A 115343-nucleotide genomic window follows, 5' to 3' on the forward strand; every position below is an offset into this window, starting at 1 on the left:
TCCTGCTTGATGCAAATAGCGTGAATTTCATTAACTAAATGATTAAGAGCCACTGAATAAGATGTACTTCTCTCATTTAAAATTCGTAGTCTAGTCTGTTCTAAGACATCAGGCATTTCTGACAACTTCTTCATTTGCATACAAGCGAGATTGTAATATCCAGGCTTATCACAATTAAGCTGTCCGCTAAAAAATACATCGATAATATTACTCATATGAGAATTTTGTTTAAGTTTTTGGATAAGCTCTTTGTCATTGAAATTAGTTTGACACAATAACTTAATAATCAAGTCAGCATCTCCAGTGGTAATAATGTTTTTATCCAAGCAAAATTTTCTAAATTCATTAATAGAGCTTTCATCTTTGAGCAGAATAATCAATATTTCAAGTGGTTGAATTTTCACTAAATTAAAATTAAAATTGGTAAAAATTAGTTTAATATTTCTTTTATTTTCTGGTTTGTTCAGAAGTTGTTCAACACTTTTATCAAAAAGCTCTTGAAAGATTTGTTCGTGTGTTGAATTACCTCGTATAAAATAATCCTCAACTCTAGATTTCTTGATTTTTCTTAGTTCTTTAAATATTTTGTCCAACTTGTCTTGTGGTGTTTCAACAATCACTTCGACTTCCTCTTCTTCTTCATTACTTTCTTGAATATCACTCAAGGATTCATCACTTGTGGATGTTTTGCGGATATTCTTGAGAAGTTCTTCTCTTTCTGCTTTTTTCGACAAACGATAGAGCCTGGTTTTTAAGTTAAGCTTAAGACCAAGTTCACCATACAATACTTCGGCAATTTGAGAAGCAATTGAATGAACAAATAACCCTTGATCTTTTTTATTTATATTATGTTTGAACATTATAGATATATAGATATCGTCTGTATATCTGATAATCTTGTGTGATTCGATAATATTTCTGTGTTTTATTATTATGTCATCTATAAATAAATCTCCAAAAACCAAATAAAGATATCCAATAAAACTAGAGATGATATTATTATCTGACTGAGGTATACCAGAGTTTCCATTTGAAATAAACTGGAACAGGAAAATTATTTGTTCTTTTGTAAAAACATCATAAGCTAATTTAGCCTGAATACTAGGTTTGACAAAACGGCTTAGAAGATGCATTAGCCTCGAAATTGATAATTCATTAAAGTAATTTTCAATATCAAGCTTGAGAACCACCTTATTTTCGGTTTCTAATTTAGTTTCTTCTTTTATTCTTAATTTGAATTCTTCGTGAAAGCTACGATAATAGATGTTCTTAGAGGTGAACTGAAGTTTTCCAGACTTGTAATTAAGTTTGCCACCGTAGAAGGATTCAATGCTTTCAACTTTTTTATAAGTTTCAATCAAAAATTCTTCTGAGAGTTTAAGTAAATAAAGTCCAACAGCATAGTATACTACTCTCATTGGGTAGGTAAAAAATTTGTAATCTCTTAGTCCAAGTCCTGGTTTAGGTATAACATACGAGAGTACAGAAAACTCTTTTTTTAAGCCATAAAAAAGACTGCTAGATATTTTTATGTTGAAGTAGTCTTGTGCAGCATGATTTAGACAATTTACATCAAGATTTTCATAGTAAAACATACTGAGAGTATTAAAATGCCGATTGCTTTTCTTCTGCTTAACCTGAAAGTTAAGAAGATCCAAAGCGTCTTGCCAAAGATCAAAATCTATGAAGTAGCCAAGTTGTGTTTTGCTGCTATTGGTCATCACTATCAGTTGGGCAAAAATAGTACCTTATCTAAAATACCCACTTTGCAATGCATTCTGTACTAACTGTACTGCTCGGCACAAATCAGCGATACTATTTTGGATCTACTACGCTCCTCTCTATCCCATCTAAAAAAATCAGAGCCAGACCATAATACTTGGTATTGACTCTGATTACTGTTTATGCAGTCAACTGTAGGCTAGCCCACAGTCAAATTAACGCGGACAATCATATCGTTGTAATCTTTGTCACTACCACGTTGCATATCCTCAAAGCCAAAGACGTTATTCCCTAACAAGGTTGCAAACTCAAAGAGTAGTAAATCAGGGTTATCAGGAGAGATGACAACGCCCTGGTGAGTTGGTCGCGGACTTGGCTACCTGTGCCAGGGAAATCTGTAAAATAGCCATCAATACCTAAATTGATGAATTGTATGTACTCCAGCGCTGGATCGCCGTTGTAGTCAGCAGCTAGAAAACGTTCCTCATTGCGGAAGGTATAAGGATGTACCAACAAGCCTGCGGTGTGGGCATCTTGTACCAGGGTTGTGGGTGCTGTGAGGGTTTTATCAGCATCGTTAACAACACCATCACCATTCACATCATCGGCTTGACCGTCGCCGTTAAGATCCACACCCTGCACCGAAATAATCATCCGTTTCCAAGGGCCAATACCAGAGGCGTAGGTGGCAATTTCTTGTAAACCTGCTGGTGTCCGTAAATCGGCGTAGGTGCGGGGGTCGCCACTAACTACAAAATCATAGGGCTGGGTTTCAATTAATGAACCATCCAGATTAATCCCACCAGCATTTAATAACTGAACTAGGGGAATAACAGTAAGTTTACTGAGTCTCTGGAGGTTAGCAACTTCAAAGGATTGGATGTAAATCCGGGATGGATCGGTGAAACCTGTTGCTTCTACAGTTGCTAACAAGGGTGCTTCCAGTGATAAACCCAGGTCATCATGGAAAGTTGGGTGCTTAGTTTCGGGGTAAATGCCGATTTTTTTGCCTGTATCAGCTTCTACTTGCTGAACTAACTCAATGATTTCCGCTAAAGTCGGAATTTCATAGAAACCGTTAAACACTTGGGGGCGGAAGTCTTGCTGCATCACAGCGCGTAGGGTTTTGATTTCCGCTAGGGTGAAGTCAGAGGCAAAGAAACCATCTTCAGCTACGCCATCGACGATTTTTGTGGTGAAGCGATCGCTAAATTCTGGACGTGAGGCAACATCAGTGGTAGCAATTAAATTAGGTTCGTGGCGGGCAATCAGTACCCCATCCTGCGTAGAAACTAGGTCAGGCTCGATAAAATCAGCACCTCTTTCAATGGCTAATTTATAAGCCTCCAAAGTATGCTCTGGCAGTTCACCACTCGCTCCCCGGTGTCCAATCACAATGGGGGGTTGACCATGGAGAGTATTTAAAGTAATTGTCGTTTGGTCGCCTTCTGTGGGGTCATTATATATTTGGTTTTCTAGGTTTGTATCTGTCAGCATTTTGGTTTTCAGTTAACGGCAAGATTAAGGTGTGGTAAAATTTTGGTTTCGACTTTTGCTAATTCGTACTTCTTAATGTAGTTTGGTTTTTCGCCGCTTAATTAAGTCTTCAAAACCCAAAGTATTGTTACCGAGTTATTTATTAATTTGGTATGTATAATGAATTACTTTTTAAGTTTGACGACACAGATTGAATTTACACCGCTAAGATTAAGGCATGGCTAGCATTAGCTTAAATTACGAAATATTTGCAGTTAAATAACTATCAACTTCCAGAAAATCAGATTTTGGTCTTTTCAAACATAAAAATCTATTTTTTTAAATGCCTCCATCCGTTAGAAGACACAAATAAAACTAACTTAGGTTGTAATTAATGATGCTGAGTTATCTTTCCTCTGGGCGATGTTTATTATGCTGCGATTTTGGACAGTTTATACATAGGTTCGCTTAAGGATGGAAAATAATGCGTACAATTAATATTGGTTTGACACAAGAGCAGCGCCAAGGTGTGATGAATCTGTTGAATCAAGATTTGGCAGATGCCTACGTTTTACTCGTCAAAACTAAAAAGTATCATTGGGATGTTGTCGGTCCTCAGTTCCGCAGTTTGCATGAACTTTGGGAAGAACATTATGAAAAGCTGACTGAAAATATTGATGCTTTAGCGGAACGGATTCGGGCTTTGGGCGGTTTTCCAGTGGGTACGATGGAGGGATTTCTCAAGATTGCTACTCTCAAAGAACATAGTGGAGATGTCCCCTTAGCAACAGGGATGGTAGCTAATCTGGGGGAAGATCACGAGCAGGTGATTCGGAATTTGCGGGATCATGTGGATCAATGCAGTGAAAAGTTCCATGACGAGGGAACTGCTGACTTTTTAACTGGACTGATGGAAGCCCATGAAGAGATGGCTTGGATGCTGCGCTCATTTATTGAAGGACAAGCCTTAGAACCTAGTGGTGTACAACCTGGATCAGAAACTAAAACCCCAGTGGGTGTATAGAACTAGGTAAATCAGGTGTGAAGTGAAGGAAGATTGATTTTTTGAACTTGGCAGATCAGAATCAATCTTCTTATACATCTGCAATTTTTTTATGACAAACATAAGTTTAAAGGAGTATTAAAGTGCCAGAACTTTATCAAGCTGAACGTACCATATCAGCGGTATTTAAAGAACAAAAGCAAATTGATCAGGTGATTCGACGTTTACTGGATAGGGGTGTGCCGAGGGATCATATTTCGATCATGGGCAAAGATTTTCAGTCAGAAACCCGAATTTCTGGTTTTATTACCAAGAAAGATGTGATTTTGGGCGGCTTGAGAACAGGAGCAATTTTTGGTTCCTTGTTTGGTTCGTTTCTCAGCTTGCTGACTGGTGTGGGTGTACTTTTCGTTCCCTTTGTTGGTCCTATCGTGGCAGCAGGCCCCATTGGTGCGTTGTTGTTAGGTGCGGCTAGTGGTGCGATCGCTGGTAGTGCTGGCGCTGGATTAGTCTCGGCCTTAACTGCTTGGGGAATGCCTGAAGATAAAGCTGCTGTTTATCAAACACGCTTACAAGCTGGTGAGTTTATCTTAATGGCAGAAGTACCAAGCGATCGCCTGGGAGAATTTCAATTACTGATCGAAGGTAGTGGTGGTGAAGAAATTCACACGACTGATAAAACTTTGACTCACCCTTGCTCTGGTCCTTGTAACAGTCTAGACGATTTGTCTCCTGAAGTTCGTTCTCATCTTTCTGAAGAAGCTCAACGTACATTCATGGATCGCTATAATGCCGTTTTAGATCAAACAAGTGATGAGTTCACAGCTGAACAAGCAGCTTGGGATGCCGTTCATCAGCAGTTCGATGAAGACGAAAACGGTGTTTGGTCAAAGGCTAAGGTCAATGTTTAAGCAGGTGTGGGTAGTCACTAGCCATTGATCAGGCTTTCAAGACCTGTCGAGTCAGCTCTCTAACCTTCCCAGAACAGGCATCTTGCCTGTTCCAAAATTTCTCTCCTAGTACGGCTAATAGTCAAGCTAATATTAGTTATTGCCTACACCAGGATGTATCCAATGATAGAGAGAGAAACTAAATCTTTAGTGATAATCTATCCCATAGATGATCTTCAAAAGATAAATATGAGTATCGAAAAAAGAGTAGAAGCTACGGCTAAAAATATTGAAGGCAAGGTACAAGAAGCTGTGGGTGAAGTCACTGGCAACCCAGAGGATAAGAACGAAGGACAAGCCAAGCAAGCTGAATCCCAAGTTCTTCACACTATAGAAAATATCAAAGATGAAGTCAAAAAAATCATAGACTAGTTCGATGTTTCTAGTCCATAGATTTGATTTAATCTATAGAATTATCTAAATATTGGTCAAAAACTCCACTTTTGGTAAAACAGTGGAGTTTTTAACGTTTGCTCCTAATAACTTGGCTCTCACCATAAATGTCCTTGCTCTCTTACTAATGACTGGTACGATCAGTTAGCAAACCCCATAAAAATATGGCAATAATTGCACCAATGATTGCGACAATTAGACCAGGAATGCTGAGAGTTGCCGCAGTTATTTGTAATGTTCCTGTTTCTAGGAGAGTAACAATAGTTCCCCCAATTAAAGCCCCGACAATACCTAATAGCATGGTTGCAATGATTCCGCCGCCATGACGACCAGGATAAATAGCTTTAGCAATAGCTCCGGCAATTAAACCCAGAATTATCCAAGCAATAAGGTTCATAGTTTCAATGATTAAAAGGTTTATCAATAATTTATTAATTCCTATCTAGTTTTCCTTCTACCAGAAGAGATAGCTATTATTTTCAGGTTTTAAATTTCCAATGGTATAGAAAATTGCCGAGTAGAAACCATGTAGGGGCGGGTTTACAGATATGCTGAATTACTAAGAATAAGTTTTATCAACCCGCCCTTACATCAAGGTTTTCAGATATGCTGAATTACTAAGAATAATTTTAATAAACCCGCCCTGACACCAAGGTTTTCAGGAATCAACAATGTCCTAACTTCCTTGGCAGTTGCTATATAATATCCTTCTTTGATTGGAGGTGAATATGGCAGAAGATTCAGGCAAAACTTTGAAAATTGCTCAACAGGCATTTGACCATTTTACCCACGGTTTAGCAACTGGAGAGTGGGAGGCATTTCTAGCTATGCTTACAGAAGATTTTACCTTTTGGTTTCCAATGGGCAAATTTCACGGGTTACATCAGGGTAAGGACAGCGCTAGAGAGTTTTTTCAATATGTCTCTGAATCATTTAATTCAGGAATTCAGTTAACTTCTCTAGACCGTGTTACCAGTAATGAGACAACTGTTGTTTTTGAGTTTCGTGATGAGGGACTGTTATTAAATCAGCCTTACAAAAATCGGGTAGCAGTTTCTTTTGATGTGCGTGGAGAGCAAATTTCTGGCTATCGTGAATATTTTGGTAGTGATGGTAAATCTTATTAGCTGCTCAAGACGCGATAAATCGCGTCTCTACAATTGACATCTGGGTTGATGTCTTAAATTGGCACTGATGCTTCCTGCTTTCTGCTAAAGACGCAATTTATCGCGTCTCTACTCACTTCCTTCTTGCAAACGTCTTTGCCATTCGGCATCAATTTGTGCAGAACGCTCAATTTCTTGGTCGATTAAGTCGGTTTCGCTGGAATATACTAAATCTTCACTGCCGATGACTTTTTCTGTGGCAAACTGCTGTGCATAGTCAATTTTTTGCAGTAAAGCGTTATCTGGGTTGGTTAATAGTCTAGATCGGGACAGGCGATCGCGGTTACGTGCAGCAATCTTTTTATTCCGCCATTGAATCCAAAAGTAACGCACTAACGGTACACCTAAGAAACCTGCGCCGTAACCCAACAACAGCCAATAAATCCCTTCAACAAAAGCGACTAATCCGCCTAATTGGGCAGCTGCTGTACCATCGGCTATCAAGCCTCCCAATATTAAAGCTGCTACAAAGTTGAGTACACCCAAACCAGCCGACAGCATAATCTGTCCTGAACTCGCCGCACTAAAACGCCAAGGATATTCTTCTAGGTGTGTTGGGACTGACTGGTGACGCGTCTTAGTGGCTTTGACTTGCAACTCTGGGAAATAATAGACAATCTGCCCTTCGGGACTTACCTCTGGTTGCCCATTAAATCGAATCAGCACCGGCAGCATATAATCTTCGTAGTCTTGTGTATAACTTTCTCCAAGATTATCCAGATAGGGCGCAATTTGTTCTGCTACTACCGCACCCTGATGATTCCGAATTACAGCCGCAATTTCTTGCCATCGGCGTTCTTCTAAATTGGCATTAGGATTACCATCACCAAACAAAAACGAAAATACAGCCTCAAAGAAATTCATATTGCTTTCTTGGCTGGTTTGTTGGTGTCTTTGGTATTGCCTTTGTTGTTGGCGATCGCGATAGTTAGGGCTAAAATACCAAAATAAATCTGGGAATGGGAAAAAGAATAACCCCCCACCTCTAGAACTGCTACCCCTACTGTCGCCGTCCCGATCTGAGTTGGAGGCAGTAACAATGATAAAGATAGTAACAGTGATGAGGACAATAGAAAGAATTAAGAAAATAGCAAAAGAAATCCGAATCAGGTAAAAAAGGACTTCCCAGACCTTTTTCCACCATTCCCGCAACCGGATCTGAAAGTATTTATTCCGTAAAACATCGCGGAAATTTCGCGGAAATTGGTAAACAATATCACCTGTTTCCGCTACTTGTAAATGTCCGCCAGCATCAGAAGCTAAAGCTAATAACCCTTGTCCAGCCTCGGCGAGATTCAAGCCAGCCTGACTTGACACATCACCAACAGTTACTCGGTAGCCCAGTTTCTCTACAGCTTGCATGATGGTGGGATTGGGAGTCACTACTCTTCCCTCCTGTTAAAATTTAGTTTAATCTTTCTTAAGTATAAAGTTTTATTTTAGCTGGCGACTGGGGGGAAGAGGCAGGGGAGCAGGGAGCAGGGGGGAGAAGACAGTAACTTCCCAATGACTAATGACTAATGACCAATGACTAATCGCTGTAGCTTTTGCCTCCCACGTCCTTAATGTTATAATTATCCCGCTTGGCTTGGTTAATCAGCAATTTTTCAGTTTTAAATATGGTTCATTATACTCTCGCTCAAAGCCCAGAAATTCTGCTCACTGTTTCTGGAAAAGATTCAGCCAAAGCCCGTGAGAAAGCTATGGATCAGCTGATGGAATTGATGGATGCTGGGAAGCTTCCCACAGAACTGGAAGAGGGATTTGGCCCTCAACAATTAATTGAAGTGAAGGAAGCGGCTAATGATTCTGCTAGTGGTGAGGACAGCATTACACAAGCTGTTCAGATTTTGAATAATCTCGCCACACTCAAGCTGAAGGTGCAGGAATCACGCGCTGATGCCCTAGAAATTCGTAAAGCTGTGGATGTTCTGTTTTCAGATAATTCAGTGAGTGAAGAGGAAATTGCTCGTCTTAAGGAAGGTTTTAAAGTCTTAAAAAACTTCGCTCAGGCTAATTTGCGTTATCAGGAAGCACGATCTAAAGCCGAACACGCACGGGAAGTTTTGGATCAAGCTTTGAAATCTCCTGAAAATTGACAATCTCTTTGCCTAAAGGCGATCGCATCAGCGTCTCGCTAGATAGGCTTTTATCTTCACGCATCCCCTGTTACACAGCCGAATGAGGATAAACACAAAAAAGAAGGAGCAGATTGCTCTACTCCTTAATATGCTGGGGCGCTAGGATTCGAACCTAGGGATGGCGGGACCAAAACCCGCTGCCTTACCACTTGGCTACGCCCCATCGATTGACTTGAATCACTATAGCATCTTATCCCGGTATAATGTCAAGTACCTTGAGCAGATATTTGGTAAAAATAATTTAAATGCTGATTTGCATCTGTTGTTTGTGGCTGGAAACTCGCTTTCGGCGAACTTCTCTGTATATCGGCGACAAAAAAGAGGGAAGAATTTTTTCTTCCCTCTGTCCATAGTTTTTTTTGTTATTTGGTTTGTCAGCTTGTTTTAGCTTTTGGCGTAACATCTGTCTTTGTTTTTTGAGTTGCCGCTTTCTGGCGGAACCGCCTCTGCCTTTATCGTTTCTCCCTTCTCTACGAGGAGATTCCCATCTTTTAAGTTGCATGGTTTTAGTTTTTTAGGTAGATAAGTAATATATATGTCAAATGTAACATATATTTTTAAGACTGTTTTAAGTGGGCAGGAGGAGAATCGAACTCCTATGACCGCAAGGCCGCCACATTTTGAGTGTGGTGCGTCTACCAATTTCGCCACCCGCCCTTGGGTGTGACTTTAACATTATAGCCTATTTAATGAAATTGCAACCAGTAAATAAAAAAATTTTGTTGATCTCTTGGAATCTTGCAAGGCGAAGGAATGCGGATTTAATAAAATATAGAACCTCACCCCCAGCCCCTCTCCTTACTAAGGAGAGGGGAGAGTTCAATTAATTATTGCGGTGGGTTTGGTGTTCCGCCGTAATGCAAGCTACTGGAGGAGCAAGGGCAAAGCTACCAATTGCGCCACCTACCTTGAGAGGTAGTTTCATTCTTAGACTTCAGCAGCTCACCTTGCAGTAAAGATTGATATTCTGTGCTGCTAGACCAACGGTCAATTTCTCTAGCGCGTAGGACTGGGACTGGATGACTTAATTGGGATGTGCGAGCTTCCTTGACCATTTCACCCAGTTCGGTTTTACTAATATCATCGTAAGCACGAGCTTGGTCAACAAAGGCATCTAAGTTTAGTTGGGGCGCAAGGATAGGTGAACCACCGGCTAACTTCATTAATACCGACATCACAACTTTGGGGTCTTGGGTGGCTAGCAATGCGGCGCGATCGCAGGTAAACTCAGCACAACGTACCCATTCTAATAATTGTGACTGTATGGCTTGAGCCAGAAATGTCCCAACGTTGGGTACAATTGAGGCTGCTAACACCAATATATTTACAGGTGTTAAATAAACGCTGTGGTCACATTTCAGATGCCCTAACTCATGGGCAATTACAGCTTGTATTTCCTGTGGTGTGAGCATATCCACCAAGGAAGTGTGCATGACAATAAAAGGTTGCTTACCCCGCATAGCAAAGGTATAGGCATTAGGAGCCGGATGTTGGCGGATATATAACTGGGGAGGCTCTATATCCAGGATTTTGCAAGCTTCTAACAATAAGTTGTATAAGTCAGGCAGTTGTTTTTCACCAACAAGCACACTGGCGGCAATATTTTCTACATAAAAAACCTGTTCTGCCATTGGACCGAGCCAATTTCGCACCATCATATCCAGACCTGGGATCTGCTTTAGAGATGTGGTGGCTTGTAGGTCTAATGGATGACGAAAGGAGTCAGCTTTTAAACCGATGAGCGGAGTTTTAAACAAGGACATGATATAGCAAGCTGGAAAAACAAAATATCAACAGCCTCCCTTGTTTAGTATAACGAGTGTTTCCTTAGTGCTGAGTAGGGGCGGGTTTACAGATATCACTCCACATTAACGAGAATATTACTGAACCCGCCCCTACATCCAGTCCTCTAGTTAAGTCGAAATCGATGCTGGAGGAATACTGCTATTAGAAGCTAATTCTGTATCTGCCGGCACATCGCCAACGCGTAGAATTTTCGCTCCTAGTTGCTGTAGTTTCAGATCAATTCGATCATAGCCACGATCAAGATGGTGTAATCCCTGAAATGTAGTTTGTCCTTCAGCTGCTAGTCCTGCTAAAACTAAGGATGCTGATGCCCTTAAATCTGTACCTATGACTGGTGCGCCAGATAACATTGGCACTCCCCGGACAAAGGCAGCATTGCCTTTAACCCGAATGTCTGCTCCCAAGCGATTCAACTCAGAGGCATGACGCAGGCGATTTTCAAAGACGGATTCGTTGATTAAGCTGTCACCATCTGCCACACTCAATAAAGCCATAAATGGGGCTTGCATATCTGTGGGAAAACCCGGATGAGGTAAGGTTTCAATATCCCTAGCTCTGAGAGTTTCTGCTGGCAGGATACGTAAGCAGTCTGGCGCATCTTCAATGATGGTTAAACCAATTTCTCGCAGTTTAGCAATGACTGGAATTAAATGGTTTGGTAACACTGGCGACAGACTAATTTCAGAACGAGTGATGGCTCCAGCAACTAAGAAGGTTCCCGCCTCAATGCGGTCAGGAATAATGCTGTAGTCAAGAGAGTGTAACTTGGGTACACCCAAGATTCTAATTTGACTGCTGCCTGCTCCTTGAATCTTGGCTCCCATCGCGTTACAGAAATTCGCCAGATCGACTACTTCTGGCTCCCGTGCAGCGTTTTCAAGAATGGTTTCGCCATCTGCGAGAGTGGCGGCCATCATTAAAGTTTCCGTTGCTCCTACGCTGGGGCTATCTAGGTAGATTTTGGCTCCTTGTAGTCTGCCACTACTACCTGGAACATAAGCATTACAAATGCCATGTTCAATCTGCACCTCAGCGCCCATTGCTTGCAGTCCACGGACGTGCAAATCAACTGGTCTGGCTCCAATGGCACAACCACCTGGTAATGGCATTTGTGCGGTTCCTAGACGGGCGAGAATTGCCCCAATGGCAAAAAAACTGGCTCTTAGTTGGGTAACTAGTTCGTAGGGAGCTTTTGATGTGGTAATTTCGCTGGCGTTGATATCTAAAATGTCGCCTTGTCTGGTGAGGCGAACACCTAACGCTAACAAAACCTGACTCATTCGCTCTACGTCTGCCAATAAGGGGACGTTGCGGATGCGACAATCACCTGAACACAGCAAGGAGCCAGCCATGATTACCAGTGCTGAATTTTTAGCACCGCTAATTTTTACATGACCTCGCAAAGGATGCCCACCCCATATTTGCAAGACTGAGGAGTCTGCTTCCGGAGAAAGCTTGGCATCTGGTAAGCTGCTAGAAGGATTAATAAGCCTACCTCCAAAAAAAATAGGTAATTTTATAGGTTAGAAGTTGGTTTTGATTCTACAGTAAAGAGTTGGTTAGTCTACATTTTGTCTGACATCTTGTATAAATAATTTGGGTTTTAGATAGTAATTAAAGTCTGTAACCAAGCTTCCGCAAGGCTTATGGAGATTCTAAATTTTTATCTGGATAGGAAGATAAGAAAGATAACAGAATTATTTCACGAACGCACTTGACAAAAATCAATATTTAGGTAATAGTAAGAAATTGTCGATCAATATCGATACGAGCGGAACTGGCGGAATGGCAGACGCGCTAGATTCAGGTTCTAGTGCCGCAAGGCTTCCGGGTTCAAGTCCCGGGTTCCGCATATTAATTTGGGTTTCATCCCGAATCTTTAACCCCTAATTGTGTTAACAAGTCTACAAAACTCTTTAGTTAAACAAATCCGCAAGCTGCACTCTACCAAGGAGCGTCACAAGCAGCAATTATGTTTACTGGAAGGCACACACCTTCTGCAAGAAGCCTGTGTGATGAATTATCCTCTGGTGACAGTGTGTTGCACCCCAGAATGGCAAACAGCTCACCCAGAACTCTGGGAAGAGGCTTGTAGCCACAGTGAAAGGGTGGAAATCGTTAGTCAAGAAATTTTAGCAGCGATCGCCACCACAGTTCAACCAGATGGTGTAGTTGCTACAGCCCAAAGGTTGATTCATCAAACTCAAGTCCCTTTTACTGGTTTAGTCTTAGCTTTGGAAACTATCCAAGATCCTGGTAATTTAGGGACGATAATTCGCACGGCTGCGGCTACGGGTGCAACAGGGTTGTGGCTGAGTGACGATAGTGTAGATGTAGACAGTCCCAAAGTTTTACGAGCTTCTGCGGGTCAATGGTTTCGCGTCGCTACAGCCGTGAGTGCTGATTTGCAAGGGACAGTAAAACAAAGTCAGCAAGCGGGAATGCAAGTAGTAGCAACTTTACCCACGGCAAATTTAACTTACTGGGATGTAGACTGGCGAAAACCGAGTTTAATTTTACTGGGTAATGAAGGGGCGGGTTTGTCGCCAGATTTAGCTAGCATGGCAGATAAGCAGGTGAAAATACCTCTGAGTCCAGGAGTAGAATCTTTGAATGTGGCGATCGCAGCTGCTTTAATGATGTATGAAGCTCAAAGGCAAAAAATTCGTAGTTCGTAATTAGTAATTCGTAATGCTCCCTTTGGGAGAGCTACGCTAACGTAATTCGTAGTTCGTAGTTAATTCTATTTATTGTGTTTTTTGTCAAGATATGCTTCAATATCAGCAACAGCATCCTCCAACTCTGCTAAATCAATATCGATTAAATCTTCAATGAGTTCCCCTTCATCTCTACTGCTACGAGCAAGTTTTGGTTTCGCTTCATCTTCAGCCAAATTTTCTGGCAAGATATCCTCTAAATGCTCTAGGGATTTCTGAAACTCTTGGTCTGCGGAGTGGCGCTGTTTGTGCTGATTTTGCTCCATAATGATAATTATTGTGTAAAAATCCTGAATTAGTAGCGTAATTTTGATGGCTATTTCTATAAATGCAAATTTTGTATCATATATAACTTTAAATTTGTGTTTAGGTGCAAAAAGCCAATAACACTGTATCAACTCTATACAATGAACCGAGGAACCGCAACGTGAGGCAATTTTTGGAGTCAGGTAATCTGTTGAAAAGAGGGCTTTAGATTCTCGGTGCGTTATGGACTTTAGTCCTAACGCACCCTACCCAAATCAAGGGTTTTAGACTTGTGTGTACACTGTAGGCTACAACGAGGGGAACCCGCGCAACGCAGTGGCTCCTCCTCGCAGGAGAAAGATTTAGTATTTAGACTCGTCAATCTTTAGATGCGTTTGCTTTGACAGTACTTGCAAGCCAAAATGGAACGCCAATCCCCACAAATTGAGCCACAATCATGCTGATATTTGCTTGTACAACAAAAATATCAATAGGCTCAATCAATTGCCCTGTGCGATAGACAGCAGCGCCTTGTGGAACTGATAATGTTTTGAGAAGCAATGCTCCAGTAATTGTTTCGATACCGACTAAAGTCAATAACATTGCTGCCAAGTTGACTGAAACTCCTAGTTGCAAAACTTGAATTATTTCCTTGCGGCTAGGATATAAAGCTGGTTCTTGGGCTGACAATTGTTGCCCAAGATGAACGTAGCGAAAAAACCAGTAAATGCTGAAACCTAAAGCGGCAATTCCCCCAATCACGGACAGCAAACCGATCCCTGATTTGAGATTGAGGTTGAGATTCGGATCAAGAATCGCGAACCCTAAAATGAGTCCAGAAACAATGGTTAAAACCAATTGTATCCAAAACCCACTCCACCCCAATGATCGTAGTAAACTAGCAGCTTGCTGCCTCTCTGAAGGATGAGATTTTGATTCTAGGTGGCTAGACATAATGGATTGCTCTCTAAATCTTTGCTGTCAAACTATGAGGTACACTCGACAAATGCATACCAACTGCTTGTCCTGCTGTGTGTGGTATTGATTGATGGTTATTGTCTTCTACCTTAATTTGGAGTGCTGCCATATCTACGAGGGCTTGCTGATAGAATCCCATAATTTCAGCCTTATGGTACGATACTCAATTTCCCAATTAAGGAAGTAACCAAAAAAGACTCGTATAAAAAGCAAGTCCTACAAGTTTTATTAATACTTGCGATGCCTCAACATAAATTATAAGCACACTTAACAGTAAGCACTCTCTATCAGAAATTCATAACTCAAAGGTTAGAACTTAAAATTTCTGTCTAATATGTCTTAATACGATTTTATTCAGAATTTTTCGGGATATCTACCCAAAAGACGGTAAATATATGGAAAGATTTCGTATATACCTAAATATAGATATGATCTAGAAAATTTCTAGGCAAGCGGCCATAACCCCGGTTTATTCTCATGTTTTCTGAGAATTAGAATACTTACTTTGTGCTTACTTGAAGCTTTAGGTAATCAATAAATTCCAGAATTTCTGTATCAGTAAGTTGTAGGCGCGATCGCTTGCCATCTGTTGGCTGCAAATATAGCGGTTATCGGTCTTCGGAAGTACAGTCGCAGCAGTGATTCAGAAGGCAGAAGTACGAGGGCAGAGGGCAGAAGGAACCCACTCTTAAAAGAGTGGGATTGAAGCAAGGACGCTGTTTTTCCTCGCGCTGTGCGTCTCGTAAAACATCTTCTTTTAAACTGGGCTTTAAACCCAAATTTTCGGTAAATTCTCTGTCGTCACTTCTGCGAATGCCGCATCTAATGACGTAAATCAGAAAATTTCTTGCTCCAGGCGCTCTTTGAGAGAAGTGGTAAACTCGCCCCTACACGCTTATTAATTAGTTGTGGAAATATTATGAGCATTTTGAAGCCGTTTTCTAATTACCATTAGTTGCTCTTGGTTACTAATTGGGCTTCGTGGCGCTGGTAATTCAGTATTAGGCCAATCGGGTAAATCATTGCAAGGACATAATAAGGCAGGCATACCAAGGCTTCGCATGGGGACTGGCATTTCACAACGGCCACAAGCCGAGACTTCCCAAGCTGGTGTTAGTAGTTCGCGAATGGTTTCATCAGTACCCTCCAGGTAACAGTCGCCTGTGGTCTGGGAGAGAATTGTTTGCCAACATTCTTCAAATTCTTGACTGTAGCGATCGCCTTTCAGAACTGGTGTGGGCAAAAAGGTTGCCTTACCATTGCCAACTACGACTTTCTTACCCAACTGAAACCAGTAGGCAAGATACTCTTTAACTTCTTGTTTGGTTGCCATATCGAAATTGTAAAGTTTTTACCGGATATTTTTCAGTTGGAATACTTAATTTTAAATTAAATTTTGATAACTTGCTATAGCGGTTTTCATCAGAGTGAGAACAATGTTGCTCGCTCAAAGCATTGATGTATGTAGGGGCGGGTTTATTAAAACTATTATTAGTAATTGAGCATATCTGTAAACCCGCCCCTACAGGCTTTATACTCAGCACTCTCTTGTACAGACGCGATAAATCGCGTCTCTCCTCAGCACTCAGCACTTTGCTGTAATGGTGTCCCCAAAACGCTGAGATTGAGGACATGACCGCCAGTGACTAAATAAACAGGTTCACAAATTGCCCCTAACTGGCGGATGAGAGAACCCAAGCGATCGCGGAACTGGCGACCTAGAGGATAAGCTGGTATTACGCCCCAACCAGTTTCTTCGGCCACAAATACCAGATCAGCCGCTACCAGTTCTACAGTTTCTAATAACTCTGCCAGAGTATTTTTCCAGGTATCCTCATCCTGTTCTAAAAGATTAGCCACCCAAGTCCCCAAAGAGTCAACCAAAAGGCAGGTATTGGGCTTGGCATCAGCCAAAGTAGCAGATAATTCCACAGGGACTAAAAGTGTAGACCAATCAGAGGGACGACGTTGTTGATGTTTTTGAATGCGCTTTTGCCATTCGGCATCCTCTGGGTTTTCAGTCGCTGTTGCCACATAAACCACAATTTTTTCTGACTGCATTGCCAGAGTTTCTGCCCATTCACTTTTACCAGACCTGGAGGGGCCTGTAACTAAGATGACTTTGCCCAAAGCTGCACCCTTCTATAACAACGATTATTTGTTGGTAATAACTTTACAAAACTAAAATTACCATCATTATTATGATTTATGCCAAAATTGGCGAAAGCGATCAACTCAATGACCCCATTCAAAATTATTTAAAAAAGTCAAAAAGCCTATACGCATAGGCTTGGCGTTGGTTTCAAGTGGTTGGTTGATCAAGCCGTGTTGTACTAAATTTGAGGTTATTTTTATGAAAACTGGTTTAAAACGTATTGAAGCAACTTTACATGATTTAGGGAATCGTAGTACTCTCCCCACCGAAGCTGGTGATTCCTTAAAGTCGTCTTTTTCCTTTCGGATTAGCGTGGGTGCAACGGAATCTCCAGCAAGTACAGATAAACCATCTGAAAAACAGATAGAAGAACTAACCACAGAATCCCCAAGTCATGATTCTGTCGAACAGGATTTATTTCCTCACCATCCCTCTGTGCAAACCTTCCCAGCCCAAGAAATTGACGGCAAAGCACCCAGCCTACCTAAGTTCAAAAATCCGACCTTCAGTAGCCATCGTCACGGTGCTAATCCGGCATTAGCAATGAATATATTGCAAGAAATTCAGCAACATATCGCCGGCTGGCAGACTGAACTCCAGACAATTTTACAGCAAATTCAGGATATTTACTTAGAAGGACCAATTGTGAATGGTTGGTTAGAATCCAATCTCAAAGAACCCGAACAGGGCGGAACTGCAACACTCCGCCACGGGGAAGTTAATCAATTAATGGATTATGTGGAAGAAATTTGTACAACTACGGGTAAAGTATCTGAAAAAGCTGCCCGTGCTGGTTATAGCCTCTGTGGTTTGGATGACGCTGGAAAAGTCTGGTCACGTCCCTGTCCATCAGAGCAATTACCTATAGTTAGTATGGCGATCGCACGTCATCAAAAATTACGTCAACTCTTGGGGCGTAAGCAGTATTTAGAAACCCGCCTCAGTCAATTGGCAGAAACTTTGGTAGTTCTCCACAGTAACATTCAACAGGCTTGAGTAGAAACTGAAAATTATATTTTGCTTAAATTGACACCAAAGACGACTGTATTTCTACTAAACTGGCAACTAACAAATAATTAAATTTAAAATCACTTCTATGCCAGACCACCAAATTTCTGCCATTATCTGTACTCACAATCGAGATAACTACTTAGGTGCTGCGATTGATAGTTTGTTAGCACAGGATTTTACTGCTGACTTTGAGGTTGTGGTTGTGGATAATGGGTCAAGCGATCGCACCCGTGAAGTGGTAGAACAAAGACTGGGCGATTCCCGTGTTAAATATGTCTTTGAACCTACCATTGGTTTATCTGTAGCTCGGAATACGGGAGCTAAAGTTGCCAGTGCAGACATTATCGCTTATTTAGATGACGATGCCGTAGCTAGTGTTTCCTGGCTGCAAGTCTTGTATGCTGCCTATCAGAATAACTCGAAATTAGCGATCGCTGGCGGTAAAGTTACCCTGTTATGGCCACCCAACACCGAACCACCAAGCTGGTTATCTCAGGGATTAGCTGGCAATTTGGGAGCATACGATTTAGGCGACAAAATGATTTATATTCAGCAGCCAGGCTTAACCCCTAGAGGCTTGAATTATTCTCTCCGCCGCAGCTTTTTAGCAGAAATCGGTGGTTTTGATCCTCAGTTAGGGCGAGTCGGAAAAAATTTATTATCCAACGAAGAACTGCAAATGACAGAATTTGCCCTGGAGCGAGGTTGGCAAGTTGCATATATTCCTGAAGCTTTAGTCGCTCATAATGTCGCTCCTGAACGTCTTAAACGCTCCTGGTTCTTAAATCGTGGCTGGTGGCAAGGTATTAGTGAATGCTATCGTGAACAACTTGCAGGTAAAGCCGATATTGGTCAGTTACAAAGGGGTAGTGAGCGATTTTTGCGGGGTTTATACAAGGCATTGAAATATTTTGCTAATCCCGCAGAACGTTTTGATAAACTTGTCTATGCTTATGGGCAAATAGGTTACTTAAATGCTGCTATTCAAGGCTTTTTATCAACTAATAAGAAATCGTAATTTATATGTCATCTAAAATACTAGTTTCTCTAGGAATATTTTTTTTAATGATTCATAAATGTGGATTTAATACAATCTAGAACCTCACCCCCAACCCCTCTCCTAAGTAAGGCTACGGTGTACACACAAGTGATCTGATCCCCCTAAATCCCCCTAAACCCCTTCGGGGATGCGCCTTCGGCGTAGAAAAAGGGGGACTTTGATTCTAGTTCCCCCCTTATCAAGGGGGGTTAGGGGGGATCGAAACGCTCTTAGGCAACTTGATAAGACTTGTGTGTACACCGTAGCCTAAGTAAGGAGAGGGGAGATTTCACTAATAACTAATGACAAATGACTAATAACGAATCTTTTGTAGATTTACGTAAGTATGATCAATCCTGGTTTGATCGGGGGCGACCTGGTTGGTATATTTTAGTATGGTGGTTTGTGCAGGCGATCGCCTTTCCTCTAACTCCTCATTTTGCCAGTGGTTGGCGCTGTTTTATTCTGCGACTTTTTGGCGCTAAAATTGGTAAAAATGTCTTAATTCGACCAACAGCCCGTTTTACTTACCCTTGGAAAGTTACCATTGGTGACTATAGTTGGATTGGTGACGATGTAGTTTTATACAGTCTAGATGAGATTTCTATCGGTGAACACTGCGTAATTTCACAGAAAACTTATTTATGTACTGGTAGCCACGATATTCAAGATCCTGCCTTTGGTTTGAAAACAGGAAACATTACCATTGGCAATGGAGTCTGGGTAGCAGCAGATTGTTTTGTGGGGACAGGAGTCGAAGTTGGTTCTAATGCCGTCATTGGCGCTCGTAGTAGTGTATTTACTGATATGCCACCTGCTCAGGTTTGTTGGGGAAGTCCTTGTCGTCCTCAATATCCCAGACAGGTGAAAATTGAAAATGTATAGACTTTATAGCTCAAATCCTTGAATACAAAGGGTTATATACGCTGCTCACGTCTGACAACGGACTTTTTTGCCATAACTTTGAAATTTATCACAAAAATTCCTCAATAACTAAAGCATTATTCAAGATGTGAGGATTTATGTGTTAATTTTGACATACCAGACAAATCCAAAATGCAGATTATAGACAAGCCCAAGTCTACCGATAAATGCATAAGTATGTTTTGTTTGAATTTATCTAACTTTCTATTACATCTATTTCAAAGCAAGTTAATTTCTCAGGAAAACCAATCATGTCTATTGTTAAAAATTTCATAGCTCCATTTTTAACGACAAAATTATTTACAGGAAAAAACAAGAAACTATCTCTTATTGGACTAGTAGTGTGTTCGTCTTTAACTGCTTCTTTTTTATTACCCGAATTGAGTGATACTGTTTCGCAGCAAAGTGCTTCTGTCGCACAAGCACAACAAACTCAAAATTCTGTCTCAAATCAAGTAATTCAATTAGTGAATCAAGCTAGGTCTCAGGGACGTGTGTGTGGAAACAAGAGATTTAATGCCGCAAGTCAAGTGTCTACAAATAGTAGCCTCAATAATGCAGCACAAGTACATAGTTCAGACATGGCCGCCAGAAAGAAAATGAGTCACACGGGTTCTAATGGTAGTTCTTTGGGACAACGTGCAACGCAAGCGGGGTATCAATGGAGAGCTATTGCTGAGAATGTGGCTGCTGGTCAAAAATCTCCAAGTGAAGTAGTTCAAGCATGGCTCAAAAGTCCAGGTCATTGCGCTAATATTATGAACTCAAATTATAACGAGGGTGGTGTGAGCGCTGTTCGGGGTGGTGATGGTTTGCTTTACTGGACAATGATGTATGGCAAACGTTAAATCAACTCTAGGGAGAGAGGCTTTCAAATCACCCTCCTTCTAAGAAAGGGGGGTTAGGTTTCTGAGGCTTAGAGGATGTTTTAAAAGTCTTATTGTCGGTAGCAAAACATTCTAGATCCCCCTAAATCCCCCTTTTTAAGGGGGACTTTGATTCTAATTCCCCCCTTGAAAAGGGGGGAAAGGGGGGATCATTAAGTGCCTAAAATCACAGCCGGACACTTTTCAAACACCCTCTTAGATGTTAGCAATAATACTTGTCAAAGCCTCTAAATAAATAGCTTGATAGTGTTACCAAAATATCAATTGGAAAAATGTGGTTTTAACTACGCTATGACATGGAATTAGTAAGATAAAATTGCCATTATGCATGGCATCGAAATACTGATATTAATTGAGTAACAAAACAGGAGCAGCAATGAGCCAAGAAATAGCCAAAGTAATATTATGGGAAGAAAAGCAAAAAGATTATCTGAAAAAATTCTATGACCTACAATTTACTCCCAGAATAGGAGAGGAAGTTTACTTAAATAAGGAAAATTGGCGAGTCACCAGAATTGAGCATGATTTAGAAGTTAGTGAGGTTAATATCTATATGGAATTAATCAAAAAACAGAAGTCTGAGAAATCATCTAATTCATAAATAAAGTGCTGAGTGCTGAGGGCTGAGTATAAACCCAGTTGATTTAAGTGCCTGGTTTAATCTGGAAGTACTATGTGTTTTTGGTTTGATTTCTAGCCAGTTGCAGTGAAGCGGCGATCTCGTGCTGTAACTACCTTTATCAACCATGTATCGGCGTTGTACAGCGCGAGGATCAGCAACTGGCAATTGTCTGGGATTTCTGAGACTAGAGGTAATCTATCCCTCGGATAACGAAGCTGTTTGTCTCAGTGACCCAACTGATATCTTAATTAAAGCTGCAACAGATTAATTTTGTCTGCCAAATTGCCATAAAGAGAGAGTATTCACGAAAAAAATAACAATCCAATGCCGATGAGGGCAATGATTACCCCAGCGATCGCGCGCCAACTCACTTTTTCACCTATGCAGATGGCAATCGGAATCACAAATATGGGGCTAGTCTGTAACAAGGTGGAGGCAATTCCCGCAGCAGTAAATTTAATCGCTGTTTGTTGTAGCCAAATGCCCAAGTAAGTCCCACAAAAAGCCGCAAAGCAAGCAGCAAAAATGATTCGCTTCGTTTGTCTGTAGGGAAAGGATATGGCTTGCGCCTGACGGTTGGGTAAACACATCCACCCTAAAAGAATCAATTCGGCTGCACCTAAGCGCAATAAAGCAGCCCAGACAGGTGTAATATTACCAGTGGTGAAGGCGACGCGAGAGATAACTGTTCCAATGGCGTTGGCGATCGCCGCTAATAAGCCCCAGCCGATACCTCGCCATAGGTGCGCGGGAGAATCATCGCTGCTACCGGGAACTCTTTCTGTGACTACCCAAGCCACTCCCAAAATAGTGATGAAAATTCCACCCCAAGCCGTGAGATTTAAACTTTCTTGCAGCCAAATCATGGCCGCGATCGCAGTCATGGGAGGTGCAAGGGTACTCAGCAGTAAAACACGGCGTGCGCCCAAGTAATTAATTGCCGCTAAAAAAGCCGTATCACCCCAGCTAATACCTATAACTCCACTCAAGCACAACAGAAGAATGGGAGTGGGGGCAGAGGTGGGCAAGGATTCCCCAGTGAGTAAGATGGTCAAAATTAGCAAGGCGATCGCCACTATTCCTTTGAGTAAATTCAGTCGTAGCGGCGGAATATGCTGCCCCACAATGCCATATACCACCGAAGCGATCGCCCACAAACCAGCAGCAGCTAAAGCGGCTAATTCACCTCTGCCATTTATTAAGAAATTATTAAAAATATAATTTCCCCCTTAAATAATGCTCGAAAATATTTAATAATACAGTAAATAGCTAAATTAATTATAGCACTCGCTGGATGAGAGTGCTAATTTTCCCAAAAAGAATATTGCCACGTTATCGGCAAAAAAATAGTTTTTCTAGATAGCTTTAGAGGTTTTTTCACAACAATTTAACAGCAGAATAAAAATTTTCCACACAACGAATCAATCATTGGGAGGAATGGGATGAAATATACTTTTGACATTGTAGGTGTATCTCCTGCTTGGCAATTTTTTAGTCAGCAGCAACAGACCACAAACCAACCAAACAGAGGAGGCGTAGAATATCTAAGTACCCATAGATGTACCTTGGATGCCTTGTTAGAAACTGTGGAACCCTTACCAGTTAAATTGGGTTGGAATACTGAACAAGTAATAGATACTGTCGTGCAGTTTTGGTTAAATAATGCCGAGAGTATTCGTTATTGGAAAATCCGCTTGATTGATGCTGGTAATGAGAATATACTTGTGGCTAGACTGGCAAACATCACATCATTACAAGCTGAATTTGAATCTTTATTAGGTAAATAGATGGGAGTGGGGGGACGTAAACAATTCACAATCGAAAATTATGTGCTACTGTTGCCCCAACTCTCTAATATTGTTCATGACTTGTTGATATAAGTCATTGTTATTTTGTGCTTGAAAAACACCTGCGGCTTTTTGCAAGTCCTGGAGCGCACCCTGTCGATCGCCCTCAGCAGCACGGGCATTTCCCCGATTATTGTAGGCGGGGCCAAAAGTGGAATTGAGGCGAATGGCTTGATTGTAATCGGCGATCGCACCCTGTCGATCTCCTTGAGCAGCACGGGCATTTCCGCGATTATTGTAAGCAATGGCAGAGCGAGAATCGAGGCTAATGGCTTGGTTAAAGTCATTTATCGCCTCGTTATTGTCTCCCAGGGCGGCGCGAGCATTTCCCCGATTATTGTAGGCTTCAGCATAGCGGGGCGAGAGGCGAATAGCTTCGTCATAGTCAGCGATCGCCCGTTGATTATCTCCGAGAGAAGCCAGAGCATTTCCGCGACTATTGTAGGCTTCGGCATCATCAGGAGAAAGATTAAGAGCTTGATTGTAATCAGCGATCGCTCTTTGCTTATCCCCCGCATCAAAGTAAGCTAGTCCCCGGCTTTTATAGGCTGGGGCAAAATTTGAATCCATCTCAATGACTTTAGTATAAGTAGCGATCGCCCCTTGCAAATCGCCTCTGAGGTGTTGATTCTTCCCTTGAACATAGAGATTACCTGCTGCGGATGTTTGAGCGATCCGACTATTAGGAGGACTAATGCCAATTTCCGTTACCAATACATCTTTATTCTGACTACAAGAAATACTGGTAATTGCACTCAACGCAGTAACCACAGCTATAGTCAATATTTTCTTAACCTTCACCTGTTCTTGCTCAAATAGCCGCTTCATAAGTTACCTTAAATCGTCATTACACCTGGATTACAATTAGCACTAAACTTAGTTAATCCATTAATACAAAATTAATTCTCGTTCTATTTTCTCAATCAAACCGCGCCCAACAGTCTGCCCTTATTTCCTTTCTTCCCTTCTTTTCTTGTTTCTTTGTGTACTTTGCGCCCTAAAGCCCTGGGGGCATACGCTGCGCGGTAAGCGTTCGCGTTAGCGTGCCGGAGGCTCTAGCTATGCCGAAGGCTTTATGTGGTTCGTCTTCTTCTTAAATAAAAATTAAAACACTGAACTAGGGATGAAACATAAGTATAATTATCCGGAATAAATAATCTATTTGCTAAGTGAATTATATTTTAGACAACTAGCTAATATTTTTATGTTTTTCCTTATACTTTATGCAGAATTGGATTTGTACATCAAAGTTTTAATTAATATTAAATTTGATGAACAATATTTACTTAGCAGCCTTATTCTTGGGATTCATTATTCTTGGGATTCATTTTGTTCTTGATTTTTGGTAGACAGTCGCCAAGATGTAGTTGTGTCAATATCCACAGATAATTGCTGCAAATTTTCACCTAAATCTTTTTGAATCTTCTGAGTCAGTGTAATGGGAAAATCTAAACTCACATCTTGATTTTGTACCAGTCTGACTAATTCCGTAAATGGCACTTTTACAGATTTACGTTCATAACTACTTAATTTACAGACAGAAGTTTCCATAATATTTTGAGCTTGCATCGCTTTTTTTAAGCGTTCTTGCAGATGCTCAAATTCAGACTTTAACAACTGCCAATGTTCTGACAATTCTGTGTATCTAGAATCGAGTGCTGTTAAATCTTCTGTTTTGGGATCTGGGTTACTTGCTACTTGTAATTCTAATAGTTGTAAATGTACCTGAGCCAGATAAATACAGTCTAAATAAGCATATTCAATCTGCCCTTCAGTTAAAGGTCGCCTGCCCCAATCACTTGTTTGTTCTTGTTTGTCGATATAATTAAATCTACACAGGGCTGTAGCTAAAGTTTTAAGTTGGTAGTTAGGCAATGGTAAAATATAGTAGGGTATTTTTTGAGCTATTTCTAAAGTGCAGGTGATATTTTTGGCTTTCTTACTGCCCAGAAACTTGACATCATAACTAGCATTGTGAAATACCTTCTCAATATCAGGATTGATCATAATTTGCTCAATAAAGTCAGCAACCAGATCAGGCTGATTCAGCACATCTAAAAGATAAACGCGATCGCCACTCATATCTGTAGGATCATCCAATACCTGAATCAGTGACAGTCTAGGATTACGAGATTTATAGTCAGCCACTTCTGTATCAATCCACAAAGTTTTAGCATTGGTATATTCAGCAACTTTGGCACGAATATTACTAGCAGAATTTAGGTATGGCATGAGTAAATATTTCCTGATCGTTGAGTAAGATAAAGTTAATTACAGTTTTCTCAAATTCACATTTTGCATATCCACGCTGATACATTTAGCGGTTGATATACGCATGAAAACAGATTATCTCATCTTAGGTAGTGGCTTGTCAGCATTGGTATTTGGCTCACTGATGGCAAAATCTGGTCGAAAAGTTCAAGTCTTAGAGGCTCATGAACATCCGGGGGGATTTGGCCACACCTTCACGATGGCAAAAAAGTATAAATTCAATGCTCAATTACATTATGTTTGGGATTGTGGCGAAGGACATACAGTCAATCGTGTTCTGAAAAAACTGAACTTGGATCAAGATGTCACCTTTACTCGATATGATCCTAACGGTTTTGATCACATGAGAATGCCGGGTTACGCATTAAATATTCCTTCCGAACCCGCAGAGTTAATTCGGCGACTATCTGAACTATTTCCCCAAGATGCCAAACAGATAGGTAAATTTGTTTGGGAAGTCCAAAAAACCAGTCAAGGAATTAAGAAATTATCACCACCAATTATTCCTGGAGAAATATTTGCACATCTGGGTGAAGTATCCAGTGCTGTCATGTATTTAAACAGTACGCTGCAAGATGTGTTCGACAAATTCAAATTACCTCAAGCAGCACAAACCCTTTTAGCATTGCAATGGCCTGATTTTTTATTACCTCCAAATCAAGTTTCTTTTTACGCTTGGGTGATTTTATTTACAGGATATCAACAAGGTGCATTCTATCCCGAACAGCATTTTGATCATGTCATCAATTCATTAGTCAAGGTAATTGAAGATAATGGCGGTGAAATTCTGCTGAATCAGGAAGTAACTGATTTTGAAGTCATTAATAAAACTATCACTAAAGTTCAGGCAGTTGATAGAATCACCCATCAAAGCCGTGAATTCACTGGCGAAAATATTATCTGCAATATAGATCCTCAAAAAGCTGCTCAGATGATTGGAGTAGAAAACTTTTCGAGAAAAGTCCGCCAGAAGCTTAATTATGAATATTCTCCTTCAAATTTCATGGCTTACTGCGTGGTTAAAGATATTGATTTGCGAGACTATGGATTTGGGAAATGGAATGTTTTTCATACTAGTCATGAAGATTTAAATGCAGCATTCTATCAAATGTATGAAAATAATGATTTTTCTCATCCTAGTTTTGCAATTACAACACCCTCTTTAATGACAGCGCAGCCAGACTGTCCAGAAGGATGCCAAATTATCGAGTTCTTGACAGTTGCTAATTATGATTATTTTAAACAACTTCAAGATACCGATGCTAAGGCTTATAGACAGAAAAAATCCGAAATTTTAGATGCTATTTTAGATGTCGTGGAAAAAGACTATATTCCCAATATCAGAAACCATATTGTCTTTAAAATTACAGGGAGTCCCACAACCAATGAAAGATATTGTTGGTGTCCCAAAGGAAATTCCTATGGTTCCAATCTCACACCTCGCAATATGGGTATTGGTAGACTCAATTACAAGACATCTTTAAAAAACTGCTACTTTTGTAATGCTTCATCTGGTTATCCAGGGTTTGCACCGACATTTTGGACTGGAGCAAGTTTATATCAAAAATTATCAGGAGATGCAATTTTACCAAAAGGCTAATAGTCAGATTATAGCGCACACAAAATAGATTTGTGACTGCTGGTAGTCTACGTAGGTTGGGTTGAGGAACGAAACCCAACATTTACATGAATGACTTTGTTGGGTTTCACTTCGTTCTACCCAACCTACAATTTTTTTAACTGAACCGTATTACTTTATAGCGCACATAAAATAGATCCACGACTGCTGTTAGAAGTCGAGGATCTGAGCCTCTCTTGATTATCCATTAGTTTGGTAATGAGATATGAAAATAGCCATTATTGGGGGCGGAGCTAGTGGTATGGTGGCAGCATACCTGCTAAATAAAGATGGTCATGAAGTCACAGTTTTAGAGAAAGAACCGATTTTAGGCGGACATATTCGGACATTAAATCAAAACGTTAAACCCAATCAATCAAATTGTGATCAGATTTTAGAATGTGGTGTATTAGAATTTCCTCGTGCATTTCATAATTTTATCAAATTAATGCACGAGCTAGAAGTAGAGTTAGAAGCAGTTGATATTAGTTCCGCCTTGTTTTGCCAAGATGGTCGTCATTTGCTGTCAGCTTTGATGATCCACAAGAATTTTACAGGAATACCGCGTTTAATTGAACTTTTTAAACTCAATACTCTTTATGCAGGTGCTGCTAACTTATCGATAAAAACGCAGTTTATCCACAAAGAAAATTTGGTAAATCAGCCAATTGGTCAATATTTTACCCGCCAATGTATCCGAAATGATTGGCTAAAACTCTTGTTGATGTATAGCTATACTATACCGTTTGAGTTAATTGATAATTTCCCCTTAGAATTGGCAGTTCCGACGCTAAGAGACTATATATTTGTCAAATGGGTGAGGATAAAAGGCGGAGTATATTCCTATATAGAAAAGATTTTAGCCCGCTTTCAGGGTAATATTTGGCTTAATGTAAAAATTGCCGGAATTATCAGACAAAATGATGCTGTTCAAATCAAATTATCGGATGGTGTGACGCATTGTTTCGACAAAGTGGTTTTAGCGACACCACCTGACCAAGTAATGAAATTATTATCTGACCCCACGAATGAAGAAGTTAAAAGGTTTTCAGTATGGCAAAAAAACCAAGCTAAAACAGTTATACATACAGACACTTCTATGTATACTAAATATGGCATCAAACAAGGTGCAGAATTTGGTTTTTTCCAAACAGAACAAGGATGGGGATATAATGCTTACCTCAACCAGCTTTGCGGAATATCATCACCTCCTGAATACAGCTTGGCTTTTAACCTGGATAGTATTATCGCTCCAGATAAAATTCTGCATATACAGGAACACCACACACCCCTGTACACAGTAGATTCTTTCAAATACAGAAACGAAATTATCATCACTAACGGCGAAAACAATACCTACCATGCGGGAGCTTATCTGGGTGATGGATTGCATGAAGGAGCTATCACATCTGCAATGCGAGTTGCAGAATTAATTCATAATTTGTAGTCATGTGATTTATTTTTTCTACGCTAATGGACTTCCAACAAAAAACCCCTAGCGCTCTATGATGGCACTAAGGGTTTAAAAAAGGCTAGATGTGCAGTAGGAGGAAACTGCTTATACCTAGTTAGTCAACCTGCGGCTGTTCATTTTCTGTGCTATCGTTGGTGTGATCAAGAGCTAATGGTTTTCCTGGAGTATCTGCAATAGTTGGGGCTTTGCAGTTTCTCTTATCGAATAAAAACTCATTCACAGAATCAGACAGCTTTATGTGCAACACACCACCATAAACTTGTGACAAATCTATTAAGGGTTTTGCAAAGAATGATTATTTATATTTATGTTTATGCAGTAAATTAATTAGAGCATCTTATGGTAAACAGGAGAGAAGGGTTATGTTGGATAAACTCATAAAATATTTTGTCTACGCGACAAAAGGGTATATTACAAAAACACAGCTTATTAAGTTTTTGTATCTAGCTGATCTTTACTCCATTAAGTGGACAGGAAAGCAATTAACTGATCTAGATTGGTGTTATTATCAATTTGGCCCTTGGAATGAGGGTATAGATGCTGCTTTAAATCAAATGAATGGTAAAGAGATTATTCAAGAATCTCAGTATAATGCAACATATATTAAACCTGTGAATCAAGCTGCTCAGGCACATGATTTAGACATACCTCTCAGTATTAAGTTTGTGCTGGATAATATTCGCAGAGAGTGGGCTGGTTCAGATAAACTGAATCAGTTACTAGAGTATGTATATAACACTGCTCCAATGCTAGAAGCAAAAAATAACCATCGCCCAGAAGAAAAAGTCAAACTTAATTTACAGGCAGAAAGAGAAAAATTAGTTAGTGAATTAGGGTTGTAAAGTGGCTGGACAAAGACCTAGACAGGGTTGGATATATTCCATAAATCCCTACAGGGTATCTCTTCGTTGCAAACTGGGTCATGTTCATATTTATAATTTAGATGAGCCAGGTGAAGTAGGATGTCAAACTTGTAATGAAAATATTAATTCAAGTAGAGTTTTTCGAGGGACACATCCTTACATAATCTGGACAAGTGATCAATTTCAAGATGAATCTGGATATATAGCCACTTTTTCCGTTATTCCTCTGACTTCACAAACAACATTTAATGGTTTACCAACCACATATCCAATTAACTCTACAAGTAGAAATGGTCTTGATAAAAATTCCTATGCCCTAGTTCATCAAATATGTACTGTTGATGCTAATTGCTTCAAAGACTCATCAGAACATTGGTTAAATCGAATTGGACAATTAGATAAACCAGATAGAGAAGCTATAGAAGAACGGTTAAAGTATTTTTTAAATATTCAAGAGAATCCTAGTGAAGACTGGTTTATTCAAAATGCTTCTCCAGAACTTTTAAAAAAAGTCTTTGATTATCTACTTGAAGATACAAAAAATTTAGCAATAGAAGAATTAATTAATAATTTAGGATCATAATAAATAGGACATAGCATGGGTAATATGTCTATTTCTCAAGATTGTCAAATTTTCTGGTGAAAAAAGGATAAAAATATGGAAATTACTATCGAAATTCCCGAAGATATTGGCAATCAACTACAAAAAAACTGGCAAGACTTACCGCAAAAAATCTTAGAAGCTTTAGCAATAGAGGCTTATAGAAATAGAATCATGACTGCTGGACAAATACAACAGTTATTAAAAATGTCCTCACTGGGGGAAACTGAAACATTTTTAAGACAATCTCAGCTTGCTTTCAATGAAGTTCAAAGAGTTGTAGGGGAAGAGGAACCAATAAAGACTTTATCTGCTGCTGTTGAAGAGTTGCCAGAAATTTGTGTTGCAGAAGATTATTATTTAGAAATTCCCTATGAGCTAATTTCCCTTTCCTAGCTTACGTGCTGAGTTAGTGCATAATCAACAAGGAAAAAGCTATTATGTAATAATCAGCTATTTGTCAAACTCAGGAGCTATGAGGATGAATGAAAGGGAAACAATTGCAACCCAAACTGTGAATATAAAATTGATAAATACTCTTATCCAAGTTATTCGCGCTCTTTCTCCAGAGGAACGCCAAATTTTAGCACGAGAGCTATTGTTTGAAGGTTCTGAACCCTCAAATCAAGAATTAATCAAACTTGCTGAAACTGGAGGCTGTTTTGATTTTTTGGCAAATGAACCAGATATTTATACCTGGAAAGACGGAGAACCTGTTTAATGTCTATGAAAAAAGGAGATGTGATACTAGCACCTTTCCCATTTACTGATTTTAGTGAAACGAAGTTACGCCCTGCTGTTGTTCTCTGGGTTAGTTCTAGGGGTAGTAATATATTATAATTTGTTTTATTTGTTCTCAAAATTTAATCAACTTACAGCCGGAAGAATTTTTAATTAGTGATTCAGATCCGGAATTTGCTAACACAGGTTTACAGCAGTTTTCATGTATTTAGACCACACGCTGATATCTGTATTTCTTTCTTCCTTTGCGCCTAACGCACTTCGTGCTTCGCTTCGCTGATGCGCCTTTGCGTGAGATATAAAAATGTAGTTCATTTAGCTGAAAATCGCTGTAAAACTTAGTTCTAAGGTGATTGTATCCCGCATTGTCACCATAGATGGCAGTTTGATGACCCGCCGGATTGGTAATTTAGGAATTAAGCAATTAGAAGAGTTAAACACGCGGTTAATTCATGTTTTCCAGCTATGAAAATAAATGGAGAATAGGAGACTCGAACCCCTGACCTCTGCGGTGCGATCGCAGCACTCTACCAACTGAGCTAATTCCCCGGATGAATGCAGAGTTACGAACTCTGACAGACATATCATATATTAACACTCTGGGGCTGTAAGTTTCACATCTTTTTCTGAAAAAACTTCCTGGACTCGTTCTAACTCTAAATCAATCAGATAATCTATAGTCCAGTTACAGCAGCGCTGAAGCATATGAAAGGGGTAGGTATTAGCCACACCAACCACCTGCATTTGGGCTTGTTTGGCTGCTGCAATCCCGGCGGGAGTATCTTCAATGGCTAGACATTCCTGGGGTTTGAGATTTAAATCAGGATATGTTTGGTTGAGACGTTCTACAGCCAGCAAATAACCATCTGGTTCCGGTTTACTGGTGGTAATGTCATCCCCGGCGACAATGACGGGAAAATATTCAGTCAGTTTGGCGCGTTGTAGTACTATTTCAATTTCTGAACGAATTGCACCACTAACTAAGCCGAGTTTCACACTTTGGGGATTATCTGGGGTAATTTTGCGCGATCTCACCTGATATATTAAATCTTCTACACCTGGATACAATGGCAGTTTTTCAATTTTATCGAGTTCCTGCACATAAGCTTGAGCTTTCCGGTGCAGCAGTTTAGTTAGATATTCTTCATTATCCACCCTACCACGACTTTTGAGCAACTCTTGTAAACAAGTGCGATCGCTTGTTCCCAGAGAAGCTTGACGCTCACTCACCTTTTGGGGTTGCAGATTTTCCGAAATCAAAATCTCGTCTATCAGTTGTAAATGGATGCGCTCATCGTTAATAATCACACCGTTAAAATCAAATAAAACTGCCTTTAAACTCATGTTGTCAAGCCAAACACTGGAGATCCAAAATCCTCTAAATCATTATTATCTATTGTGGTATCTCTTGGTGTGGGTATGTACTCACGGGCTTGATTTTGCATCTTTGCATCTGTGACAGGAATCGGTTTAATCCCGCTTGTTACCTGATTTATCCACCAGACATCCTGAGTTCGCACCGCTTCAAACCCAGCAGCGCCTATGCGTGCGTCTAAGCTATCTTCCGCATATTCCCGGATATATGGCTCTTCAAAAATATCATTCAGCCAATGTAACTGACGTAGAGTATTCTGATTACCATCGAGAATTAAAACTTGCCCACCAGTCACCAATAACCGGAAGCTTTCCCGCAGTATGGCTTGACATACTACACTGGGTGTTTCATGAAATAATAAAGACGCTGTTACTAAGTCAAAATGCGCCTCTGGAAAATTGGTGGTTTCAGCATTCCCATGTTGCCAGTGTATATCTAAACCCGCATTTCTGGCTTTATCTTCTGCCCTCACCAGCATATAAGGAGATAAATCTAAACCGATAACTTGGGCTTGGGGAAAAGCCTGTTTTAACTTCAAAGTTGTGGAACCTGTACCACAGCCTAAATCAAGTATGCGTCGTGGTTTGACTTTGATGGCATCAATTAAAGCTTGACGTACTACAGTTTCGTTGGGTGGTAAAACGTATTGGGTAATGGGGTCGTAGGTAACTGCTGCACTAGAATTAAGATATCCGCCGTCAATGCCATGAAAGTTGTGCTGGCTGTAGTATAAGGGCATTATGACATTGGTTTGTCGTAGGCGATCGCTTTCTTGCTGCCAATCAATACTATCAGAGTAACGCTGCAAAGCCTCTTCATCAATGAACGCCCGCACTACAGGGGAGAGAAACTTTTCCCATAAGGTATTTTGACGGGTAGCCATAGGATTTTACCAGATTTAATCAGTTAGTTTACTGCTTCACAAATTTTAACGAATTCTAGCCAGGACGAGCTGCTTTTGTTTTTTAGGCGATCGCGTTGACATTTGAATTACACGGTATTACACTAATAATACACGAGTTCAAAGTATAGATACCCGACTTCTTTAAGAAGTCGGGTATCTGAACCCAGCGATATATCAAATTAAATAAAATTATGCCCTACGAACAATTAGAAATTACTACACCATCCCCTGTTTTATCTTGGGCAAATCATCCTTTAGGATCTGATGAAACCAAGATGGCGAAAAATGTGGCATCCCTACCATTTGTATTTAAACACGTAGCTTTGATGCCAGATGTTCACTTAGGAAAAGGTGCTTTAGTTGGTTCTGTAATCGCCACCAAAGAAGCAATAATTCCGGCGGCTGTGGGCGTGGATATTGGTTGCTTTGTGGGAGATACTCTAATTCCTCTAGTCGATGGTCATTCCTATAGCCTCAAAGAGCTAACAAATTGGGAAAAAGCTTTTCTGGTGTATGCTTGTACGCCAACAGGCAAAATCGTTGTAGCTTCAGCAACTGCTAAATTGACGAGACGAAATGCTTCTCTCGTGAAAGTGGTTTTGGATAATGGCGAAGAAATTATTTGTACCCCCGACCACCAATTTATGCTTCGGGATGGCTCTTATCAAGAAGCTCAGTTGCTTTCAACCGGGACTTCTTTAATGCCCTTCTATTCTAAGACTGATAAAGATGGCTATACCTTAATTTCTCAACCATACTCTAGCAGATGGCAAAAAGCACATTGGATTCTTGCTAGGTCTGGTTTACTCGGAGAGATTCCCAAATTTGAAGGGCAAAGAACTGTCATTCACCATCGTAACTTCAATCAATCTGATAATCGACCAGATAATCTTGAATTCATGGGCAATTGCGATCATTCTGCTTATCATCGCTCTTTAGTAGAATTTAATCAACACTGGCAGTCTCCCGAATTTGAAGAAAAAAGAATTGCGGCTCTGGTTCAAAAAGCACAAACTCCAGAAGGACACAAATATTATGCAGCACGAGGAACTAAAAATATTCTTCAGTATATGCAGCAGCAACCAGAACATTTTAGAAATGCAGTTGCAGGTAATGGTGTTCGAGGTAAGCAATATTTACTTGAATATAACCAAAGCGAAAAAGGAAGAGCCAAATCTCAGGAGATTGCTAACAGATACTATACCTGTGATATTTGTGGTGCAGAAGTTAAAACTCCCATTGGACTGCATAACCATCGGCGAAAAGAACATCAATGCAATCACAAAGTTGTCGCTGTAATTTCCTTAAATTACACGGAAAATGTTTACTGTCTTACAGTTCCTGAGTACCAAAACTTTGCTTTAAAAGCTGGTGTATTTGTTCATAACTGCGGGATGAGTGCGATAAAAATGCCATTTACAGGTGAACAACTCGAAGGCAAACTCAAGAAAATTCGCTTAGATATTGAAGCAGCAATTCCTACGGGATTTAATGCTAATAAAGATGTGGAAAAATCTGCTGCTAATTGGCAACGGTGGCAGGATTTTTCTGACTTACATCCAGGTGTTCAAGACCTGGAAAGTAAAGCGATGAAACAAATGGGTTCTCTGGGTGGAGGTAATCACTTTATTGAAGTTTGTCTCGATACAGAAAACCAAGTTTGGCTAATGTTGCATTCTGGTTCACGTAACATTGGAAATCAGCTCGCACAATGCCATATTAGTACAGCCAAAGAGTTAGCGAAAATGGCGGGGAATAAATTACCTGATCCTGATTTATCTTACTTCATCGCTGGTACGCCAGAATTTCAAGCCTACTGGCATGATTTACAGTGGGCGCAAGACTACGCACGTTTTAACCGTGATGTCATGATGGCGCGTTTTAAGCACATTGTTGAGAAGTATGTGGCGGGAGGAAAGGCTACTAAACCTTTATTACAGGTCAATTGTCATCACAATTACGCTGAAAAAGAGGTGCATTTTAATGAGGATGTTTATGTAACTCGTAAGGGTGCAGTTCGCGCCCAAACTGAAGACTATGGCATTATCCCCGGTTCAATGGGAGCAAAATCATTTATTGTTAAGGGTAAAGGTAATGCTCATAGCTTTTGTTCCTGCTCTCATGGTGCGGGGCGGTTAATGTCTAGAAGTAAGGCAAAAAAAGCCTATACACTTGATGATTTGATTGCCCAAACACAGGGTGTAGAATGTCGTAAGGATACGGGAGTTTTGGATGAAATTCCTGGCGCTTATAAATCCATTGATACAGTTATGGCAAATCAAGCGGATTTAGTAGAGGTTGTCGCCACACTCAAGCAAGTTGTTTGTGTGAAAGGTTGATGAAATAAACAATCAACTCTTCTTCTCCTGATTAAGGAAATGCGAAAAACCTCACCCTGCTTTTGCTTGTGCAAAACCTGTCCCTCTCCTTGCTAAGGAGAGGGTTAATTAATTATTTTCTACCAGATGTGGGATCAATAAATTTACCGACGCAATTACAACTTTAGTGGTTTCCTTATCTCTCCTCTCCTTACTAAGGAGAGGGGTTGGGGGTGAGGTTCTTTGTTAACTCGTTTGTTTCCACTTATCTAAGACATCTTTAAATACGAGTTCTTCTATCCAAGTTTTCGCGACTACTGCTAAGGGTAGCGCCATGACTAATCCCAAAGCACCGAAAAAGCCTGCAAAGAAGAGTTGTGCTGTGAGGGTAAAGGCTGGTAACAGCGATACCTGTTTGGCCATGACTGTGGGAGTTAGCCAGTAGCTTTCTATGTTCTGAATGATCAGGTATAAAATTAAAACAGCGATCGCTTTCCAAGGTGCATCCAGAAAGCCGATGGTCATTGGTAAAATGACACTTAAAGTCGGGCCTATATTGGGGATAAAATTCAATAATCCTGCTAGTACAGCATGAGCGAGTGCTAAGGGTACTCGTAAAATTAGCAATCCTAACAGACTCAAAAAGCCAATAAATAGCATTTCAATCAAAGCCCCAACGGTCCAGTGTCCTAAACCCGCGCCGCACAACGTGAGAATTTCTTCTACCCGATGGCGATAAAATGATGGGAAACAGCGTACAAAAACTTTACGATAGGGTTGGGGATTGACTAACAACATTAAAGTTAAAACTATTACCAGTAAAAATTCTAATACCGCAGTAAATCCAGTGGAGAAAAAAGCGATCGCTTGTCTGAAGAGATTTTCAGTTAATGGCTGAACTTGTTGAATTAAATTGTTAATATCTGGTACATTCGTGATGTATGGTCCAATGAATGTACCTTCTAACCAAATAATCATTTGCTGAATTTGAGCTACTCCAGTGGGAAACAACTGCACTAATTCCTCAAACTGGGCGATAAAAGGTGGCACAATTAGCACGAAACAACCAATTAACATAGTGATGACAATCAGCACACTCAGCCACACAGCCCAAATTCTCTGCATACCTGACCGTTGAAACCTCTGCACTAGTTGGTTGATGGCTGTTGCTAGTACGATGGCTGTAAATAGGAGTAACAATAACTGGCGAATTTCCCAGAGAATGTACAGTGAGATAACCAGCGCAAAAACTCCCAGCAATTGCCCAACTTTCATTTTTTAGCTTCCTCTGATATCTATTGAATAAATATAAATTCTTAACACCAACAATTATGATGTGTATCATCTCAGGATACCAGGCGATCGCTACAATTTAAAATAACTTGAAAGCAATATTAAAAAACACAATTATTCCTAAAATACATCAAAAGATAGATGCGTAATTAAGTTTATTAAGTGCTAATCTCCTTGGCGGTTACTATAAATTAAGTATGAAAAATCAATTATCCCAAACTTTATGGGTTTTAGGGGCAGCGATGACGGTTGTTTTAACTGGGTGTGAACGAGTGGTTGAATATTTACCGCCCTTACCTAAAGTCGAGATTCCATCACGTCAGCCGCCACAACCGCCACAACCCACCCAATCGGCGACCACTAAGCAAATGGAAATTGCAGTTCGACAACGCATTAACGAGGTGCGTCAAGAAAAAGAACTCCAAACCTTAGAGCATAATGAAAAACTAGCAGAAGTTGCTCGTAATTACAGCCGACAAATGGCAGAAAATAACTTTTTTAGTCACACCGGCAATGATGGCAGCACACTCCAAGACAGAGTGGGAGCAGGTGGGATTATTTACTGGGTAGTAGGTGAAAATCTCTTCAAAAGTACGAATGTTCCTCAACCTGTAAAAGTAGCAGTTGACGGTTGGATGGAAAGCCCCGGACATCGTGAAAATATTCTCCGTCCGGTTTTTACAGAAACGGGTGTAGGAGTTTGGCGAGTTAACAATACCTTTTACATAACTCAGTTGTTCTTACGGCGTTAAGACAAGGGAGTTACTTCGACTTACTTCGACTTCGCTCAGTAACCGGGGGAGTGGGGAATGGGGAATGGGGAATTTATCAGAAAGGCTGGAAATCTTAGCACCGACTTACTTATACCCTTCTTAGGTATTAAGTTTTTGTGTAGGTATGAACTGATAGACTGATTTTTTCGGTAATTAAACTCTACAAAACTTCTGTCTGAGGATAGTAATAAATCTATATCTATAAGTGTAAAAAAGTAAAGTAGAAATTAAATTTAAACTATTAATTTTTATCACATCTATATCTATTAAGTCTGGACATTTATAGCAAACTGCTGTTAGCGAAGCGGGGCGTTAGCCCGTAGAAACCAAGTAGGGTCGGGTTTACAGATAGGCTCAATTACTAATAACAATTTTAATAACCCAGCCCCTAAATCAATGCTTTAGGCAATCAACAATGTCCTAACCTCCTTGGCGGTTGCTATATATACAAAAGAAAGTCTTAATAGCTATTGTTTCGTCTTTTTTATTGGGAATAAACAACTGATTAGATAGATAAAATTAAATTGGTATTAGCAATTTTTTATTGATTGAATTTACTGTCTATTGAACTGTCAGAATTTCTGGAATTAAATCTATGGCATTTTTTGGCTATCACGCCTCTCACGAGCAATTTAAGCCCAGCGCTCTTTTAAAATACGTCCAAGCAGCGCATCAAGCTGGATTTAGTCGCATATCCTGTTCTGATCACTTTCATCCGTGGAGCGATGTCTACGACGGGCTACGCCAACGCCAGGGCGAAAGCGGTTATGCTTGGTCTTGGCTAGGTGCGGCTATGCAGGCGACACCCTTGAATTTTGGTGTAGTTTGCGCCCCCGGACAGCGCTATCACCCGGCGATTATTGCCCAAGCTGCGGCTACTTTGAGTGAAATGTTTCCCGAACGGTTTTGGCTAGGCTTGGGCAGTGGACAGGCTTTAAATGAGCAAATTACAGGGGATTTTTGGCCGGCGAAAGCTGTGCGGAATATGCGGCTCAAAGAATGCGCTGAGATAATACGCTCCCTGTGGACTGGTGAAACGATTACTCACTATGGTTTGGTAAATGTGGAAAAAGCCAAACTTTATACCAGACCAGCAATAGCACCCTTAATTATTGGCGCAGCAATTACTCCAGCCACTGCGGAATGGTTAGGAAGTTGGGCGGATGGATTGATTACTATTTCTCACCCTCATGAAAGCTTGCAGGAAGTGGTAACAGCATTCCGCCGGGGTGGTGGCGAAGGAAAACCAATGTATTTAAAAGTCCAGATGTCTTATGCAGGCGATGAAACTACAGCCTTAGAGGGAGCTTATGATCAATGGCGGACAAACATTTTCCCAAGTTCTATATTAACAGACCTCCGCAGTCCCAAGCAATTTGAGGCGATCGCTCAATTTGTCAAACCAGACGATATGTATAAATATGTCCGAATTTCAGCCACTCCGCAACAACATATTGACTGGCTAAAACAAGATATTGAACTTGGTTTTAACGAAATTTATCTCCACAACGTTAACCGCCAACAGGAAAATTTTATTGAAGTTTTTGGTAAAGAAGTAATTCCAGCTATTCAAGGTATTAATTAAGGAGTAAATATTCAATTATGCGAGTAACTGTTGGCCCACCAATTCTGATGATTAATCATGGTAGTACCTTTATGGCTACTGACTTGGGGGGAGAAATCAATCCTCATAGCCATCTGGGAATTTTTTCAGACGATACCAGATTTTTAAGTCATTATGCTTGCTACGTTGATGGTAGCCATTGGATTCGCCTGACTTCCGCCACCACAACATATTATGCAGCCAGGGTTTATCTGATCAATCCCCAGTTCACTTCTAAAGCAGGTAAAGTTGCTCAAGGTGATTTATCTTTAATTATTAGCCGGACAGTAGAACAGGGAATACATGAGGATTTAGACATTACAAATAATGCACCCCACCCTGTCAACTTTAATCTAGAAATTGCCCTCGGTTCCGACTTTGCGGACATTTTTGAAGTGGAATCACAGAAATGTGTGCGTCGGGGACATATTGAAACCAGATGGCGAGAAGCAGAAAATCAGTTAGAAACCAGTTATAAAAATGATAGTTTTTACCGTTGTTTGATTTACCAACCTTGTAACTTTTCATCTCAACCGCACTATGCAAACGGTCGGATTATTTTTGAGATATCACTACAACCGAGTCAAACTTGGCACTCCTGCTGTAAATATAATCTGATTGATAATAAGCACGTGCGCGAGGCTGTGGATTTGTGTTGTGGAGCAATGCTAGATCCCACCCACATTAATACAGAAATTGAAAGGTTACATTGTCAATGGCGGAACTCAGTAACTGGTATTGTTTGCGGTAATGAGGATGTAGTGCGGCTTTATCGCCAGTCAATTGAGGATTTAGGTTCACTACGATTATATGACTACGATTTTGAACCTGATATTTGGCTACCAGCCGCAGGTGTCCCCAAGTTTGTGACGCTGTTTGGCCGTGACAGCTTGACTATTAGTCTGCAAAATATGATTGTTCATCCCGGTTTTGCTCGTGGGGCGCTGCAAAAATTGGGACAATTACAAGCGACTGAATTAGATGATTGGCGCGACGCTCAACCGGGTAAGATTCTGCATGAAGTCCGTCAAGGTGAATTAGCGCATTTTGGCAAAGTTCCCCATACTCCTTACTACGGTACAGCCGATGCGACACCTTTATTTCTAATTACTTTGCATGAAACTTGGAAGTGGATGGGAGATAATTCACTGTTGCAGAATAACCGAGATAGAGCATTGCGTTGTCTGGAATGGATTGATAATTATGGAGATTTAGACGGTGATGGATTTCAAGAATATCAAACGCAATCATCAGGGGGAATTGAAAATCAAGGTTGGAAAGATTCAGGTAATGCAGTTGTCTATCCCGATGGAACTCAGGTAAAAGCACCAAAGGCATTATGTGAATTACAAGGCTATGTGTTTGATGCTTGGATGCGAATGGCTGAGGTGTTTGATGTTCTGGGGGAAGGAAATTTTGCCAAAGAACTACGCACGAAAGCTGCTAAACTGCAAGTAAGATTTGAAGAGCATTTCTGGAGTGAAGATTTAGACTGTTATGTTTTTTGTCTAGATCCACAGAAGAAACCAGTGCGATCGCTGACTTCAAATGCAGGTCATTGTCTCTGGAGTGGTATCGCCAGCCCTGAACGTGCAGCCCGTGTAGTTAAACGGCTCATGCAACCAGATATGTGGAGTGGTTGGGGTATTCGCACCTTAAGCACCGAAAACCACGCTTATAATCCTTATTCCTATCACTTAGGTTCCGTATGGCCTCATGACAATGGCATCATTGCAATGGGATTTAAGCGTTATGGTTTCGTTACGGAAGTAGCCGAAGTTGCTCATGGTATTTTTGATGCTGGAAAGTATTTTGCTAGTTATCGTTTACCAGAACTTTTTGCGGGAATTAAACAGGAGCCAGGAGCTTTCCCAGTTCCTTACATTGAAGCCAACGTGCCTCAAGGCTGGGCTGCTGCGTCAGTTTTTCATCTAATTCAAGCAATGCTGGGTTTACAAGCCGATGCGCCGAAGGGGTTGCTTTACGTTGATCCACATCTCCCAAAATGGCTACCGGAGATTGAACTTCAGCACGTAGAAATTGGTAATTCTCGTGTGGATTTGCAATTTTGGCGTGAAGGTGAAATTACCCATTGGGATGCGGTGGTTAAATCTGGTGAAGTGGAGGTAAAACAGCAGACTTGGCAACCTTGGAGAACTGATACAACTAGGGATTTGTAGCCTTTTGCTATGGAATCTTCGCTTTCAGCCAGACTAAAAACGTAGGAAATTCTGATGATTTCGTTGAGTTACAAAAGTTTTCGATTTACTAACCTTAGTTTTCAAAAGTTTGGGGTTTACTGATAATGAATAGTTAGATCCTATGGCAAGTTTGAGTAATATCAACTATGTTTCAACACTACAAATGGCTGCAATGGGTAATTCCATATCATGAATCTCAGCGAAACATCGCTTTGCCATATCATTTAACCCTAGAATTGTTTGCCTCTTTGGAGTCTACAGGGATGAGTATCAATAGCTCCTCTCGCTTTAATCAAGGCAACTATAGAGTTAAAACAAATGGCAATTTAGTGAATATCAGAGGTCCCTTTCGCAAACAGGGGAAATTTCCACTCGCAGCTCAAATTTTTATTCAGCCACCGCAGATTAAGAACGAGACATCTATTTATATAAAAATTATACCTACGTTCAGGGCATTATTTCCTATATCTTTTCTGTATCTAATGGGTACATTTTTCGTATTTTCGGGTGCTTTTGGGGATTTATTATCATTAAATGTATTGGTGACATTCTTATTATATCCCTATGCGCTCATAATCATATTTTTTAATATTGAAATGGGAATCTTGATGAATGTATTACAAGAGCAGATAACAACTATAAATTACTAGAGCTGATTGATGAATTCATCGAGAGCATGGGAATTGAGGGTTATACATTCTTTAAATCAAGCCAATGAAAAAATTTTTTCTGCTAACAGTTTCGGCAATTAAACTTAAGACGGGGTATTGGCTGTGGCTATTGGCGATCGCTTTGCTGAATGTTCATGTCTGGGTGAGTACGTCTCACAAGCCCATCAAGCCGACACCAGAAATATAAGAGCGTTATTGCATATTTTATATTTCCGTCGTATTTAACAATATCGGCAAGGTCAGGTCATGCTTTTATGGAAACTTTGTTTAATTACTTGAGGTAATTAAATCTTCTCTAGAGCCTGGTTGACTGGTACAGTTAGATCCTATGGCAAGTTTGAGTAATATCAACTATGTTACAACGCTATAAGTGGCTGCAAAGGGTAATTCCATATCATAAATCTCAGCTAAATATAGCTTTGCCATACGATTTAATCGTGGAATTGTTTGCCTCTTTGAATTCTACAGGGATGAGAATCAATAGTCCTTCTCGTTTTAATCAAGGCAAGTATAAAGTTATAGCAAATGGCAATTTAGTGAAAATCAGAGGACCTTTTAGTAAAAATGTTTACGGATCTAGATCCAGTAGATTTCCACTGGAAACTCAGATTATTATTCAGCCAACATCAAGTCAGAATGAGACATCTATTTATATAGAAAGTAAACCTACGATCAAGGCATTAGTGCCTATATGTTTTCTCGGCTTATCAATCCCAACATTTCTACTAATTTCGGGTATTTTTTGGGATATATTATCATTTGATTTATTGATAATCTTATTATTGTATCCCTATGCCATAATAATATTATTTTTTAATATTGAAGTCAAAACATTAATTAATGTATTACAGGAGCAGATAAGCACTAGAAAAAACTAGACTTGATTTCTAACTTCATCGGGAGCGTGGGACTTGAGCGTTCTATATTCTTATAAATTGAGCCAATGAAAAGATTTTTTCTGCTGACCGTTTCGGTGCTTCTGTTCGGACTGTGTTTGACTCAGCCTGCGGTGGAGTTTGAGAAAGTTTGTACAACCTTTGCTTCTCCTGAACTTAAAATTGCAGGCTTGTGGAATGAGCCTCTGGGTCCGTTAGAGATTATGCGTGGGCTAAATATCCTGATCCTGGGCGCAATCGGTGTGCTTTTTATCCAGTATGGTGCTTTTGGCTGGTTGGCGAACCCGCTCTATTTTGCGGCGTTGTTCACATCCTTTAAAAGCAGGGGATATCTGCCGAAGTTATTCGCAATGGGATCGTTAGGTATAGCACTGGTTAGTCTATGGTTAACAAACTGGTTTCCGCTTCTTGCAAATTCTGGGGGGTTTTGCCATTTTTCGGCAATTCAACCCAAGAGGGGGTATTGGCTGTGGCTATTGGCGATCGCATTGTTGAATGTTCATCTCTGGGTGAGTACGTCTCACAAGCCCATCAAGCCGACAGCAGAAAGATAAGGGCGTTATTGCATATTTCATATTTCCGTCGTATTTAACAATATCTGCAAACTCAGGTCATACCTCTATGGAAGAAACTATTTTTAATTACTTTTGGTTAGTGGCGATCGCTGTCAATGCACTAAATGCGGTAATCTTCTGGGTACGGTCGCAACCTGACATCCAGAAAAACCCAGACCTGCGACCAGGCTATGTGAGACTGATTCGGAGTTTCTTTGTGGGCATGAGTATACCTTGGATTGTCATGGGCATTGGAATGACAATTGGTGGCGTTTCTAAAATTACAGATTATTTTTATCCCCGCACCGGAAATCAATTTGTCATTGCTTTCTGGGTATCTATTTGGGCATTAATCATACTTTCTAGCTATTGGATTTGGTTCCGAGGTGGTGCAGAACAATTTATCAAATATCCTGGTGTGTTCAAAGGCAGTCCGAACAATCCTCAAACCATTAAATTGATGTGGCTTTTGTCATTGATTGGTGACATAGTTGTCCAGGTAATTATATTTTCTCTGGAGCCTCGTTAACTAAGATTGTTATCTATTATTCAAAGGTAATTTTACCGTAAAATTGCTACCTTTTTGAAGGATACTGTGTACATCTATACTGCCTTTGTGTGCATGAGCAATGGCTTGTGCGATCGCTAATCCTAATCCAGAACCACCAGTGCTACGAGAGCGATCGCTATGAACTCGATAAAAACGATCAAAAATTCTCGGAATCTCCGAATGGGGAATACCAATACCTGTATCCTGCACCTGAATTACAGCATAATGGTCATTGCGACTTAAATCAATAGTGACTTTTCCCCCTGCTGGTGTGTATTGAATAGCATTAACAATTAAATTAGAAAATAGGCGATAAAGCTGATCTTCATTACCCATAACATTTAGAAATGTAGACATTCCGACCTGAGAACATAATTTTATATTAGAGGCGATCGCTAATGCCGCAAATTCCTCAATTAAATCATTAATAATATCATTCAAACAACACACATCGCATTGTATAGATACAGCTTGACGGTCTAAACGAGTCAGCAATAATAAATCTGTCACCAGAGTTGTGAGTCGTTGATTCTGACGTTTTATAGTTGTCAGGATGTCCCGCGTCTCCGCCTCATCGAGTTGGGACATAAACAGCGTAGATTCCACCGTTGCTTGTGTTGCGGCTAAAGGTGTGCGTAACTCGTGCGCTGCGTCGGCTGTAAATTGCTGAACTTGTTGGTATGAAAGATAAATTGGCTGCATAGCTAAACCTGCTAACCACCAACTAGCAAAACCCACCAAACCCAAAGCTATTGGTAAACCCAAAGCTAAAGTTAATTTTATCGTTTCCAAATATGTATTAAAATCTTCAAGACTTCGCCCAACTTGAATATAACCCCAATCGCGATTATCTTGAGTGTGCAGAACAAAAGAAATTTGTTGATAAATAATACCTTGATTGTCCTTCAAAGTTTGCCAACTTTCCTGATTAAACTCTGAAGATAAACCCTTTGGATAAGCACCAGCAATAGCAATCAAACGTTTAGAATTATCAAAAAAACGCACATAATAATTACTTTGATTAATAGCACTCAAAACATGATGCTGAGAACGTGACTCTACTTGAATACAACCTTCACCAACTGCACAAATATTAGGTAAAAGCTGCTCCATTACAGGTGACAACTTCCCTGGTTCCTGCAACTTCAGTTCAATACTATCATGTAGAGTTCCCGCCACAGATTCCAACTCACGATTTAAAGTTACCCATTGAGTATGAGAAACCACCCGATAAACCCCATACTCACACAGACTAAAAATCACAGCCATCACCAGCGCATACCACAAACTCAAACGCAACCGCGTCTGCCGAAACAACTTATTCTCATACATAAAACCATGCAATAAGCCCTTCTCTAACTCTTATCTTTGCACCTTTGCGCCTAACGCACTTCGTGCTTCGCTTCGCTGATGCGCCTTTGCGTGAAATAAATCCATATTCATCAATTAAAATTAAACCGATATCCCAAACCATGTAAAGTTTCAATCATATTCTCACACCCACCATTAACCAACTTCCGCCGTAACAAACGCATTTGAGCCGCCACCACATTACTAACAGGTTCAGCACTCACTTCCCAAAGCTGATGACGAATTTGTTCAGTAGTGAGAATTTGGTTGGGGTGCTTCATAAAATACTCTAATAACTGAAACTCTTTATAAGTCAAAGTAATTTCCTGGAAATTCCCCGCAACATCTTGACTAACAACCAGATTATTACCGTAATCTAAAGTCAGATTACCCACAGTTAATTTTTGTGGCTGAAATTGGGGCGACCTTCTTTGCAAAGCCCGTAACCGTGCTAACAATTCCGCCATCCCAAAAGGCTTAACTAAATAATCATCAGCCCCTGCATCTAACCCAGTAACTTTATCCTCCATGCTATCCTTAGCAGTCAGCATCAAAATAGGAAGACAATTCTGATTTTTCCGCAACCTTTTACACAATTCCAAACCAGAAATTTTGGGTAACATCCAATCAAAAATAGCCAATGTATACTCAGTCCAGCTATTTTCTAAATATCCCCATGCTTCATCTCCGTCAATTACCCAATCAACTAAATACTTATGTTGAGTAAGAGTCCGTTTAATAGCAGCACCTAAATCTGGTTCATCTTCAACCAGTAAAACCCTCATTAGCCTGTTATGTAAAAATCGGTTGTAAATTTAAAATAAAATCAGGAAGTACATCTTCACCTGATAAACTTTTAGGAGCTTGTAAAACTTCTGGTGGTTGATGAGGACGATAAACTTCTACTTGTTGGTCATGGGGATTAATTAACCAACCCAGTTGTAAACCATTGGCTAAATATTCCCACATTTTGGCTTGAGTGTCTGCTAAATCATCAGTTTCAGAAACCAATTCCACAGCAAAATCAGGACACAAAGGCAGAAATTTCTTTCTTTGTTGAGGTGTGAGACTATCCCATTTTTCCATCCTTATCCAAGCAGCATCAGGAGAACGAGTTGCACCATTAGGAAGTTTAAAGCCAGTGGAAGAATCAAAAGCTTTTCCCAAATTATATTGACGGTTCCAAATACCTAAATCAATATAAATTTCAAAATTCCGGTTTCCCGTTTCTCCCCCAGTTGGTGACATGATAACTAATTCCCCTTCCGCAGATAATTCCAAACGTAAATCCTTGTTAGCAGCAACAACCTGAGCAAATTCGTCATCAGTAAATTGCAAATGATGAGGTAATTGTAAAGTTAAAGCGCTCATAATTACTTCCTCCAGCCTCTAAAATATAGGAACTGCATCTTCTCACCATTATCGGTTAAAACTAAAACGCCCGTTCACCTTTTCGCCTTTAACATCTGCGGTAATTCTGACTTGATACTGACCTGATGCTGCTTCATTCAGCATAGCCGTATAGTGTTTATCTCCAGAATTATATGTAAAAGGAAGAGTTTTTTCCGTACCATCAGGCGTTTGAACTTCAGCCGTGACATTAGCATCAGGTACAGTTTCGTGAGTATCACCAGTCAGCAAATATAAATCCAAGTGACTTCCCCCAGCTTCCTTATCAGCCAAGAACTCTAAATGATAGGTTCCTGTCTCTACAACTTGACCGCCCTTACTTGCGCCATGCTCGTTATTTGATTGTGCTACAGGCGCAACAGAAGCAGCCGGAGTTTCAGCGATGGGGGTAGCTGGAGTTTCTGTATTAGCTACTTGATTAGTATTACTACAAGCGCCTAAAAACAGCAATCCAAGGCTTCCTAAAATAACCAAGTTTGATGTTATTGATTTACTATTTTTCATTATTTATACAGATTTTGTTCTAAAATGTATTGAATTATATGAGAACGTTCGCGTAGCGTGCGCGAAGCGCATACCGCAAAGGACGCAAAGTACACGAAGGAAGAAGGAAAGTGGTAAAGTACATACTTATTTACTATTCCCAAATTGCTCCTACAGCTTTACCGTTTTCCACATTTACAGAAGGCTGTATTTGCTTAGGCATTAGAAACTTACCAAATTGAGCATACAAAGCAGGTAAAACCAGCAAAGTCAAAGCCGTAGAAGTAAACAAACCACCCAACACAACCACAGCCAAAGGCTGCAAAATTTCCTTACCAGCACCAGTCCCAACTACCAAAGGAACCATTCCTAAAGCTGAAGTTAAAGCCGTCATCAAAATAGCAACTAAACGCTCCATAGAACCTTGAAAAATCACCTCCTTTAAAGGCATTCCCTCCGCCAACTTGTGATTATAATTATCGACTAATAACAAACCGTTACGTGTCGCCACACCAAACAAAGTAATAAACCCCACCAACGAAGCCACAGAAATAATTCTCCCTCCCAGCGCAATAGAAAAGATACCCCCCACCAGTGCTAGAGGTAAATTAACCATAATCATCAACATAGCCGCAACAGACTTAACAGCAAAATACATTAAAACTGCGATCGCTACAAATGCTATTCCTCCAAATAACAGTAGATTTGCGGTGGCGCGTTGTTCTGATTCAAACTGTCCGCCGTATTGGATAAAATAGCCCGTGGGTAACTGTATTGACTCACTGATTTTGGTTTGAATTTCATTCACTACAGAACCTAAATCTCGACCGGAAACGTTTGCAGATATGACTATCAAACGTGAAACATTCTCGCGATTAATGGTATTCGGCCCAGTTCCATATTCAATACTGGCGACTTGAGTTAGAGGGATTTTTTGACCTGTGGGAGTATCTACTAATAAATTACGAATAACATCTAAATTATTGCGTGATTCTGGTTGCAACCACACCACCAAATCAAATAATTGTTGTCCTTCCAGCACTTGAGAAACAACTCGCCCGTTCAGCGCTGTTTCTAACGTATGACTCAAATTACCGACAGTTAAACCATAACGGGCGGCGGCTTCTCTGCTAAATTTAATTTGCACCTGTCGAATGGGAACTTGGGGTTCAAGTTGTAAATCTACCAGTCCCGGAACATCCCCCATGACAGCCTCAATTTCTGACCCCAAACGGCGCAATTCTGGTAAATCAGGGCCAAATATTTTCACTGCGATAGCACTTCTTACTCCTGATAATACCTCATCCATGCGGTGGGAAATAAAACCGCCAATACTCGGCGCAACTCCGGGTATTTTAGCAAACTCAGCGCGTAGCTTCTCAATACTGGCTTCCCGCTCCTGCAAACCCTCATCACTCAATTCCACATCCAAGTGACCCAAATTCACCCCCCCAGCATCTGCATCACCAGGGGCGCGTCCCGACCTTAACTGCACAGTTTTAAATCTGGGGTCGTCCTTGAGTGCATCCTGCAAAGCAAATCCCACTTGATTTGTCGCATCTAGAGAACTTCCAGGATAAAGCACCATCGCATTCACTAAAGATGATTCCTGAAATTCTGGTAAAAACACCCGTCCCAAAGTCGGCAAAATTACTAAAGAGGCAACTAAGGAAGCTGTAGCTACAACTAAAATAACTTTGGGAAAACCCGTAGCAAAATTGAGGAGAGGACGATAAAAGCGCTGTGCTAAAGCACTCACCCAAGTATCATCTGTGGGTAGTTGTCGATTTGCTAGTAAAATCGCGCAAAGTGCCGGAGATAAGGTCATAGCCACGAAAGTTGAAGCAAAAATTGACACCAAATAAGCGACACCCATCGGTGCAAATATCCGACCTTCCACACCTGTGAAGGTGAAAATAGGGGCAAAGACAACGGCGATAATTACTGTAGAAAAAATTACGCTGACTCTCACTGCTACAGAGGTATCATAAACCACCTTAAAAGGATGCACCGGATTTTTGGCTGCTTGGTTCTCCCTTAATCCCCGGTAACAATTTTCCATGTCCACAATCGAGTCATCTACCACCGAACCAATGGCCACGGCTAAACCTCCCAGTGTCATAGTATTGATACCTTGACCAAACCAGCCGAGAATCATCATCCCAATTAACACGGATAGAGGAATGGCGCTTAAGGTAATGATGGCGGTGCGCCAGTTCATCAAAAACATTAACAGGATAATGCAAACGATAATTATCCCATCTCTGAGGGAACTGGTAACATTTTGAATAGCAGCTGTAATAAAGTTTTCTTGGCGGAAGGTTTCTGTAACTGTGACATCTGCGGGTAAGCCAGCTTTCACTTCTGACATCGCCTGTTCGATGGCTTTCGTGACTGTGGGTGTATCGTTTTGCGGTTGTTTGTTAATCAGAACTACAACGGCTGGCTGACCATCCAAGCTCCCATCTCCACGCTTTAAACCTGCACCAATGCGGACATCTGCCACATCTTGCAGTAACACAGGTGTATTATTACGAGAAGTTATAGCTGATTTCCCTAGTTCTTCAATAGACTCAATCCGCCCTAAGCCCCGAATAATTAGCTCTTGGTCTGGATTTATCAAAAAACCACCCGCAGCGTTAACGTTAGCTTCCCTAGTAGCTGCTGTGACTTCATCTAAGGTGACATTAAAGGCTTGCAGTTTGTCAGGATTTACTAAAACCTGATATTGACGCACATCTCCACCATAAGCAATCACTTGGGAAACTCCAGGAACAGCTAGCAGCCGGTTGGTAATATCTCTGTCTACTAAGCGCCGCACTTCCATGAGGGGAGCAACGCGAAAATGTGAGATCGGATTTTATATCTCAATTACCAGGGCTGATTCCTAATAAACCCTGGTTGAAATTCCCTATTTTTACCTTTTCTAGGTAGCGATCGCTCAAAGCTTAGGTAACTTATATTACCAAATTTCCGAACCTCACAAAATCGCGTTGCTCCCTTCCATGAGTGGCAGAGTTTTGGAGGTGAAGGCGTATTGTAAGACTGTGGCGATGGGGGAAGTTATGGGGGAAATTTGCGGGTTTTCTATACCTTCTGGTAGTTTTTGTTGTGCTTGTTGTAACCGTTCTGTTACTAGTTGTCTGGCTTGATAAACGTCTGTGTTCCAGTTGAAGATGACTTTGACGACGGAAATTCCTACGGCTGAGGCGGAACGGACTGTTTCTACTCCTGGTGTACCGTTGACTGCGCTTTCTATGGGTAGGGTGATTAGGGTTTCTATTTCTTCTGGTGCTAGTCCTGGGGCTTCTGTTTGAATTTCTACTTGGGGTGGGGCGAAGTCGGGGAGGACATCTAGGGGCATTTGGGTGAGGTTATATACTCCTAAGCAGGTGATTATGACTGCTCCGAGGACTACTATCCAGCGTTGGATTATTGACCATTTGAGGATTGTGTTGAGCATGGTGGAGGAGGAGGATTTTTAACGCAGAGGGGCGCGGAGGTTAGCGCAAAGGTTCGCGGAGGTTTTTTTGGTGTTTTATTTGGAGGAGTAACGTTCGCGTAGCGTGCGCGAAGCGCATACCGCAGAGGCACAGAGGACTCAGAGGAAGGAGGGTTTTAGAGAGTTTTTGTGTTATTTCTTTATTTCTTGGTTTATGTGGGGGTTGGCTGCTGGTAGTAAATGTGTCTGGCGGCGGTGTGTCCAGTAGGCTCCTGTGATGAAGGCTATGCAGGCGATGGCGCAAGCGCCCGCCGCAGGCATCGCACTTCCTCCCATTCCTATCAGCCACAGTGGTAAACTTGATGTTGTGGTTTCTGTGTTGACTGAGGTGTGTTCTTGTTCTGCTGTTGTGCTTGGACTTCCACCCCGCAAGGTTTGAGCATACAGTTGGGGCGCACGTTGAGTAACTATTAAGTCTCCTTCAAATAAGCCTGTTTTGACTTCTATCATGTCGCCGGAGGTTTGACCCAAGGTGACTTCTACTGGTTGATAGGCGTTACCATTTTGTATATATACTTGTTTGATATTATTGGCTTCTACTACAGCTGAACTGGGTATGGCTAAGATGTCTGAGGATGTTTGGTCTGTGAGAACTTCTAATTCTGCAAACATCCCTGGTTTCAGGATTCCGCCTGGGTTAATAATTTCAGCTTTCACAGGGATAACTCGCGTTTCGCCTCCTACCACAGACCCAATCACGGTAATGCGTCCAGTAAATGTCCGGTTAGGTAAGGATGCAATTTTCACTAATATCTGTTGTCCGCTTCTGACTCGCTCTAAATCTTTTTCATAACAACTTTTGTGGGATGGGCATCTTGCCCGTCCAAATTGTGCAAGTTGAATGCTCAACAGCTTATAATCCGGCGCACATTGATACACAACAGGTCTTACTGGTTATACCAAGCTTGTCGCCACTGCTTCATTTGGTTAATTTCCGTTTCTTGCGCCTGAATAATCTCCTCAGCCAATTTCTTCATTTCCGGACGCTGAGACTTCTCCAAAGCATCTTGAGCCATATCTAAAGCCCCTTCATGGTGAGGAATCATCCCATTGATAAAGCGCAAATCAAATTCAGCATCAGCTGCACCCAAATCCATGCTCATCATCATGGCTTGCTTTTGCTCAGGTGTCATCTCCATCGCATGACCCATTTCGGCATGATAAGCCATTGCTTTATCCCCAGCGTCAGGATACCAAGCTGAACGCCACTGCTGCATCTGAGCAATTTCCTGATTTTGAGCGGTAATAATTTCGTCCGCTAGCTTTTTCATTTCAGGACGTTGTGATTTTTCCTGTGCTTCCTTAGCCATATCTAAAGCTCCTTGATGGTGCAGAATCATGCCATCAATGAACCGTAAATCATAGCTAGCATCGGCTGGACCTAAATCCATTGCGTGATCCATACCACCGTGTTTCATCTGCTGCTGGTCGCTTGTTTCGCTTGCAGTCGTGGGGGTTGGGTTTTCAGAAGTCGTTGTAGAACAAGCTGTCAAAACTCCGCCAGTTAAGGAGGTCAACATTACAAAGCTCAACGCCAAAAAATTATTTTTCAAAGATAAAATTTGCATAACTCTCATCCACAAGACATAATTCCGATTATATAATAAACTCTCTAGTTAACTAGAGAGTCAAGCTGTGCAGGAATTTTTACCCCACTATTGAGCATTGCAGACAAAGATGAAACCAGGATGAAATGCTGCTATTCCCTGACTACAATAGAAAGTGAAACATCGCCTCAAGGTGATTGGGCATTTATTCCCCAGTCCCAGAGCATTGACTATGAAACGACTTCTCAAGCAATCGGCTCTTTGCTTATTTTTACTCGTAAGTGGATGTAGTATCCCTACCAGAGATGTCAGGAATGCTCAACAGCCAGCAGACCAAAACCTATTCCCGATATCAACCACCAATTCTGATCTAAATTCCAATATAAATCTCAATGTAAATTATGTAATACGGGTTGTTCAACAGGTAGGCCCCGCAGTAGTGCGAATTGACTCCACACGCACTGTACAAAGATCACCTGACCCTGTAATAGAAAGATTTTTTCCGGGACAGTTACCCACGAGAGAAGAAGTACAAGAAGGACTTGGCTCAGGATTTATAACTACTACTGATGGTTTAATTTTTACTAATGCTCATGTGGTAGCAAATGCAGATAAGGTAACAGTTTTATTAAAAGATGGTCGCAGTTTTCAGGGCGAAGTGGTGGGTGCTGACTCTGTTACTGATGTTGCTGTTGTCAAAATTGCTGCTACGGAATTACCAATAGTCAAGTTGGGTAACTCAGATAATTTAATGCCGGGAGAACCTGCGATCGCGATCGGAAATCCTTTAGGATTAGATAATACAGTCACCCAAGGAATCATCAGCGCTACACAGCGTTCTGTAGCGGGTCTGGGTATACCAACCGAGCGAGTTGACTTTATCCAAACCGATGCAGCCATTAATCCCGGTAACTCTGGCGGCCCTTTGCTGAATGCTCAAGGAGAGGTAATTGGGATGAACACCGCTATCATCCAGGGAGCGCAAGGATTAGGTTTTGCCATTCCCATTAATACTGCTCAACGCATTGCAGCACAACTCATAGAAAAAGGGCGAGTAGACCACCCCTACATCGGCATTCAAATGGCTCAATTAAGTCCTGAATTGCGTGAGAAAATTAATCAAAGTAATGTTGGTATTACCATTACTCAGGATAGGGGTATCATTATTTTAGGAGTCGTCCGCAACTCGCCTGCTTTCCGGGCTGGAATGCGTCCCGGTGATATTATTGAAAGTATTAATAATGTGGCGATTCAAGATACCAAACAAGTGCAGCAACAAGTAGAAGCCACCAATATTGGTGAAACTATGCAAATTACTATCAATCGTGATGGTAGCAGACAACAAATCACACTTCAACCAGAAGCTTTACCCACAAAATAGCAACACAGTCGTATAAAATATACAGCGAATTGCGGACAATTTATTAAACCTGTAACCTCACCAAATCAAAGTTTTATCTCCCTTCTCCGCTTACGGGTTGGGGTGCTAATTTGTAATAATTGTCACTAATGAACCTGACTTAATATCAAATCTCAAATTAAATTTAACTTTTGCGTAAAGTTTTGGTGATTTCAGAGAAAAATAAACAGATGCAGTCGTTTTGCATCTAAATACCGAGGTCGTTGAGATGATCAATGAGCTTTAGTCATTCTGGGTATAAAATACTCAAAGATATACAGCACTTTTTCAGTAAATCAAGTACACAGATTAATGTGATAAATCTTGTGGGGTTCCTTGTGTACACAACTTCAATCAAATGTGCTGTATAAAGCTAAAAAGGTAAAAAGATGAACATACAAGAGTTAGCTAAATTATTCAATGAGTATCAAGAACATTCACCAACAAGTGATGAAGCAAAACAGATTAAAACTCAACTTATCTTATTTTTATCTTCATGCTATTGGTGGAATTCAAAATATATGCTCAATCTTTTTCCTGAAAATATTCAGCAAATTCAAGGTAAATTACAACAAGAAATTGCCGATAATTTTAAAATTTGTATCAACAAAACATCTAATTCTCAAGAATTGGCAGAACTTTTGCTCACAGAAGCTCTAATTCTTCACAAAAAATATCAGAAAGAGTTAATCACAGATAAATTTATCAACATCTTAGCTATACAAGTTAAAACAACTCACCCCAATAGCTTTCAAAGAAAACAAGCTGTGCAATGGCTGATTAAAGCTATAGACACAAAAAATACATACAAGAAACAAGGACTTGGAGGAAATTTACAATTATCTCCACAAGATTATCAAGACGCTTTTAATGAAGCTAAAGGAGAGTCTATTCGCTATGCTTTAGACAATATTGATAAATATGACGACACAAAAGGAGATTTTATGGCTTTGATAAATTATTGGATTCCTCGAAAATTTATAGATGCAGGTGTCAGAATTTTAGGAATCAAGAAAAATCAAACGCATCTAAAAGCAGAATCTAAAATCAGTATTTCGACTGAAGACCCAAATTTCATGAGAGAATATCTTTATGATAATATTGAACAAAAATTTGGTTGTTCACAAAAATCCCAAGAAATTAAAACCCTGATTGCAGAAGACCCAAATAATAAACTTGGTAAACCCATTAGAAAAGATAAAACTCATATTACCTTTAAAGATGTATTAATTGCTATTAATTGGGAAGGAGAAACTTTTAAAAATCTGTCCAGGAAATGGGAAATACCATACACTACCATCAAAAGTTTTTATGAGCGAGAATTTCAACAAGTTAAAGCTGATTTAGCAGATTATTTACAATAACTAATTAGGAAGTATAGGCAATGAATACTTGGGAACTCACTGAAAATTTGATTTTTACAGTTAATCTAAAATCGTCTCACCGAAAAATGGCCAAAGAGTTGAGCAAAAAAAAATTAACTTTAGTTAAAGCCAAAGAATTTTATCATCATGTTTTAGCTATATGTGCTGTAAAAGATTATTTAGAAGCGCTAGGATATGAAACTGATTGGAATGACAGCGATTTTCACCATCCTGTGATGTCTACTTTTGCCGATGTAGCAGATTTAGAAATTAAACATCACGGTAAGTTAGAATGTCGTGCAGTTTTTTCAGATGGCGATATTCAGGTTTCAGAGGATGCTTGGTCAAATCGTATCGGTTATGTATTCGTACATATAGACGAAACGTTTTCAGAAGCTAATATTCTCGGTTTTGTATCTTCAGTAGCAGAAACAGCAGGAATTGTATCTAGGGATAAATTGCATTCTTTAGAAGATTTTCCTGAATATTTAAGTCAAAAAGAAAAATCACAAATTATTGGAGAAGCTTTTAGTGAATCAATTCAAGCAGGAGTCGTAATTCTGAGTCAGTGGCTAAAACAAACTACAGAAAACATTGAGCGAGAATGGCAAAATGCTGAGGATTTGTTGATGAGACAACCACACAATTTAAGTTATATGACCAGAAATACTTCTGAAACTATCAACAAAGCCAAGTTGATTAACTTAAAAATAAATTTGGCTAGTCAATCAATCATATTGCTCTTGACTGTCATACCACAATCAGCAGAAAAGCTCAAGATTCGCGCTCGCCTATGTCCAGTTTTAGAAGAAAAATATTTACCATTAGGTCTGAAATTAGAAATACTTTCTCAATTGGAAGAACCTCTTAAAGAAGTTCAATCTGAATTGAGAGATTATTTTATTCAATTACCAGAATTTACTGGTGAGTTAGGCGATAAATTTAAGCTGAGAATAACTTTTGGTGATGCTAGTTTAACTGAGGATTTTATGGTTTAGTTTTTAGAGTTGTATAAATAATCATGAGAAATCTTGTTTCTTTGCGGTTAGGAGAGGGGAGTCTAGAAAGCGGATTCTCTCACATTTTAGTAAAGATATACACAGGAGAAAAATTAATTGAAGAAATAGATATTGGTAGCCTACCACCTAATCAAGAGATTGCCAAAACTTACCAAAAATGGCAGTGGCTATATGAGGAATTTATTACTAATAGAGGTAGTATTTTAGAAGAAAATGTTGATATTCAAAGCCTAAATTGGCAACCAAGAGCATTAGAATTTGCTGAAAATAGTGTAGAGCGAGGAAATCAAGAGAGTGCAACAGAATTAACTGCTTATTTAATTGAGAACATTAATAAATGGCTAAGTTCCTTAGAATTTCAACCAATTGACCAAGCTTTACGCACTCACCTAAATACAAAAGATGAAGTAATTTTAGTAATTCAAACGAATAACGAAATATTAAGAAAATTACCTTGGCACGAATGGAGTTTTTTCAAAAAATATACAAAAGCAGAAGTCGCCTTAAGTGCGCCTAAATTTTCTTTTAAACCACAACAAAATTCATTAAATGCGGGAAAAGTCCGAATTTTAGCAATTATTGGGGATTGTACAAATATCGATCCAGAAGCAGATTTGAATACTCTGAGAAATAATCGGGAAGTAGAGTTAGAAATTATCTCTCAGCCTTCTCGTCAGCAAATTTGCCATCGCCTCAGAGAAAAACCAGGATGGAATATCTTATTTTATGCTGGACATAGTAAGTCTAATGCTGAGAAAGGATGGATAAGTATAAATGCGAAAACTAAGCTAGAAATATCTGAGTTAAATTCGGCGTTAGAAGTAGCGATAGATAATGGTTTACAATTAGCCATTTTTAATTCCTGTCAAGGTTTGGGATTAGTACCTCAACTAGAAGAGTTAGGTATACCTCAGATTATTGTGATGCGGGAACAAGTACAAAATCAAGTCGCCCAAGAATTTTTAGCAGAGTTTATTGCTAGTTTTTCTAGTGGGAAATCTTTCTATGTTGCTATCAGAGAAGCCAGAAGCAGACTGAAAGATATAGAAGATCAATATTACTGTGCAAGTTGGCTACCTGTAGTTTGTCAACATTGGTCTGTTATCCCACCTACTTGGTCAGAACTACGTGATCCTCCTTTAGTATGTCCTCCTAATCGATATTTGCGTCAAGGAAGTGTAATTTTATCTGGGTTGTTGGTGGCGATGTTGGTGATAGGAATGCGGTCTTTTGGTTTTCTACAAACTTGGGAATTTACAGCTTTCGACTGGTTGTTGAAAATGCGTCCCCATGAAGGGGTAGATTCTCGGTTGTTAATAGTGGAAGCTACAGAAGCAGATATCAATCGTTGGGGTTATCCTTTATCTGATGGTAAACTAGCTGCAACTATTGAGAGTATACAACAATATCAACCCAGCGTTATCGGTCTATTAATATTTCGCGATCGCTCGATAGAACCAGGTCATCAAAAGTTACTAAAACTTTTACAAAATGATCTTAATTTAATTGTTTTATGTAGTGTGAAATTAGCAGATAATGACCCTAATAAACCGGGGATTGCTTCACCACCTGGAATTACTGAAAACCGTTTAGGCTTTAGCAATATAGAGTTAGATGAGTTCGATGGTATTCTGCGTCGTCAGCTACTATTCATGAATCCTGATTTAAATAATCCTTGTCCTACTCGCTTTTCTTTTAGCTTTCAACTAGCATCAAAATACTTAAATGCCAAAGGAATCAAGCCAGAAGTTATAGATAGCGATCGCATCAAAATTGGACAGACTACAATTAACCGTTTACAATCAAATAGTGGCGCATACAAAAACTTAGATAATCGCGGTTTTCAAATCTTAATTAATTATCGTAAACCCGAAAATATTGCTCCTACTGTTTCTTTGAATGATGTCCTAGAAAATAACTTAAATCCCGAATTAGTCAAGGGACGCATGATTATTATTGGCGTAGTTGCTGCTATATCTAATCCCACAGATTACTTTTCTACTCCTTACAGTCAAGGTGTTTTACCTCAAATATCAGGAGTTAAAATTCAGGCGCAAATGACCAGTCAAATTATCAGTGCAGTTTTAGATAAACGACCTTTACTATGGACTTGGCCGGAAACAGGAGAAAATTTTTGGATTATAATTTGGTCTTTAGCAGGAAGTGGAATTACAATCGCCTGGTTAAAGCATCATAATTATTTTTTACTATATATATATATTGGGATTTCTATTTTTATTCTTTGTCTAATTTGCTTTATATTTTTATTGTCAGGCGGATGGATACCGTTAGCACCATCTGTAATTGCTTTACTGGTTAGCAGCCTGACTGGATACCTATTGCTAAAATATTGGAGTCTAATACCTATTAAAATTCGCAAAAGTTAAAAAATATCTGTATACAGTACGTTCAAAGGTGAAAAATACAAAAGATGTAACTTAAAACACTTAACAAATTAATGATAATTATGTTTTTTTATGATAAAATACTAAATTTAGTTTTTCTATTTAGAAATAAAATCAATCACATAATAACATTAGATCATGAAAAAAACCAGCACTTATATCTTCCTTTTAATTTTAACTTTGGTCTTAGGCGATCGCTATTTAATTCACCCAGTAGCTGGTCAAAACCTTCCCAAAGAACCGCTTCAGTTTAATCCACCTAATAATGGCGCACCGGGAGGAAATCGTTCTCGCTCTTCTACTAACACAGGAAGTCGTGATGATTGTCCTGCTGTAGAAAAAGCTATCACTGCTTTAATACCGCAAACAAATTGGGGAAATACCCTCGCTGAACGTCCTACTTTTTGGTTTTATATCCCTCATAAACAAGGTAATTTAACTCTAATTATTAGAGATGAAGAAACTACTGCACCTGTGGCTGTCCTGAACTATAAAGTTAGTAACGGTGGGGGTATTGTGAGTTTTCCAATACCTGAAAATGTACCTGCTTTAGAAGTAAATCGTGCTTATCGTTGGCGAGTGTATTTTACTTGTAACCCCAATATTCAACCGTCACTCACAGGAGTAGAGGGAGTAGTGCAACGAGTCGCTACAAATGAAGCTTTCACAACATCAACTATTTCTATTAAAGAACAAATTGATTTATATGCTAGTCAAGGTTTATGGTATGAAACTATAACTAAATTAATTGAATCCCTTCGTTCTCAACCAACAGGCCAAGAATTAAAACAAATTTGGTTAGATTTATTATCCCATCCCGATGTAGAATTATCAGAATTTATATCTGAGCCTTTAGTTAATTGTTGTAATGTTGTTTCCGAATAATTAGAAAGCCATGAAAAAATATAAAAACATTAAATTATTCCTGATATTTCTGACATTATTTACCGTAGCTTTTAGCTCCAGTTTGAGTTTTTTACCCTTTCAATTTAGTATAGCGATCGCGCAAAACAATAGCAAAGCCGAAGCCGATAGACTCAGACAGCAAGGAGAACAGCAATTAGCAGCCGGACAATATGCACTTGGATCAAATTCTCTAGAACAAGCCATGAGAATGTATCAGCAAATCGGTAATATAGACATGGTAAATCAGCTTAGAGATAGATTGATTCTTTTGTATCGTTTACGAGGAATATTTGATAAACTCCAGGAGCTAGTTTCTGAAAATAATCAAGAAAATGTGAAAGAAGAAAGCCAAAAACCTCTAGACGAACATCAACTAACTCCTTCAATCCAACAATTAATTGATCAAGGTTTTATCCGCCAAAACAAACAAAACTTTCTAGGAGCAGAAGGATATTTTCAGCAAGCATTATCTCAAGCTAAAATTATTGGCAGAGAACAAGACCGAATTAGAACTTTAGAAGTATTTGGAGGATTTTATCTATACAAGGGAGATTTTGTTAAAGCTCTGGCTCATTTAAAACTAGCCGAGAAATTATCAACAGCTAGATATCACGCCTTCAAGAAATCAGGTAATTCTTCTGCTTATGACTATGACGATGAAATACAACGCAATCTCATTCCTATTTTATTACTAATATCTGAAACTTATTTACAGAAACAACAGCCTAGTCAAGCATTACCTTATCTTCAAAAAGCCGATGCTATTACACCCGGAATAATTTTCTATATTGACGGTGACATTGGTGGAGGTTATAAAAATTTTAAAGATTCTGCGCTTTACTTCAGTCGAGTCCACTATAGTTTAGGGAATTATAAACAAGCTCTTAATTATGCTCGCCGATCTATAGATATAGGTGAAGCAATGCAAATTCGTTATGATAAATTAGTCTGGGAAATGGCTAACATTAATAATGAAGGTGACTTTGGTAATGGACAAGGGCGAGTTTTAGCTGGACTGGCTTTAGAAAAATTAGGACAACTAAAAGAAGCCGAACAAGAATTACGCCAAGCTACGCAAATATTTGAAAATATTAGGAAAAGGTCGAGATTTCAAGGATATACGCAACACATTTTTAAACTCTTTAACAATCAAGTTCGTGCTAATGCGTTATTACAGCGAGTTCTTTTAGCTCAAAATAAACCAGCAGAAGCTTTAGCTGCTTCCGAATGGGGACGTACCAGATTATTAGTAGAAGCTGCAAGCGCACCTAGCGATATTAGTTTAAAAGAAAGAGTCGAAGCTTTAGTAAAAATTGTTTACCCTCGTGAAATTATGATTCAGCAAATTGCTGGAGAAATACGAAGATATTTCGATTCATTTCCCCCAGGACTTGACCATCAATATAATAGACAAGACATCTCATTGGCTGATAGAATCAACTTTGATGCTGAAGACGTGCGAAGATATGTCAATTCATTTCCCCCAGGAGTTGACCGTGTATATAATAGGCAAGGAGAAGCCATCTTATTGTCTGATATAGTCAACTTTGATTACGAAAAAGAAGCAGAAGCACGAATTCAGTCAAAAACAAAAATGTGGTTAGACGCTGTAACAGAAAACCCAGCCGCTCTAGATCAACTCGCAACCCTCGCCAGTAGAACCACATCAGATATTAAACCTCCAGATATCAAACAACTACAACAAACTGCACGCTCTCATCAAACAACCCTTGTACAATACTCAATTATTTCTGAAACTACATTTTTCCATCCATCCTCTCTCCCCGGATATTATGATAATCTTCATTGGAACACATTTCCGGGAGAACCGGAAAAATTAGTCATTTGGGTAATTAAACCCACAGGAGAAATCATATCTCGTCAAATCGATTTAAAAGAGAAAAATATTAACCTGAAAAACTTAGTAACTAACACCCGTCAAACAATGGGATTAAATCGCAGCATTGGCGTATCCCTCAAACCAGGTGCAGAAGTCCCAGAAAATTTAAATCGCAGTTCTTCAGGAGTTCCCGCCCAAGAACAACTCAAACAACTACATAAATTACTCATAGAACCCATTGCAGATTTATTACCAACCAACCCAGAAGCCAAAGTAGTTTTTGTCCCCCATCAAGAATTATTTCTCGTCCCCTTTGCAGCTTTAATCGACTCCCAAAATAACTATCTCATCGAAAAACATACAATTCTCACAGCACCTTCAATTCAAGCTTTAGAAATCACCCGCCAAAAACAGCAAAAACAAACTCAACCAGGTAAAATTGCATTAGTAGTAGGTAATCCCACAATGCCTACAATTACCCTACCTAATCAACCATCCCCTATCCAACTCCGTAATTTACCCGGTGCAGAAAGAGAAGGAAAAGAAGTTGCTCAATTCCTAAACACCAAATTTTTAACAGGAGACAAAGCCACAAAAAATGAAGTATTAAAACAATTACCCCAAGCCCGATATATTCATTTAGCAACTCATGGACTATTAGAAGATTATGCCAGTTTTGGTATCCCCGGTGCAATTGCTTTAGCTCCCTCCAAAATAGATAATGGCTTATTAAATGCCAGTGAAATTCAAGAATTAAATTTAACAGCCGAATTAGCAGTTCTCAGCGCTTGCGACACTGGCGGAGGTAATATTACTGGAGATGGTGTAGTCGGTTTATCTAGATCATTAATTGTTGCCGGAGTTCCCAGTATAGTAGTTTCATTATGGGCTATTCCCGACCTAGAAACAGCAGACCTGATGGTGGAATTTTACCGTAACTTTCAAGAACACAAATTAGACAAAGCCCAAGCATTAAGACAAGCCATGTTAACCATCAAAAAAGATTATCCTAACCCTCTTTACTGGGCTGGTTTCACCTTAATCGGACAATCAAAATAACGTATTTTTAACCCGCGGAGGCGGCCTTCCCTCTGGGAAGACGCTACGCGTCTCGTTTGTGTAGCCGCGACTTCTAGTCGCCAGGGTTAAAATTATAATTATCCAACCATGACTCATTTCCCACGCCGTCAATTTCTGCAATTTGCTGGTTCAGCCTTAACCACATTAGGCTTAAACTATTTCAATATTAAAAATCAAAGTTTACGCTATGCTCAAGCTGTTTCCGCTTCCACTCCTCGGAAACTAGCCTTATTAATTGGAATCAACAATTATCAAACCGTAGAAAATCTCAAAGGCTCAATTACAGATATTTATCTGCAAAGAGAACTCTTAATACATCGTTTTGGCTTTCATCCTCAAGATATTTTATTAGTCAGTGATGAAAGTGAAATTAAACCCACTCGCGCCGGAATATTACAAGCCGTTGAAGAACATCTGATTCAACAAGCAAAACCAGGAGACACAGTAGTTTATCACTTTTCTGGACATGGTTCTCAAGTATTCGACCGAGATAGTGGTTTTTCAGAAAATTTAAATAGTACATTTGTTCCGAGCGATCGCGCCATTTCTGTAGTCAACAATCAACTACAAGTTTCCGACATTACCGGTAAAACCCTCTTCTTATTAATGTCTGCAATCAAAACAGAAAATCTCACCGTAGTTTTAGACAGTTGTTATGCAGGGGGAGGAAAACGAGGAAACCTCACCATCAGGTCAATTGCAGACGGGAAACAATACACTCCCAGCCAAACAGAAATAGAATATCAACACAAATGGCTATCTCACCTCAATATATCCCCCCCAGAACTAGAACAACAACGCAAACAGGGTATAGCCAAAGGAATAGTAATTGCAGCCGCCAGAAAAAACCAAATCGCCGCAGAAGCATACTTAGATGATTTCGTCACCGGAGCATTTACTTATTTAATGACACAATACCTCTGGCAAGAAAATAGCAACACACCAGTAAAAACAGTAATTACTAATATCTCTCGCAGCATCAACAGTACATTTACTTCCAATCAAACCCCAGAATTAACAGCCAAAACCAATAGTAACAACGCCCGCAAACCAACATATTTTCTCACCCAACCAGTCCCCACAGCCGAAGCCGTAATTACTCAAATAACGGGTAAAAATGTCAACCTGTGGTTAGGAGGAATACCACCCCAAGCCCTAGCCGCATTCAAGCAAAACGCCATCTTTCAACTAATAGACAACCAAGGAATTGAGCGAGGCAAAATCCAACTAGAATCGCGCAACGGATTGACTGGTAATGGTAAAATTTTAGAACTGCAAACACCAGAATTATTAAAACCAGGAACCTTATTACAAGAAAGAATTAGAGCCATTCCCTCTGATTATCAATTGCGAATTGGATTAGATAATTCATTAGGTCAAGATATTGCTATAGCTAGAAACGAAATTGCCAAAATAGAGCGAGTCCAACCCGTTACCTTACAAACAGGAGAAATTCATTATATATTTGGTCGCCTCACAGCAGCACAACAAGCAGAATTAAAAAACAAACAAGCCCCCTATATTCCCCCTCTCCATAGCCTCGGTTTATATACAGAAGCACTCGATTTAATTCCTGGTTCCTTTGGGAGTGCGAAAGAAACCATAGCTAACGCCTTAACTCGACTCCAGCCTAAATTTCGTTCACTTTTAGCAGCGAGAATTATCAAATTAACCTTAAATGCCAACTCATCCCGGCTCAACGTCGTAGCTACTTTAAATATTGTAGGTAGTCAGGAAACATTTGCGGCTCAAATTCAACCATTTATTAACCGTTCATTCGGTAAAGTCAGTGAACTTAACGTCAATCCTCCCCCTAATCCTCAAATCAATTACGAAAACGGAATACCTCAAATTCCTTTAAAAACACTCATTCGATTTGAAATTAAAAATCAAGAAAATAGCGACCTTTATATTACAGTCTTAGTAATTAACCCCGAAGGAAACATAGATGTCATCTTTCCTAACACTTGGTCAGCTGCGGATAACGCCACCCTAGTAGCAGCAGGAGAAACTTTAAGAATCCCCAACTCACAAGATATTTGGCAATTAGAAATTATTGAACCTCTAGGACTAACAGAAATCTTAGTAGTGGCTAGCAAATCACCTTTAAGAAAGAGTTTGCAGAGCTTACAAACCATTGCTAAACGACAAGTCAACCGAAATGTACCCATAACCATAGCTGATAATCCCACAGAGGTTATCAACTTATTAATAGAAGATATTCATAGTGGTACTTTGAGAGACACCCCCAATATTACTTCCAAAACAGCAGCACGTTTAAGCGATACTACACAATTAGCAACCATGTCCATCACCTACCAAGCCGTAAAATAAGCAGTAACTATAGGAATCAGATTGATTTGATTAGTGAAAAAATCTCAGTATATGTAGGGTGTGTTATGGCTTTAGCCTAACGCACCGTCTTCCAGGTCTTGGTGCCACCCTAATTAAATTTCCCATAGTCCGCCCAGACTGACTTTATACAGCACCTTGCCAATAATATCATAAGTCTTGTGGGAGAGGGCAAGGACTGCCCGCCCTTGTGTACGCCGAAGCTTATTCCTTTGTCCACAAAATAAAAAACTTGAAGAATTTGCGTAATTCTTCTGCCTTTCATGCGAAATATTTAGTAAATAAGCATTTCTCAACACAGGAGACGTTATGAAAAGTGTTTTCAGAACTACTCAAACAATACAAACAATCAAAATCTTAGCATTATCTACTGTTTCCTCATTATTCTTAACTCTAGAAACAGCCGCAGCAACTTATGGCTGGCAACCTGAGAGTTTAAAAGAAATATCACAATTACAACTTCGGGTATCCAAAAAAGAATGTCCTATTGGGATAAGTCAACAAAATTTACAATCAGGTATCGCAACTCATCTTATTAAAAATGGTATTCCTATTAATAAAACTAACAAAGCTGAAAGGAATCCTTATATAAAAATTAGCATAAATTGCAAAACACGTGATCCTTTTGCTTTCTCTATTATGTTACAGGTTATTCAAGAGGTAGCAGTGAATGGTAAAAATATCGAAGGAATTATATATAGTCATGGAACTTATGGAACATCTGGTATTCCTGAATATTCTAGAGGTGAGCAGAGGTTAATAGTAACGTGGGTACTAAATCCATTTATATCTGATTGGAAATCTGTGAAGTAATTAGATCAAATATATCATTCTTAATCAACTTTTAGCGGAGTACATTTATGGGGAATTATTTTAACCGTCGTCAGTTTATTATTGGTGCAGGATGTTTCGGCGGGACAGTCTTAGCAAGTAACTGGTCGTCTCATAGTTCTGCCCAAACTTCTGAACCGACTTTAGAGATATATCTACTTATTTGGCAGAGTTATGGTGGTAAAATACCGTGGAATAATTCAAATCCTAGAGAGGTAGCTGAAAAATCAGCCTTTGTTGTTTGGTCTTATATTCAGGAAGAACTTTATAAACGTAGAGACTATATTTTAAGTGATACTTTTAGACTTTCTACTGTCTTAAATAGTCTTTTCAGTAAAGGTTCTATCATTGGACACGCTGCACTTTTCACTAGATTTAGAGACAAAAATGAACCTTGGCAAGAGTTATGTTTTAGCAATACTGGTGAAAATGTTGGCTTTTATCAAAGATGGATTACCAGAACTGGATTCAACCCTTTGCAAGTCAATCCCAGATTTCCCAGACGTAGACCATACATCAATACCTCTTTTTATCTTTTTGATCAGGAAGATCGAATTATGATTTGTTGCTATCCTTTAGAGGTTTTAGCCGGACATCTTCAGGGGTCGTGGGAAACACTTCAACAATTTCAATCTCGACTAGTAACACGGCGTAAACCGAGGGTAGCGAAGCAGGTTTTATTAGGCGCAAAAGCAAAGGAAACATTTGCTTTACTTCAGGAAATAAAAAAGCAAACCAGCCTCACAAGTGGTCCGGGTGGTCCAGTACATTATGGTTTGAATATCAGAGAAGTGAGAACGATTGACAATTTCAATAATTCTTGGCCAATGAAAACGTATCAAATAGGAGGTCAAAAGTATCCGATTTGGGGCGGTTGTGCTAATTCCGTTGCCAGTGTACTTCAAGCAGCTAACCTTTCAAACATGATTGAGGAGAAAGCCAGATTTAGAATGCAACTTTCTTATAATGCCTTTCAAAATGCAGTCATACCAATATTAATTGGTTCTCAAGCCTTTGATAGAAATACCCGTAGTGCAATAGATCCTGATATGCTGAGTGAATTAAAAAGGCTTCCCACCCAATGGGGATCAGGAAATACAGTAGAGTTTTACGATCCTAATTATTGGTACGACCTACTTCCCCCAAATAAAGATGAATAAGGGGTACAACCAAAGTAAATGAAACCTTGAAAAAATATATCAATATTTCCTGAACAAAATACATGAAAATTAAATGGATACTGGTTTTTATTCTCAGTTTATTAATCACACTTTTACCATTACCAGCCCTTGCTAATGCTGGAACAGCCTTACTCTGGGCTGGAATCATACATCTTTTGGCAGGTAATGGAGTCATTGCTTTAATTGAAGCAAGACTACTTTCAAAATGGTTTCATACACCACATTCAAAAACCATCAGTATCTTGATTCTGGCTAATTATATCTCGGCTTGGGTGGGTCTATTATCCCTAGAGCGACTATCCCGTAATCTTGCCACTATAACTATTGAAAATGTCCATGTCTGGCTTTATATCTTTGTCGCCCTTGCTTTTGTAATGACGTTAATTATTGAATATCCTTTCTTTTGGATACTATTTTACAAACAGCAAAACTCATTTGCCAAGGCTCTTAAAGCTACATTTATTATTCATGGTATCAGCTATCTCCTGCTATTAGTTTGGTATGGTTGGGCTAGTCAGACGAGTATGTTAACTCAGCTTGATGTTGTCTCAGCCTCAGAGTTACAACCGAGGGAAGAATATGTGCTGTATTTCATCTCTGCTGAAAATAAGCAACCAATTCGGTCTAATTTGGCAGGGAAGTTGCAACAGACTATGCAGTTATCTGAGTTTGATTCTGTGATTCCTGAAGTTCGCCCTCCTTCTCGTTCTGTCCCCAAACTGACTGAAAATACAAATTGGGAATATAGGCTAAGTTATTGGTCTGCGGGAGGAATTACAGGGGAGAATAAATCTGAAAATTTAAGCTTTCAATTTGCTCTTGAGACACCTTTTGCATGGTGGCGTGTGAGTCATGCAACTCATCTGGAAGGGGATTTTGTGGTATTTCAACTGGGTAAGGATCAAATTTGTATTCTTCATCCTGAACAGAGAAAAATAGCTTTGATTGTTAGGGGAACCCAGCCGGTGGTTGTGAAGGCTCAATAATTAAACTTGTACACTAAGCCTTGGCAAAAATTTGTATTCTGAGTCTATTAATCACAATTTTATATTCTCCAGCCCTTACTAATGCCGGAACAGCTTTAATGTGGGCTGGATTTATACATCTTTTAGCAGGTGCAGGTCATGCAGTCAACTCACAAACAATCATAGGACTTGTCGCAATTTACAAGCTGAGTACGCCTTCCTGTGTTGGGATTGTCATTCTCCATCATCATCGGTGCAATAATCATTGCGCCTTCAACAAGGGTTCTCATCATCTGGGCTTTTTGTTCCTGTTCCCTTTGCAGAAAAGCACTGCGTTCCTCTGGTGACAGACTCTCAAGATACTGTTTTTTTTGTTCATCTCGTTCTGCTTGTAGTTTTTTCCTTTCTTCCTGATATGCTTTACGTTGTTCTTGTAATTTGTTTATTCGCTGTGGTTGTTGGACGTTACGCATCTGATTGCGATTATTTCTGGGGTTGGTGATTGCATCAACAGTATTTGTGACTTCATTCACAGTATTAACAGTGCGTTGGATATCTCGCCAGAACTGAGCTACTATCATGTTGTTGGGATTTTCCACAGCCTCTAATTTTTGAGTTGATAAGTCTGCATTCGGGGTTTTGGATGCGGCCATGACAGGATTGATATTTGTCAGAACCATTAGAAACAGTGCGATTTGGGAAAGTTTTTTATTCATAGGTCTAAAATACGCAGATGGTTGAGAGATAATTAACGACTGTAGTTTGTCGTTATATCAAGTATTTCTCCAGATAAGTCGCGATATTACGCAAATAGTCAAAAAAATTAGTTTTGAGTCTCAAAGCTCCTGTAAGCAAGCTTTTTGATACTTAGCCGGAAACGTCAACTCTATTGTTTACCTGCTGCGGTGGAAGTATGACCAGTAAATTTCACTCTGATGAGAGAATTATTCTTTGAAGGTGTCCCTATCAAAAGATACATCTCATCTCTCTATCGTTTGCTAGAGGCGAAATCACTTACCCTTTTCTATACTTGCGTTGATATTTACAAACCTTTGGGCATAAACAATACAGCACTTCCGGCAGCTATGAGGTACATCCCCAAAGCTGAAAGCTATGATAGGAGAGGGACAAGGAGAAAACTGTATTGCATAATAGCCGGAAGCGCTGTAAAACTTTCTTAACTACGAATTACGAATTATGCAAGGTTTTCGCCTAGGTTCTATTTTCGGATTTGAAATCCGAGTAGACTTGTCTCGGTTCTTAATTTTTTTCCTCGTCCTGTGGACTTTAAGCGTGGGTATCTTCCCCACCAACTATCCAGGATTTGACAGGGGAACTTATTTTGGTATGGGGATAGTAGCAACACTACTATTTTTTGCATCGCTGCTGGCGCATGAACTTTCTCACACCTTTGTAGCCAGGGCTAAAGGAATTCCCGTCGAAGGTATCACCTTATTTATTTTTGGTGGAGTTTCCCGTACCCGTATGGATGCTGAAACTCCTGGGGATGAGTTTCAAATAGCTGGGGTGGGGCCGCTTGTGAATCTGCTGCTGGCTGGGCTTTTTGGCTTGATTTGGTCTGTGGGTGTAAATGCTGGTTGGAGTGTCGTCTTTACAGGTGTTTTTGCTTACCTGGCTGCGATTAATCTGGCTTTAGCTATCTTCAATATGCTCCCAGGCTTTCCCTTAGATGGCGGTCGCGTTTTTCGTTCAATTATCTGGAAGTATACTAGACATCTCAACAAAGCCACAAAAATCGCCTCTAATGGGGGCAAATGGCTAGCTTATCTCTTAATTTCCTTCGGTGCTTTGGAGATGTTTGGTCGTGCGATTTTAGGCGGACTGTGGTTGATTCTCATTGGTTGGTTCTTGTACAACGCCGCCGAAAGTAGCTATGAGGAGCTTCTGCTTCGCACCAGTTTAGAAGGGGTACAGGCGCGAGAAATCATGACTCCTCATCCTGAAACTTTCAGTCCTGACATGAACCTCCAAGAGTTAGTAGATAGATACTTTCTCAATCGTCGCTATCATTCTTTTCCAGTCACACAAGACAGTCATCTTGTAGGCATTATTACTTTAAATCAGATCAAGGATATTCCCAGAGAAGAATGGAAATATCGCACTATCAAAGATACAATGAGTCCTATAGAAAACCGTGTTATTGCTCGTTCAGAAGAGAAAATGTCTCAAGTATTGCAAAAAATGCAAGATTCAGGAGTTCGTCGTATACTGGTGATTCAACACGACTTACTCAAGAGTATCATTACTGCTCATGATTTGGCTAATCGGTTGCAGCGACAAAGAGAATTTGGTCAGGTTACTTAACGATTGATTCACTGAAAAATAAGCATAAAAATGGAAATAATCTTTACCTTATTTAAACAGGTTAGTGGGTGTAAATTTGCCATTTCTAGGTGAATATTCTGAGCAATCTTTCGCTTCTTCCGTGAGGACAAGAGAAGGTTGTACGGCACATTTGAGATAATGATTATTTGCATAAAAGCGACAATTTTTACACGGGACTTTATGTAAACCTTTGACAGCAAAAACCATCTTATTGTCTACAAAAGTCCGAACTTTTTGCAAAATCAGGAAAAAAAGTACCCAACTGAAGAGCAAGGCTATGGGAGATAAAGTTAAAGCTATCTCATGAATATTTAAGGCATCTGGCTGTATTTGCTCTTGTTTAACTTCACTGCGAGTGACCTGAGAAAAATTTCTATTTTCAGCTATTTTTTTTAACAGAACTGGCTCAAGAGACATCTTCTTTACCCTCAACTATATACAGTATTTTGATTTTTGATTCTAAGTTCATTGGTAATTTGAGAAAAGCCATAAAATTCTATTGGCGTTGCTTGGTGGTTAATTATTGATTTATGGGAATTTTGTCAAAACTAATCAGAATAAATCTTCAGAATGATAATTTTCCCAATAAAACCCAAATTTTTGCAAACTGAACAGTTAGTATTTTTTCTTTCATTGATTAACTAAATTTTAGATAGGGATTATGTTTTAATTATATATTTAGCAAAATAAAATTTATCGCATATCTGTCGATAGTTTTGTTGATAATTTTTGATTATATACCTAAAGAAATAGATTAATTAATTGGTTTAAAAGGGGGCTTTTCTATGTTAATATTAACCATAATCTAAGCTTAATTTTACTAAAATGCAAAGTTGTCATAAATTTAGATTGGTTTTTTGCAGACAAAAAAAAGAATAAAACTTTAGTTAATTAAGTATACTGAGGAATCATTAATGTTAGACCTTCTTCTCACTTGGTTAGTTACTACAATTAGTTTTTTAATTATTTCTAGAATACCTATAGGCATTGAAATTGATAGTTTAGGTAAGGCAGCCATTTCTGCGGCTGTTTTTGGAGTGTTGAATGCAATCTTGCTGCCAATTTTGAGTTTAGTGACATTACCCGCAATCATTCTGAGCTTGGGATTATTTTTCTTTGTGTTAAATGCGATTATTTTTGCTCTAGCGGCTGCTTTAGTTCCGGGTTTTACTCTCAGATGGGGCTTTTGGAGTGCATTTATTGGCTCGATTGCTTTAGCGATTGTTAATTCTATTCTTTTGGCTATTGTCAGAGCAGGGGTTTGAAAGTTTTGGTTAAATCACTGCAAATTTTTACTCTTTCATCATACAATTATTAATCATGGTGTGAATAATTATGTCCAAATTTATCCGAGAAAAAATTGCTTTTGTTCTGACAGGAGTGTTGCTGGCTATTGTGCTAATTTCTTGTCAAGCAGTACCCATAGCTGAATCACAATCTCCTCAACCAACTCCCACTGCAACAACCTTCCCCCCCGTAGCTTCTCCTGATGGTGAACTGAGTGCTAGTCCAGCCAAGTTACCGCTATTACCTTATGATTATTCGGCATTAGGAAAAGCTATTGATGCGGAAACGATGAAATTACATCATGATGGACATCATGCTAGTTATGTGAATAACCTGAATGATGCTCTGAAACAAGAGCCAGAGTTGCAAAAAAGCAGTGTAGAAGCTTTGCTGAGAGACTTAAATAAGGTTCCTGAAAATATTCGGACAAAGGTACGTAATAACGCTGGTGGACATCTTAATCACACCATTTTTTGGCAAATTATGAGTCCTGACGGTGGTGGAGAACCTACAGACGAAATAGCCGCAGAGATTAACCAAACTTTTGGCAGTTTTGATCAATTTAAACAACAGTTTAACGCAGCTGGAGGCGATCGCTTCGGTAGTGGTTGGGTGTGGCTAGTGCGTAACCCCGCAGGTCAATTGCAAATCGTCTCCACAGCTAATCAAGATAACCCGATTATGGATGGTGCATATCCGATTATGGGTAACGATGTCTGGGAACACGCATATTACCTGAGATATCGCAACCGCCGGGCGGAGTATTTAAATAATTGGTGGAACGTGGTGAATTGGCCGGAAATTAACAAGCGATCGCTTATTTCATTACAGTAACGAAAGCAAACTTCGTAATAGTGAGTATTTTACAACGGATATCTCTGTTTATTCTGGCAATAGTAGCCTCGATATCACTAATCTTGATTGCCTCTCCCGCAGTTATCATACCCCCAGTTAACCCGGTGGAGCCAGTCACTGTTTATGTGGTTGATTTAGGCTTACATTCGCAGTTGGTTTTGCCTGATGGTGAGGATGGTTTAATTCAGTATGCTTATGGTGATTGGCGTTATTTTGCGTTGAATAAGCAAGATTTGGGTAATGGCTTTGCAGCGTTGCTGTTTCCGACTCAGGGAACTTTGGGTAGACGAAAATATGATAATATCGCCCAGTTGCAGCAGGCTATAGATGGTAATACTAATATCCTGAATTTTGCGGTAGCAAGGGCTAAGGCTACAAGACTACAAAATTTGTTGGCTAAACGCTTTCAGCAAAATATTGAAACGCAGATTTTTAATCCAGTTAATCAAATGAATTTTGTTCAAGATGATTTGGACTATACTTTGTATCATAATAGTAATCATGAGTTGGTTCTGTGGTTACAAAGTTTACATTGTCGGGTTGAGGGTTTTGTGTTGTTGGCCGATTTTCAAGTGCAATATTTGCGTTAATTAGACTATATTGGGTGGTGGATTACCTCACGCAGAGGCGCAGAGGAGAGGAGAAGATGAGGTGCAATTTTGCTATTTTATCTTCAAATTTAGCAAGGTTGAATTTCCGATGTAAGTATTAAGCGATCGCGCAGTTTGGACTAAGAAATTATTCGGCTCTACAAGACATGGACTGGAAGCTAAAACTGCTGATAAAGGAACTGCTACCACTTGTCCATTTTGCCAAGCTACCATCTGTGCCGATTGATTATCAGCTAACAAATCTACCGCCGCTTTACCAAAGGCTGTGGCGATTAAACGGTCTAAAGCTGAGGGTATACCACCGCGTTGGATATGTCCTAAAACGGAAACCCGAATGTCAATCAGCAACAATCAAACGCTATCAGTATCAACAGGATGCACTGATTGAGATATTGCATAAAGCGCAGGAACTTTTTGGCTATTTAGAAAAGGATGTAAATGACTCCTAGCCAGGTAGTAGATGCTATTACTAGCAGTGGTTTACGGGGACGTGGTGGTGCTGGTTATCCGACAGGTTTGAAATGGGCGACTGTAGCGAAAGCCGAGGGAGAACGCAAGTGTGTCATTTGCAAGGGGTGACGGATGTGGGGGCTTGTCGGTTGTGTTTGGTGGAGATTGCTGGTAGTAATAAGCTTCGACCTGCTTGTGTGACTAAGGTGACTGAGGGGATGGAGGTGAGGACAGATAGCGATCGCTTGCAAAAATATCGGCGTACAATTATCGCTATAGGGAAGCTGTAAATGTAGTTGTTCATATTTGGCATTAAACACCTGTGCAGTGCTTTCCTGTCGCTTACCTTCTACTGTGTTGATTCTGGGTAACTCCAACTCCACGTATTTTGAACCCTCATATCTCCCGATAGATGCTTCTATTTTGTCTAATTCGATAATTTGGTTTTCTATACGATACGCACAGGCATATCCACGCCAACAAATACTGCTTTTTCCAGTCACTTCTAGTCCATATATTTCCGGGTCAAAGGGTGACTTACCACGATATTCTATGAGTAGATATGTGATCCCTTTGTATTCTACTGTGTCCTGTATCTGGGCTGTCATTTTTCTTCCCCTTAGCTGCTTGTCTTATTACCCGTAAAACTTGCTTGATGTGTTGTGAAACTAGCTGCCGCCAAGGTACCACCCGCAACTAACAATCTACCTGTAGAGGTTCGCGCAGCGTTCCCCACGAAAGGGATACTTTACCCTAATATCCCGATCAAAACCATGAATAGCAATATCATCATAATTGGTTATGGTAATGAATTGCGTAGTGATGATGGTATTGGACAAAAAGTAGCCAAAGTCTTACAGCTATCACAGGTAAAATCCATTGCTGTTCACCAACTGACCCCCGAACTAGCTGAAATTTTAGCCGGTGCTGATTTAGCAATATTTATTGATGCTTGTTTAATTTCCGAAAGTTTTCAAGTACAAGTACAATCCCTTTCACCGACATCTTGCAACATCATCTCTGGACATACAGCCGATCCGCCATCCTTACTGGCTCTCACTCAAGCCCTGTATAATTATAGTCCGCCGGCTTGGTGGATCAAAGTCCCAGGAGTCAACTTTGAATTAGGATATAGTTTATCACCAATTGCGGAAATTGGTGTAGCGATCGCTTTACAAAGAATTACCCAAATTATAGACGCAAATTCCAACTTGTTTCATTAAAATTTTCGGAACCAAGCACATTTCCACCGCAGGTAGTAGCAACTCATGCAAAAACCTACACAGTCATCTATTCAACGCGCCTACGATATTTGGCGAACACAGCAGCAAAATCCTCTGAACGTGATGTTTGCTCCCCAAAGTGTGGCGGTAATTGGTGCGAGTGAAAAACCTCATAGTGTGGGGCGTACCTTATTATGGAACTTAATTAGTAATCCTTTTGGGGGAATTGTATTTCCTGTTAATCCCCAACGTCATAGTATTTTGGGAATCAAAGCCTACCCGACTATTTTTGATGTCCCCGAACCAATAGATTTAGCAGTTATTGCTACCCCAGCCTCAACAGTACCAAGTATTATTGCTGAGTGCGTGGATGCAGGTGTTAAAGGTGCAATTATCCTCAGTGCTGGTTTTAAAGAAGCTGGTGCTGAGGGTATAACCTTAGAGCAGCAAATACTTGAGGTTGCCCGTCGGGGACAAATGCGGATTATTGGCCCTAACTGCTTGGGTGCAATGAGTCCGCGCACGGGTTTAAATGCGACTTTTGCCAGTTCAATGGCACGACCGGGAAATGTCGGCTTTATTAGTCAAAGTGGAGCGCTCTGCACTGCTATCCTGGATTGGAGTTTCCGAGAAAATGTAGGTTTTAGCGCCTTTGTTTCCCTTGGCTCAATGCTCGATGTGGGTTGGGGAGATTTAATTGACTATCTTGGTGATGACCCTCACACTAAAAGTATTATCATTTACATGGAATCAATTGGGAATGCACGTTCATTCCTGTCAGCAGCGCGGGAAGTTGCTTTAACGAAACCGATTATTGTGATTAAAGCCGGACGTTCCGCAGCCGCAGCTAAAGCCGCAGCCTCTCATACAGGCGCATTAACTGGAAGTGATGAAGTTCTGGATGCAGCTTTTCGGCGTTGTGGAGTATTGCGGGTTAACAGTATTTCTGACTTGTTCGATATGGCGGAAGTATTAGCAAAACAACCCCGTCCCCAAGGTTCACGCCTGACAATTTTGACTAATGCAGGTGGTCCGGGAGTCCTGGCTACTGATGCTCTGATTGCTTCTGGTGGAGAAGTTGCACCAATTTCTGAGGAAACTATCACCTCCCTTAACCAACTATTACCTACACATTGGAGTCATGGCAATCCTATTGACATTCTAGGGGATGCTGACCCTCAGAGATATACTCAAGCGTTAGAAATTGCGGCTCAAGATGCCAATAGTGATGGCTTATTGGTAATTCTCACACCCCAAGCCATGACTGACCCCACCCAAACAGCCGAACAATTAAAACCCTACGCGCAGATATCTGGTAAACCTATCCTGGCGAGTTGGATGGGAGGCGCAGATGTAACCGCAGGGGAGATGATTCTGAATCGCAACCATATCCCCACATATCCTTATCCTGATACTGCGGCGCGGATGTTTAGTTATATGTGGCAATCTAGTTATAATTTGCGTGGTATCTACGAAACTCCTGTAATGTCTGCGCTTGATTCTGCGTCAGGGATACCAGACCGTAACTGTGTGGAGAAAATTATCCAAGCAGCGCGACAGGCACAGCGAACGATTCTTACAGAGTTTGAATCCAAGCAGATTTTAGCAGCTTATGGTTTGCCGGTGGTGAGTACTTGGGTGGCTGAAAATGAAGATGAAGCAGTTCAATGTGCTGAAAATATTGGTTATCCAGTTGTTTTAAAGCTTTTTTCCCACACAATTACCCATAAAACCGATGTTGGTGGTGTGCAGTTAAATCTGCGAGACGCTGAAGCCGTCAGACGAGCTTACCACACCATTGAATCGTCGTTAAATGAGAAACTACAAGACCCTGATTACTCAGCACTCAGGAAGGAAGCCTCAGCACTCTTCCTCGGTGTAACTGTGCAGCCAATGGTCAAAATGGCTGGTTATGAACTCATTATTGGTAGTAGTCTTGATGCTCAATTTGGCCCGGTGTTGCTTTTTGGCACTGGAGGACAACTTGTAGAAATTTTTTGCGATCGCGCGATGCCTGCGGCGAGCGTAGCTATCGCACTTCCCCCTCTAAATACCACTTTAGCACGACGCATGATCGAGCAAACACAAATTTACAAAGCCCTCAAAGGAGTCCGGGGACGCAAAAGTGTTGATATGGCCGCCCTGGAAGAATTAATGGTGGTATTTAGTCAATTAGTGGTAGAACAACGCGCAATTAAGGAAATTGATATTAACCCCTTGCTAGCTTCATCTGAGCAATTAATTATCCTCGATGCCCGAATTATTCTCCACGAAGCAGATGTTAAAGAAGAGCAACTACCAAAGTTAGCAATTCGCCCCTATCCCATACAATATGTCAGCCAGTGGCAGACGAGAAATGGCACGACTGTGACTATTCGTCCTATCCGTCCAGAAGATGAGCCGTTGATGGTAAAATTTCATCAGACACTCTCAGAACAAAGTGTTTATTTTCGTTATTTTCACTTAATTAAACTGCAATCGAGAGTAGCCCATGAACGGTTAACACGGATTTGTTTTATTGATTATGACCGGGAAATAGCCTTAGTTGTAGAGTATCAAAATCCCGAAACACAGACACGGGAAATTTTGGCAGTTGGTCGGTTAAGTAAAATACATGGTACGAATGCAGCAGAATTTGCTATTCTGGTATGCGATCGCTTTCAATGTCAAGGCATAGGAACCGAGTTACTGCGACGGTTACTGCAAATTAGTCAAGATGAGCAACTAACCAGAATTACTGCTGATATCTTGAGTGATAATTATGCCATGCAGAAAGTATGTGAAAACCTGGGTTTTCAAATTGAGCGCACAGATGATCCTACTGTAGTGCAAGCCCAAATTGAGATAAATTAGATATAGCGTTTCCTAATCATATAAGGTATATCATAGCCCCCTCCTCGCTTGCGGCTACCGTGTACACACATCCTGAGCCAAAGAGAGTTTCCAGCCCTAAAAACAAGATTTCTGATTAAATCTTGTTCCCCTCCTCGCTTGCGGTGAACCAGCGCTGTAGGCGGGTTTCCCACCGTAGGCGACTGGTGTTCGCGTAGCGTGCCGGAGGCATCACCCGAAGGGGGAGGTGCTAGGGGTGGGGTTTAATGATTATGGTAATGGCAACTAATTATCCTGAAGCAAACAATGATACCTAAAAAACTTGACAGCAATAGCTCAAATATTCTAAGTCGTGTAGTAGAGCCAAGTTCTGAATTATACGCTATTTTTTCTCAGACAGAAGTTGTCGAGTTAATTCAGGCATTAGAACTGAGACGAGAAATTCCTGTAAAATTTGCTTACAAAGGCGGAGGTGCGAAAATATGGAATGATTTTTATGAAAAATATGTTATCCCTAAATGGTATGAACCATCCAACGTAGAAGTTGAGTTATTAAAGCAAAACTTTGAATATATTAATAGTTATCAAAATTGTGATCAAATTAATATTGTCGATGTAGGGGCAGGTAATTCTTACCCAGTTAAAAAATTTGTTTCTCAACTGCATAAATTAGGAAGAATTAATAAATATATAGCTTTGGATATTAGTAGTGAACTGCTAAGTTTATCAAAAGCTAACTTTACTAAATGGTTTCCATCAATTGAATTAGAAAGTCATACAGTTGATATAGAAGCCAATGCTATTCCCGCTAATATTCTGCAAAACTCAACTTCTGGTGAAATCAAAGATATCGCTAATGTATTTTTACATTTAGGTGTAACAATTGGCAATCATCAAGATAGAGTGAGAGTTTTTCAAAACTTTAAAAACAGCATGAATCCAAATGATTTACTTGTGTTCACCAACGAAATAGGTTCTCACTCTCAATGGGATGGAAAAGTTCGAGGTGGCTGTAAATATCATGTAGAAGGGATATATACATGGATTACCAACAAGATGGGGATTAATTCTGAAGATTGCGAACTTGTGAGAAAGTATGATGTCAAAACAGATAGTATCACTGCAAATATAAAATTTTTGCAAAATTACACTTTCAGTTTTAGCCAGTGGGGAATAAATGAGAATTTGGAAATTTTAAAAGATGAAGAAATTACCATTTGGAAACATCACAAGTATGAAATGCCTGAACTTACACAAGAGTTAGCAAAAGCTGGATTAAAAATTGTTCACTCTAGTTGCGATAAATATAAATCACATATTATGGTTTTTTGTCAAGTTGCTGATAGGTAGATTTTCAGCACTTTAAAAAATCTAACTCTAGTACCTTCATTTTCTGAATTGATTATATTAAAATGTGTACTGGATTTACTGACAAAGTGCTGGATATAATTATCAAGCGCCTTGTCTTTATGTGCAGTGCTGATTGCATTTATTTCATAAAACTAGGATATGTAAGGATGCGCTGAAATATTAGGAGGAACTAACCACAAACGACACAAAGGACACAAAGTAAGAAGGAAAGAAGGAAAGAAATTTAGCGCAACTTTATAAAGAAATGGATAACCTTCCCGAATTCAATGATGACAATGAGATCCATTAAAAAAAAACTGCTGTCCCTCGCAATCTTTTACGAGAACGCTTAATTGCTATTCTGGCCTTAATTAATTTGGGGCTAGTGTTTTTTGATATCAGTTATCTGTATGCACGAGATTTTTATCTACAAGCTATCCCCAGCTTAACCCAATTATACGACCCGATTAAAGGTGTTAAACCCCATCCATCAACGGAAAATTATCTTCAGCAGGTGGAAAATCTAGAAGCCCAAGTTGTAGCCTCTGGATTAAAATCGCCAGAAGTAGAAAATCAACTAGCACAATTACGCCGCCTCAGTACACACATCATCGAAGATAATCCCTTTGCGGTAGCGGATAAAAGTAGCTCTCTGGAAAAGATTCAAGAGGAAATGCGCCAAAGGACGGGTATGAACTCGGCGCGTGATGCTTTGACTGAGTTTTGGAATCCAGATTACCTCGAAAAATCTGGTTGGCGGTCAGAAATAGGGTTTTGGAATAGTGAGATTAGCCCTTTAATTCAAGCTAATTATTATCGAGATATTAATAGATATGGTAAATTTATCGACTATTTTTGGTTAATTGATTTGCCTTTTGTGCTGATATTTGCGGTGAATTTTTTATCGCGGACATTTCAAACCAGTCGCCGAAATCCCCAGTTGAATTGGTTAGAAGCAATGCTGCGACGCTGGTATGATATTTTCTTGCTGCTACCTTTTGCGCGATGGTTGCGAGTGTTTCCGGTAACTGTTCGCCTTTACCAAGCTGAATTATTAAATCTTGACCCATTCAAAGCCCAAATTAACCGTGATTTTGCTGTAGGATTTGCCCAGGAAATCACAGAGATGGTAGGAATTCAGGTGATAGAGCAAATGCAAAATTCTATTCAAAAAGGAGATGTTGCTCGTTGGTTATTTCAACCAGAATCCCGTCGTCCTTATGTGCAGATAAATAATCAAAGTGAGCTACAAGTGATTACCGCCCGCTTGGTAAAAGTGAGTATTTATGATGTCCTACCCCAAATTCAACCTGATATCACAGCTTTAATACAGCACACAATTCAAAGTAATCTCTATGAAACTCCAGTTATCCGCCAATTACAGCAGTTTCCTGGACTAAATAAATTACCTCATAAGTTAGTCGAACAATTAGCCGCTAACTTAACCAAATCTGCTTACGCAACTTTGGTAAAAGCACTAGAAGACCCCGTGGGTGGAGAGGTAACAGCCCGGTTGCTAAAAAACTTTCGAGAGGCTTTAGAAAATGAGTTACAAAAAAGGCATAATTTACAGGAGCTAGAACAATTGTTTGTTGATATGTTAGAGGAAATCAAGATTAATTATGTGAAAAATATTGCTGAAGGAGGGATAGAAAAAACTGTAGAAGAAGTAGAAAATCTTCAAAGGCAATTTAGGCGTTACTAAGGGACTTCCAAATAAAAAAATACTCAACCACCTAACGTAAAAAATCTCTCAAACCCTGATTCCTCTGTGTCCTCTGCGCCTCTGTGGTAGCCTTCGGCAAGCTACGCTAACGTTAATCCGGATAATTTATTTCTTGGAAGTCCCTAAAGTGAGCATCCCAATTTGGTAGAAATATAGGATACTGAAATATGAAGTCTCTGAAATTAACTCGTAGCGTTTTAGCGCTAAAGCGCAACTACAAACAGTTAATTATGAGAGGGTTTGTGAACAAAAATAAAGGTAAAAATAACCCCGCCGATTTTGATTAAAATTAAAATAGGTATATCCTGATTCTTGAAAGCTGGGGGAAGAAAACGATGAATGTGGGATTTTTTCACAGAATTCCAGTGATGCCCCTGGTACTACTCTGGATAGCTTATGCTTTATTGGGGTGGTATCTTGCTGCTCATCACATTGTTTGGTTGGCGGGAGCGTTTGTGGTCGCTGTCACTTTAGCCATTGTCAGAAAAACTATTGTTTGGTTAGAGAAGTTAGTGGCATTTGGCTCTAGAATCTTGGTTGTGGTTTTATTTTTGAGTCTGTCTGTGGCTTTGGTCGAAACTTGGTCGCTATTCTTTAGCCTCTTTCTCATACCCATAGCAACTACGTTTTTAGCTGACTTAGAAATGCGTTTTGCTGGTTTCAACAAAACTGATTCATTTTGGGTTTTAACTATTTTAGCCCTCTGCGGTTTGGTTTCGGGTGAATTGATAGATATTTTACTTTTGCCTAGCAGCAGATTTTAATCTTAATTTTTAAAATAATTCTTCCTTATCAAGTTTACCATAACATAATTTCCCGCGCGTGTCAACTCCCAACACTCTATTTATGCGTTGAACTAGAGCAAAAAACTAGAGCAAAAAAAAGTGCGAGATTTGCCCAAAAATTAGTTTGGATGGTGGAACTTGGGGCATTGAAATTACTTATGCAGTCAGTGCGTCAAGGAGTAAAATATAAACTTGCTCTGGAGAAGTGGCGAAAAACTGGTATTACTATTCTTGATAGAGTGGCAAGATGTCACACTTGGTAACAGTAAAAGCAAATGAGCTTTAAAGAACACTGCGTTTATCATTAGTTCCGATATGCAAAGCAGATCCCGACAAGAGTTACAAGACCTAGTGCGCGAGCAGTTGCAAGTGCTACTTGAACAAAAGAACTTTCAGGGTGCTAAAGCTTTGTTAGTTCCAGTTCAGGTTGCAGATATTGCGGAATCAATTGGAGGTTTACCAGAGGCTACTCAGGCGATCGCATTTCGGTTACTTTCTAAAGAAGAAGCCATAGAAGTATTTGAATACCTCGATCCCAGTGTACAACAGACACTACTAGAAGATTTTAAGCGTCAGGATGTCCGGGAAATTGTCGATAATATGTCGCCTGATGATCGGGCGCGACTGTTTGACGAACTCCCGGCGAAAGTTGTCCGGCGACTATTAGAACAACTGAGTCCGGCGGAACGGGATGCAACGGCTTTGCTTTTAGGTTATGCGCCTAATACTGCTGGGCGGATTATGACTCCTGAGTATCTGTCACTGAGGGAAAATATTACGATTACTCAGGCGCTAGCGCAGATTCGTTCTCTGGCTAACTTGAGAGAGACAATTTACTATATATATGTGACTGATGATGCTCGTCGCTTGACTGGGATTCTCTCCCTGCGGGGTCTGATTTTAGCGCAACCAGAGCAAACAATTGGCAGTATCATGACCCGTGATGTGGTATTTGTAAATACTGGGACTGACCAAGAAGAAGTAGCTCGAACAATTCAACATTATGACTTTGTTGCCATTCCGGTGGTAGATACCGAACAGCGTCTGGTGGGGATCGTGACGGTGGATGATATTCTTGATATTTTAGAACAAGAAACCACAGAAGATATCTATACATTGGGTGGTGTCGAATCTGGTGGTGATAATTATTTTCAAACAAATTTATTTACTGTTGCCCGTAGACGGGTAGTATGGTTATTTGTGCTGTTGATCACCAATAGTGCGACGGCGGCGGTAATTACTAACCAAGAAGATATTTTAGAAAAAGTCGTGGCGTTAACTGCCTTTATCCCCTTATTAATTGGTACAGGGGGGAACGTGGGAGCGCAGTCTTCCACTGTGGTAATTCGGGGTTTGAATACAGAAGACGTTCACCCCGACGAAGCTTTAAATATAGTCAGACGAGAAGCGATCGCGGGCGTACTGCTCGGAGGTATGCTAGGTGCTGTAGTCGTCGTCTGGGCATACTTCTTGCAAGGTAATCTCGCAGTCGCCTTGGCTGTAGGTATTAGTCTATTGTCCATCTGCGTTTTAGCCTCAGTTTCTGGTTCCGCGCTGCCATTTTTATTTCGTGCTATGAAGCTAGATCCGGCTTTGATGTCCGCACCCTTTATTACCACTGCGGTGGATGTCTTGGGAGTTTTCATTTACCTGAACGTAGCTCGATTAATTTTAGGATAAAGTAGCGCGCCAGAGATATTGTGCTGCTGGTAATTTTTCATTTTACATCAGTTTTCATGTATTTGAACCACATCTGTCGTAGGGGCGCAAGGCCTTGCGCCCCTACTGCATGGTCTATTTACCTATTCTCTCAGATGCATATTTTATGTCTGGAGATATATATTTATTCAGACCATAGGTAGATGATTTAATTGCCAAAATTCTTCTGTATATATGTGTGAAATTACGAAGCTTTCCAAGATTTCATCGATGATTCAGTGATTTTTAGTAAAATTGACAATCTCGGTTATAGCAGTCACAATACCTATGTTATCAATTCCACAATTGGCGCTTGCACAAACAGCTAAGATTGTTAATTTACAGGATAGAGTACCGAGTTTTGAATTTTAAAGTCTTGGGTATACTGAGGATGGTCTTTCGCTCGGTATGCTCAACAGGAATGAGGTATGAATGTGAGTAGTGAAGAAAACTACAATTTAGTTGAGTCGGGAGCGACGACTGAAGCCGCAGATCCCAAGTCATTGTTGACATTATCCGACGCAGTAGCGCTGATTGTCGGTATTGTGATCGGGGCGGGAATTTTTCAAACGCCGGCATTAGTAGCCGTTCAAGCAGGTAGCGATATTGCTGTACTGCTGTTATGGTTCACTGGTGGCTTAGTATCTCTGGTGGGCGCGTTGTGTTATGCAGAGTTAGCCACAGCTTATCCCAATGTAGGAGGTGTTTACTATTATCTCAAGCGTTCATTTGGGCGAGGAGTCGCCTTTTTATTTGCTTGGGCGCGCATGACTGTGATTCAAACAGGTTCAATTGTGCTGCTGGCTTTTGTATTTGGTGACTATGCGAGTCAAATATGGCGCTTAGGTACGTTTTCATCTTCTATTTATGCAGCTGGGGCGATCGCGCTCTTAACTGCTTTAAATATCCTCGGTTTGCGACAAGGTAAATGGACACAAAACTGGCTGTCTCTGGCTAAGGTTTTGGGTTTGTTACTGGTAGTTGTTTTGGGACTAACTACTCTCCCTAACTCTACAGTATCGGCAGAACCTGCATCTTCGGGTAATTGGGGATTGGCGATGGTGTTTGTACTCCTGTCTTATGGTGGCTGGAATGAAGCAGCGTATATTTCGGCAGAAATGCACAATAAAAAACGCAACATTCTGCGATCGCTACTTTGGAGTATTGGCATTATCACTGGGATTTACCTGTTAATCAATTTGGCTTACCTGCAAGCATTGGGCTTATCAAACATGGCCGAATCTGAAGCTGTGGCGGCGGATTTAATGCGTGCTATTGCGGGTGAACCTGGTGCTTTATTCATCAGTCTGTTAATAGCAGTTTCCACATTGGGAGCTATTAACGCCACAATTTTCACCGGCGCGCGGACTAATTACGCTTTAGGCCAAGATTTTTCCCTGTTTAGTTTTATGGGGCGTTGGCAAAAAAGCCACAGCACTCCCATTGAAGCCTTTTTGTTGCAAGTGGCGATCGCGTTAGCCTTGGTCTTTTTAGGCACGATTACCCGCGGAGGCTTTGAAACGATGGTGGATTATACCGCCCCCGTTTTTTGGTTATTCTTTCTGCTTTCAGGTGTATCGCTGTTTGTGCTGCGAATCCGCGAACCCGAAATATCGCGACCCTTTCGTGTACCATTTTACCCCTTGACACCTTTGCTGTTTTGTGCATCTTGTGGCTATTTGCTTTACTCTAGTTTGGCTTATACGGGAGTGGGAGCATTGGTAGGCGTTTTAGTAGTAGCAGCCGGAATTCCCCTATTGTTGTGGAATCGCCGTCGCCAAGGGAGAATTTAAGGAATTAGGTAGGGGCGGGTTCAAGCCGTGAGTCTGTTGTCCGTCGAAATTCTGAATAAACCCGCCCGTAAGTGAGTAGGGAATGGGGAATAATTTAAAACTGACCACTGAATTATCACACGCTATCAATCAAGGACAAATTCATGAACTACAAAAAAATTCTGTTTTTACTGGCTACAGGAGTAAGTCTGACAAGCTGGGGATTTGTGGGATGTACACCTCAAGAAACGAATGTGGAAGCAGAAAAGCCAGAAGCACCTACTTTGGCTGGACAGACCGAAACACCAGCAACTCAACCCCAAGAACGTCCGGGTGATGTGCCTTATGTGCCAACACCACAGGCAGTAGTAGATGCTATGTTGGAAGTAGCAAAAGTAGGCAAAGATGATGTACTTTATGACCTTGGTAGTGGTGATGGTCGCATTGTAACTACAGCAGCCCAAAAGTATGGTGTCAAAAAAGGTGTTGGTGTAGAAATCAACCCCGAACTAGTCCAGGAAGCTAATGCAAATGCACAGGAAGCGGGAGTTAGCGATCGCGTACAATTTGTACAACAAGATTTGTTTAAGTCTGATTTTAGTGAAGCTACGGTAGTTACACTTTATTTATTACCTGATATCAACCTCAAATTGCGTCCCCAATTATTACAACAACTTAAACCCGGAACACGGATTGTTTCTCATGCTTTCGATATGGGCGAATGGCAACCAGAACAGACATTGCAGGTGGATGGCCGGACAATCTACTATTGGGTTGTGCCTGAAGAAATCCCAGCTAACTTGAAGTAAAAGTACTCCCAATCGCAGAAGTTAAAACGCTAGATATTGGGGAGAATAAGTATAAATCATGGTGGGTGAGGGTGCAAAATCAAAGATATTCATTTTTATCCTGTGATTTGGTGCGCCTAACCCACCCTACACAATTAGCAGATTATGAAAGGATTGCAAGGAAAAAATGCGTTAGTGACAGGCGCAACTTCAGGTATTGGTCAGGCGATCGCCATCAAACTTGCCCAATTAGGGTGTAATATAGCGATTAACTACCGCAAAACCCCAGAATCAGGGGCAGAAACTGAAGCAATGGCAGTAGAGAAAGCCTGTAAAGATATCGAAAATTGCGGAATGCGTTCGCTGTTAGTACAGGGTGATGTTTCCCAAGAATCAGATATTGTGACAATGGTCAACAGTGTAGTTGACACCTTTGGTAGTTTAGATATTCTGATTAACAATGCAGGGATTCAAACAGAATGTCCATCTCACGAACTGACTACCGCAGACTTCGATCAAGTACTTGCAGTTAACCTCCGGGGTGCTTTCCTGTGCGCCCGTGAAACTATCAAACACCTTTTATCCCAGAACCATTCCGGGGTAATCATTAATATTTCCAGTGTTCACGAAATTATTCCCAGACCTACATATCTGAGTTATTCCATCAGCAAAGGGGGGATGGAAAATCTGACTAAAACCCTAGCATTAGAATATGCTAATCGAGGTATCCGCGTCAATGCCGTAGCACCAGGAGCGACAGTCACACCAATCAATGAAGCTTGGATAGATGACCCAGAAAAAAAGGCAACTGTAGAAAGTCATATCCCCATGTGTCGTGCGGGAACTACCGAAGAAATGGCCGCAGCCGTAGCTTTTTTAGCTTCAGAGGATGCCGACTACATTACTGGTCAAACCCTATTTGTCGATGGTGGACTGAGTTTGTACGCTGATTTCCGTGAAAATTGGTCGGCCTGACGTAATTCGTAATTCATAATTCATAATTCGTAATTCGTAATTTGGATACTACAAGCCTTTTATTGATTGGGAATGGGTGGTTGATTTATGCCACGACGGGTATTGAGACAAACTTTCCTCCTGCCCCCTGCCCCCTTTCCTAACAATGTGGGTATGTGGGTTAATAGTGGCATATTATTATAGATAGGCATTGGTCACCTATTCATCCTCAAGGATACCAATTATAGATATGACAGACTTTAGAGAGCTGCAAGAATGGGAAAAAGCACACGAATTAACCGTTGCAGTCTATGAAATCACTAAAACCTTTCCAGAAGAGGAATTACAGGGGCTAACGCAACAGATTCGTTTAGCTTGTAGTGCCATTCCTATTAAGATAGCTCAGGGATGCGATCGCGATGACTATGAAATGCAACTGGATTTTCTGGAAATGGCCAGGGATGCAGTGATTGAGGTGGAATATTACCTGCTGCTTTGCTTTGAGTTGAATATGCTGGATTCCTCTGATTATGATCTGTTAATCAGTGATGTGGTGGAAGTGAAGGAACTGCTAGCATCTTACATTGATAAGCAAAGTCACAATTTTGATGAATAGTAGGTTTATCTCTCTCCTTCCTGAACACCTGCAAATTATTTGTAGTCATGCCCAAAGCACCTACCCAGAAGAATGCTGTGGACTAATTATCGGTAATCTGGGTAGGGAAGGCAAAACTGTAATGGAAATTATGCCCACAGAAAACGCTTGGAATACCCAAGCAGGTGTTTTTTCCAGTGAACCCACAATACAGAGTACCAGAAGACGATATGCTATCGCTCCCCAAGTCATGTTACAGGCACAGAAAGCCGCACGCGATCGCTCATTAAATATTATCGGTATTTACCACTCACACCCTGATAATTTGGCTACACCTTCAGAATGCGATCGCCTATATGCTTGGGCTGAATACTCGTATATAATAGTTTCTGTTCAAAACGGCAAAGCTGCTACAGTTAAAAGTTGGATACTTGATGATCATCACCAGTTCCAACCAGAGTTAATTGAAAACATAATTTAAAAATATCGTTTTTCGATAGGATTAATATTCCTCGCTGATCTACCAAACTCTTATGCTAAATCCCAACCTGGAAGAAATCCAGTTGACCAAAGACGATTACGAACGCTACTCTCGCCATCTAATTTTGCCAGAAATTGGACTAGAAGGACAAAAGCGTTTAAAAGCTGCGAGTGTATTGTGTATTGGTACTGGTGGACTAGGTTCGCCATTACTGTTATATCTTGCAGCCGCAGGCATCGGACGCATTGGTATTGTTGATTTCGATATCGTTGATACTTCCAACCTGCAACGCCAAGTCATTCACGGTACATCCTGGGTAGGTAAACCCAAGATTGAATCAGCGAAAAACCGCATTCACGAGATTAACCCCCATTGTCAGGTTGACTTATACGAAACTCGCCTGAGTGCTGAAAATGCCCTAGATATCATGAAACCTTACGATATCGTTGTGGATGGTACGGATAATTTCCCCACCAGATACCTCGTGAATGACGCTTGCGTACTGCTGGATAAACCCAACGTCTACGGTTCCATTTTCCGCTTTGAAGGACAAGCCACGGTCTTTAACTACGAAGGTGGGCCAAACTATCGTGACTTGTATCCAGAACCACCACCACCAGGAATGGTTCCCTCCTGTGCAGAAGGTGGTGTACTCGGTATTTTGCCAGGAATGATTGGCATTATTCAGGCGACAGAAACAGTCAAAATCATCACAGGAAAAGGTAACACCCTCAGTGGAAGATTACTGTTGTACGATGCCTTAGAAATGAAATTTAGGGAATTGAAACTACGTCCTAATCCCATTCGCCCAGTTATTGAAAAGCTGATAGACTACGAACAATTCTGCGGAATTCCCCAAGCTAAAGCAGAGGAGGCTAAACAGCAGATGGAAATGTCAGAAATGACCGTTAAGGAATTGAAAGAATTAATGGATAGCGGCGCAAAAGATTTTGTGCTGTTGGATGTCCGTAACCCTCATGAATACGAAATCGCCAAAATTCCTGGTGCTGTATTAATCCCCTTACCAGATATTGAAAACGGCGACGGTGTAGCCAAGGTAAAAGAAATTCTCAATGGTCATCGCTTAATTGCTCATTGTAAACTAGGTGGACGCTCCGCCAAAGCCTTGGGTATCCTCAAAGAAGCGGGAATTGAGGGGACTAATGTTAAAGGCGGAATTAACGCCTGGAGTAAAGAAATAGATCCTTCAGTTCCAGAGTATTAAATCAGTAAACAGTTAACAGTTATCAAATCGGATCGTGGGGACTTAAACCCAATTATGTCTTTTCACTGATAAGTAGCTCAAACTTAAAAAACGTAGTACCCAGATCCCCGACTTCTCAAAGAAGTCGGGGATCTATATTGTCAAGGTTTTATGTTTAATTACGTTGACCTACTTAACTGATAACTGATAACTGTTTTAAGCAGAGTAACGCAGAGATTCCACGTTTATTCTCTGCGCCTGTGGATTTAATGGGCTTTACCTGCGCCCAAATATAGTTCACCTACTTTGGGATCATGCAATAATTCTTGACCGGGGCCTGAGATAGCATCACGTCCTGATTCCAGCACATAACCACGGTCAGCCATTTCTAAGGCTTTACGGGCGTTTTGTTCTACTAAGACAATCGCTGTACCTGTTTGATTAATTTGTTTAATTTGCTCAAAGACTTGTGTTACAAGGATGGGGGATAAAGCCGCAGAAGGTTCATCTAATAGCAGCAAACTAGGTTCCAACATCAACGCTTTGCCCATAGCCAGCATCTGACGTTCCCCACCTGATAGCGTACCAGCACGTTGACGACGGCGATCGCTTAATCTGGGAAACATGGTAAAAATTTTATCTTTCAGAGGTTTCAGCGGTACATTACGGACAAAAGCCCCCATTTCCAGATTTTCCTCAACACTCAGGGAAGCAAAAACATTAGTTAGCTGTGGGACATAGGACATTCCCTTCTTGACGATTTGATTGGACTTTACCCCACTAATATTTTCATTTTTAAAGGTAATTGTGCCTGTGTGAGGAGTTAACAGCCCAAAAATAGTTTTAGCTAAGGTAGATTTACCCGCACCATTGGGGCCAATCACTGTCACCAACTCACCGGGTTTCACACAAAAATTCACTCCTTGCAGGATATCTATATCTTTGCTGTATCCGGCGTGGACATCTTTAACTTCTAGTAAATACTCATTGCTCATTAGTCATTAGCCCTTCTCTTCGAGACACTACGTGAACGGCTACGCTCAGGGTAAATCATTAGTCAACAGCCAAGTTAACAATAACTATAGACTGTTGACTAAATAATTTTAAGGTGTTTTTTGCAATTCAGGTCGTTCTTCGGGAAGGATTGCATCTGCTACAGGGCAAACTTGGATACATATACCACAATCGATACAGGTGGCAAAATCAATCCAATACCAATCGGTTCCCTTGACATTTTTCCCAGGGCCTTCATGAATACAAGCTACTGGACAAGCATCTACGCAGTCAGCAACGCCTTCACAAACATCAGTCACAATCGTGTGCGGCATTTATTTATAGATTCCCTTTCTTTCGGATCAGCTATATCTAGCCTAGCAATTAGTCTCGAATATCTACTGAGTACATTCCAAAAGTTGTGCTTGAGGATAGCTGGCGCGTAATTCTAACTGGCGTTGTGGTGACGATCGCCCGTAAGTAGATGATTGTGCTAATGTTTGAGGTTCTGGTGGAATTGATAGGTGTTCTTCTCCGAGACTGCTGAACAAAATCACAGATTGTAATTGCAACCGACGCTGCTGATGCTGTTGATAAAGTTGACTGTAGGTTTGCACAACCTGCTGCCATTCTGTTGTGGGACAATAGCTGCGATCAATGAGTACGGTGATTGCCGGCATTCCCGCAAACCTGCTGATTAGCATTCCAGTGACCAAAAAAGCTGTCCAACTCAGTCCTAGAGTTTTGAGAAGTTGAGTTTTGAGGTTCATGTTTATTCGTAATTTTTGGGACTGCTATTGAGAATTTGCTCTGCATTAAAGATTTGTTTGGAACAAGTCTTTGAGCAGAACTTGTACCTTTTCGGGTGTACCTTGGTAAACACTGCCTTCTCGAATGGACGCGATCGCTGCTAATTCCTGCTGATTTACTTCACCGTAGGCAATGGGATACACTCTCACCCCACTCTGCTCAATCACATCTTTAATTTCTCTAAAACGGATGCCTTTAGTTCGTTCTCCATCTGTGAGCAGTAGGAGGTAGAATTGACCATTTGGATCAATTTTTTTCTTTTCCATCAGGTCTGCTAAACCTACAGCTAGTCCGTCATAGAGGGCAGTTTCACCATCAGGTCGCAGTCGGTTAATGGCAACAAATAACCGCTTTTGTTCTAATTCGTTGAAGGGTGCAAGAGTTAGCCAACGTGTGGCGCGATCGCTAAAAGAGACTAACCCAATCTGATTATCCCGGTTAATTTGTTGACTGGCAAAGCGTAACGCTTCCTGGACAGCTCCCAGACGGTTGTTGCGCTGCATGGAACCACTTGTATCCACAACCAATTCCATATACACTGTCCGTCCACCATCCTTACGCTGTTTCCAGAATGACTGAGCAGCTTTTAATACTTCACCAGATGGCATGGGGGGAAATTGACCTTGTTGGAGATACTTCGTTTGTTCATATCCCTGTTGTTCTGCCAATTTTTGCATGGGTGCAGAAGTGGCAAACTCCGCGAATTTACTCAAAGCTTCTTGCTCAGATGCTGTATTCCATTCAAATCCTGCTAATGGTGAATTTTCCGGCATACCGAAGGGAACATAAGCTAATTGAGCAAATTCTGGCTGTTTCTTTAAATTCACATAGCTCTGGTAAGCCATGACAATTGCTTGAAACTTCTGGGGATTGCGAATCCAAATTTGTTTTAAATCTAGATATGTGGGTGTCGTCAGGGCGATTTGTTTTTGGAAGGTGCTAAAGGCAGAATTGATTTGGGGAGATTCTAGTTCAGCAATAGTTAATGGTTTGCTATCTTGAGTACGACCTGCTGAACGCCAAAGCAATGAATGTAGAAAATTTAACGCTGATGAGGCAATATATGGATTGGAATAACCAACTGAGATTTTACCCGCGAGAATAGCATCCATGAGGCTGTCAAACGTCACCTCTCCACCTTGAGCTAATTCTTTATATACCTGGGGTTGAACGGCAAAAATAGCTTGATTTGAGACTAACGCCGGCGCAATATCTCGTAGGGGTAATCCTTCAGCTTTTAGTAGTTCCAACCACATCGCCGTTGCTGGTGTATAACCTGCGGGTTTGCCTTTTCTGGCAGTTAAAATCTGCGCGGCCAATCCAGAAGGAATATTCCGAATCCCCACTTGAATAACTTGCCCAGATTTCAGCTTTTGTTTTTGCTGATTATATTTTTCGGCGACATCAACTAACCAACGTTCATCCTGTCGTTCTCCATTCGCTTTTTCAGCCGAACTGTAGATTTCCAGATAGACAATATTGGGATCATTGCTAGGCTTTGCACCATACAAAGGGAAAGTATTTGGATCAGGGACAGAATCAGTGATCGGCGGAATTACGACATTATAAGCAGCAGTATCAGTTATCAGTTGTGACTCTAATTTGATTTGAGGTAGAAGATGTTCACGAAGATGAATATCAGCACTTGCAAATGAATTAAGAGAGGTTGTACAAGCCCACAAAAAAGTCAGGCATAGTCCCATCAATAGCCAAGATGTAAAACGTAATTTTTTCATTTTTTCTATTTTCCTAAAATTCCTTGTTCATTTTCATTAATCAACGTTTGTAGACGCTGACAAATTACAGTAGGAGCATAATTTGAACGACGCTCTAGGGTTTCCAACATCATTTGGTCGTGCAGTTCCTGAAGTTGGTCATGGGTCTGATGGAGTCGTTTTTGACTACTTCCTAACTGTTGTTCTGCCAAATTTCGATAGCGTGGTGTTTGCACTTTTTGAATCACCTGTAATGCTTCCACTAGTTGGTCAACCAAATCTAAAACAGTGTGCAGAGTTTCCAGCAAATCTGGAGTAAATGTTGATTCTTGTTCAGCAATTTGCCTCGCAATCTGCTGAATGCTTTGAGCTTGTTGCTTTACTGATTGCCATAGAGGTTGAGAAGGATGAGGAATTTGGTAATTTAAATGGTTGAGATGATTGCTAAAAACATCAATTTGCAATAAATTTGCCGAAGTAACTTTGGGGCTATTTTTTAGGTTTTTGAGTTGGCTATACCAGGAGGCGATCGCTAAAGCCACAATTACTGCACCGCTAAGTAAAACAGTCAAACGTATTCCTAGCCAAAAAACAAAGATAATATAACCAAGTAATAACCCAGTTAGTAATAATTGATGATCAGAAAATCGGAAATAATAACGCTTGGGTTGATGTGTCATAAATAGATGATTTTGGTGTTGATAAATTAATTGACAGCAAAATCTTGGCAAATAATTAAATCATTTACTGACTGTGCAATTAAGTTGGAAAAATTTTTATTCTGCTAAAGGACTATCGACAGTTAAAAATCTAAATCACCAATTCGTTATATAACTTTACAAATAATCCTTGTGTGTAGGGTGTGTTGTCGCGTAGCGCAACGCACCATCTTCAATTCTCGGTGCGTTAGGACTAGCGTCCATAACGCACCCTACTGGAGTGGCAAACTTAAAATGTTGCAAAAAATTGTAGGTTGGGTTGACGTAAGGAAACCCAACATCATTATTGGCAGCGTTGGGTTGCGCTACGCTTAACCCAACCTACCCTTAAAAAGGGGGATTTAGGGGGATCAGGTTATTTGTGTGTACACCGTAGCTTCCCTGGTAGGGAAGGGGGTTAGGTTTCGCGTTAGCTTTTCTACACAACGTGAAAAGTCAGGTATGTCAGCTAGGACAAGAATCATCTTTGACGAGATCAAACCTCAATTGCTCATTTACCGTCACAATTCCCCTGGTGGTAATTTCTCGGCGATCGCCTCTAGCATCAAAACTAATCAACTTCCCTTGGATTGTGGCACTAGAAGCAGCTACCCCTTGGAGAATTCCTGTATTGGCTAATTTCTGCCGAATATCTTCTCTAGTTACGGGAGATTCTGATAGTTGAATGGCTTGCAGTACTGCCTGTACAGCCTCGTAAGCCAAAGCTGTCCGACGATTCAAATCACCACCCCAGTATTCATTAACTTGTTTCGCAAAATCTTGTGCGCCACATTGTTGAGGATGCCAATCAACCGCCAAATAGAGACTATTGACTGTAGCCACCTTAGCCTGATCAATAACTTCTTGGAGATAGAGAGGATTTGCCCCTAAAATTGGTTTTTCTCCATTGTTCAACTTAATGACTTCAATCGCTGTTTGAGCCGCTATCGTATTGTCAGTACCCCCATCGGCTAAGACTGCCAAGGCATCTGCATTTGCCATCTGTGACGTAACTTGACTAATATCAAACTTGGGGTCGGAAATATCAAATTTAGCAATTAGACTGCCTTTAAATGCTCTCAGCACCAGAATAAATTGCTCTAACATATCCTTGCTAAATAACTCTTGAGAGTTGTAAAAAGCAACTACTTTTGGCTGGGGTTTTTTGAGAACATCGACTAAATATTGGACTAGACTTTGAGCCTCGACTCGACTAGATGAAACAGTCCTGAAGAATACTTTATAAGGATCACCACCACAAGCCGGACTTGATGGGAGATTAACCAGGGTACTAGTAGGAGAAATCATCACAAGGGGATTTGGTTGACGAGAATAAACGTTCAAAGCTGCACAGGTGTTAGGAGAGGTGTAATGTCCCACCACAGCCAGAACTTTGGCATCTTCAAAAAGGATTTCTGCTACTCCTTTAGCTTGTTCGGTGTTGTTGTTATCGTTAGCAATCACAACTTGTAAATTGACTTCTTGCTTAACAGCCACATCTTGCCCTTGAGCAACTCCAAATAAAATATCCAACCCAGCCGTAAAATTGAATGGTGCGGCTACGGCAATGGTGTAAATTGGTAAATTCGGATTTTGGCGATGGCGATCAATTACAAAGGCATTATTGCGATAAATTAAAACTTCTGGGTCTTGTAGTGCTGCTATAGCTGCTTGACTAATAGATGGAATCGCTTTATTTTGTTGTGCCAGATTACGCAGTTGATCAAAAATCTTGACTGCATCTGCATATTCACCTTGAGAAAATACTGTAATACCTTGTTTTTTTAAGGAAAGATATGGCTCACTTAGTTGTACTTTGCTGTTAGAAATTGGTTTTTCACCCATGCCGATATAGTTGTCTAATGGGGGCAATGGGGTGAGACACATTGAGGGGAAAATCTGACATCGGTTAATTGCCACTGGAGTCGCTACAGCGATAATTGCAGCTAAAATAGACCCCATAATTAAATTAGGACGAGAAAGTATTGAGGGAGCAGGCCAAACTAATTCTGGCTGATTGGGATTGAGGCAAAGAATAGGCAACCAGGAAGCAGCCGGAAAATTGTTTCTTTGAATAGATTCAAGGCGATCGCGAGCTTCACGGACTGCTAAAAATAAAGGTGTACCCTGAGAAAATTGTTCTAAAAAATAAAGTAAGAATTGACGCGCAATCACATCAGGCACAGGTTCCCGCATCACAATCACGGCTGGAACTTTCAATTGTGCTAAAAAATCTGCCATTTTTAGACCATCACAGGAATTAAAGATGGCTAACTTTAAACCTCTTTTAACGGCTCTGGTTAAGCTTTGACTTAACGCATTTAACGGTAAACAATCACCTTCACGAATTTGGATCTGTCCATTTCTACCTTGACTGGAACTATGTCCGGCAAAAAACAAGATATCCCAATCTTGATTAAATAACAAGTCAGACAACTCTTGATCAGTCGGCTCTGATTTGAATGTAATTTTTGCTCCTCGCTTTTTTAACAGTCCTAAAGCTTTTTGATCGTCTTCTAGTTGTAAACCACCATGAGAACTACCAAAAATGGCTAAAACTTTGATGGGTGCTTTCAGCGCTGGAACTTGCTTACCAAATCCAGAGAACAAAGCCAATTCAGCATTGGGAAGGTTGGTAAATAAATCCCAGATATGCCAAGGTAGGCGACGCAGCAGTTCATTCTGGTGGTGACATCGAATAATAATGGGGACAGATTTATCGGTTGTAACTTTTGTATTTGCCCGAATGCGATCGCGTAAATTCCTAAATGCTCTATCCTGAAACCATTCTCGACAATAATCTTCTAGAGTTTGAGCGCTTTCTCTCCACCTGTTTAAAACGGCTACATTCGTTTCCTGTCCTGAAACCGCTTGCAATTGACGACTACCATCTAGGGATATATCTTGCCATTCTTGATACCACTGCGGCATTTGGGGAGCAGCCGGAATAGGAGCTAAACCATGATCTTCTTCAATAATCACACCATCTTCTAAAATCTGAAGCGTTACAGAAAACCCCTCAGCAAAGCTACCGCTACTAATCTCAATCACAACGGCGACATCTTGGGGGGTTTTAGGGCTAGAGGGAAGTTTAGCCATAAATAACAGGGAAAAAGGGTGTGGAAGTAAAGAATAGATGATCTAGATAAGCATAATTAAGCAAACTAAACAACAAAACTATCAATAAAGCTGGCATCATTCAGAACAACACGGACACTGAAGCGATCGCCTATGTCTGCTGTAAATTTAAACTGAATATAGTCGTCTTGTGGTCGTGATTCCACTGCAAAAAATTGATTTCCGGTTTCATCTAGCCCGATTAATTTTAACCCTGTTGGCAGAGCATACAACTGACTGAGCGGATACAACCGCAGCAGCATTAACACCCGATTATCTGACTTAGGCAAAACACCCACCATCAGCAATACAGAATTCCCCATGAGATAAATGCCCAAATCCTTCCCACTAATTACCGGACAGGCGGGATGTTGAGGATTGATTTCCCATAACAATTCGGCAGCTTGCCAGCGAATTTCATCATCTGGGGTAGTTTGAATCACTTTGACTAAAGCTGATTCCGAATTTAGATCCACCGGAATGGGTTCTACCAAATTACGAGTATGTCGGCGATAGAGTTGTTCAATCCGTTGACGAATGGGGTTATCACCTCGTTGAAGTTGCATCTGTGCGCCAGACAATTGTGTGGCAATGTTTTTAATTCTGCTGAATAAGTCTTTTGGAGGTTGCCAATCGGATTCAAATATGCTTTTGCGCCATTTCCCCAGTTGAACTATTGCTTGTGGCGATCGCTCTGGGGTTAATTGTTCTAGGAACACATAAAGTGGTTGAAAATAGCTGCGTGGTAACTCTGATACAGAGACAGATTCCACAAACCCTAACATTTGTCCCTCTTGGTAAGGTTCATCAATTTGAATGATCATATAGCCAATGCGTTCTGACCACACTTCTGGGGGAACTAGACATTTGCGATCGCTTTGACGTAGAGAACGACACTCTAAAAAGCCTTGCAAAGCCGGAATATACAAATCAGCAGTGTTTTCTAACAGACGTTCGAGAGGATTCCAACTATGACTAACTTCCAAATCGGTATCAATCCCTAACAATTGCAAATAACGCTGAGTCACCAATACAGCCAAGGTATTACGATAAACTTGTTCTGATTGCTGTTGAGTTGGCTGTTGTTGAGCAAACTGATCAGCTTGTTGGCGATCGCTAGCTGTAATCGGAATAGCAATCGGACTAAATTGTGTAGCAGTATCAATCATGATTCTTATCAAAGAAAATATCTAGAAATTTTATCGAGCATTATTCGGGAGCATCCCAATTTTGTAAAAACATAGAAGACTGATGTAAAAAACCTATTAAACCCTCTTACCTTGGCGTTCTTGGCGACTTGGCGGTTCGTTTTAAAATCCCATCAATAAATTGAACTTGCATTTGAGATGCTCCCCATTATTCAGCCAACAACTGTTTAAAAATACGGAAACATCTTGTGCGACAAAATCTTTTCAGTGATAACGCTTCCAGTCCATATTGTTGAGCGATTGTATCCCAAGAGAAATTTTCTGATCCAGAATCGCGCAACACTAGCAATATCTGCATCAACACAACCTGACAATTGACATGAGAATATTGCTGCATTTGACAACTCTTGAATAAATGTGGATTATTCTGCACTAAATTTAGCCATTCTTCGATAGTTTGCTCCCAGCGATCAGGATGAGGACAAGGAGGATAAATCTTTTCGCCATCTTCTCCATCAAGAGGATGTAACCGATTTTTTTCTTCCTTGGCTCTTTCTCGAATGACATCTAAAATCATCCATCTCAGCTTTTGGTTAAACCAGGTGACAAAACTCGCCTTTTCAGGGTTATACCTCTGACAAAAATCTTCTAAAAACCATACCCAAGTTCGTGATAGGGCTTCACTATATATATCTGGTGATATTTTGTCACCACACCAAATCAACCGAGAAGAAGTCATCATTGTAATGATCAAAGTCTTGGCTTGATGTGGATCATCAGGTTCACAAGCTTGTTCAAATAGCCATTGACGGCTAGGAATATCGTTAATAATTTCCTGGAGCTTTTGACGTTGCTGTAATAGCCTGCTCTTTTCTATTGGGTCATTGAAAGCAGCTTGAATTAAGCTCCTCAAGTCATTACACATAAGGGTTATCTAGACCCCATCAATTCAGGTTTGCATTTGATCAAAGTTAGCGGTAGCGGGGCGTTGAGCAGCGCGCTGAGTAGAAACCAAGCACCTGGCGACTGTAAGTCACGGCTACACAGGCGAAACCCACACTTCGACAAGCTCAGTGACCGCCTAAGTGGGTTAAAAACCCTTGTTTTTCCGTTAGTCCGCGTAGGCGGACTTTGTTTGTATAGCCGCGATTTCTAATCGCCAGGGCTTGGTGCAAGATATGAGTAGGGGCGGGTTTCCAGATATGCTCAATTACTAATAATAATTTGAATAAACCCGCCCCCATATCAAGGCTTTCCGCAATCAACAATGTCCTAACCTCCTTGGCGGTTGCTATACCTGGTAGGTTATCGGACGTAGAGACGGGAATAGGCTCAATTGTTTACAAAACTTTATAAAATTGTGTAGAGGGGGCGGGTATGGTTTCCAGATGACTATTAATCAACCCGCCCCTACCTTCTAACTAACGCAATGATTCATTCATAATTGAACCATCAGATTTAATCCAAGCAATTTCGGCAATACCGCGATCGCTTGCGTATTGTCTCGTAGCTTCTACATCTCTGCCGCCTAAATCCATTTCTACCCGTACCAAATCTGTAGAATCACGCAGTTTTTGAGCATGGGCAAAGGCCGCAGCTTCAACATCTGGTGTCTGAGCTACTACTAACCAGTTACTAGCAGGGGTTGATTGTGGTAATTGCTGTGTAGATAGAAGAACTTGATATAAATCTTCGATATTCAGTACAAAACCAATACCGGGAATATCTTCGCCTTGGGGATGATAGAGTCCTAAAAGCTTGTCGTAACGACCACCACGCCCTAAAACTCTGGCTTGTGGGTCAGTATCGCTGACGATTTCAAAGACTATACCAGTATAGTAGTCTATGGTTTGAATTAAGCTCAGGTCAAGAATTAAAGGAAACTCCCCTTCTGATTGTAATAACTCTACCACAGATTTGAGATTATTTACTATCTCTTGTTGCTCTGGATCTAAACCAAGACTACTGACTTTTTGCAAGACATCTGCGCTATCACCGCGTAAATCCATCATGATTCTGGCGCGATCGCGCAGTTGCTCACTCAGGGGTAAATTATCTATGGCTATGCGGTCAAGATGAGCGATCGCACTGCGGACTTGAGCTTGGATATTCACTGGAAAGGCATCAAGGAGCGATCGCGTAATTCCCGCTTCGCCTAAAATTAAATGCCAATCCTGCAAACCCAGTGCAGCCAGACAATTTTTCGCCAATAGCAAAACTTCGGCATTTGCCAACAATCCACCCACACCTAACAACTCAACCCCAGATTGATAAAACTCTTGCTGGCGATTGTGCCTGTTTTCCCAGGTACGGCGAAAAACATTGGCATTGTAGTATAGCCGTTGCGGATAGGTGACATCATTCATGCGCGTAGCCACGGCACGAGCAATAGAAGCTGTCAACTCTGGACGCAACCCTAATTCTTCATCTTCACCATTTTGCAGTTGAATCACCATCTGGCGCTGAATTGCTTCTCCCGCCATCAAAGTATCCATCCGTTCCAACGTAGAAGTGATAATCCTGTGATATCCCCAACGATGAAAAACCTGCTGTAACCGATCTTCAATCCAGCGTTTTTGAGCCACATCTAAAGGTAATAAATCCCTGGCTCCCGCTGCTGGTTGATACACCATTATTTTTTATTCCCACCAAAAAAACCACCAAACAAACCCCCACCTCCAGACTTATCTGGTTGATTATTACCATCATGAGGAGGCGAAGTGACTTTCGAGCCACTCGATTGTGTCCCTAAAGCCTTTTCTATTTTAGGTTTCCATGACAACGCTATTTCGTTGGTGGGATCTAATTTCAAAGCATTATCAAAATGAATTTTGGCCATCCTCACCTGATTTTGCTTAAAATATACCAAGCCAATCAAACTATGACAGTAACTATTTTTAGGTTCTAGCTTCAGAGCATCCTGTAACTCCACCTTGGCTTGAGAAAATTGCTTTTTGTTGATAAAACCTTCAGCACGGCGAACATACTGATCTAAAGGCGAATCTTCTTTTACTACTGGGGGTGGGGGTGGGGGTGCTGTATTTGGCTGTGACGTACCTGAATTACTGGTAGATTTCACCGATGATAGTAAGGCCGTGGGAGTTTTGATCGCAGTCCGCATCAGGTAAACTAAATTTAACTCGCTGACTTCGGCTATAACTTGAATTGATTGCTGTAACGACTCATATTGGATTGTAGCTATTTTAGCGATCGCATTTTTGTAAAAATAATCAATATTCGGGGCATTAACAAGTTGTTTAGCCAAGTCGCTATTCAATTCAAGCGAAGTAGATTCTTGTGCCAGCCGCCTGCCCATTTGAGATAGAACTATAATATATTCCGCGTGAACACGTTCCTTTGAAAGATGTTCATAAGCTGGGTTAACCAACTTGGATAATAATTCATTAGCTAGTTGTTTATCCTCAGCAGAGGTAATCGCGCTGCTATCTGGGTGCAAGCGGCGGGCAATTTGCAGATAACGTTTACGTATGTTCTTCACATCTGCGTCAATGGAAACACACAAAATTGCGTGATAATCTGTCAAATCATGTTTAAACAATCCACGATCTATTTTTAAAGACATAGAGCGGTTTTGCACCAAAATAGCTTGAGCTTTTTTCTAGTTTACTTTGATTTATCCGTATTTTATCAGTAGTTAATAGTTAGGTATCAGTTATTAGTTTTCCTAATTTCCCTCACTTCCAACTCGACAAAGGCGGAACTTCCACTAATTCATGACTCAGCTTGTTATGGATTTTACCATTAGTAGCTAGAATTCTGCCAGATTCAATTTTAAAATCATTACCATCGTATGCAGTAACTTTACCCCCAGCTTCTTGCAATAAAACTACACCTGCGACCACATCCCACGGAGAAATTCCCCGTTCCCAGTAACCATCAACACGCCCACAAGCAACATAAGCCAAATCCAGAGCGGCCGAACCGCTACGCCTCACGCCTTGGGTGAGATGAGTCAAGTGACAAAATTCTGCATAGTTATTATCCGGTGTTTCCCGGCGGTCATAAGCAAATCCTGTTACCAGTAGACTTTTACTCAATTCAGATACTTCTGAAACCTTGATAGAATGACGGTTACGTGTTGCGCCCAAGCCAGTAGCCGCCCGAAATAGCTCATTATGAAAAGGGTCATAAATTACCCCAACCTGCGGCACACCATCAATTAATAGCCCAATAGAAACAGCAAAAGCCGAGTATTGGTGAGCGTAGTTAGTTGTACCATCTAAGGGGTCAATTGCCCAGAGATACTGATTATCTTGATTGCCTAATTTGCCTGATTCCTCAGCCAAAATAGAATGTTCAGGAAAGTGGCGACGCAAAATTTCCAAAATCACCGCTTCCGAAGCCTGATCCGCAACAGTGACTAAATCACCAGGACGACCCTTTTCAGTAATAGCATCTTCCAACTTACCCAAATACCCTTGTAAAACCGCACCCGCAGCCAAAGCTGCTTCTGTCGCAATATCTAGAAAAATTTGTAAATTAGTCATTTGTTATTAGTCATTAGGTGAAACACCAAACCCAAATTTATCACTCCTCACTCAGTGTCCGGGCGGGTTTACTAAGGATTTCGACGAACTACAGACTGACTGCTTAAACCCGCCCCTACCCACTATTCACTCAGCACGGGCTAAAGATTTCGACGGCGAAATTCAGCAGGAGGGAGACGCAGAGGATTTTCTGGGTTCCAGATGCCTTTTCCCATGAGTCTAGCCCATTGTTGGGCGCGTTCCAAGCGCTGGTCATATTTATGGTTAGGCGATCGCCCCACAAATATCGCATATCCTTGTTTAACTACTTCTTCATTCAATAACTGCTGATCTCTCCACACATAAGCCAAAGTCCGACCAATTTGATCTTTAGCTTCTAGATCAAATTCCAGAATTACAGGTTTTTCTTGATCACCAATCAAAGTAGCTAAAACTTGTCTAGACTCCTCTCCCCAAGGGCGTTGTCCAAAATCTGGTGCATCAATCCCCACCAACCGGACGCGAGAAATCAAATTTGGTTGTTCAGCCATACCTACAACTTCCAAACTTTGTCCACTGACTACCCGCGCCACCTTCACCTCAACCAGATTGCTTGCAGCCTGGTTATTAGCTTGACAACTCACTAGCAAAAGCAAGCAACCAAAAAGGACAATTTTCCGCACCCAGACCTCAAAAAAACTCTTTGCGTTTTTGCACCCTTGCGTGAACAAAATCTTAATCCTCATCTAACGGTAAACCCGCCTTGACTTTACCCCTAGCAAAATACTGTCCAAACTGAAGTTCATAAACCTCATCCTCATCTTGAGTTTCCACCTCCAAATCAGAACGGGCGTAACTCACGCATAACAAAGCGTAACCTTTACGGCGTAACGCAGGGGATAGCCCAATAGCCTCCGGCTGGTAAATATCTCCAGACAGCACCCGCACAGCGCACGTTGTACAAGCCCCGTTGCGGCAAGAAAAAGGCAGTTCTTCCCCTTGCTGTTCAATGCTGTGGAGAATGTAGCGGTCGTCTGGAACTTGGAGACTGTATTCTTCGCCAGTGGCGCGATCGCGGACTTTAATCGTATATTTCTGAGACATCTTGATTTAGATTGAGAATGTGAGCTTTCAGCTTTAATTTAGTCTGCTTAATTATATATTTGCATTTTCTAGGATTTCATAGTATGCTTATAATTCGTTGCCCCTGGAGAGGTGGCCGAGTGGTTGAAGGCGCAGACCTGGAAAGTCTGTTATGCGGGAACGTATACGAGGGTTCGAATCCCTCCCTCTCCGTTTTAAGAGTTATCAGTGAACAGTTATCAAAGATAATTGTGTTGAAGTCTCCGAGTATGCTGGTTTTCTTCAATCTTGATAATTGTTTACTGACCACTGTTCACTGATTTAAAATGCCTCTAGAACTGCAAAATCTCACTGGTGGTTATACTGCATTACCGATTATCCAAGACATTAACCTGTCCCTACAAACAGGAGAATGGTTAAGCTTAGTTGGTGCGAATGGTTCTGGTAAATCTACAATCCTGAAATTGCTGAGTCGGATTCTTGCCCCACAGCAAGGCACAGTCCTACTTGATGGTAAAGCCATTCATTCTCAACCTCCTAATATAGTGGCGCAGAAACTGGCATTGTTACCGCAACAACAAACGGTTCCTGTGGGTTTGACAGTGCGCCAATTAGTAAGTTTAGGACGCACTCCTCACCAGCCTTGGTGGCAATGGGAATTAAACGTTGAAGACAGGCAAAAAGTTGAAGCGGCAATTCAAGAAACGCAATTAGAAAAATTGAGCGCTCGCCTCGTCGAACAACTTTCTGGAGGTGAAAGACAACGGGCTTTTTTAGCTTTAGCACTAGCGCAAGAACCGAAAGTATTACTATTAGATGAACCCACCACTTATTTAGATATCAACTATCAATTACAACTCTTAGAACTACTCAAAAATCTTAATCACAAACAGAATTTAACCATTGTCACAGTTTTACACGAATTAAATTTAGCAGCCCGCTATAGTTCCCGCATTGCCTTATTAAAACAAGGGCATCTCTGGGAAGTTGGCACACCGTCAGCAGTACTCACACCCAACTCCATCGCCCAAGTTTTTGGTGTAGAATCCGTGATTATTAACACACCTATTGGTTTACAAGTTTGTGCCATTGCTGCTATTTAAATATTTATTTAATTTAATAATACCTTAGCCAAATTGAAAAAAGCCTTAATTCGTAGGTTGGGTTGTTCGCGGTAGCGTTGCGGAGCAATCAGCATGAAACCCAACAAATGCGTTGGGTTGCGCTGTTGCTTAACCCAACCTACAAAAAATGGCTAATAACATTTTTATATGAAGCTGCACAGAATGATTCTTGAATTGAAAAGGGTTTCAGCCTCCTAATTATATGCAACTTCACATTAGATTGGTATAAGGTATTGATTTAAAAAATATATGATTTCAAAGCCCCTCCTCGCTTGCGGTGAACCAGCGCTGTAGGCGGGTTTCCCACCGTAGGCGACTGGTGAACCCGAAGGGGGAGGGGTTTGGGGTGGGGTATTTCTTGGTTTTAAGATTTAGTTTCTTCTGTCTGCGCGTTAATAACTGAACTCCAGTCATCGTTTTTCACAGCCGCTTCTAGTTGGTGCTGACGTTCTGCTACACTCGCATCCACCTTTTCTATTTCTTTAGACAAAGTTGAATCAGCCATTGCTTTCCGCAACTTTAACTTTTTCTCCTCATAAGCTTGGCGTTCCGTTTCTGACATTACCGCCTTAGCCGCCTCGCCTACAGTACTCGCCCACATTCCCCCTTCAGAAGCATTCCCAGGAGGTGTAGTTGCCAATTCTCCTATCCAAGCATCTCGCAAATCTTCCATTTCTTGACGCTTGGGAAATTTAAAGGTTTGCACACGCACAAAGGCGCATTTTTGCTCACCGTATTGGCTAACATGAGCATTGAGGGAAAGCAAGACGTTGCGGGAATAGCCAATATACTGGGTTTGGTTGTCTGCATCCAAAACCGCATAAACTCCAGCAATTTTGGCATTTTGATCAGCCGTGCGCCAAATCTCCAGAGGCATAATTTCCGCCCCATTGTTGGCGAATACAGGCGTTACCGCCACTTCAGTGGTATTGTGTTCATCGTCGGAACTGTACAAAAATTCATGTAACCCACGGTGATTGACTGGTACATTTTGATGCTCAATTGGCAAATTGTTCTCAGATTCCATTACAGTTGATCTCCGTGTTATTAAATAAATACCCTGAAAATATTGAAGCTTAAATCTGCCTACATCCTCAAGAAAGTTGAACCTTTAAAATGCCTCTATGAATAAGATTAAGCCTCAAAACTGGAATTTTATCAAACAAAGACTGACTCCTTACTTATTTTTACTACCAGCTTTAATTCTCTTAGTTTTAACGGTTTTTTGGCCAGCAATACAAGCGTTTTACCTCAGCTTTACCAGCTACGAAGACCTTTCTCAACCACCGCAATGGATAGGTTTTGGTAACTTTCTCCGCTTGTGGAAAGATGCAGTTTTTTGGAAAACCTTAGAAAATACTTTCATCTATCTTGTGGGTGTTGTACCAATTTTAGTCATGGCTCCCTTAGTTTTGGCAATTTTGGTAAATCAGAAACTGCGAGGCATGAATTGGTTTAGAGCAGCTTACTACACCCCGGTGGTGATATCAATGGTAGTTGCTGGTATAGCTTGGAAATGGCTATATGCCGAAAACGGCTTACTCAATCAGTTACTCCAAACTTTGAATATTTTTCCCGAAGGAATTCCCTGGTTAACTAGTCCAGAGAAGCTGCTGGGTGTTGTCCCAATTTCTCTAGCGAGTGTCATGGCTGTCACCGTCTGGAAGGGACTCGGCTATTACATGGTAATTTATTTAGCGGGGTTGCAATCAATTCCGGCTGATGTCTATGAAGCCGCAGCAATTGATGGTTCAGATGGTATCCGCAAACACTGGGATATTACCGTACCCTTGATGAAACCATATTTAGCGCTAGTGGCGGTAATTTCGGCGATTTCTGCCACTAAAGTATTTGAAGAAGTTTTTATTATGACCCAAGGTGGTCCATTAAATAGCTCTAAAACTATTGTGTACTATTTATATGAAGAAGCCTTTAGCAACTTAGAAATTAGTTATGCTTGCACTATTGGCTTAGTCTTATTTTTGATTATTTTAGCGTTATCAGTTTTACGATTAGCGATTAATCCCCAGGAAGACATAACGCTTTAATCATTGCAAACACCGAAAAATTCAGATCCCCGACTTCTTGAAGAAGTCGGGGATCTTTGTGTCTGCAACTTCTGTAAAAATTGCTAGATATTTCCTAATAAGAAATACACTCTTTTTTATATTTTGGGAGATTTTGCGACAACATTAATAAATCTTGCTGCGGTAGAGAATTAGCCATATAATATCTTTTCTTTTGTCGTCTAGAACTATAGTCATAAAATATAGCAAATCTATCAGAATTTATCGGTACTTTTCCTCGATGAAAAATGCTCCCAGTCGCAGCAAAAACTACAGTGCCAGCAGAACCTGTACATGATTTATAATTTTCTGGAGAGATAAACTCTCTCATGGTTGACTCTTGAATATAGCCAGATGTATATTTTAAAGCTTTGGCTATTTCTGAGGTTAAATCTGGGGGAATATATTGAAATGGTCCCGTCTGCTCATTAGTATCATTTAAGTAAATGATAATTTTGAGAATTTTTCTATCTTCTCTATCTATATGCCATAATCTAGAACCTTGCTCAATTTTATTAGCAATATCTCTGCGAAAATAAACGCCATTATAGGCTACTGGTAAACCCAGATAATTTTCTACAATATTGAGTAAACGTTCTTCAAGTCCCCAGAAAAAAATTTCTGGATACTCCATTAGCTGTTGGGAACTAGCATGAACAACAAATTCATTTTTTTGGATAGAAATATTTGGCGGTATTTGTGGGAGCAGGTTTTTGACTGCGGCGAGTATATTAGATGTAGATGAAATTCCCAAGTCTGCTAATGAAGTAATTACAACGCCTTTTTCTTTGATATCTTCTAATATATCCGAGTCAGCCTTGTTCAGAAGAGGTAGATTTATTATATGGTTTTTTACTGCGGTTTGATAAGCCAGATCCTCTTGATATCGGATAAATGGGATAGTATCGATTTTTTTGAGAATCTTATTCTGCATTTTTTGCATTAACTTATACATCTTTATTATCCTCGCACTGCTCGAACTGGCATTTTATATTTGTGGTTATTTCTATATGCAAAGTCTAACCCATCTTATCTCACAATCCCTATCGCTAGTAAGATTCATGATCATACTTAAGTCATAAATTTACAAAATCTTTTTAATTGGTGAATACTAATAATAGTTTATACATTCTATTATTTATGCATTTTTGATCCACCCAAAGGTAGTAGATAAAACCTGAACTAAATAACTATAAGAGATGAAATGGCTCTGCTTTTCAAACAGTTACGAAGGAACAGATGTTTATGACGTTTGATTATGATTTGTTTGTCATCGGTACTGGGCCTGGGGGATTAGCAGCAGCAAAAAAAGCCGCTAGCTATGGTGTCCGTGTCGCTATGGCTGAACAAGAAACCATTGGCGGTACTTGTGTAAATCGGGGTTGTGTTCCTAAAAAACTAATTGTCTACGCCGCCGATTTTGCTAAGGAAAACCAAATGGCACACAGCTACGGGTGGAGTAAGTGTCAACGGTATTTTGACTGGACACTATTTATGAAATCCGTACACCGACATATTGAACACATTAACTACTCCTATTGTCAACAGTTGCGAGAAGCGGGAATTGAAATAATTAAAGAACGTGCTGTTTTTGTTGATGCTCATACTTTAGATTTAAATGGACACCAAGTTACATCTGATAAAATTTTAATTGCTGTAGGGGGAAAACCTGATAAACCCAATATTCCGGGGATAGAATACGCCATTACATACCGCGCCATGTTTCATTTACCCTATTTACCCAAACGGTTAGCAATTATTGGCGGTGGTTATATTGGGGCTGAATTTTCTAGCATGATGCACGCTTTAGGGTGCAAAGTCACACTCATCGAAACAGATGAGATAATGCTATCAGGGTTTGATGATGATATTCGCTCTGGTATACAACAGGGTTTAAGCAAACGCGGAATTAAAATTTATACTAATAGCACTGCTGAAGGAATCACTCATTTAGATGACGGTTGGCTATTAACGACTACTGGCGACTTTGCAGAAACTATGACCGCAGATACTATTCTGGTGGCTACTGGTTCTAGTCCTAATACTCAGAATCTGGGTTTAGAAAAGGCTAATGTCGAAGTTGGTGAACAAGGTGAAATTAAGGTAAATGAATATTACTGCACTACCCAAGAAAATATTTTTGCTGTGGGAGACTGCATTAATCGGATGCAATTAACTCCAGTAGCGAAGGCGGAAGGTATGGCTTTTGCTAATACAGTTTTTGGGAATAAACCGCAAACAGTGAATTATGATTATGTGCCTTCTGCTGTTTTTTCGCGTCCTGAAGGCGCTGGTGTAGGGATGACGGAAGCTAAAGCACGGGAAAAATTTGGTGATGCTGTAAAATGCTATTCTACTCAGTTCCAACCTCTTTTGTCTCAGCTATTGGAAGAGGAAGAGTTAGTTATGATGAAGTTAGTAGTAAATGGCAATTCTCAACAAGTTTTGGGCGCTCATCTACTGGGTGAAAATGCTGCCGAAATTATTCAAACTTTAGGTGTGGCAATTCGTCAAGGAATTACTAAACAAGAGCTAAATGACACCATAGGTATTCATCCTACTACAGCCGAGGATTTTTTATCTTTGGGTTAACTCAGCACGGGCTAAACGCCCCGCTAACAGCCCTCCTAACTCCTGTACGGGCGGGTTTACTAAGGATTTCGACGAATCACAGACTGACTGCTTAAACCCGCCCCTACCCACTCAGACGTAGGTTGGGTAGAGGAACGTTAACGTAGTTTGCCGAAGGCATAACCCAACACCCACAATCCTTGGTTTCGTTGGGTTACTCTACGAGAAGGCTACGCCTACACAAGGCTTCAACCCAACCTACTCTTTTTTTATTTCATCAGAGTTATAAAAGAGCGTTAAACCCGCCCCTACGCACTCAGCACTTTCTTCACCAAAGTTTGGTGGGAATATCTGATGAGTCTAAAGATGAATAACCGGGTGGTGCAGAGTTGCTGTTTTGAGAATTTAGGAATTCGTCAATGTCCTTGAGAGCTTCTGATGCAGAATGATAGCGCTCTTTAGTATCATCTACCACCATTTTTGTTAAAATTTTGACTAGGGCGTGGCTGGCTAATGCTTTATCGCTCCATAATAATTTTCCCTGATCGTCCCGGTGAAATTCGTGGGGGGAGATTCCAGTTAAGGCTGTAACTCCAATCATCCCGACTGCATAGACATCACTGTTATATTGAGGACGGCCAAAACATTGTTCGCTCGGTGCATAACCTCTAGTCCCAATCCCAATTGTGAAGGGGTTTTGCTCGGAATCTTGCGGTGGTGCGATGGTGACTTCTTTGACTGCACCAAAATCAATTAATACAAGTTTATGATCTGAGTGTCGCCGGATGATATTAGTCGGTTTGATGTCTCGATGAATTACGCCGTTTTTATGAAGAAATATTAAGATAAGCAATAATTCTCGGACAATTTCAATTGCAGTATTTTCGGCGATCGCCTTTTTTGACCGTAATTCCTGACTCAGCGCATGGCCAATAATATATTCCTGTACTAAATAAAATTCTTCGTCTTGTTCAAAATAAGCTAAAAGCTGAGGAATTTGGCTGTGTGATCCTAATTTTTCGAGTATTTGGGCTTCTGATTTAAATAAACGTCTAGCCAGTTCTAATCCTTCAGGTTTAGTATTGGCTGGTTTTAGTTGCTTGACTACACAATGAGGGTTTCCCGGTCGTTGAATGTCTTCAGCAATGTAGGTTTCGCTAAATCCACCTGAACCGAGAACTTTGACAATTTTATAGCGTCCTGACAGTATTTTTCCGGATACAGCTATGTCTCGTTGGTCAAGTAAGTCTTGCAGATCATCTTGTTGGCTGATAATTTCTTGGACTATGGGAGAAGTTTTATATCGATGAAATATGTCTACGAGTCGGCGGGTTCTGAGTTTTTCTTTAGCGACTTCGGTTCCTAAGTAGGACAAACCACTGAAGGCGATCGCGATCATCGGAATGGCTGTAGGGAAAATTAATTGACCATAAACCAAGCCAAAATAGCTCACACCGCCCCAGACAGTCGCTAACCCGATACCAGAAACAGCTCTAGAAATACCACGCTTGCTGCGGGTGATCAGCAATGCTGTACTCCCAACGAGTACCAGGACAAATAAACTTTGCAGGGGTGGATTACTAAAGGCTGGGGCGATCGCTTTACCGGTGATTAAAGTGGCGATCGCATTAGCGTGAATCTCCACTCCTGACATTTTTCCCGGAGTGGGGACTATCGGTACGGAATGAAAATCATTGGCTAACTTAGCCGTAGCACCAATGAGAACGATTTTATCTTCAAAAATCTTGCCCTGTTCTAAATAAGTATCCCAGTTATTCGGGTCAAGTACATACCACAGGGGAATCGTCTTAAATGTACCTTCACCACCCCAGAAATGGATGCGATCGCCTTTGGGCTGTGGATAATCGATTTGTGCCGTTACTAGCACTGCGTCATCAAAGGAAGGTGTATTCGCTGCTTGGAGATCATCAGCCTCTAATAGCCGAGAAAACTCGCTAGCTAATCGGTGAACTTTACCATCTATCTCTAGGGGAAAATTCACCGTACCCATTGACACCGTACCTGTATGAAACTCCTCATGAGGCAACCTTAGTTGCATAAAGGTTCCTTGGTGCGTCTCAAAATTTTCGTAAAGGGCTGCTAAGGTAACTTTACTGCCATATTTTTGTAATGCGGCTTGAAATTGGCGATCGTCAGCAGTTCCATAAATACTGGGTAAATCAAAAACCACATCCAGTCCAATAGCCCCAACACCCGCCTGAGCTAGCTTTTCGATGATTTGAGCATAAGCCGAGCGTTGGAAAGGAAAAGACTTCAGTGATTCTAAGTAGGCATACTGTTCCGGATCTGTTTTATAGTACTGTTCGGGAATTGATATCGATTGATCATCAATTGCCAAAATGATGATATTTTCTGGAGGTATGATTGACCCACGCAGTTGAAAAAATGTTGACAGCGCTTGATTTTCCATGATTTGAACCAAACCCCAACCAGAAACAGTCAGCCATGCTGCACCCACGGCGGAAATCCCCGTCAGTAGATGACCTAAACGCGCCACTTGCCTCGCCTGATGTGATGCTGTTTGAGTCACTTTTGTCGGCTTAATTGAGGCTAACTTGGCAGCAAAGACATTTTTTTTGGTTAAGGTAGATGTAGGTTCTTCTGCCATATCGTGTTAATAGTTAATTTGCGTACTACTACTTTATTTATTTATTCAGGGCTAGTTTTACTACCAATACATTGAAATAAGACTTAAATGACAAACTTATACTTTTGTAATGTATTTTCTATTTTTGACCAAAGTTGGGGTAATAAATTTCGACTTAGTAGAACTTTAGCCCAAATCTTGCCCAACTTATTCTCTGAATGAGTTCAAAGCTGTGATTGTGCTACAGAATGGAGTGGGAAATGCACTACTTCAGCACTCAGTTAGAGTGGGATTTTATTTTCTCTATCTAACGGATAGGCCTCCTCGAATTATTCTATGAAGGGTTTATTGTAGTGCTACAGACACATTTTGTACAAGAATGAGCATCTACTCTCATCAAGTTGATACTTTTATTAACTTAAAAGTTGAGAGATGGTGATTATCCATATCCTACCTCAAGACCTATGCCTTACCTCTTTAGAAGTAAACTTGACAGTCATATAGCTAAAAATGCTATTAATCATGTTAATCAGTCAATTTTATTGATAGATTTTGATCAGAAGGCCTCTCTTAAACTGCTAGATATCAAAAGGTTTAAGTCCCAACACCTTAAGTCCAATATTTTAGCCAATTTTATGCGGTGTAAGAGGTAAGATAAAAGCTATACATAAAACTCTGTTATAGGGATTTTAGCAAATTTATCATTTGAGAATTGCTATAATCTATTGTCCAAACTAATTACTTTTCTATTTGTTAGGTGTATTTTTCTATGGGTTCCCCAATGAATCGTCTGTCTATTTTTGTAGACGGAAACAATATGTTCTATGCTCAACAAAAAAATGGCTGGTTTTTTGACCCAAGACGAGTCTTAGAGTATTTCAAACACGAGCAATCAGACACAACATTAATTAATGCCTTCTGGTACACTGGCTTAAAAGACCCTCAAGATCAGCGAGGTTTCCGAGATGCTCTGATTAGCTTAGGATATACAGTCAGAACTAAAATTCTGAAAGAATATTATGATGACTCATCGGGTCGCTATTCCCAAAAGGCTAATTTAGATATTGAAATTGTCGTAGATATGTTTAATACAGTAGATCAATATGACCGAGTAGTTCTATTCAGTGGTGATGGGGATTTTGAGAGGGCTATCGAACTATTACGCTCAAAAAATACGCACATTACGGTAGTGTCTACAGAAGGCATGATAGCGAGAGAGCTACGTAATGCTACTGACAGATATATTGATTTGAACGATATCAGAGACAGTATAGAAAAAGTCGAAGGTTAGAAATCTTAGCAAATATTTACAAATCTTAAGAGTAAAAAAACTAAGGTTCAAGATATTTTAAGATTCAACAAAAACTCAACCAGGAGGAAAAATGACCAACAAAGCCGAGAAAATTATCATTTTTGATACGACACTCAGAGATGGAGAACAATGTCCCGGAGCCACTTTAAATATAGATGAAAAGTTGGCGATCGCTAAACAATTATCTCGGTTAGGGGTAGACGTAATTGAGGCTGGTTTTGCCTTTGCAAGTCCGGGAGACTTTCAAGCGGTGCAGAAAATTGCCCAACTTGTAGGGACAGAAGATGGCCCGGTAATTTGTAGTTTAGCTAGAGCCATTAAAGCCGATATTGAAGCCGCAGCCGAGGCTTTAAAACCAGCCGTTCACGGCAGAATTCATACATTTATTTCGACATCTGATATTCATTTAGAGTATCAGTTGCGGAAATCACGGGCTGAAGTGTTGGCGATCGCCGAAGAAATGGTAGCTTATGCTAAGTCATTCATGGCAGATGTGGAATTTTCGCCAATGGATGCAGCGCGTTCTGACCCTGATTTTCTTTATCAAGTATTAGAACGTGCGATCGCAGTTGGCGCAACAACAATTAACATTCCTGACACGGTAGGTTACTTGACCCCCAGTGAATTTGGGGCAATGATTAAGGGGATTAAAGATCATGTCCCCAATATTGATCAAGCAATTATTTCCGTCCACGGACATAACGATTTAGGTTTAGCAGTTGCCAACTTCCTAGAAGCTATCAAAAATGGTGCAACACAATTAGAATGTACCATCAACGGCATTGGTGAACGAGCTGGAAATGCCTCCTTAGAAGAATTGGTAATGGCTTTGCACGTCCGGCGACAATATTTCAATCCCTTCTTAGGAAGACCAGAAGATTCTGAAGAACCACTCACTAATATTGACACGCGTCAAATTTATAAAACCTCCCGCTTGGTTTCTAATTTGACGGGAATGTTAGTGCAACCCAATAAAGCTATCGTAGGCGCAAACGCCTTTGCTCACGAGTCTGGAATTCACCAAGATGGGGTGTTGAAAAACAAGCTCACCTACGAAATTATGGATGCTCAATTGATTGGTTTAACAGACAATCAAATCGTATTGGGCAAACATTCCGGCAGAAATGCTTTCCGGAGTCGGTTGACAGAATTGGGCTTTGAACTATCAGAAACCGAATTAAATAAAGCTTTCGTCAGGTTCAAAGACGTAGCGGACAAAAAGAAAGAAATTTCTGACCGGGATTTGGAAGCTATTGTTAATGATGAAATTCAACAAACTCCTGATTTGTTCCGCGTCGAGTTGGTGCAAATTTCCTGCGGTAATAATGCTTGTCCCACAGCTACAGTCACCCTCCGCACCCCAGACGGTGAAGAATTGACTGATGCGGCCATTGGTACTGGCCCAGTAGACGCTGTTTACAAGGCAATTAACCGGGTAGTGAATGTACCTAATGAGTTAATTGAGTTTTCTGTGCAGTCAGTTACAGAAGGAATTGACGCTTTAGGAGAAGTAACTATTCGACTCAGACATGATTCTAGAGTGTTTTCTGGTCATGCGGCGAACACAGATATCATCGTTGCTTCCGCCCAAGCTTATGTGAATGCCTTGAATCGTCTTTACGCATCTTTGCAAACTCAAGAAAAGCAAGAAGAAGTAACTGCGTAGAAAATTTAGTCAGATATCTGGTTTGGGGGTGGGTTTTTCCCGCCCTATTTTTTTGTTTAAGGGATGCGGATTTAATAAAATACAGAACCTCACCCCCAGCCCCTCTCCTTACTAAGGAGAGGGGAGGTTTGAACGCAAGTCAAAAACCAGAATTTGGATGTTATTCATATTCCTAATTTCAGAAAAGCTATTCTGCAAAATCATCTGATTTTGGCATTAATTATAAATATTTGTTGCTTTTTTAGATTTTGATATTTATCTACAAATAAAAAATTTTATTCTGAAAATTGATGCAAGTATCAAGCTAAATTTAATGACAGAATTACCACTTTGGGTGCAAGATAGAGAAGCCGTACTGGCTCATGATCAAGGAGTAGAATGGCGGGAAGGACAACGACCTGATTATTCTTACACAAATGAATTTCTGCACAAAGAAAGCAAATTTAACCATCCAGAAGGTTCTTTAGAAGCGATCGCGCAAAACTTAGTTCGTACCTTTGAAATGGAAGCTTCTCATAAAATCAATCCGCAACAATGGCTGTCAATTGTCGCTGATCAGTTTAGAATGAGTAGCAACGGCGGAGAGAAGTACACTGCTGAAGAGGTAGTAAAAGAAGGTACTTATAACTTATTCATTAGTGAAACTGAGCATTATAGTTCTAAAAACGAAACTTTTGAAAGTTCATTTGAACTGTTTCACAATGCTTTTCCCAACGGCTTTTTGTGGGAATTAACAGAAGTGCTAGCTGGTCCACCGAATGTTACCTTTAAGTGGCGACATTGGGGAACATTTACTGGTAGTTACAAAGATTATAAACCCACTGGGGAAACAATAGAAATTACTGGGATGAGTATTGCTCGCGTCACTGAAGATTTAAGAATTGAGTCTTTAGAGCATTATTTTGATAACAATACCTTTCTAGACTAATTAACTGCTGGTGGTTGTCCTTTCCATTCTTGACATCAGCATATTTGACTTAAAATTAGTGAGTTTTGAGTAAATATATCCATGCGGTAGGGGTTTAGCATTGCTAAACCCCTACGAAATATGTGCTTTTTAGTGTTACATATATTTGGTATTTATTGTCAATGCGTAAGTCCTAACCAAATAGTTTTGATAGTTGTCATTAAACGATATCCCTGGGAAAATTACCCCACATTTCTTGACGTGCTTGAGCAATATCCTCAAAATTCATCTAAATTTCTCCTGATTTAACTTCCCAAAATGGCTTTAATCTCTGTGATAATTTCAGCTACTTGTCTATCTTTCTCTAAGATATCAACTGATAAAAAAACTTGTCCTACTAGCTTAACTAGCAAAGATTTGAGCGAATCTCCGAATACCTTCGGCTAGCTGTGGTTCTGTTAATTCACCGTAGCCGAAAATAAACTCACCTGTATGATTAGCTTTAAGATACTGCTGTTTAGCAGACATAATCCCTACACCTATTTGGGCTGCACGATGTATGATTTCCTCATCGCTGAGATCGCTATGTATTTTTACCATTAAATGGATTCCTGCTTTTTCTCCTAAAATAGTTACTCTTTCTCCCAGGTGAACATTT

Annotated in this window: 103 protein-coding genes, 5 tRNA genes and 6 pseudogenes (2 of these 114 cut by a window edge); 63 read left to right on the forward strand and 51 right to left on the reverse strand. The window is 40.4% G+C overall.

Going from position 1 to position 115343, the window contains the following annotated elements; all coding sequences use genetic code 11:
- Together ACM0OW_RS13940 and ACM0OW_RS13945 are read right to left on the reverse strand one after the other, a co-directional pair.
- Positions 1–1721, reverse strand: partial view of an AbiA family abortive infection protein gene (locus tag ACM0OW_RS13940; RefSeq protein ID WP_414550706.1) — the 5' portion only. The gene continues 226 nt to the left of window position 1, outside the view; 1721 of the gene's 1947 nt are visible here — the first part of the coding sequence; it begins with the start codon at positions 1719–1721; its stop codon lies beyond the left edge, outside the window.
- A 200-nt stretch (positions 1722–1921) separates the two neighbouring features.
- Positions 1922–3153, reverse strand: a pseudogene (locus ACM0OW_RS13945) (glycerophosphodiester phosphodiesterase family protein); the annotation flags it as partial.
- 529 nt (positions 3154–3682) lie between these two features.
- On the opposite strand from ACM0OW_RS13945, the gene ACM0OW_RS13950 reads away from it, so the two are divergent.
- From ACM0OW_RS13950 to ACM0OW_RS13960, 3 genes are all read left to right on the forward strand, one after another.
- Entirely contained in the window at positions 3683–4222 is a 540-nt protein-coding gene (locus ACM0OW_RS13950; protein WP_414550707.1) for a Dps family protein, read from the forward strand.
- 122 nt (positions 4223–4344) lie between these two features.
- Positions 4345–5112 (forward strand): ChaB family protein, encoded by a 768-nt coding sequence (locus tag ACM0OW_RS13955; protein WP_414550708.1) that lies wholly within the window; start codon positions 4345–4347, stop codon positions 5110–5112.
- 228 nt (positions 5113–5340) lie between these two features.
- Complete coding sequence (locus ACM0OW_RS13960; RefSeq protein ID WP_414550709.1) at positions 5341–5523, forward strand: CsbD family protein; 183 nt, start codon at positions 5341–5343, stop codon at positions 5521–5523.
- Positions 5524–5668: 145 nt separating this feature from the next.
- Here ACM0OW_RS13960 and ACM0OW_RS13965 read toward each other — a convergent pair whose 3' ends face one another.
- Positions 5669–5941: a GlsB/YeaQ/YmgE family stress response membrane protein gene (locus ACM0OW_RS13965; RefSeq protein WP_414550710.1), complete on the reverse strand. Its 273-nt coding sequence runs from the start codon at positions 5939–5941 to the stop codon at positions 5669–5671.
- A gap of 331 nt (positions 5942–6272) precedes the next feature.
- On the opposite strand from ACM0OW_RS13965, the gene ACM0OW_RS13970 reads away from it, so the two are divergent.
- On the forward strand, positions 6273–6671 hold the full coding sequence (locus ACM0OW_RS13970; RefSeq protein WP_414550711.1) for a nuclear transport factor 2 family protein: 399 nt from the start codon (positions 6273–6275) through the stop codon (positions 6669–6671).
- A 108-nt stretch (positions 6672–6779) separates the two neighbouring features.
- Here the strand turns inward: ACM0OW_RS13970 and ACM0OW_RS13975 are convergent, their stop codons facing one another.
- Positions 6780–8093, reverse strand: a complete 1314-nt coding sequence (locus ACM0OW_RS13975; protein WP_414550712.1) for a hypothetical protein — start codon at positions 8091–8093, stop codon at positions 6780–6782.
- A 236-nt stretch (positions 8094–8329) separates the two neighbouring features.
- Here ACM0OW_RS13975 and ACM0OW_RS13980 point away from each other — a divergent pair, with 236 nt between their 5' ends.
- Positions 8330–8809 (forward strand): hypothetical protein, encoded by a 480-nt coding sequence (locus tag ACM0OW_RS13980; protein WP_414550713.1) that lies wholly within the window; start codon positions 8330–8332, stop codon positions 8807–8809.
- A 133-nt stretch (positions 8810–8942) separates the two neighbouring features.
- Here ACM0OW_RS13980 and ACM0OW_RS13985 read toward each other — a convergent pair.
- From ACM0OW_RS13985 to murA, 5 genes are all read right to left on the reverse strand, one after another.
- Positions 8943–9014, reverse strand: a tRNA-Gln gene (locus ACM0OW_RS13985).
- Between the two features lie 78 nt (positions 9015–9092).
- Positions 9093–9353 (reverse strand): hypothetical protein, encoded by a 261-nt coding sequence (locus ACM0OW_RS13990; RefSeq protein WP_414550714.1) that lies wholly within the window; start codon positions 9351–9353, stop codon positions 9093–9095.
- Between the two features lie 71 nt (positions 9354–9424).
- Positions 9425–9508 (reverse strand) — tRNA-Leu (locus ACM0OW_RS13995).
- A 230-nt stretch (positions 9509–9738) separates the two neighbouring features.
- Complete coding sequence (locus ACM0OW_RS14000) at positions 9739–10614, reverse strand: M48 family metallopeptidase (protein WP_414550715.1); 876 nt, start codon at positions 10612–10614, stop codon at positions 9739–9741.
- Between the two features lie 150 nt (positions 10615–10764).
- On the reverse strand, positions 10765–12144 hold the full coding sequence (murA, locus tag ACM0OW_RS14005; protein ID WP_414550807.1) for a UDP-N-acetylglucosamine 1-carboxyvinyltransferase: 1380 nt from the start codon (positions 12142–12144) through the stop codon (positions 10765–10767).
- Between the two features lie 284 nt (positions 12145–12428).
- Here murA and ACM0OW_RS14010 point away from each other — a divergent pair.
- Together ACM0OW_RS14010 and ACM0OW_RS14015 are read left to right on the forward strand one after the other, a co-directional pair.
- Positions 12429–12509, forward strand: a tRNA-Leu gene (locus tag ACM0OW_RS14010).
- 40 nt (positions 12510–12549) lie between these two features.
- The gene (locus ACM0OW_RS14015; RefSeq protein ID WP_414550716.1) at positions 12550–13335 is read left to right on the forward strand and encodes a TrmH family RNA methyltransferase; all 786 of its coding nucleotides are present in this window, start codon (positions 12550–12552) and stop codon (positions 13333–13335) included.
- 65 nt (positions 13336–13400) lie between these two features.
- On the opposite strand, the gene ACM0OW_RS14020 is transcribed toward ACM0OW_RS14015, so the two are convergent.
- The 5 genes from ACM0OW_RS14020 to cobU all read right to left on the reverse strand — a co-directional run bounded on the left by ACM0OW_RS14020 (position 13401) and on the right by cobU (position 16728).
- Positions 13401–13640 (reverse strand): hypothetical protein, encoded by a 240-nt coding sequence (locus tag ACM0OW_RS14020; RefSeq protein ID WP_414550717.1) that lies wholly within the window; start codon positions 13638–13640, stop codon positions 13401–13403.
- Between the two features lie 358 nt (positions 13641–13998).
- The gene (locus ACM0OW_RS14025) at positions 13999–14574 is read right to left on the reverse strand and encodes a DUF3611 family protein (RefSeq protein WP_414550718.1); all 576 of its coding nucleotides are present in this window, start codon (positions 14572–14574) and stop codon (positions 13999–14001) included.
- 13 nt (positions 14575–14587) lie between these two features.
- A complete protein-coding gene (locus ACM0OW_RS14030) occupies positions 14588–14737 on the reverse strand; it encodes a hypothetical protein (RefSeq protein WP_414550719.1) in 150 nt (49 codons plus the stop codon).
- A gap of 759 nt (positions 14738–15496) precedes the next feature.
- Entirely contained in the window at positions 15497–15931 is a 435-nt protein-coding gene (locus tag ACM0OW_RS14035; protein ID WP_414550720.1) for a hypothetical protein, read from the reverse strand.
- Between the two features lie 245 nt (positions 15932–16176).
- Positions 16177–16728, reverse strand: a complete 552-nt coding sequence (gene cobU, locus ACM0OW_RS14040; protein ID WP_414550721.1) for a bifunctional adenosylcobinamide kinase/adenosylcobinamide-phosphate guanylyltransferase — start codon at positions 16726–16728, stop codon at positions 16177–16179.
- Positions 16729–16951: 223 nt separating this feature from the next.
- Here cobU and ACM0OW_RS14045 point away from each other — a divergent pair, with 223 nt between their 5' ends.
- The 5 genes from ACM0OW_RS14045 to ACM0OW_RS14065 all read left to right on the forward strand — a co-directional run bounded on the left by ACM0OW_RS14045 (position 16952) and on the right by ACM0OW_RS14065 (position 21215).
- On the forward strand, positions 16952–17749 hold the full coding sequence (locus tag ACM0OW_RS14045) for a hypothetical protein (RefSeq protein WP_414550722.1): 798 nt from the start codon (positions 16952–16954) through the stop codon (positions 17747–17749).
- 100 nt (positions 17750–17849) lie between these two features.
- Positions 17850–18782, forward strand: coding sequence for a glycosyltransferase (locus ACM0OW_RS14050; RefSeq protein WP_414550723.1), 933 nt, complete (start codon positions 17850–17852; stop codon positions 18780–18782).
- A gap of 330 nt (positions 18783–19112) precedes the next feature.
- Positions 19113–19688 (forward strand): hormogonium polysaccharide biosynthesis acetyltransferase HpsU, encoded by a 576-nt coding sequence (gene hpsU / locus ACM0OW_RS14055; protein ID WP_414550724.1) that lies wholly within the window; start codon positions 19113–19115, stop codon positions 19686–19688.
- 290 nt (positions 19689–19978) lie between these two features.
- Entirely contained in the window at positions 19979–20575 is a 597-nt protein-coding gene (locus tag ACM0OW_RS14060) for a CAP domain-containing protein (RefSeq protein ID WP_414550725.1), read from the forward strand.
- 415 nt (positions 20576–20990) lie between these two features.
- Positions 20991–21215 (forward strand): hypothetical protein, encoded by a 225-nt coding sequence (locus ACM0OW_RS14065; protein WP_414550726.1) that lies wholly within the window; start codon positions 20991–20993, stop codon positions 21213–21215.
- A gap of 323 nt (positions 21216–21538) precedes the next feature.
- Here ACM0OW_RS14065 and ACM0OW_RS14070 read toward each other — a convergent pair whose 3' ends face one another.
- Positions 21539–22375: a DMT family transporter gene (locus ACM0OW_RS14070; protein ID WP_414550727.1), complete on the reverse strand. Its 837-nt coding sequence runs from the start codon at positions 22373–22375 to the stop codon at positions 21539–21541.
- Positions 22376–22678: 303 nt separating this feature from the next.
- Here ACM0OW_RS14070 and ACM0OW_RS14075 point away from each other — a divergent pair, with 303 nt between their 5' ends.
- Complete coding sequence (locus ACM0OW_RS14075) at positions 22679–23023, forward strand: hypothetical protein (RefSeq protein ID WP_414550728.1); 345 nt, start codon at positions 22679–22681, stop codon at positions 23021–23023.
- A 45-nt stretch (positions 23024–23068) separates the two neighbouring features.
- On the opposite strand, the gene ACM0OW_RS14080 is transcribed toward ACM0OW_RS14075, so the two are convergent.
- Positions 23069–23911: a tetratricopeptide repeat protein gene (locus ACM0OW_RS14080; protein ID WP_414550729.1), complete on the reverse strand. Its 843-nt coding sequence runs from the start codon at positions 23909–23911 to the stop codon at positions 23069–23071.
- 483 nt (positions 23912–24394) lie between these two features.
- Positions 24395–25315: a ribonuclease D gene (locus ACM0OW_RS14085; protein ID WP_414550730.1), complete on the reverse strand. Its 921-nt coding sequence runs from the start codon at positions 25313–25315 to the stop codon at positions 24395–24397.
- A 103-nt stretch (positions 25316–25418) separates the two neighbouring features.
- Here ACM0OW_RS14085 and ACM0OW_RS14090 point away from each other — a divergent pair, with 103 nt between their 5' ends.
- Entirely contained in the window at positions 25419–26954 is a 1536-nt protein-coding gene (locus tag ACM0OW_RS14090) for a phytoene desaturase family protein (RefSeq protein ID WP_414550731.1), read from the forward strand.
- Positions 26955–27198: 244 nt separating this feature from the next.
- The gene (locus ACM0OW_RS14095) at positions 27199–28419 is read left to right on the forward strand and encodes an FAD-dependent oxidoreductase (protein WP_414550732.1); all 1221 of its coding nucleotides are present in this window, start codon (positions 27199–27201) and stop codon (positions 28417–28419) included.
- 121 nt (positions 28420–28540) lie between these two features.
- Here ACM0OW_RS14095 and ACM0OW_RS14100 read toward each other — a convergent pair whose 3' ends face one another.
- On the reverse strand, positions 28541–28714 hold the full coding sequence (locus ACM0OW_RS14100; protein ID WP_414550733.1) for a hypothetical protein: 174 nt from the start codon (positions 28712–28714) through the stop codon (positions 28541–28543).
- Positions 28715–28808: 94 nt separating this feature from the next.
- Here ACM0OW_RS14100 and ACM0OW_RS14105 point away from each other — a divergent pair, with 94 nt between their 5' ends.
- The 4 genes from ACM0OW_RS14105 to ACM0OW_RS14120 all read left to right on the forward strand — a co-directional run bounded on the left by ACM0OW_RS14105 (position 28809) and on the right by ACM0OW_RS14120 (position 30631).
- Complete coding sequence (locus ACM0OW_RS14105; protein WP_414550734.1) at positions 28809–29288, forward strand: type II toxin-antitoxin system antitoxin SocA domain-containing protein; 480 nt, start codon at positions 28809–28811, stop codon at positions 29286–29288.
- A gap of 1 nt (position 29289) precedes the next feature.
- Positions 29290–29892, forward strand: coding sequence for a type II toxin-antitoxin system PemK/MazF family toxin (locus ACM0OW_RS14110; RefSeq protein ID WP_414550735.1), 603 nt, complete (start codon positions 29290–29292; stop codon positions 29890–29892).
- A 75-nt stretch (positions 29893–29967) separates the two neighbouring features.
- Entirely contained in the window at positions 29968–30306 is a 339-nt protein-coding gene (locus tag ACM0OW_RS14115; RefSeq protein ID WP_414550736.1) for a UPF0175 family protein, read from the forward strand.
- Between the two features lie 85 nt (positions 30307–30391).
- Positions 30392–30631, forward strand: coding sequence for a hypothetical protein (locus tag ACM0OW_RS14120; protein WP_414550737.1), 240 nt, complete (start codon positions 30392–30394; stop codon positions 30629–30631).
- Between the two features lie 496 nt (positions 30632–31127).
- Here the strand turns inward: ACM0OW_RS14120 and ACM0OW_RS14125 are convergent.
- The 3 genes from ACM0OW_RS14125 to ACM0OW_RS14135 form a co-directional block, all read right to left on the reverse strand.
- Positions 31128–31200 (reverse strand) — tRNA-Ala (locus ACM0OW_RS14125).
- 42 nt (positions 31201–31242) lie between these two features.
- Positions 31243–31995 carry an HAD family hydrolase gene (locus tag ACM0OW_RS14130; protein ID WP_414550738.1) on the reverse strand — a complete coding sequence of 251 codons (753 nt, stop codon included), beginning with the start codon at positions 31993–31995 and terminating at the stop codon, positions 31243–31245.
- Positions 31992–32909 carry a class I SAM-dependent methyltransferase gene (locus tag ACM0OW_RS14135; protein ID WP_414550739.1) on the reverse strand — a complete coding sequence of 306 codons (918 nt, stop codon included), beginning with the start codon at positions 32907–32909 and terminating at the stop codon, positions 31992–31994. The genes ACM0OW_RS14130 and ACM0OW_RS14135 overlap by 4 nt, the downstream gene beginning before the upstream one ends.
- A 212-nt stretch (positions 32910–33121) precedes the next feature.
- Here ACM0OW_RS14135 and ACM0OW_RS14140 point away from each other — a divergent pair, with 212 nt between their 5' ends.
- A complete protein-coding gene (locus tag ACM0OW_RS14140; protein ID WP_414550740.1) occupies positions 33122–35269 on the forward strand; it encodes an RtcB family protein in 2148 nt (715 codons plus the stop codon).
- Positions 35270–35494: 225 nt separating this feature from the next.
- Here the strand turns inward: ACM0OW_RS14140 and ACM0OW_RS14145 are convergent, their stop codons facing one another.
- Positions 35495–36523 (reverse strand): AI-2E family transporter, encoded by a 1029-nt coding sequence (locus ACM0OW_RS14145; RefSeq protein ID WP_414550741.1) that lies wholly within the window; start codon positions 36521–36523, stop codon positions 35495–35497.
- A 215-nt stretch (positions 36524–36738) separates the two neighbouring features.
- On the opposite strand from ACM0OW_RS14145, the gene ACM0OW_RS14150 reads away from it, so the two are divergent.
- From ACM0OW_RS14150 to ACM0OW_RS14185, 8 genes are all read left to right on the forward strand, one after another.
- Positions 36739–37293 (forward strand): CAP domain-containing protein, encoded by a 555-nt coding sequence (locus ACM0OW_RS14150; protein WP_414550742.1) that lies wholly within the window; start codon positions 36739–36741, stop codon positions 37291–37293.
- 616 nt (positions 37294–37909) lie between these two features.
- A complete protein-coding gene (locus tag ACM0OW_RS14155; RefSeq protein WP_414550743.1) occupies positions 37910–38899 on the forward strand; it encodes a TIGR03885 family FMN-dependent LLM class oxidoreductase in 990 nt (329 codons plus the stop codon).
- Between the two features lie 17 nt (positions 38900–38916).
- The gene (locus ACM0OW_RS14160) at positions 38917–41097 is read left to right on the forward strand and encodes a glycogen debranching N-terminal domain-containing protein (RefSeq protein ID WP_414550744.1); all 2181 of its coding nucleotides are present in this window, start codon (positions 38917–38919) and stop codon (positions 41095–41097) included.
- A 167-nt stretch (positions 41098–41264) separates the two neighbouring features.
- Positions 41265–41768: a hypothetical protein gene (locus ACM0OW_RS14165; RefSeq protein WP_414550745.1), complete on the forward strand. Its 504-nt coding sequence runs from the start codon at positions 41265–41267 to the stop codon at positions 41766–41768.
- A 64-nt stretch (positions 41769–41832) separates the two neighbouring features.
- Positions 41833–41976: a hypothetical protein gene (locus tag ACM0OW_RS14170; RefSeq protein WP_414550746.1), complete on the forward strand. Its 144-nt coding sequence runs from the start codon at positions 41833–41835 to the stop codon at positions 41974–41976.
- Positions 41977–42142: 166 nt separating this feature from the next.
- Positions 42143–42667 (forward strand): hypothetical protein, encoded by a 525-nt coding sequence (locus ACM0OW_RS14175; protein WP_414550747.1) that lies wholly within the window; start codon positions 42143–42145, stop codon positions 42665–42667.
- Between the two features lie 65 nt (positions 42668–42732).
- Positions 42733–43239 carry a hypothetical protein gene (locus ACM0OW_RS14180; RefSeq protein WP_414550748.1) on the forward strand — a complete coding sequence of 169 codons (507 nt, stop codon included), beginning with the start codon at positions 42733–42735 and terminating at the stop codon, positions 43237–43239.
- 67 nt (positions 43240–43306) lie between these two features.
- Positions 43307–43768: a hypothetical protein gene (locus tag ACM0OW_RS14185; protein WP_414550749.1), complete on the forward strand. Its 462-nt coding sequence runs from the start codon at positions 43307–43309 to the stop codon at positions 43766–43768.
- Positions 43769–43777: 9 nt separating this feature from the next.
- Here ACM0OW_RS14185 and rppB read toward each other — a convergent pair whose 3' ends face one another.
- The 8 genes and pseudogenes from rppB to ACM0OW_RS14225 all read right to left on the reverse strand — a co-directional run bounded on the left by rppB (position 43778) and on the right by ACM0OW_RS14225 (position 52102).
- Positions 43778–45121, reverse strand: coding sequence for a two-component system sensor histidine kinase RppB (gene rppB / locus ACM0OW_RS14190; RefSeq protein ID WP_414550750.1), 1344 nt, complete (start codon positions 45119–45121; stop codon positions 43778–43780).
- 110 nt (positions 45122–45231) lie between these two features.
- The gene (gene rppA, locus ACM0OW_RS14195; RefSeq protein ID WP_414550751.1) at positions 45232–45924 is read right to left on the reverse strand and encodes a two-component system response regulator RppA; all 693 of its coding nucleotides are present in this window, start codon (positions 45922–45924) and stop codon (positions 45232–45234) included.
- A 7-nt stretch (positions 45925–45931) separates the two neighbouring features.
- Positions 45932–46510, reverse strand: coding sequence for a Uma2 family endonuclease (locus tag ACM0OW_RS14200; protein ID WP_414550752.1), 579 nt, complete (start codon positions 46508–46510; stop codon positions 45932–45934).
- A 48-nt stretch (positions 46511–46558) separates the two neighbouring features.
- Positions 46559–47053: a hypothetical protein gene (locus ACM0OW_RS14205; RefSeq protein WP_414550753.1), complete on the reverse strand. Its 495-nt coding sequence runs from the start codon at positions 47051–47053 to the stop codon at positions 46559–46561.
- A 133-nt stretch (positions 47054–47186) separates the two neighbouring features.
- Positions 47187–49859, reverse strand: coding sequence for an efflux RND transporter permease subunit (locus tag ACM0OW_RS14210; protein ID WP_414550754.1), 2673 nt, complete (start codon positions 49857–49859; stop codon positions 47187–47189).
- Between the two features lie 189 nt (positions 49860–50048).
- A pseudogene (locus tag ACM0OW_RS14215) lies at positions 50049–50495 on the reverse strand (efflux RND transporter permease subunit); the annotation flags it as partial.
- Positions 50496–50666: 171 nt separating this feature from the next.
- Positions 50667–51326, reverse strand: a pseudogene (locus ACM0OW_RS14220) (efflux RND transporter periplasmic adaptor subunit); the annotation flags it as partial.
- Positions 51327–51421: 95 nt separating this feature from the next.
- Positions 51422–52102 (reverse strand): DUF305 domain-containing protein, encoded by a 681-nt coding sequence (locus tag ACM0OW_RS14225; protein ID WP_414550755.1) that lies wholly within the window; start codon positions 52100–52102, stop codon positions 51422–51424.
- A gap of 211 nt (positions 52103–52313) precedes the next feature.
- Between ACM0OW_RS14225 and ACM0OW_RS14230 the strand changes: the two genes are divergently transcribed.
- From ACM0OW_RS14230 to ACM0OW_RS14275, 10 genes are all read left to right on the forward strand, one after another.
- Positions 52314–53462, forward strand: a complete 1149-nt coding sequence (locus tag ACM0OW_RS14230) for an HhoA/HhoB/HtrA family serine endopeptidase (RefSeq protein WP_414550756.1) — start codon at positions 52314–52316, stop codon at positions 53460–53462.
- Positions 53463–53869: 407 nt separating this feature from the next.
- On the forward strand, positions 53870–54844 hold the full coding sequence (locus ACM0OW_RS14235) for a hypothetical protein (RefSeq protein WP_414550757.1): 975 nt from the start codon (positions 53870–53872) through the stop codon (positions 54842–54844).
- Positions 54845–54864: 20 nt separating this feature from the next.
- Positions 54865–55842: a DUF1822 family protein gene (locus tag ACM0OW_RS14240; protein WP_414550758.1), complete on the forward strand. Its 978-nt coding sequence runs from the start codon at positions 54865–54867 to the stop codon at positions 55840–55842.
- 23 nt (positions 55843–55865) lie between these two features.
- Positions 55866–58250, forward strand: coding sequence for a CHASE2 domain-containing protein (locus ACM0OW_RS14245; protein ID WP_414550759.1), 2385 nt, complete (start codon positions 55866–55868; stop codon positions 58248–58250).
- Between the two features lie 156 nt (positions 58251–58406).
- Positions 58407–59153 (forward strand): DUF928 domain-containing protein, encoded by a 747-nt coding sequence (locus ACM0OW_RS14250; protein ID WP_414550760.1) that lies wholly within the window; start codon positions 58407–58409, stop codon positions 59151–59153.
- A gap of 10 nt (positions 59154–59163) precedes the next feature.
- Complete coding sequence (locus ACM0OW_RS14255; protein ID WP_414550761.1) at positions 59164–62073, forward strand: CHAT domain-containing protein; 2910 nt, start codon at positions 59164–59166, stop codon at positions 62071–62073.
- 108 nt (positions 62074–62181) lie between these two features.
- Positions 62182–64428, forward strand: coding sequence for a caspase family protein (locus ACM0OW_RS14260; RefSeq protein WP_414550762.1), 2247 nt, complete (start codon positions 62182–62184; stop codon positions 64426–64428).
- 327 nt (positions 64429–64755) lie between these two features.
- Positions 64756–65259: a hypothetical protein gene (locus tag ACM0OW_RS14265; protein WP_414550763.1), complete on the forward strand. Its 504-nt coding sequence runs from the start codon at positions 64756–64758 to the stop codon at positions 65257–65259.
- Between the two features lie 47 nt (positions 65260–65306).
- On the forward strand, positions 65307–66437 hold the full coding sequence (locus ACM0OW_RS14270) for a hypothetical protein (RefSeq protein WP_414550764.1): 1131 nt from the start codon (positions 65307–65309) through the stop codon (positions 66435–66437).
- 62 nt (positions 66438–66499) lie between these two features.
- Positions 66500–67444 carry a hypothetical protein gene (locus ACM0OW_RS14275; protein WP_414550765.1) on the forward strand — a complete coding sequence of 315 codons (945 nt, stop codon included), beginning with the start codon at positions 66500–66502 and terminating at the stop codon, positions 67442–67444.
- 149 nt (positions 67445–67593) lie between these two features.
- Here ACM0OW_RS14275 and ACM0OW_RS14280 read toward each other — a convergent pair whose 3' ends face one another.
- Positions 67594–68139 (reverse strand): hypothetical protein, encoded by a 546-nt coding sequence (locus tag ACM0OW_RS14280; RefSeq protein ID WP_414550766.1) that lies wholly within the window; start codon positions 68137–68139, stop codon positions 67594–67596.
- A 481-nt stretch (positions 68140–68620) separates the two neighbouring features.
- Between ACM0OW_RS14280 and ACM0OW_RS14285 the strand changes: the two genes are divergently transcribed.
- The gene (locus ACM0OW_RS14285; RefSeq protein WP_414550767.1) at positions 68621–69748 is read left to right on the forward strand and encodes a site-2 protease family protein; all 1128 of its coding nucleotides are present in this window, start codon (positions 68621–68623) and stop codon (positions 69746–69748) included.
- Between the two features lie 48 nt (positions 69749–69796).
- On the opposite strand, the gene ACM0OW_RS14290 is transcribed toward ACM0OW_RS14285, so the two are convergent.
- Complete coding sequence (locus tag ACM0OW_RS14290; protein ID WP_414550768.1) at positions 69797–70186, reverse strand: hypothetical protein; 390 nt, start codon at positions 70184–70186, stop codon at positions 69797–69799.
- A gap of 497 nt (positions 70187–70683) precedes the next feature.
- On the opposite strand from ACM0OW_RS14290, the gene ACM0OW_RS14295 reads away from it, so the two are divergent.
- The 3 genes from ACM0OW_RS14295 to ACM0OW_RS14305 all read left to right on the forward strand — a co-directional run bounded on the left by ACM0OW_RS14295 (position 70684) and on the right by ACM0OW_RS14305 (position 72501).
- Positions 70684–71034, forward strand: a complete 351-nt coding sequence (locus ACM0OW_RS14295) for a phage holin family protein (protein WP_414550769.1) — start codon at positions 70684–70686, stop codon at positions 71032–71034.
- Between the two features lie 70 nt (positions 71035–71104).
- Entirely contained in the window at positions 71105–71890 is a 786-nt protein-coding gene (locus ACM0OW_RS14300) for a superoxide dismutase (protein WP_414550770.1), read from the forward strand.
- Positions 71891–71910: 20 nt separating this feature from the next.
- Positions 71911–72501 carry a DUF2459 domain-containing protein gene (locus ACM0OW_RS14305; protein WP_414550771.1) on the forward strand — a complete coding sequence of 197 codons (591 nt, stop codon included), beginning with the start codon at positions 71911–71913 and terminating at the stop codon, positions 72499–72501.
- Between the two features lie 72 nt (positions 72502–72573).
- Here ACM0OW_RS14305 and ACM0OW_RS14310 read toward each other — a convergent pair.
- Positions 72574–72867: pseudogene (locus ACM0OW_RS14310) on the reverse strand (6-phosphofructokinase); the annotation flags it as partial.
- Between the two features lie 93 nt (positions 72868–72960).
- Here ACM0OW_RS14310 and ACM0OW_RS14315 point away from each other — a divergent pair.
- The 14 genes and pseudogenes from ACM0OW_RS14315 to moeB form a co-directional block, all read left to right on the forward strand.
- Positions 72961–73092 (forward strand): annotated as a pseudogene (locus tag ACM0OW_RS14315) (hypothetical protein); the annotation flags it as partial.
- Positions 73080–73244 (forward strand): annotated as a pseudogene (locus ACM0OW_RS14320) (2Fe-2S iron-sulfur cluster-binding protein); the annotation flags it as partial. The pseudogenes ACM0OW_RS14315 and ACM0OW_RS14320, both read left to right, overlap by 13 nt.
- Before the next feature lie 501 nt (positions 73245–73745).
- Positions 73746–74195 carry a hydrogenase maturation protease gene (locus tag ACM0OW_RS14325; protein ID WP_414550772.1) on the forward strand — a complete coding sequence of 150 codons (450 nt, stop codon included), beginning with the start codon at positions 73746–73748 and terminating at the stop codon, positions 74193–74195.
- Between the two features lie 45 nt (positions 74196–74240).
- Entirely contained in the window at positions 74241–77048 is a 2808-nt protein-coding gene (locus ACM0OW_RS14330) for a bifunctional acetate--CoA ligase family protein/GNAT family N-acetyltransferase (RefSeq protein ID WP_414550773.1), read from the forward strand.
- A gap of 285 nt (positions 77049–77333) precedes the next feature.
- Positions 77334–78377, forward strand: a complete 1044-nt coding sequence (locus tag ACM0OW_RS14335; protein WP_414550774.1) for an L-histidine N(alpha)-methyltransferase — start codon at positions 77334–77336, stop codon at positions 78375–78377.
- 385 nt (positions 78378–78762) lie between these two features.
- On the forward strand, positions 78763–80082 hold the full coding sequence (locus ACM0OW_RS14340; RefSeq protein ID WP_414550808.1) for a hypothetical protein: 1320 nt from the start codon (positions 78763–78765) through the stop codon (positions 80080–80082).
- Between the two features lie 356 nt (positions 80083–80438).
- Positions 80439–80867 (forward strand): hypothetical protein, encoded by a 429-nt coding sequence (locus tag ACM0OW_RS14345; RefSeq protein WP_414550775.1) that lies wholly within the window; start codon positions 80439–80441, stop codon positions 80865–80867.
- Positions 80868–81203: 336 nt separating this feature from the next.
- A complete protein-coding gene (mgtE, locus tag ACM0OW_RS14350) occupies positions 81204–82568 on the forward strand; it encodes a magnesium transporter (RefSeq protein ID WP_414550776.1) in 1365 nt (454 codons plus the stop codon).
- A gap of 446 nt (positions 82569–83014) precedes the next feature.
- Positions 83015–84379, forward strand: a complete 1365-nt coding sequence (locus tag ACM0OW_RS14355) for an APC family permease (protein WP_414550777.1) — start codon at positions 83015–83017, stop codon at positions 84377–84379.
- 143 nt (positions 84380–84522) lie between these two features.
- The gene (locus ACM0OW_RS14360; protein WP_414550778.1) at positions 84523–85167 is read left to right on the forward strand and encodes an SAM-dependent methyltransferase; all 645 of its coding nucleotides are present in this window, start codon (positions 84523–84525) and stop codon (positions 85165–85167) included.
- A gap of 144 nt (positions 85168–85311) precedes the next feature.
- On the forward strand, positions 85312–86121 hold the full coding sequence (locus tag ACM0OW_RS14365; RefSeq protein ID WP_414550779.1) for a glucose 1-dehydrogenase: 810 nt from the start codon (positions 85312–85314) through the stop codon (positions 86119–86121).
- Between the two features lie 229 nt (positions 86122–86350).
- A complete protein-coding gene (locus ACM0OW_RS14370; RefSeq protein WP_414550780.1) occupies positions 86351–86716 on the forward strand; it encodes a four helix bundle protein in 366 nt (121 codons plus the stop codon).
- A complete protein-coding gene (locus ACM0OW_RS14375; protein WP_414550781.1) occupies positions 86709–87176 on the forward strand; it encodes a Mov34/MPN/PAD-1 family protein in 468 nt (155 codons plus the stop codon). The genes ACM0OW_RS14370 and ACM0OW_RS14375 overlap by 8 nt, the downstream gene beginning before the upstream one ends.
- Positions 87177–87228: 52 nt before the next feature.
- A complete protein-coding gene (gene moeB / locus ACM0OW_RS14380) occupies positions 87229–88401 on the forward strand; it encodes a molybdopterin-synthase adenylyltransferase MoeB (protein WP_414550782.1) in 1173 nt (390 codons plus the stop codon).
- A gap of 245 nt (positions 88402–88646) precedes the next feature.
- Here the strand turns inward: moeB and ACM0OW_RS14385 are convergent, their stop codons facing one another.
- The 14 genes from ACM0OW_RS14385 to ACM0OW_RS14450 form a co-directional block, all read right to left on the reverse strand.
- Positions 88647–89375 (reverse strand): ABC transporter ATP-binding protein, encoded by a 729-nt coding sequence (locus tag ACM0OW_RS14385; protein ID WP_414550783.1) that lies wholly within the window; start codon positions 89373–89375, stop codon positions 88647–88649.
- Positions 89376–89483: 108 nt separating this feature from the next.
- Positions 89484–89708, reverse strand: coding sequence for an indolepyruvate ferredoxin oxidoreductase subunit alpha (locus ACM0OW_RS14390; protein WP_323215931.1), 225 nt, complete (start codon positions 89706–89708; stop codon positions 89484–89486).
- Between the two features lie 63 nt (positions 89709–89771).
- Positions 89772–90143: a hypothetical protein gene (locus tag ACM0OW_RS14395; protein WP_414550784.1), complete on the reverse strand. Its 372-nt coding sequence runs from the start codon at positions 90141–90143 to the stop codon at positions 89772–89774.
- Positions 90144–90188: 45 nt separating this feature from the next.
- Positions 90189–91919 (reverse strand): VWA domain-containing protein, encoded by a 1731-nt coding sequence (locus ACM0OW_RS14400; RefSeq protein WP_414550785.1) that lies wholly within the window; start codon positions 91917–91919, stop codon positions 90189–90191.
- Positions 91920–91924: 5 nt separating this feature from the next.
- Positions 91925–92578, reverse strand: coding sequence for a hypothetical protein (locus tag ACM0OW_RS14405; RefSeq protein ID WP_414550786.1), 654 nt, complete (start codon positions 92576–92578; stop codon positions 91925–91927).
- 483 nt (positions 92579–93061) lie between these two features.
- Entirely contained in the window at positions 93062–95695 is a 2634-nt protein-coding gene (locus ACM0OW_RS14410; protein WP_414550787.1) for an ABC transporter substrate-binding protein, read from the reverse strand.
- Positions 95696–95760: 65 nt separating this feature from the next.
- On the reverse strand, positions 95761–96882 hold the full coding sequence (locus ACM0OW_RS14415) for a DUF1822 family protein (RefSeq protein WP_414550788.1): 1122 nt from the start codon (positions 96880–96882) through the stop codon (positions 95761–95763).
- A gap of 187 nt (positions 96883–97069) precedes the next feature.
- On the reverse strand, positions 97070–97786 hold the full coding sequence (locus ACM0OW_RS14420; protein WP_414550789.1) for a hypothetical protein: 717 nt from the start codon (positions 97784–97786) through the stop codon (positions 97070–97072).
- A gap of 145 nt (positions 97787–97931) precedes the next feature.
- On the reverse strand, positions 97932–98129 hold the full coding sequence (locus ACM0OW_RS14425) for a hypothetical protein (protein WP_414550790.1): 198 nt from the start codon (positions 98127–98129) through the stop codon (positions 97932–97934).
- A gap of 153 nt (positions 98130–98282) precedes the next feature.
- Positions 98283–99494 (reverse strand): ATP phosphoribosyltransferase regulatory subunit, encoded by a 1212-nt coding sequence (locus tag ACM0OW_RS14430; RefSeq protein WP_414550791.1) that lies wholly within the window; start codon positions 99492–99494, stop codon positions 98283–98285.
- Positions 99494–100444 (reverse strand): J domain-containing protein, encoded by a 951-nt coding sequence (locus ACM0OW_RS14435; protein WP_414550792.1) that lies wholly within the window; start codon positions 100442–100444, stop codon positions 99494–99496. The genes ACM0OW_RS14430 and ACM0OW_RS14435 overlap by 1 nt, the downstream gene beginning before the upstream one ends.
- 112 nt (positions 100445–100556) lie before the next feature.
- Complete coding sequence (locus tag ACM0OW_RS14440; protein ID WP_414550793.1) at positions 100557–101369, reverse strand: inositol monophosphatase family protein; 813 nt, start codon at positions 101367–101369, stop codon at positions 100557–100559.
- Between the two features lie 140 nt (positions 101370–101509).
- Positions 101510–102094, reverse strand: coding sequence for a thermonuclease family protein (locus ACM0OW_RS14445; protein WP_414550794.1), 585 nt, complete (start codon positions 102092–102094; stop codon positions 101510–101512).
- A complete protein-coding gene (locus ACM0OW_RS14450; RefSeq protein ID WP_414550795.1) occupies positions 102084–102452 on the reverse strand; it encodes a 2Fe-2S iron-sulfur cluster-binding protein in 369 nt (122 codons plus the stop codon). Before ACM0OW_RS14450 ends, ACM0OW_RS14445 begins: the two co-directional genes overlap by 11 nt.
- A gap of 105 nt (positions 102453–102557) precedes the next feature.
- On the opposite strand from ACM0OW_RS14450, the gene ACM0OW_RS14455 reads away from it, so the two are divergent.
- Together ACM0OW_RS14455 and ACM0OW_RS14460 are read left to right on the forward strand one after the other, a co-directional pair.
- Positions 102558–102644, forward strand: a tRNA-Ser gene (locus ACM0OW_RS14455).
- A 113-nt stretch (positions 102645–102757) separates the two neighbouring features.
- Positions 102758–103534 carry an ABC transporter ATP-binding protein gene (locus ACM0OW_RS14460; protein WP_414550796.1) on the forward strand — a complete coding sequence of 259 codons (777 nt, stop codon included), beginning with the start codon at positions 102758–102760 and terminating at the stop codon, positions 103532–103534.
- A 385-nt stretch (positions 103535–103919) separates the two neighbouring features.
- On the opposite strand, the gene ACM0OW_RS14465 is transcribed toward ACM0OW_RS14460, so the two are convergent.
- Positions 103920–104582: a GIY-YIG nuclease family protein gene (locus ACM0OW_RS14465; protein WP_414550797.1), complete on the reverse strand. Its 663-nt coding sequence runs from the start codon at positions 104580–104582 to the stop codon at positions 103920–103922.
- Between the two features lie 97 nt (positions 104583–104679).
- On the opposite strand from ACM0OW_RS14465, the gene ACM0OW_RS14470 reads away from it, so the two are divergent.
- Positions 104680–105603, forward strand: coding sequence for a carbohydrate ABC transporter permease (locus tag ACM0OW_RS14470; RefSeq protein WP_414550798.1), 924 nt, complete (start codon positions 104680–104682; stop codon positions 105601–105603).
- A 94-nt stretch (positions 105604–105697) separates the two neighbouring features.
- Here the strand turns inward: ACM0OW_RS14470 and ACM0OW_RS14475 are convergent, their stop codons facing one another.
- A complete protein-coding gene (locus tag ACM0OW_RS14475; RefSeq protein WP_414550799.1) occupies positions 105698–106576 on the reverse strand; it encodes a 2OG-Fe(II) oxygenase in 879 nt (292 codons plus the stop codon).
- Between the two features lie 290 nt (positions 106577–106866).
- Here ACM0OW_RS14475 and gorA point away from each other — a divergent pair, with 290 nt between their 5' ends.
- Entirely contained in the window at positions 106867–108213 is a 1347-nt protein-coding gene (gorA, locus tag ACM0OW_RS14480) for a glutathione-disulfide reductase (protein ID WP_414550800.1), read from the forward strand.
- A 307-nt stretch (positions 108214–108520) separates the two neighbouring features.
- Here gorA and ACM0OW_RS14485 read toward each other — a convergent pair whose 3' ends face one another.
- Positions 108521–110821: a CHASE2 domain-containing protein gene (locus ACM0OW_RS14485; protein ID WP_414550801.1), complete on the reverse strand. Its 2301-nt coding sequence runs from the start codon at positions 110819–110821 to the stop codon at positions 108521–108523.
- Between the two features lie 748 nt (positions 110822–111569).
- Here ACM0OW_RS14485 and ACM0OW_RS14490 point away from each other — a divergent pair.
- From ACM0OW_RS14490 to ACM0OW_RS14500, 3 genes are all read left to right on the forward strand, one after another.
- Positions 111570–112091 carry an NYN domain-containing protein gene (locus ACM0OW_RS14490; RefSeq protein WP_271923740.1) on the forward strand — a complete coding sequence of 174 codons (522 nt, stop codon included), beginning with the start codon at positions 111570–111572 and terminating at the stop codon, positions 112089–112091.
- Between the two features lie 91 nt (positions 112092–112182).
- Positions 112183–113778 (forward strand): 2-isopropylmalate synthase, encoded by a 1596-nt coding sequence (locus tag ACM0OW_RS14495; RefSeq protein ID WP_414550802.1) that lies wholly within the window; start codon positions 112183–112185, stop codon positions 113776–113778.
- A 313-nt stretch (positions 113779–114091) separates the two neighbouring features.
- Positions 114092–114706, forward strand: a complete 615-nt coding sequence (locus ACM0OW_RS14500) for an ester cyclase (protein WP_414550803.1) — start codon at positions 114092–114094, stop codon at positions 114704–114706.
- 381 nt (positions 114707–115087) lie between these two features.
- Here ACM0OW_RS14500 and ACM0OW_RS14505 read toward each other — a convergent pair whose 3' ends face one another.
- On the reverse strand, positions 115088–115343 hold the 3' end of the coding sequence (locus ACM0OW_RS14505; protein WP_414550809.1) for a PLP-dependent aminotransferase family protein. 1211 nt of this gene lie beyond the right edge of the window; only the last 256 of its 1467 coding nucleotides appear in the window; its start codon lies beyond the right edge, outside the window; the stop codon is at positions 115088–115090.

Source organism: Anabaena sp. CCY 0017, assembly GCF_963920885.1.
GTDB lineage: Bacteria > Cyanobacteriota > Cyanobacteriia > Cyanobacteriales > Nostocaceae > Nodularia.

Coding starts and splice junctions, on each gene's coding strand:
- ACM0OW_RS13950 (WP_414550707.1), top strand. CDS start 3,683: ATGCGTACAATTAATATTGGTTTGACACAAGAGCAGCGCCAAGGTGTG.
- ACM0OW_RS13960 (WP_414550709.1), top strand. CDS start 5,341: ATGAGTATCGAAAAAAGAGTAGAAGCTACGGCTAAAAATATTGAAGGC.
- ACM0OW_RS13965 (WP_414550710.1), bottom strand. CDS start 5,941: ATGAACCTTATTGCTTGGATAATTCTGGGTTTAATTGCCGGAGCTATT.
- ACM0OW_RS13970 (WP_414550711.1), top strand. CDS start 6,273: ATGGCAGAAGATTCAGGCAAAACTTTGAAAATTGCTCAACAGGCATTT.
- ACM0OW_RS13980 (WP_414550713.1), top strand. CDS start 8,330: ATGGTTCATTATACTCTCGCTCAAAGCCCAGAAATTCTGCTCACTGTT.
- ACM0OW_RS13990 (WP_414550714.1), bottom strand. CDS start 9,353: ATGCAACTTAAAAGATGGGAATCTCCTCGTAGAGAAGGGAGAAACGAT.
- ACM0OW_RS14000 (WP_414550715.1), bottom strand. CDS start 10,614: ATGTCCTTGTTTAAAACTCCGCTCATCGGTTTAAAAGCTGACTCCTTT.
- ACM0OW_RS14020 (WP_414550717.1), bottom strand. CDS start 13,640: ATGGAGCAAAATCAGCACAAACAGCGCCACTCCGCAGACCAAGAGTTT.
- ACM0OW_RS14025 (WP_414550718.1), bottom strand. CDS start 14,574: ATGTCTAGCCACCTAGAATCAAAATCTCATCCTTCAGAGAGGCAGCAA.
- ACM0OW_RS14030 (WP_414550719.1), bottom strand. CDS start 14,737: ATGGGATTCTATCAGCAAGCCCTCGTAGATATGGCAGCACTCCAAATT.
- ACM0OW_RS14035 (WP_414550720.1), bottom strand. CDS start 15,931: ATGGCAACCAAACAAGAAGTTAAAGAGTATCTTGCCTACTGGTTTCAG.
- ACM0OW_RS14045 (WP_414550722.1), top strand. CDS start 16,952: ATGAAAACTGGTTTAAAACGTATTGAAGCAACTTTACATGATTTAGGG.
- ACM0OW_RS14050 (WP_414550723.1), top strand. CDS start 17,850: ATGCCAGACCACCAAATTTCTGCCATTATCTGTACTCACAATCGAGAT.
- hpsU (WP_414550724.1), top strand. CDS start 19,113: ATGACTAATAACGAATCTTTTGTAGATTTACGTAAGTATGATCAATCC.
- ACM0OW_RS14060 (WP_414550725.1), top strand. CDS start 19,979: ATGTCTATTGTTAAAAATTTCATAGCTCCATTTTTAACGACAAAATTA.
- ACM0OW_RS14065 (WP_414550726.1), top strand. CDS start 20,991: ATGAGCCAAGAAATAGCCAAAGTAATATTATGGGAAGAAAAGCAAAAA.
- ACM0OW_RS14075 (WP_414550728.1), top strand. CDS start 22,679: ATGAAATATACTTTTGACATTGTAGGTGTATCTCCTGCTTGGCAATTT.
- ACM0OW_RS14080 (WP_414550729.1), bottom strand. CDS start 23,911: ATGAAGCGGCTATTTGAGCAAGAACAGGTGAAGGTTAAGAAAATATTG.
- ACM0OW_RS14085 (WP_414550730.1), bottom strand. CDS start 25,315: ATGCCATACCTAAATTCTGCTAGTAATATTCGTGCCAAAGTTGCTGAA.
- ACM0OW_RS14090 (WP_414550731.1), top strand. CDS start 25,419: ATGAAAACAGATTATCTCATCTTAGGTAGTGGCTTGTCAGCATTGGTA.
- ACM0OW_RS14095 (WP_414550732.1), top strand. CDS start 27,199: ATGAAAATAGCCATTATTGGGGGCGGAGCTAGTGGTATGGTGGCAGCA.
- ACM0OW_RS14105 (WP_414550734.1), top strand. CDS start 28,809: ATGTTGGATAAACTCATAAAATATTTTGTCTACGCGACAAAAGGGTAT.
- ACM0OW_RS14115 (WP_414550736.1), top strand. CDS start 29,968: ATGGAAATTACTATCGAAATTCCCGAAGATATTGGCAATCAACTACAA.
- ACM0OW_RS14120 (WP_414550737.1), top strand. CDS start 30,392: ATGAATGAAAGGGAAACAATTGCAACCCAAACTGTGAATATAAAATTG.
- ACM0OW_RS14130 (WP_414550738.1), bottom strand. CDS start 31,995: ATGAGTTTAAAGGCAGTTTTATTTGATTTTAACGGTGTGATTATTAAC.
- ACM0OW_RS14135 (WP_414550739.1), bottom strand. CDS start 32,909: ATGGCTACCCGTCAAAATACCTTATGGGAAAAGTTTCTCTCCCCTGTA.
- ACM0OW_RS14140 (WP_414550740.1), top strand. CDS start 33,122: ATGCCCTACGAACAATTAGAAATTACTACACCATCCCCTGTTTTATCT.
- ACM0OW_RS14145 (WP_414550741.1), bottom strand. CDS start 36,523: ATGAAAGTTGGGCAATTGCTGGGAGTTTTTGCGCTGGTTATCTCACTG.
- ACM0OW_RS14150 (WP_414550742.1), top strand. CDS start 36,739: ATGAAAAATCAATTATCCCAAACTTTATGGGTTTTAGGGGCAGCGATG.
- ACM0OW_RS14155 (WP_414550743.1), top strand. CDS start 37,910: ATGGCATTTTTTGGCTATCACGCCTCTCACGAGCAATTTAAGCCCAGC.
- ACM0OW_RS14160 (WP_414550744.1), top strand. CDS start 38,917: ATGCGAGTAACTGTTGGCCCACCAATTCTGATGATTAATCATGGTAGT.
- ACM0OW_RS14165 (WP_414550745.1), top strand. CDS start 41,265: ATGTTTCAACACTACAAATGGCTGCAATGGGTAATTCCATATCATGAA.
- ACM0OW_RS14170 (WP_414550746.1), top strand. CDS start 41,833: ATGAAAAAATTTTTTCTGCTAACAGTTTCGGCAATTAAACTTAAGACG.
- ACM0OW_RS14175 (WP_414550747.1), top strand. CDS start 42,143: ATGTTACAACGCTATAAGTGGCTGCAAAGGGTAATTCCATATCATAAA.
- ACM0OW_RS14180 (WP_414550748.1), top strand. CDS start 42,733: ATGAAAAGATTTTTTCTGCTGACCGTTTCGGTGCTTCTGTTCGGACTG.
- ACM0OW_RS14185 (WP_414550749.1), top strand. CDS start 43,307: ATGGAAGAAACTATTTTTAATTACTTTTGGTTAGTGGCGATCGCTGTC.
- rppB (WP_414550750.1), bottom strand. CDS start 45,121: ATGTATGAGAATAAGTTGTTTCGGCAGACGCGGTTGCGTTTGAGTTTG.
- rppA (WP_414550751.1), bottom strand. CDS start 45,924: ATGAGGGTTTTACTGGTTGAAGATGAACCAGATTTAGGTGCTGCTATT.
- ACM0OW_RS14200 (WP_414550752.1), bottom strand. CDS start 46,510: ATGAGCGCTTTAACTTTACAATTACCTCATCATTTGCAATTTACTGAT.
- ACM0OW_RS14205 (WP_414550753.1), bottom strand. CDS start 47,053: ATGAAAAATAGTAAATCAATAACATCAAACTTGGTTATTTTAGGAAGC.
- ACM0OW_RS14210 (WP_414550754.1), bottom strand. CDS start 49,859: ATGGAAGTGCGGCGCTTAGTAGACAGAGATATTACCAACCGGCTGCTA.
- ACM0OW_RS14225 (WP_414550755.1), bottom strand. CDS start 52,102: ATGCAAATTTTATCTTTGAAAAATAATTTTTTGGCGTTGAGCTTTGTA.
- ACM0OW_RS14230 (WP_414550756.1), top strand. CDS start 52,314: ATGAAACGACTTCTCAAGCAATCGGCTCTTTGCTTATTTTTACTCGTA.
- ACM0OW_RS14235 (WP_414550757.1), top strand. CDS start 53,870: ATGAACATACAAGAGTTAGCTAAATTATTCAATGAGTATCAAGAACAT.
- ACM0OW_RS14240 (WP_414550758.1), top strand. CDS start 54,865: ATGAATACTTGGGAACTCACTGAAAATTTGATTTTTACAGTTAATCTA.
- ACM0OW_RS14245 (WP_414550759.1), top strand. CDS start 55,866: ATGAGAAATCTTGTTTCTTTGCGGTTAGGAGAGGGGAGTCTAGAAAGC.
- ACM0OW_RS14250 (WP_414550760.1), top strand. CDS start 58,407: ATGAAAAAAACCAGCACTTATATCTTCCTTTTAATTTTAACTTTGGTC.
- ACM0OW_RS14255 (WP_414550761.1), top strand. CDS start 59,164: ATGAAAAAATATAAAAACATTAAATTATTCCTGATATTTCTGACATTA.
- ACM0OW_RS14260 (WP_414550762.1), top strand. CDS start 62,182: ATGACTCATTTCCCACGCCGTCAATTTCTGCAATTTGCTGGTTCAGCC.
- ACM0OW_RS14265 (WP_414550763.1), top strand. CDS start 64,756: ATGAAAAGTGTTTTCAGAACTACTCAAACAATACAAACAATCAAAATC.
- ACM0OW_RS14270 (WP_414550764.1), top strand. CDS start 65,307: ATGGGGAATTATTTTAACCGTCGTCAGTTTATTATTGGTGCAGGATGT.
- ACM0OW_RS14275 (WP_414550765.1), top strand. CDS start 66,500: ATGAAAATTAAATGGATACTGGTTTTTATTCTCAGTTTATTAATCACA.
- ACM0OW_RS14280 (WP_414550766.1), bottom strand. CDS start 68,139: ATGAATAAAAAACTTTCCCAAATCGCACTGTTTCTAATGGTTCTGACA.
- ACM0OW_RS14285 (WP_414550767.1), top strand. CDS start 68,621: ATGCAAGGTTTTCGCCTAGGTTCTATTTTCGGATTTGAAATCCGAGTA.
- ACM0OW_RS14290 (WP_414550768.1), bottom strand. CDS start 70,186: ATGTCTCTTGAGCCAGTTCTGTTAAAAAAAATAGCTGAAAATAGAAAT.
- ACM0OW_RS14295 (WP_414550769.1), top strand. CDS start 70,684: ATGTTAGACCTTCTTCTCACTTGGTTAGTTACTACAATTAGTTTTTTA.
- ACM0OW_RS14300 (WP_414550770.1), top strand. CDS start 71,105: ATGTCCAAATTTATCCGAGAAAAAATTGCTTTTGTTCTGACAGGAGTG.
- ACM0OW_RS14325 (WP_414550772.1), top strand. CDS start 73,746: ATGAATAGCAATATCATCATAATTGGTTATGGTAATGAATTGCGTAGT.
- ACM0OW_RS14330 (WP_414550773.1), top strand. CDS start 74,241: ATGCAAAAACCTACACAGTCATCTATTCAACGCGCCTACGATATTTGG.
- ACM0OW_RS14335 (WP_414550774.1), top strand. CDS start 77,334: ATGATACCTAAAAAACTTGACAGCAATAGCTCAAATATTCTAAGTCGT.
- ACM0OW_RS14345 (WP_414550775.1), top strand. CDS start 80,439: ATGAATGTGGGATTTTTTCACAGAATTCCAGTGATGCCCCTGGTACTA.
- mgtE (WP_414550776.1), top strand. CDS start 81,204: ATGCAAAGCAGATCCCGACAAGAGTTACAAGACCTAGTGCGCGAGCAG.
- ACM0OW_RS14355 (WP_414550777.1), top strand. CDS start 83,015: ATGAATGTGAGTAGTGAAGAAAACTACAATTTAGTTGAGTCGGGAGCG.
- ACM0OW_RS14360 (WP_414550778.1), top strand. CDS start 84,523: ATGAACTACAAAAAAATTCTGTTTTTACTGGCTACAGGAGTAAGTCTG.
- ACM0OW_RS14365 (WP_414550779.1), top strand. CDS start 85,312: ATGAAAGGATTGCAAGGAAAAAATGCGTTAGTGACAGGCGCAACTTCA.
- ACM0OW_RS14370 (WP_414550780.1), top strand. CDS start 86,351: ATGACAGACTTTAGAGAGCTGCAAGAATGGGAAAAAGCACACGAATTA.
- ACM0OW_RS14375 (WP_414550781.1), top strand. CDS start 86,709: ATGAATAGTAGGTTTATCTCTCTCCTTCCTGAACACCTGCAAATTATT.
- moeB (WP_414550782.1), top strand. CDS start 87,229: ATGCTAAATCCCAACCTGGAAGAAATCCAGTTGACCAAAGACGATTAC.
- ACM0OW_RS14385 (WP_414550783.1), bottom strand. CDS start 89,375: ATGAGCAATGAGTATTTACTAGAAGTTAAAGATGTCCACGCCGGATAC.
- ACM0OW_RS14390 (WP_323215931.1), bottom strand. CDS start 89,708: ATGCCGCACACGATTGTGACTGATGTTTGTGAAGGCGTTGCTGACTGC.
- ACM0OW_RS14395 (WP_414550784.1), bottom strand. CDS start 90,143: ATGAACCTCAAAACTCAACTTCTCAAAACTCTAGGACTGAGTTGGACA.
- ACM0OW_RS14400 (WP_414550785.1), bottom strand. CDS start 91,919: ATGAAAAAATTACGTTTTACATCTTGGCTATTGATGGGACTATGCCTG.
- ACM0OW_RS14405 (WP_414550786.1), bottom strand. CDS start 92,578: ATGACACATCAACCCAAGCGTTATTATTTCCGATTTTCTGATCATCAA.
- ACM0OW_RS14410 (WP_414550787.1), bottom strand. CDS start 95,695: ATGGCTAAACTTCCCTCTAGCCCTAAAACCCCCCAAGATGTCGCCGTT.
- ACM0OW_RS14415 (WP_414550788.1), bottom strand. CDS start 96,882: ATGATTGATACTGCTACACAATTTAGTCCGATTGCTATTCCGATTACA.
- ACM0OW_RS14420 (WP_414550789.1), bottom strand. CDS start 97,786: ATGTGTAATGACTTGAGGAGCTTAATTCAAGCTGCTTTCAATGACCCA.
- ACM0OW_RS14430 (WP_414550791.1), bottom strand. CDS start 99,494: ATGGTGTATCAACCAGCAGCGGGAGCCAGGGATTTATTACCTTTAGAT.
- ACM0OW_RS14435 (WP_414550792.1), bottom strand. CDS start 100,444: ATGTCTTTAAAAATAGATCGTGGATTGTTTAAACATGATTTGACAGAT.
- ACM0OW_RS14440 (WP_414550793.1), bottom strand. CDS start 101,369: ATGACTAATTTACAAATTTTTCTAGATATTGCGACAGAAGCAGCTTTG.
- ACM0OW_RS14445 (WP_414550794.1), bottom strand. CDS start 102,094: ATGAGGATTAAGATTTTGTTCACGCAAGGGTGCAAAAACGCAAAGAGT.
- ACM0OW_RS14450 (WP_414550795.1), bottom strand. CDS start 102,452: ATGTCTCAGAAATATACGATTAAAGTCCGCGATCGCGCCACTGGCGAA.
- ACM0OW_RS14460 (WP_414550796.1), top strand. CDS start 102,758: ATGCCTCTAGAACTGCAAAATCTCACTGGTGGTTATACTGCATTACCG.
- ACM0OW_RS14465 (WP_414550797.1), bottom strand. CDS start 104,582: ATGGAATCTGAGAACAATTTGCCAATTGAGCATCAAAATGTACCAGTC.
- ACM0OW_RS14470 (WP_414550798.1), top strand. CDS start 104,680: ATGAATAAGATTAAGCCTCAAAACTGGAATTTTATCAAACAAAGACTG.
- ACM0OW_RS14475 (WP_414550799.1), bottom strand. CDS start 106,576: ATGTATAAGTTAATGCAAAAAATGCAGAATAAGATTCTCAAAAAAATC.
- gorA (WP_414550800.1), top strand. CDS start 106,867: ATGACGTTTGATTATGATTTGTTTGTCATCGGTACTGGGCCTGGGGGA.
- ACM0OW_RS14485 (WP_414550801.1), bottom strand. CDS start 110,821: ATGGCAGAAGAACCTACATCTACCTTAACCAAAAAAAATGTCTTTGCT.
- ACM0OW_RS14490 (WP_271923740.1), top strand. CDS start 111,570: ATGGGTTCCCCAATGAATCGTCTGTCTATTTTTGTAGACGGAAACAAT.
- ACM0OW_RS14495 (WP_414550802.1), top strand. CDS start 112,183: ATGACCAACAAAGCCGAGAAAATTATCATTTTTGATACGACACTCAGA.
- ACM0OW_RS14500 (WP_414550803.1), top strand. CDS start 114,092: ATGACAGAATTACCACTTTGGGTGCAAGATAGAGAAGCCGTACTGGCT.